The organism is Actinomyces gaoshouyii (assembly GCF_002076915.1).
In the GTDB taxonomy this organism is placed as follows: Bacteria; Actinomycetota; Actinomycetes; order Actinomycetales; family Actinomycetaceae; genus Actinomyces; species Actinomyces gaoshouyii.
Map to the genome: position 1 here is coordinate 346,030 of NZ_CP020468.1, position 115,343 is coordinate 461,372.

92 protein-coding genes and 3 pseudogenes (2 of these 95 only partly in view) are annotated in these 115,343 nt (G+C 70.8%); 62 read left to right on the forward strand and 33 right to left on the reverse strand.

The window, feature by feature from the left end:
• Positions 1-393, reverse strand: partial view of a sunset domain-containing protein gene (locus B6G06_RS01350; RefSeq protein WP_081170576.1) — the 5' portion only. Its footprint begins 507 nt before the window's first position; only the first 393 of its 900 coding nucleotides appear in the window; the start codon lies at positions 391-393; its stop codon lies beyond the left edge, outside the window.
• Between the two features lie 500 nt (positions 394-893).
• Between B6G06_RS01350 and B6G06_RS01355 the strand changes: the two genes are divergently transcribed.
• The gene (locus B6G06_RS01355; RefSeq protein WP_081170578.1) at positions 894-1,865 is read left to right on the forward strand and encodes a diaminopimelate dehydrogenase; all 972 of its coding nucleotides are present in this window, start codon (positions 894-896) and stop codon (positions 1,863-1,865) included.
• Here B6G06_RS01355 and B6G06_RS01360 read toward each other — a convergent pair.
• The 4 genes and pseudogenes from B6G06_RS01360 to B6G06_RS01375 all read right to left on the reverse strand — a co-directional run bounded on the left by B6G06_RS01360 (position 1,856) and on the right by B6G06_RS01375 (position 7,012).
• Positions 1,856-2,467: a tetratricopeptide repeat protein gene (locus tag B6G06_RS01360; protein WP_081170580.1), complete on the reverse strand. Its 612-nt coding sequence runs from the start codon at positions 2,465-2,467 to the stop codon at positions 1,856-1,858. The genes B6G06_RS01355 and B6G06_RS01360 overlap by 10 nt on opposite strands.
• Before the next feature lie 178 nt (positions 2,468-2,645).
• Positions 2,646-3,695 (reverse strand): annotated as a pseudogene (locus B6G06_RS01365) (glucosaminidase domain-containing protein); the annotation flags it as partial.
• Positions 3,696-3,990: 295 nt separating this feature from the next.
• Positions 3,991-5,163, reverse strand: coding sequence for a variant leucine-rich repeat-containing protein (locus B6G06_RS01370; RefSeq protein ID WP_081170584.1), 1,173 nt, complete (start codon positions 5,161-5,163; stop codon positions 3,991-3,993).
• Between the two features lie 103 nt (positions 5,164-5,266).
• Positions 5,267-7,012, reverse strand: a complete 1,746-nt coding sequence (locus tag B6G06_RS01375; RefSeq protein ID WP_164505175.1) for an MBL fold metallo-hydrolase — start codon at positions 7,010-7,012, stop codon at positions 5,267-5,269.
• A 315-nt stretch (positions 7,013-7,327) separates the two neighbouring features.
• Here B6G06_RS01375 and B6G06_RS01380 point away from each other — a divergent pair, with 315 nt between their 5' ends.
• A complete protein-coding gene (locus tag B6G06_RS01380) occupies positions 7,328-8,020 on the forward strand; it encodes a hypothetical protein (protein WP_081170588.1) in 693 nt (230 codons plus the stop codon).
• A 34-nt stretch (positions 8,021-8,054) separates the two neighbouring features.
• On the opposite strand, the gene B6G06_RS01385 is transcribed toward B6G06_RS01380, so the two are convergent.
• Positions 8,055-9,188 (reverse strand): M48 family metallopeptidase, encoded by a 1,134-nt coding sequence (locus B6G06_RS01385; RefSeq protein WP_081172123.1) that lies wholly within the window; start codon positions 9,186-9,188, stop codon positions 8,055-8,057.
• A gap of 281 nt (positions 9,189-9,469) precedes the next feature.
• Between B6G06_RS01385 and B6G06_RS01390 the strand changes: the two genes are divergently transcribed.
• Positions 9,470-10,030: a hypothetical protein gene (locus tag B6G06_RS01390; RefSeq protein WP_081170590.1), complete on the forward strand. Its 561-nt coding sequence runs from the start codon at positions 9,470-9,472 to the stop codon at positions 10,028-10,030.
• Between the two features lie 65 nt (positions 10,031-10,095).
• A complete protein-coding gene (locus B6G06_RS01395; protein WP_081172125.1) occupies positions 10,096-10,818 on the forward strand; it encodes a peptidyl-tRNA hydrolase in 723 nt (240 codons plus the stop codon).
• Between the two features lie 46 nt (positions 10,819-10,864).
• Here B6G06_RS01395 and B6G06_RS01400 read toward each other — a convergent pair whose 3' ends face one another.
• Positions 10,865-11,464: a GtrA family protein gene (locus B6G06_RS01400; RefSeq protein ID WP_081170592.1), complete on the reverse strand. Its 600-nt coding sequence runs from the start codon at positions 11,462-11,464 to the stop codon at positions 10,865-10,867.
• Between the two features lie 282 nt (positions 11,465-11,746).
• Here B6G06_RS01400 and B6G06_RS01405 point away from each other — a divergent pair, with 282 nt between their 5' ends.
• Together B6G06_RS01405 and B6G06_RS01410 are read left to right on the forward strand one after the other, a co-directional pair.
• The gene (locus tag B6G06_RS01405; protein ID WP_081170594.1) at positions 11,747-13,117 is read left to right on the forward strand and encodes a M18 family aminopeptidase; all 1,371 of its coding nucleotides are present in this window, start codon (positions 11,747-11,749) and stop codon (positions 13,115-13,117) included.
• Positions 13,114-13,530 (forward strand): YchJ family protein, encoded by a 417-nt coding sequence (locus B6G06_RS01410; protein WP_080463187.1) that lies wholly within the window; start codon positions 13,114-13,116, stop codon positions 13,528-13,530. Before B6G06_RS01405 ends, B6G06_RS01410 begins: the two co-directional genes overlap by 4 nt.
• A 109-nt stretch (positions 13,531-13,639) precedes the next feature.
• On the opposite strand, the gene B6G06_RS01415 is transcribed toward B6G06_RS01410, so the two are convergent.
• Positions 13,640-14,812: an oxidoreductase gene (locus B6G06_RS01415; protein ID WP_081170596.1), complete on the reverse strand. Its 1,173-nt coding sequence runs from the start codon at positions 14,810-14,812 to the stop codon at positions 13,640-13,642.
• Between the two features lie 196 nt (positions 14,813-15,008).
• Here B6G06_RS01415 and B6G06_RS01420 point away from each other — a divergent pair, with 196 nt between their 5' ends.
• Positions 15,009-15,953: a patatin-like phospholipase family protein gene (locus tag B6G06_RS01420; protein ID WP_081170598.1), complete on the forward strand. Its 945-nt coding sequence runs from the start codon at positions 15,009-15,011 to the stop codon at positions 15,951-15,953.
• 38 nt (positions 15,954-15,991) lie between these two features.
• On the opposite strand, the gene B6G06_RS01425 is transcribed toward B6G06_RS01420, so the two are convergent.
• Complete coding sequence (locus B6G06_RS01425; RefSeq protein WP_081172127.1) at positions 15,992-16,555, reverse strand: NUDIX hydrolase; 564 nt, start codon at positions 16,553-16,555, stop codon at positions 15,992-15,994.
• A 225-nt stretch (positions 16,556-16,780) separates the two neighbouring features.
• Here B6G06_RS01425 and B6G06_RS01430 point away from each other — a divergent pair, with 225 nt between their 5' ends.
• From B6G06_RS01430 to B6G06_RS01490, 13 genes are all read left to right on the forward strand, one after another.
• A complete protein-coding gene (locus tag B6G06_RS01430) occupies positions 16,781-18,415 on the forward strand; it encodes an ABC transporter substrate-binding protein (protein WP_081170600.1) in 1,635 nt (544 codons plus the stop codon).
• Positions 18,416-18,543: 128 nt separating this feature from the next.
• Positions 18,544-19,473: an ABC transporter permease gene (locus B6G06_RS01435; RefSeq protein WP_080463183.1), complete on the forward strand. Its 930-nt coding sequence runs from the start codon at positions 18,544-18,546 to the stop codon at positions 19,471-19,473.
• Positions 19,466-20,422, forward strand: a complete 957-nt coding sequence (locus tag B6G06_RS01440; RefSeq protein ID WP_080463182.1) for an ABC transporter permease — start codon at positions 19,466-19,468, stop codon at positions 20,420-20,422. Before B6G06_RS01435 ends, B6G06_RS01440 begins: the two co-directional genes overlap by 8 nt.
• On the forward strand, positions 20,419-22,194 hold the full coding sequence (locus B6G06_RS01445; RefSeq protein WP_081170602.1) for a dipeptide ABC transporter ATP-binding protein: 1,776 nt from the start codon (positions 20,419-20,421) through the stop codon (positions 22,192-22,194). The genes B6G06_RS01440 and B6G06_RS01445 overlap by 4 nt, the downstream gene beginning before the upstream one ends.
• Positions 22,195-22,368: 174 nt before the next feature.
• Positions 22,369-22,938, forward strand: coding sequence for a biotin transporter BioY (locus tag B6G06_RS01450; RefSeq protein WP_081170604.1), 570 nt, complete (start codon positions 22,369-22,371; stop codon positions 22,936-22,938).
• A gap of 151 nt (positions 22,939-23,089) precedes the next feature.
• Positions 23,090-24,097: an LLM class flavin-dependent oxidoreductase gene (locus tag B6G06_RS01455; RefSeq protein WP_081170605.1), complete on the forward strand. Its 1,008-nt coding sequence runs from the start codon at positions 23,090-23,092 to the stop codon at positions 24,095-24,097.
• Between the two features lie 117 nt (positions 24,098-24,214).
• Positions 24,215-24,913, forward strand: coding sequence for a PH domain-containing protein (locus tag B6G06_RS01460; RefSeq protein ID WP_080463527.1), 699 nt, complete (start codon positions 24,215-24,217; stop codon positions 24,911-24,913).
• Positions 24,914-25,065: 152 nt separating this feature from the next.
• Positions 25,066-26,988 carry a translational GTPase TypA gene (gene typA, locus B6G06_RS01465; protein WP_080463526.1) on the forward strand — a complete coding sequence of 641 codons (1,923 nt, stop codon included), beginning with the start codon at positions 25,066-25,068 and terminating at the stop codon, positions 26,986-26,988.
• Between the two features lie 27 nt (positions 26,989-27,015).
• On the forward strand, positions 27,016-30,078 hold the full coding sequence (locus B6G06_RS01470) for a VanW family protein (RefSeq protein WP_081170607.1): 3,063 nt from the start codon (positions 27,016-27,018) through the stop codon (positions 30,076-30,078).
• Between the two features lie 408 nt (positions 30,079-30,486).
• The gene (gene fdxA, locus B6G06_RS01475; RefSeq protein ID WP_017178949.1) at positions 30,487-30,840 is read left to right on the forward strand and encodes a ferredoxin; all 354 of its coding nucleotides are present in this window, start codon (positions 30,487-30,489) and stop codon (positions 30,838-30,840) included.
• Between the two features lie 137 nt (positions 30,841-30,977).
• Complete coding sequence (dapC, locus tag B6G06_RS01480) at positions 30,978-32,186, forward strand: succinyldiaminopimelate transaminase (RefSeq protein WP_080463524.1); 1,209 nt, start codon at positions 30,978-30,980, stop codon at positions 32,184-32,186.
• Between the two features lie 139 nt (positions 32,187-32,325).
• Positions 32,326-33,330 carry a carboxylesterase family protein gene (locus B6G06_RS01485; RefSeq protein ID WP_081170609.1) on the forward strand — a complete coding sequence of 335 codons (1,005 nt, stop codon included), beginning with the start codon at positions 32,326-32,328 and terminating at the stop codon, positions 33,328-33,330.
• Positions 33,331-33,490: 160 nt separating this feature from the next.
• The gene (locus B6G06_RS01490) at positions 33,491-34,912 is read left to right on the forward strand and encodes a citrate synthase (RefSeq protein ID WP_080463522.1); all 1,422 of its coding nucleotides are present in this window, start codon (positions 33,491-33,493) and stop codon (positions 34,910-34,912) included.
• Positions 34,913-35,041: 129 nt separating this feature from the next.
• Here B6G06_RS01490 and dapD read toward each other — a convergent pair whose 3' ends face one another.
• The gene (gene dapD, locus B6G06_RS01495) at positions 35,042-36,013 is read right to left on the reverse strand and encodes a 2,3,4,5-tetrahydropyridine-2,6-dicarboxylate N-succinyltransferase (RefSeq protein ID WP_080463521.1); all 972 of its coding nucleotides are present in this window, start codon (positions 36,011-36,013) and stop codon (positions 35,042-35,044) included.
• 88 nt (positions 36,014-36,101) lie between these two features.
• On the opposite strand from dapD, the gene B6G06_RS01500 reads away from it, so the two are divergent.
• The 4 genes from B6G06_RS01500 (at position 36,102) to B6G06_RS10605 (ending at position 39,562) form a co-directional block, all read left to right on the forward strand.
• Positions 36,102-36,776, forward strand: coding sequence for a histidine phosphatase family protein (locus B6G06_RS01500; RefSeq protein ID WP_080463520.1), 675 nt, complete (start codon positions 36,102-36,104; stop codon positions 36,774-36,776).
• The gene (locus B6G06_RS01505; protein ID WP_229657986.1) at positions 36,773-37,726 is read left to right on the forward strand and encodes a hypothetical protein; all 954 of its coding nucleotides are present in this window, start codon (positions 36,773-36,775) and stop codon (positions 37,724-37,726) included. Before B6G06_RS01500 ends, B6G06_RS01505 begins: the two co-directional genes overlap by 4 nt.
• A gap of 265 nt (positions 37,727-37,991) precedes the next feature.
• The gene (locus B6G06_RS10170; protein ID WP_164505176.1) at positions 37,992-38,723 is read left to right on the forward strand and encodes a DUF6318 family protein; all 732 of its coding nucleotides are present in this window, start codon (positions 37,992-37,994) and stop codon (positions 38,721-38,723) included.
• Positions 38,724-38,854: 131 nt separating this feature from the next.
• Positions 38,855-39,562 (forward strand): zinc transporter, encoded by a 708-nt coding sequence (locus B6G06_RS10605; RefSeq protein WP_164505177.1) that lies wholly within the window; start codon positions 38,855-38,857, stop codon positions 39,560-39,562.
• Between the two features lie 52 nt (positions 39,563-39,614).
• Here B6G06_RS10605 and B6G06_RS01515 read toward each other — a convergent pair whose 3' ends face one another.
• The 3 genes from B6G06_RS01515 to B6G06_RS01525 form a co-directional block, all read right to left on the reverse strand.
• Positions 39,615-40,676, reverse strand: coding sequence for an alpha/beta hydrolase (locus B6G06_RS01515; protein WP_081170612.1), 1,062 nt, complete (start codon positions 40,674-40,676; stop codon positions 39,615-39,617).
• A gap of 204 nt (positions 40,677-40,880) precedes the next feature.
• Positions 40,881-42,140, reverse strand: coding sequence for a homoserine O-acetyltransferase MetX (gene metX / locus B6G06_RS01520; RefSeq protein WP_081170614.1), 1,260 nt, complete (start codon positions 42,138-42,140; stop codon positions 40,881-40,883).
• A gap of 28 nt (positions 42,141-42,168) precedes the next feature.
• Complete coding sequence (locus B6G06_RS01525; protein ID WP_081170616.1) at positions 42,169-43,509, reverse strand: O-acetylhomoserine aminocarboxypropyltransferase/cysteine synthase family protein; 1,341 nt, start codon at positions 43,507-43,509, stop codon at positions 42,169-42,171.
• 492 nt (positions 43,510-44,001) lie between these two features.
• Between B6G06_RS01525 and B6G06_RS01530 the strand changes: the two genes are divergently transcribed.
• Positions 44,002-45,369: a C40 family peptidase gene (locus tag B6G06_RS01530; RefSeq protein WP_125898937.1), complete on the forward strand. Its 1,368-nt coding sequence runs from the start codon at positions 44,002-44,004 to the stop codon at positions 45,367-45,369.
• A 115-nt stretch (positions 45,370-45,484) separates the two neighbouring features.
• Here B6G06_RS01530 and B6G06_RS01535 read toward each other — a convergent pair whose 3' ends face one another.
• Positions 45,485-45,976, reverse strand: coding sequence for an inorganic diphosphatase (locus B6G06_RS01535; RefSeq protein WP_080462585.1), 492 nt, complete (start codon positions 45,974-45,976; stop codon positions 45,485-45,487).
• A 206-nt stretch (positions 45,977-46,182) separates the two neighbouring features.
• Here B6G06_RS01535 and dacB point away from each other — a divergent pair, with 206 nt between their 5' ends.
• From dacB to B6G06_RS01610, 14 genes are all read left to right on the forward strand, one after another.
• Positions 46,183-47,583, forward strand: a complete 1,401-nt coding sequence (dacB, locus tag B6G06_RS01540) for a D-alanyl-D-alanine carboxypeptidase/D-alanyl-D-alanine endopeptidase (RefSeq protein WP_081172131.1) — start codon at positions 46,183-46,185, stop codon at positions 47,581-47,583.
• 89 nt (positions 47,584-47,672) lie between these two features.
• Positions 47,673-48,938 carry a zinc-dependent metalloprotease gene (locus tag B6G06_RS01545; protein ID WP_164505178.1) on the forward strand — a complete coding sequence of 422 codons (1,266 nt, stop codon included), beginning with the start codon at positions 47,673-47,675 and terminating at the stop codon, positions 48,936-48,938.
• A gap of 146 nt (positions 48,939-49,084) precedes the next feature.
• Entirely contained in the window at positions 49,085-49,639 is a 555-nt protein-coding gene (hpt, locus tag B6G06_RS01550) for a hypoxanthine phosphoribosyltransferase (protein WP_080462583.1), read from the forward strand.
• A 294-nt stretch (positions 49,640-49,933) separates the two neighbouring features.
• Positions 49,934-52,054: an ATP-dependent zinc metalloprotease FtsH gene (gene ftsH / locus B6G06_RS01555; protein WP_081170623.1), complete on the forward strand. Its 2,121-nt coding sequence runs from the start codon at positions 49,934-49,936 to the stop codon at positions 52,052-52,054.
• Positions 52,051-52,623 carry a GTP cyclohydrolase I FolE gene (folE, locus tag B6G06_RS01560; RefSeq protein WP_080462581.1) on the forward strand — a complete coding sequence of 191 codons (573 nt, stop codon included), beginning with the start codon at positions 52,051-52,053 and terminating at the stop codon, positions 52,621-52,623. Before ftsH ends, folE begins: the two co-directional genes overlap by 4 nt.
• Before the next feature lie 392 nt (positions 52,624-53,015).
• Positions 53,016-53,885, forward strand: a complete 870-nt coding sequence (gene folP / locus B6G06_RS01565; protein ID WP_081172133.1) for a dihydropteroate synthase — start codon at positions 53,016-53,018, stop codon at positions 53,883-53,885.
• Complete coding sequence (folK, locus tag B6G06_RS01570; protein ID WP_081170625.1) at positions 53,882-56,074, forward strand: 2-amino-4-hydroxy-6-hydroxymethyldihydropteridine diphosphokinase; 2,193 nt, start codon at positions 53,882-53,884, stop codon at positions 56,072-56,074. Before folP ends, folK begins: the two co-directional genes overlap by 4 nt.
• Entirely contained in the window at positions 56,074-56,577 is a 504-nt protein-coding gene (locus B6G06_RS01575; RefSeq protein WP_080462578.1) for a DUF3180 family protein, read from the forward strand. The genes folK and B6G06_RS01575 overlap by 1 nt, the downstream gene beginning before the upstream one ends.
• Complete coding sequence (locus B6G06_RS01580; RefSeq protein ID WP_081170627.1) at positions 56,574-57,143, forward strand: PH domain-containing protein; 570 nt, start codon at positions 56,574-56,576, stop codon at positions 57,141-57,143. Before B6G06_RS01575 ends, B6G06_RS01580 begins: the two co-directional genes overlap by 4 nt.
• Positions 57,140-58,906 (forward strand): PH domain-containing protein, encoded by a 1,767-nt coding sequence (locus tag B6G06_RS01585; RefSeq protein WP_240494074.1) that lies wholly within the window; start codon positions 57,140-57,142, stop codon positions 58,904-58,906. The genes B6G06_RS01580 and B6G06_RS01585 overlap by 4 nt, the downstream gene beginning before the upstream one ends.
• 13 nt (positions 58,907-58,919) lie before the next feature.
• On the forward strand, positions 58,920-59,888 hold the full coding sequence (locus B6G06_RS01590) for a Rossmann-like and DUF2520 domain-containing protein (RefSeq protein ID WP_080462576.1): 969 nt from the start codon (positions 58,920-58,922) through the stop codon (positions 59,886-59,888).
• 107 nt (positions 59,889-59,995) lie between these two features.
• Positions 59,996-60,958, forward strand: a complete 963-nt coding sequence (gene panC, locus B6G06_RS01595) for a pantoate--beta-alanine ligase (protein WP_080462611.1) — start codon at positions 59,996-59,998, stop codon at positions 60,956-60,958.
• Positions 60,959-61,158: 200 nt separating this feature from the next.
• Positions 61,159-61,614: an aspartate 1-decarboxylase gene (gene panD / locus B6G06_RS01600; protein ID WP_080462575.1), complete on the forward strand. Its 456-nt coding sequence runs from the start codon at positions 61,159-61,161 to the stop codon at positions 61,612-61,614.
• A gap of 476 nt (positions 61,615-62,090) precedes the next feature.
• Positions 62,091-63,743 carry a lysine--tRNA ligase gene (locus B6G06_RS01610; protein ID WP_229657965.1) on the forward strand — a complete coding sequence of 551 codons (1,653 nt, stop codon included), beginning with the start codon at positions 62,091-62,093 and terminating at the stop codon, positions 63,741-63,743.
• A 17-nt stretch (positions 63,744-63,760) separates the two neighbouring features.
• On the opposite strand, the gene B6G06_RS01615 is transcribed toward B6G06_RS01610, so the two are convergent.
• From B6G06_RS01615 to B6G06_RS01680, 14 genes are all read right to left on the reverse strand, one after another.
• On the reverse strand, positions 63,761-64,096 hold the full coding sequence (locus B6G06_RS01615; protein ID WP_158082824.1) for a DivIVA domain-containing protein: 336 nt from the start codon (positions 64,094-64,096) through the stop codon (positions 63,761-63,763).
• 137 nt (positions 64,097-64,233) lie between these two features.
• Positions 64,234-65,502 (reverse strand): alpha-hydroxy acid oxidase, encoded by a 1,269-nt coding sequence (locus tag B6G06_RS01620; RefSeq protein ID WP_080462572.1) that lies wholly within the window; start codon positions 65,500-65,502, stop codon positions 64,234-64,236.
• Between the two features lie 283 nt (positions 65,503-65,785).
• On the reverse strand, positions 65,786-67,237 hold the full coding sequence (locus B6G06_RS01625) for a mannitol dehydrogenase family protein (protein ID WP_080462571.1): 1,452 nt from the start codon (positions 67,235-67,237) through the stop codon (positions 65,786-65,788).
• A 132-nt stretch (positions 67,238-67,369) separates the two neighbouring features.
• Complete coding sequence (locus B6G06_RS01630) at positions 67,370-68,692, reverse strand: RbtT/DalT/CsbX family MFS transporter (protein ID WP_081170631.1); 1,323 nt, start codon at positions 68,690-68,692, stop codon at positions 67,370-67,372.
• 330 nt (positions 68,693-69,022) lie between these two features.
• Positions 69,023-69,865, reverse strand: a complete 843-nt coding sequence (locus tag B6G06_RS01635) for a DeoR/GlpR family DNA-binding transcription regulator (RefSeq protein WP_081170633.1) — start codon at positions 69,863-69,865, stop codon at positions 69,023-69,025.
• A gap of 173 nt (positions 69,866-70,038) precedes the next feature.
• Entirely contained in the window at positions 70,039-70,689 is a 651-nt protein-coding gene (locus B6G06_RS01640) for a LutC/YkgG family protein (protein ID WP_081170635.1), read from the reverse strand.
• Entirely contained in the window at positions 70,689-72,248 is a 1,560-nt protein-coding gene (locus B6G06_RS01645; protein WP_080462567.1) for a LutB/LldF family L-lactate oxidation iron-sulfur protein, read from the reverse strand. Before B6G06_RS01645 ends, B6G06_RS01640 begins: the two co-directional genes overlap by 1 nt.
• Entirely contained in the window at positions 72,245-73,042 is a 798-nt protein-coding gene (locus tag B6G06_RS01650; protein ID WP_080462566.1) for a (Fe-S)-binding protein, read from the reverse strand. The genes B6G06_RS01645 and B6G06_RS01650 overlap by 4 nt, the downstream gene beginning before the upstream one ends.
• A gap of 368 nt (positions 73,043-73,410) precedes the next feature.
• On the reverse strand, positions 73,411-75,105 hold the full coding sequence (locus B6G06_RS01655) for an L-lactate permease (RefSeq protein WP_080462565.1): 1,695 nt from the start codon (positions 75,103-75,105) through the stop codon (positions 73,411-73,413).
• A gap of 258 nt (positions 75,106-75,363) precedes the next feature.
• Positions 75,364-77,310 carry a heavy metal translocating P-type ATPase gene (locus B6G06_RS01660; protein ID WP_081170637.1) on the reverse strand — a complete coding sequence of 649 codons (1,947 nt, stop codon included), beginning with the start codon at positions 77,308-77,310 and terminating at the stop codon, positions 75,364-75,366.
• Positions 77,303-77,704, reverse strand: coding sequence for an ArsR/SmtB family transcription factor (locus B6G06_RS01665; RefSeq protein ID WP_240494075.1), 402 nt, complete (start codon positions 77,702-77,704; stop codon positions 77,303-77,305). The genes B6G06_RS01660 and B6G06_RS01665 overlap by 8 nt, the downstream gene beginning before the upstream one ends.
• A 123-nt stretch (positions 77,705-77,827) precedes the next feature.
• Entirely contained in the window at positions 77,828-79,354 is a 1,527-nt protein-coding gene (gene glpK, locus B6G06_RS01670) for a glycerol kinase GlpK (RefSeq protein ID WP_080462562.1), read from the reverse strand.
• A 72-nt stretch (positions 79,355-79,426) separates the two neighbouring features.
• Positions 79,427-80,191 (reverse strand): MIP/aquaporin family protein, encoded by a 765-nt coding sequence (locus tag B6G06_RS01675; protein ID WP_080462561.1) that lies wholly within the window; start codon positions 80,189-80,191, stop codon positions 79,427-79,429.
• 98 nt (positions 80,192-80,289) lie between these two features.
• Positions 80,290-82,056 (reverse strand): glycerol-3-phosphate dehydrogenase/oxidase, encoded by a 1,767-nt coding sequence (locus B6G06_RS01680; protein WP_081170641.1) that lies wholly within the window; start codon positions 82,054-82,056, stop codon positions 80,290-80,292.
• Positions 82,057-82,294: 238 nt separating this feature from the next.
• On the opposite strand from B6G06_RS01680, the gene B6G06_RS01685 reads away from it, so the two are divergent.
• Complete coding sequence (locus tag B6G06_RS01685; protein WP_420807201.1) at positions 82,295-83,341, forward strand: sugar-binding transcriptional regulator; 1,047 nt, start codon at positions 82,295-82,297, stop codon at positions 83,339-83,341.
• Between the two features lie 101 nt (positions 83,342-83,442).
• Here B6G06_RS01685 and tkt read toward each other — a convergent pair whose 3' ends face one another.
• The gene (gene tkt, locus B6G06_RS01690; protein ID WP_081170644.1) at positions 83,443-85,533 is read right to left on the reverse strand and encodes a transketolase; all 2,091 of its coding nucleotides are present in this window, start codon (positions 85,531-85,533) and stop codon (positions 83,443-83,445) included.
• A 357-nt stretch (positions 85,534-85,890) separates the two neighbouring features.
• On the opposite strand from tkt, the gene B6G06_RS01695 reads away from it, so the two are divergent.
• The 10 genes and pseudogenes from B6G06_RS01695 (at position 85,891) to B6G06_RS01745 (ending at position 97,827) form a co-directional block, all read left to right on the forward strand.
• A complete protein-coding gene (locus B6G06_RS01695) occupies positions 85,891-86,349 on the forward strand; it encodes a ribose-5-phosphate isomerase (protein WP_080462557.1) in 459 nt (152 codons plus the stop codon).
• Positions 86,350-86,444: 95 nt separating this feature from the next.
• Positions 86,445-87,410, forward strand: a complete 966-nt coding sequence (locus tag B6G06_RS01700) for a DUF7973 family transport facilitator (RefSeq protein WP_080462556.1) — start codon at positions 86,445-86,447, stop codon at positions 87,408-87,410.
• A gap of 71 nt (positions 87,411-87,481) precedes the next feature.
• A complete protein-coding gene (locus tag B6G06_RS01705) occupies positions 87,482-88,375 on the forward strand; it encodes an HAD-IIA family hydrolase (protein ID WP_081170646.1) in 894 nt (297 codons plus the stop codon).
• A 66-nt stretch (positions 88,376-88,441) separates the two neighbouring features.
• Positions 88,442-90,004 carry an FGGY-family carbohydrate kinase gene (locus B6G06_RS01710; protein ID WP_081170648.1) on the forward strand — a complete coding sequence of 521 codons (1,563 nt, stop codon included), beginning with the start codon at positions 88,442-88,444 and terminating at the stop codon, positions 90,002-90,004.
• A 32-nt stretch (positions 90,005-90,036) separates the two neighbouring features.
• A complete protein-coding gene (locus B6G06_RS01715) occupies positions 90,037-91,425 on the forward strand; it encodes a sn-glycerol-1-phosphate dehydrogenase (RefSeq protein WP_081170650.1) in 1,389 nt (462 codons plus the stop codon).
• 92 nt (positions 91,426-91,517) lie between these two features.
• Positions 91,518-93,226 (forward strand): annotated as a pseudogene (locus B6G06_RS01720) (ribulokinase).
• Positions 93,227-93,294: 68 nt separating this feature from the next.
• Positions 93,295-94,239: a sugar-binding transcriptional regulator gene (locus B6G06_RS01725; RefSeq protein ID WP_080462551.1), complete on the forward strand. Its 945-nt coding sequence runs from the start codon at positions 93,295-93,297 to the stop codon at positions 94,237-94,239.
• 92 nt (positions 94,240-94,331) lie between these two features.
• The gene (locus B6G06_RS01730; protein WP_080462610.1) at positions 94,332-94,898 is read left to right on the forward strand and encodes an amino-acid N-acetyltransferase; all 567 of its coding nucleotides are present in this window, start codon (positions 94,332-94,334) and stop codon (positions 94,896-94,898) included.
• Positions 94,899-95,200: 302 nt separating this feature from the next.
• Positions 95,201-96,079, forward strand: coding sequence for an HhH-GPD family protein (locus B6G06_RS01735; RefSeq protein WP_080462609.1), 879 nt, complete (start codon positions 95,201-95,203; stop codon positions 96,077-96,079).
• A 992-nt stretch (positions 96,080-97,071) separates the two neighbouring features.
• On the forward strand, positions 97,072-97,827 hold the full coding sequence (locus B6G06_RS01745; RefSeq protein ID WP_081170654.1) for a hypothetical protein: 756 nt from the start codon (positions 97,072-97,074) through the stop codon (positions 97,825-97,827).
• A gap of 168 nt (positions 97,828-97,995) precedes the next feature.
• Here B6G06_RS01745 and disA read toward each other — a convergent pair whose 3' ends face one another.
• Positions 97,996-99,057, reverse strand: coding sequence for a DNA integrity scanning diadenylate cyclase DisA (gene disA, locus B6G06_RS01750; protein WP_080462548.1), 1,062 nt, complete (start codon positions 99,055-99,057; stop codon positions 97,996-97,998).
• Between the two features lie 184 nt (positions 99,058-99,241).
• Positions 99,242-100,657 carry a DNA repair protein RadA gene (gene radA / locus B6G06_RS01755; protein WP_081170656.1) on the reverse strand — a complete coding sequence of 472 codons (1,416 nt, stop codon included), beginning with the start codon at positions 100,655-100,657 and terminating at the stop codon, positions 99,242-99,244.
• A gap of 206 nt (positions 100,658-100,863) precedes the next feature.
• Here radA and B6G06_RS01760 point away from each other — a divergent pair, with 206 nt between their 5' ends.
• From B6G06_RS01760 to B6G06_RS01775, 4 genes are read left to right on the forward strand one after another with little or no spacing between them, the layout of a single operon-like run.
• Positions 100,864-101,925 carry a siderophore ABC transporter substrate-binding protein gene (locus B6G06_RS01760; protein ID WP_229657952.1) on the forward strand — a complete coding sequence of 354 codons (1,062 nt, stop codon included), beginning with the start codon at positions 100,864-100,866 and terminating at the stop codon, positions 101,923-101,925.
• Positions 101,926-102,915 (forward strand): ABC transporter permease, encoded by a 990-nt coding sequence (locus B6G06_RS01765; protein ID WP_080462546.1) that lies wholly within the window; start codon positions 101,926-101,928, stop codon positions 102,913-102,915. It begins immediately after the preceding gene.
• A complete protein-coding gene (locus tag B6G06_RS01770) occupies positions 102,912-103,928 on the forward strand; it encodes an iron chelate uptake ABC transporter family permease subunit (protein WP_081170658.1) in 1,017 nt (338 codons plus the stop codon). The genes B6G06_RS01765 and B6G06_RS01770 overlap by 4 nt, the downstream gene beginning before the upstream one ends.
• A gap of 22 nt (positions 103,929-103,950) precedes the next feature.
• The gene (locus B6G06_RS01775) at positions 103,951-104,703 is read left to right on the forward strand and encodes an iron ABC transporter ATP-binding protein (protein WP_080462544.1); all 753 of its coding nucleotides are present in this window, start codon (positions 103,951-103,953) and stop codon (positions 104,701-104,703) included.
• 131 nt (positions 104,704-104,834) lie between these two features.
• Here the strand turns inward: B6G06_RS01775 and B6G06_RS01780 are convergent, their stop codons facing one another.
• Complete coding sequence (locus B6G06_RS01780) at positions 104,835-105,809, reverse strand: sugar-binding transcriptional regulator (RefSeq protein WP_081170660.1); 975 nt, start codon at positions 105,807-105,809, stop codon at positions 104,835-104,837.
• A gap of 201 nt (positions 105,810-106,010) precedes the next feature.
• On the opposite strand from B6G06_RS01780, the gene B6G06_RS01785 reads away from it, so the two are divergent.
• The 5 genes from B6G06_RS01785 (at position 106,011) to B6G06_RS01805 (ending at position 111,218) form a co-directional block, all read left to right on the forward strand.
• Positions 106,011-107,003 (forward strand): phosphotriesterase family protein, encoded by a 993-nt coding sequence (locus B6G06_RS01785; protein WP_081170662.1) that lies wholly within the window; start codon positions 106,011-106,013, stop codon positions 107,001-107,003.
• A gap of 15 nt (positions 107,004-107,018) precedes the next feature.
• Positions 107,019-107,678 carry a 3-dehydro-L-gulonate-6-phosphate decarboxylase gene (locus B6G06_RS01790; protein ID WP_080462541.1) on the forward strand — a complete coding sequence of 220 codons (660 nt, stop codon included), beginning with the start codon at positions 107,019-107,021 and terminating at the stop codon, positions 107,676-107,678.
• Complete coding sequence (locus tag B6G06_RS01795; protein WP_080462540.1) at positions 107,675-108,643, forward strand: L-ribulose-5-phosphate 3-epimerase; 969 nt, start codon at positions 107,675-107,677, stop codon at positions 108,641-108,643. Before B6G06_RS01790 ends, B6G06_RS01795 begins: the two co-directional genes overlap by 4 nt.
• Before the next feature lie 145 nt (positions 108,644-108,788).
• Positions 108,789-109,736: a sugar kinase gene (locus B6G06_RS01800; RefSeq protein WP_081170664.1), complete on the forward strand. Its 948-nt coding sequence runs from the start codon at positions 108,789-108,791 to the stop codon at positions 109,734-109,736.
• A 96-nt stretch (positions 109,737-109,832) separates the two neighbouring features.
• Entirely contained in the window at positions 109,833-111,218 is a 1,386-nt protein-coding gene (locus B6G06_RS01805; protein WP_081172139.1) for an MFS transporter, read from the forward strand.
• A gap of 134 nt (positions 111,219-111,352) precedes the next feature.
• Here the strand turns inward: B6G06_RS01805 and B6G06_RS01810 are convergent, their stop codons facing one another.
• Complete coding sequence (locus B6G06_RS01810) at positions 111,353-112,114, reverse strand: L-ribulose-5-phosphate 4-epimerase (protein ID WP_081170666.1); 762 nt, start codon at positions 112,112-112,114, stop codon at positions 111,353-111,355.
• Positions 112,115-112,363: 249 nt separating this feature from the next.
• Here B6G06_RS01810 and B6G06_RS01815 point away from each other — a divergent pair, with 249 nt between their 5' ends.
• The 3 genes and pseudogenes from B6G06_RS01815 to dhaL form a co-directional block, all read left to right on the forward strand.
• Entirely contained in the window at positions 112,364-113,833 is a 1,470-nt protein-coding gene (locus B6G06_RS01815) for a xylulokinase (RefSeq protein WP_081170668.1), read from the forward strand.
• A 210-nt stretch (positions 113,834-114,043) separates the two neighbouring features.
• Positions 114,044-115,054, forward strand: coding sequence for a dihydroxyacetone kinase subunit DhaK (gene dhaK, locus B6G06_RS01820; protein ID WP_080462536.1), 1,011 nt, complete (start codon positions 114,044-114,046; stop codon positions 115,052-115,054).
• Positions 115,051-115,343: pseudogene (dhaL, locus tag B6G06_RS10300) on the forward strand (dihydroxyacetone kinase subunit DhaL) (its annotated part continues 409 nt past the right edge of the window); the annotation flags it as partial. The gene dhaK and the pseudogene dhaL, both read left to right, overlap by 4 nt.

The window sequence follows — 115,343 nt, forward strand, 5'->3', positions numbered from 1 at the left end:
GGCGCCGCCCGACTCCAGCCACCTGCCGTACTGCATCGCGCCCGTGGAATCGAAGTAGTACCAGGCCTTGCCATCGTGCGCCCAGCCGGTCGCCATCGCGCCGTCGGGCATCAGGTAGTACCAGAGGCCGTCCGGGGCGATCCACCCCCTCTTGGGCGCGCCCGCCTCGTAGAAGTACCACTTGCCACCGCTTCGCACCCAACCCGCCCGGGCCGGCGGTGCGGGCGCGGGCTGAGGCGCCGTCATCCAGATCGCGGTGGGCGACGCCGTCGCAACGACTGCGGGAGAGGGACTGGGGGAGGGGGCCTCATCCGCGGCTGCTGCTGGAATGGCCAATCCCAGCAGTGAGAGCGCGGAGATCGCTCCGATAGCCGATCGACGAAGGTGATTCATGGGATTCCTCCATATGGTGGCCCGTGCGCCGCCTCTGATGGCGGAGCATGTGGGTAAGAGCCGGAATCTCGACCGTGCCTTGGGAAATCAGGGATGGGAATGCAAGGATGAGAGCTCTCATGGGGAGTGTACGGCACCCCCATGGGGCGATCCGCATGGCCAGGGAGGACTCTTGCCGGTGCCGACCTCGCCCGGGATCGTGCGTCCCTCTCCACGGTCACCGCCATCCGGCGGGGCCCGTGCGCATGGAGCCGACCGAACCGCAGGTACCGTCTCGTCCCGTCCTTGCGCCCTCAAACTGCAAGGATGAGACGGTATCTGCGGGCTGAGACGGTAACGCCGGGCTGGGGCCGCGCCATCGGACCGCCGGCGTCCGCAGAGCGATCGTCATGCGCTGGACATATGACTGATGCCTACTCTTCTGCGGTCCCCGGCCGGGCCCCTGCCCGAGCCGTGGCCCGAACGCCAAGGGACGGCACGACGAACTCCTAGGGGGACTCATGATCAGGGTCGCGATCAACGGATACGGCAACCTCGGGCGGGGCGCGGAGCAGGCCATCTCGAAGAGCGAGGACATGGAGCTCGTCGTCGTCTTCACCCGCCGCGATCCCGCCTCGGTCACCACCCAGGGCGCCCCCGTCGCCCGCATCGACGACATGCCCGCCTGGGCGGACAAGGTGGACGTCTGCCTCAACTGCGGGGGCTCGGCCACCGACCTCGCCGAGCAGGGCCCCGCCGCGGCCGCTCACTTCACCACCGTCGACTCCTTCGACACCCACGCCGAGATCCCCAGCTACTTCGCTTCCGTCGACGCCGCAGCGAAGGCCTCCGGACACCTCGCCATCATCTCCACGGGCTGGGACCCGGGCCTGTTCTCCATGCTGCGCGTCCTGGGGGACTCGGTCCTCCCCGACGGCACCACCACCACCTTCTGGGGCCCCGGCGTCTCCCAGGGCCACTCCGACGCCGTGCGCCGCATCGAGGGCGTGCTCGACGCCCGCCAGTACACGCTGCCGGTCGCCGAGACCGTCGACGCCGTCAAGGCCGGTGAGGACGTCGAGCTCACCACCCGCTCCATGCACCGCCGCGACTGCTACGTGGTGGCCGCCGAGGGCGCTGATCTCGCTCGCATCGAGAAGGAGATCGTCGAGATGCCCAACTATTTCGCCGACTACGACACCACCGTCACCTTCATCTCCGAGCAGGAGATGGCCGCCAAGCACGCCGGCATTCCGCACGGCGGCACCGTCATCCGCCGCGGCCGGACCTCCGATGGCGTGGCCGAGCGCATCACCTTCGAACTTGCTCTCGACTCCAACCCCGAATTCACCGGCTCCGTCGTGGCCGCCATGGGCCGCGCCGCCGCCCGCATGGCCGCACGCGGCCAGACCGGCGCGCGCACCGTCTTCGACGTCACCCTCGCCGACTTGTCCCCGAAGGACCCTGCCGAGCTCCGCGCCTACTACCTCTGAGCACTGGACCTCAGCCGATCACGGTTGCGGCGGAACAAGGTGAGGTACGGGTGGGCGGCGTCGAGCACGGCCTCGGCGTCGCTCACCAGCGCCTCGTCCAGGGAGCGCGCCCGAGGAATGTCACCGGCCGCCTCGCAAGCCCGGGCGAGATTGTTCCGCGCCGACAGCGCATCGGGATGCCTTCGGCCCAGTATCCCTGCGGCGTCGTCGACGATCCGCTCATGGAGAGCCACCGCCTCGCGCGCCCGACCCGCGTCCGCGCAGGCGCCGGCCAGGGCGCTGCGGGCGGTGAGCGACTGGGGAGCTTCCGCTCCGAGCAGCCTCTCGGTCCCGGCGACCACCTGCTCCAGCAGCGTCACCGCCGAGGCCGGATCCCCAGCCGCGCGGTGGGCCCGGGCCAGATGGAAGCGCGCGCCCAGCACCCGGTGATCCTCCGGCCCCAGCTCGTGGGACAGCTCGGCGACGGCGCCCGCGAGCGCGATCGCCTCCTGCGGGCGACCGGCCGCCGTCGCATCGCGCAGCGCGTCGACAAGAGCGGCGCCGTCGTCGTGCCCCTCGCCGGGCGCTGGATTCTGCGCACCCCCGTGCATATGCGTGCTCATGGGGATACTGCTCCTCTCTCAGGTGATGGGCCACCGCAGTGAACGGTACCGTTGTTCGTCACCGCCCCAGGAGCACGCCATGTCGATCAGTGCCACCGGGGCCCATCGCGCCCCGCTCCCGCGTCGCGCCCCGTCGGTCCCGCTGGATGACGCAGGCCGACGGGTGGCGCCGGGGCGATCAGCCGAAGTAGGCGCGCATCATCTCCGCCAGGCTCGTGCCGTAGCCGGGGTCGGTCGCCCAGCCGACGCGGGCTGGGTTCTCCTTGATCCCCAGGTATTGCACGTACGGTGCGGTGCCCTTGCGCACATAGGAGAATCGCGGGTCCACCACCGGGTGAGCGAGCGAGGACGCCGAAACGGAGGAATCGGCGTAGGCGCGCAGATGCTGTACCTGGGCGCGTAGGCCGGTCCTCACGTCCGCGAAGGAGGCGCCGCGGACACCGCCGCCCGTGGCCCCCAGACCCCCGAAGTTGAACTGGCCGATGCTCACATCGCCGCCGAAGCGCAGCCAGGCGGTCTCCTTCATCACCTGGCAGAACAGCAGTTCGGGGCTCACCCCCTCCGACGTCGCCTCGTCGTAGATGATCCCCGCAAACGCCTCGATCGTGGGCGCGCCCCCAGCGCTGAGCGCCGACGACGGGTAGGGACTGCCGGAGGAGCGGTAGGCGCTCGCCATCGAGGAGATGAGTGCCTCCCGGCTCGATGACGGCGCGGTGAGCACCGGGGTCAAGTCGGCATAGCCCAGCCATGCGCCATTGGCGGCGAAGCGAGAGGAGCGCCCGTCGACGGGCACGGTGCCCGTGGCCATCGCCCCCGAGCCGTAGAGGTAGTACCAGGTGGTCCCCTCCTTCAGCCAGCCGGTGGCCATGGCGCCGGAGGTGGGGGCGAGGTGGTACCAGTGCCCGCCGTCGAACAGCCAGCCGGTGGACATGGCGCCGGAACCGGTGAGGTAGTACCAGGTGGTCCCCTCCTTCAGCCAGCCGGTGGCCATGGCGCCGGAACCGGTGAGGTAGTACCAGTGCCCGCCGTCCTTCACCCAGCCGGTGGCCATGGCGCCCGAGCCGGTGAGGTAGTACCAGTGCCCGCCGTCCTTCACCCAGCCGGTGGCCATGGCGCCCGAGCCGGTGAGGTAGTACCAGTGCCCGCCGTCGAACAGCCAGCCGAGCGTCCTCGCCCCATTGAGACCGAAGTGGTACCACTGGCCGCCCCTCGCAACCCATCCGGTGGCCCGCGCGTGGGCAACGGCGGCGGGTGGCGCGGCGACGGCCGTGCTGGCGGGAATGGCGATACCGCCGAGCGCTGTGACGGCGAGGGTCAACGATGCGGCCGATGAGAGGGTGCGGGACGGCATGAAGGGCCTTTCGAGTCGAGGAGCACAAGCGTGGGACAGATGCGACTCCAGGGATGGGTGAGATCTATTATGTCAATGGATTCCCTGTGCTCTCAGGCAGCCCTGTGGACGACGACATCGGCCCCGTCTCGCTTGGAGGAGACGGGGCCGATATCTGTTGCGCGAAAAGGGCCTACGAGAGGCCCTGCTGCTGGTACGGCGAGGGCTGATCGCCCCCGCCCGCCCACGCATCCGGCTCGTCCCGCACCGCGAAGGTGAGGTGGAGGACCGAGATGAGCAGGAGGATCGCGCCGCTGACCGCCAGGAGGATCGCGCCAGAGCCGACGGAGGCGCCCGTGGCCCCCTCCAGGTCCGGTGCGTCCCCGGAGAATCGGATGATGTTCCGGAAGCCGTCGCTGACCGCCAGGAGGGCGGATACGGTGCTCGCGATCCCCGTGAGGATCAGCCGAGACCGCTGCGGGGTGATGATCGCGGCGAGGCCGATGCCGGTCGCGATGATGAAGACCGCCAGGAGCATGAGCGCCTCTTGGAGGCCGTCCCCGTTCCAGTAGTTGAACGACCAGGTCCCAGTGTCGAAGGTGATGGTGACGATTGGCAGGAAGGTCGAGACGAGGCACAGGATGGACAGGACCGGCACGGCGTACAGCAGGAGGCGGCGCCAGAGGGAGGCGGCCCCGTTCTCGTCCCGTGGGAAGGACCTCTCTGAGGCGGGCTGGTCGCCCCCCGAGGGCACAGCGAAGGCGGGGATAAGAGGTTCAGGTGACGTCCGGGGCGCGCTGCTCCTGACGGGATCGGCACTGGGGCCCGACGGCGCCTCACCACTGCCGGGGGCGCCGGGCATTGCCGCCGCGGGGGCAGTGGGCTCAGAGGCGGCGGGGACCTCCATGCCCGGAACCGCGGTGATGATCTCCGGGGCGGACGCGGGCGGGATGATCTCGGGGGCGGAGTGCGCCGAGCGGGCCGAATGCACCGAGACGACGGCGGGTGAGTCGATATTGCCGACCGGGGTCGCCGTGTCGTCCGCCGACGCCGAGGCAGCGCCTGAGGCTGAGCGCGACGACGGTTCCGAGGCCGTTGCCGATGCGGCGGAGGCCCACGTGGAATCTGCCGCGGCGCCGTCGTCCGACACCGCCCGCTCCGCGGTCGACTGCTCGGCCGCCTCGGACTCCAGGAGGGCGGCCCGCTGCTCGATCCACACGGCGAGCTCCGGGTAGCAGGCCGGGTGCTTGCGCACGAGCGGATGCAGATCCGGGCGGAACTGGGCGATCCGGGCGAGATCCATTTGGGTGATCGCAGGGTTCGCGAGGTCGGCAGGGGTGCACGACATCGGATCAAGGACGGTCATGAGATCTCCTGTAGGGGTTCTCCACTGAGGCCACGGTACCGCGTCCCTCGCGCCGGAAGACAGCCCCGCAGGCGCCGGGCCCGCCGCCCCAGCGCCGTGGGCCCTAGCCGAGCCAGGCGCCCGAGGGGGAGAAGGAGTGTGCCACGCGGTCGATCATGACCCTGCCCGTGGCCATGGCGCCGGAACCGGTGAGGTAGTACCAGGTGCCGCCCTGGTAGAGCCAGCTGTTGGCCCGCATCGCACCGGAGTCGTCGAGGTAGTACCAGGTGGTCCCGTCCTTCAGCCAGCCGGTGGACATCGCGCCACTGTCCCCCACGTGATACCAGGAAGCGCCTGAACGGATCCATCTGCTCGTGGACATGGCGCCTGAGGCGCCGAGGTGGTACCAGGCGGCTCTACTGGCCACCCATTGGTTGGCGGCCATCCGTCCGGAACCGGGGGCGAGGTAGTACCAGGAGGAGCCGTCCTGCGCCCAGCCGGTCCTCATCGAGCCATCCGCTCCCAGGTAGTACCAGGAGGAGCCGTCCTTCAGCCAGCCGGTGGACATCGCGCCGTCGGGACCCAGGAAGTACCAGCCTCCCCTCCAACTCACCCAGTCGCTCTCAGTGGCGTAGGGGCTGTTGGAGAACCAGTAGTAGCTCCCGTCGCTGCGTCTCCAACCGGTGAGCGCGGTGGCGACGCCGTGCCGGTAGGCCGCGACGCGGGGACTGCCCGACCAACGGGTGCGCAGGACGAGCCCGCCGCTCGTGGCGTCGACGTCGGCGAGGTGGACGCCGTCGTCGGCGAGGGCGACGACGAAGCTGATGCGCCCGGATGCGCGGACCTCATCCGCTGAGTACCACCTGGTGCCGAGGCGGTCCAGGATGCGCTGGGTGGCGGGCGACAGGGCTCGGAAGCGCCCGGTCTGGAAGGCGATCTCGGGGCGCAACGCGGTCAGGAAGCCCTCGCTGCTGGAGGAGATGGAGCCGTGATGGCCGAGCTTGAGGACGTCAACGTCGCCGATCAGCGGGGCCAGGCGGTCCTCGTCGCCGTAGAAGTTCTCGATGTCCGATGCCAGGAACGCCGAGCGCCCATGGGCAGTGACCTTGACGCCCCAGGCGCTCTCGTTGGCGTCGTAGATATAAGGGGGCTGCTTGTAGGACTCGTCGTAGTTGACGATCTCGATGCGCATGTCCCCGAAGTCGAAGGTGGGAGACGCTGTGGTGGGTGCGCTGGGGTCGGGTGCGACGGGGGCGCCGGGGACCAGGTGCTGGATGAGAGCGGAGCCGTGCTCGGCGCGGGCCCTGCCCGCCGCTGCGATCATCCGGTCGTAGACGTACTGGTTGTCCCACAGCTTGCGCGGGTTGTTGATCCAGGCGTCGGAGTACTCGGGGGCGTAGATCCGCTTCGGATGGTACTTCTCGATGACGGTGTCGGCGGTGCCGATGTGGTCGGAGTGGGCGTGGGTGCCGATGTAGAACTCGAGGTTGTCGGGGCTCACGCCGAGCTCGTCGAGGTAGGCCCACATGGCGTCCTCGTCCGGCGCCCCTTGGGCCACCCCTGGGCGCAGGGGGTAACGGGGGTCATCGCCCCGGGGATAGTCCTTGTCCTCTCCGGAGTCGACGAGCGCGAAGCGCCCGTTGCTCTCCAGCACGATGACATCGGAGTCGATGAAGGACAGGATGTGGATCGACTCCTCGGTCGAAGCGAGGGGCGAAGTAGGCGGAGTGGAGGCGGAGGCGGAGGCCGAGCCGATGGCGGCCAGTGCGGCGCCGACGAGTACCGGCGCGATCGTGCTGAGGGCCCGGCGCAAGGCGCGGCTGGAGGCGCCCTGGGATCTTGGTTCGCTGTTGGATTCGGGCATAGCCATATCAGTCTCCTCGGGATGCCCCGCTCCCGCCTGGGGAGGGCGGAGTGCGGGGGAGGTGCGCCACTGCCGGATCTGGGAGCGTGGCGTCGGGCGAGGATACCTGGGCGGGTCGTCCTCACAGGTTGTGGTTCCCCGTGATTCCAGTGATTTTCGGCATGAAGCGCGAGGTCGGGCGGTCCGGTGTGAGATACGCGTCGATGGTCGCGGCTCGGCGAGTGGCATCGGGCTCGGGATCGATGCGGGGCGCGACGAGCATGCCGGCGCCGGTGGCGCCTCCCCATTCGGGACCCGGGCGCGCCTGTCTAGGCTGAGGCCATGACGAACTCGACGCCCTCCGGGCCCATCGACGGGATCCTCGCGGCGGCCGCCGCCGACTGGGCCGGGGAGGCCGCCGCGGGCCCGGGCACTGCCCCCGGAGCCCCCGGAGCTCCCGGAGCCGCCGCTCTCGCCGCGGCCCTGGCCGACGGGCGCCTCATGCTCTGGCAGGCCGATGCCCGCGACACCCACCGCGTCGCCCGGCTCCTGGCACTGCGCGGGACCACGATCCAGGAGGCACTCGAGGCCGCCCCCGGCATGATCGACTCGATCCCCGTGCTCGTCCTCGCCTCCTTGGAGGACCCCGCCCATCCCGACGACGTCGACGCCGCGATCTCCGTGGCCCTCGCGGGCGCCTTCCTCCTGCCCGCCGACTCCGACGAGGGCCGGGAAGCCTCCTGGATGGTCACCGGTCTCATCCTCGACCCAGCCGCCAAGACCCGCCCCATCGGCCGCGATCTTCTCGAGGGCCTCGCCGAGGCGGTCGACATCGCAGACCCCGGCGCCCCACTGTGGGCTTTCGTCGAGGCCGGCGAGCACGCCGTCGTCGCCAGCCACCTCGCCGCCGGCTTCAAGAAGGTGGAGCAGCGCCCTCACTACGCAGGCATCACCTTCCCCACCGGTGATGGCGCACTGCTCGTCCGCGAGCCCCGGGCGCGCCCGGAGGAAGAAGGGTCCGACGGCGCGGCCTGAACCACCCCGCCGGACCTCCCGCCGTCCGCGGCTGTCAGCGGCTGACCGGCCGGGGATCGGTCAGCCGCACGGCGTCGCGCGGGACCTCGTACTCCACCCCCGGGTAGCGCCCGAACTGCTCCTCCGCAGCCACCCGTGGCCGGGTGGCGTCCATAACGGCGAGGACTTGCCCCGGTGTCGGCCATGTCCTGCTGCCATCGCGGCCCACGGGGCTGATCGGCCCGGCGAGGACGCCCTGCTTCGGACGGACCATGAGCCGGCCCGGCCGACTGCGGTCCCGCAGGGCGTGCGCGCGCCAGGTCAGCGCCGGGTGGCTCGTCCACCAGGAGGCGACGTGGAGCCAGAAGCCCCGCTCCGTCACGGCGCGGTCGGCCAGCGCATGGAAGTTCACCTGCGCCCCCAGGTACTTCCCGGCCGCGATCAGTCCTATCGTGCCGGGAACGCCCTGCGGAGACGCCGCGTAGCCGTGGTTGTCCGCCGTGTACTCCTGGGCGCGGCTCAGGGCCGACCCGATGATCGGGATCTGCATGCCCAGTGTCGTGATCGCCAGGCGCAGGAAGGAGGCGTGGCCCGCGGCCAGGTGCCCCACCTCATGATTGATGACGAAGCGCAGCGCCTCCGGATCGCGCGCCGAGCCGCCCACCTCGAACAGGTCGGAGTGGATGATGACGTAGCGGCGGAGCCCGTGCCCAGTGGCGAAGGCGTTGATCGTCCCATTGCCGGGCACCACATAGGCGTCCGGCACGCGCCGTAGCCCGAAATTGTGCGCGGCCTCCACGACCATCCGGTACCCCTCGGGGAACTGCGTGACGCTCATCTGCACCCCCTGCGCGCGCTGCTGCGCATACAGGATGGCGCGCGCCGCCCACAGGAGGATCGGGAGGAGGGGGATGAGGAGGAGGTACTGGTCCAGAGAGTTCGTGATGTACGAGCGCACCTCCGCCCCTACCCCAGTGGGCTCGGGGTCGACGATCAACCAGGCGATGAAGCCCATCCATGAGGCGTAGACGCCCAGTGTCAGCAGCCCGCAGACTGCCATGAGAGGGAGCTCCTTGGGATGGCGCAACGCACGGATCCCGAACCATCCGTGGATGGTCGCCCCATTGAAGAGGGCGGGGGGCTCCACCGGTGGCTGGACCGTCTGGGGGACCCGAGCGGCGGAGGTCATTCCGGTGGGGGCGCCCGGCGCCGTGCCCGGCGTGGGGCTCTGCGAGGACTGTCCGTCCAGGGGAGCTCCGGAGACGGTCTCAGGGAAGTGCTGCTGCGTCATATGCGGCACTGTAATGGGTCTCGCGCATGGGACTGTCGTCCTGCGGACGGACATGGCACCGACGCGCCCCAGCCTGGGGGTGGGGACCGGCTCCCGGGTGCTGCGATCGGATCCCTATGGTCTCCGCCACTATGCTCCCGCCGTAGCGGTGGCGACGGCGGCGCGCGAGAATCCTCCTCATGAATGAGCGCCGAGCCGAGCCCCTGAGCCCGCGGCCCGAGGGCGTGATGGAGGTCTTCCCCAGCGCTGCCGCGGGAGACGCGGCCGCCACCGCCGTCTTGTCCGGCTATGAGGGGATCGAGGGCGACGGCGGCTTCGGGGCCGCCTGCCCAGGGCCCGCCTGGCACGCGGTCATGCTCGCCTGGATCTGGCGCGCCGCCATCATCGGGCTCGCAGGCTACGGGCTCTGGCACCAGCTTGAGCCGGCGCTGCGAGCCGACGGCATCGTCGGCGGACACGCCCTCGTCCTCCAGCAGCTCCGTTTCTTCACCACCCTGAGCAACGCGGTCGCCCTCGTGGCCATGGCGGGCGCCCTCCTCGAGCCGCTCGTGGGGCGCACGGGCGCCTTCAGCCTGGGGATGCGCGCGCTCGGCCAGCGGGTGCGGGGCCTGGCGGTCGTCATGACGGTGTTCACGCGGCTCGTCTTCGGATTCCTGAAGGACGGCTTCGATGAGCCCATCAGCTGGATCCCGCATCTGGCCCTGCCCGCCGCCGATGCTCAGGCGGGAGGCGGCTGGTGAGCGCCGCAGCCCCGGACGGGCGCCACTCCACCACCGGGCGCCCGGACCGCGCCACCCCCTGGGCGATGCAGATCGCCGTGCGCTACGACAAGGTCGCCCCTCCGCGGTCGATCGACGTCGCCGAGGCCGCCGCCCGTGCTGTCGTCCGCCTCCTGGCCGACCCCCGCAGCGCCCCCGGTGGGATCTGGGCCCAGGAGGTCGGCTACTGGCGCGACGGCCGTATCCGCAAGCTCGTGCGCCGCACCCGGGGCAAGCGCTGGGAGGAGGTCCAGGAGCTGCCCGGCCTCACGGTCGAGCAGGGTGGGCCATTGGGCTGGGGGCGCGCCGCCGCGCGGGCCTTCGTCCCCGGTCCCGTCCGCCCCCTTCCGCAGCCACTGGCCAAGACCCAGGTGGAGGGCACCCATTTCCCCGACGGCGCGGCCCTCCCGCCCCCGCCCGCCGCCATCACCGCTGCCCTCGGCAAGGACCCCGCCAGCGCGCCGCAGCGGATTGCTCTGGGTGCGGAATCGGCGTCGTCGGGGGCACTGGTGATCATCGAGGTGACGCCCCTGCATGAGATGACCTCCGGGAAGCTCTGCGCGCAGGCTGCCCATGCCGCTCAGCTCGCCTGGGAGAGCGCGGCCATGCCCGAGGCGCTGCGGGAGGCCTGGGCGGCTGACGGCTTCCGGGTGCGCATCGAGCGCCCGGATCGCGCCGCATGGGAGGCGGCGAGCAGGCCCGTGAGCGTCGTCGACGCCGGGTTCACCGAACTCGACGGCCCCACGGAGACCACGCGCGCCCACTGGTGAGCAGCGGGCGCAAAGAGCGGGACGGCGGCGGGGCCGGGCCCGCCGATCAGGCTGACGCGGGGGCCCTGTCGCGGGCAGAGTCGCGGAACACCCACAGGCGCACGAACACGTACAGGTACAGGCCCTCGCAGCAGGCGGAGATGACCCGGGCCACCAGCGCGTCGACACCGAGCCAGTGCAGGAGGCTGGACAGCCCCAGGATGAAGATGACGTACTGGCTGATCAGACCGATGAAATAGCGGCCGCCCTGGAGGGCCAGGTGCTCATGGGACTGGAAGTTGAGCCAGCGGTTGAGCAGCAGCGAGTACACCCCGGCGATCGTGTAGCCCATCGTGACCGCCAGGGAGTACCACCAGTGCAGGTGGTTGTAGAACACGCTCAGGCAGGCGATGTCGAGCAGGAAGGCCGAGCCGTTGATGACCGCGTAGCCGATGAAGGTCTCCGGGATGAGGCGGCGCAGGCGCGCTGGGATCGCGCGGTGGACAGTCCCGGTGAAGCGGGCGAAGCCCTCGGGGGCGCGTGAGGCGCGAGCCGCCGGCGCCGGGGCGCCGCCGGGAGCCTCCGGGGCGCTGAGAGGGTCGGCCGATTCGCGTGCGGCGCTTCGCTTCCCCGCCACGACGGCGGCCTCGGGCCTCGTGCTCGCCATACCAGTCCTTCCTCGCGCTCGCGACCGGGGACCGCCGGCTGTGGCTCGCGGCGCCCCCATGCCATCCAAGTCTTGCTCAGCCGCGCCCCCGCGACCAACTCCTCCAGGCGGATAACGGGCGCCGCGCCCTCCGCCGCGCCGCCCGCGGACGGCCCCGCCTGCGAGGCAATGACGTTCGCAGGAACGTTCGCACGTGCAGGAGGCGGCCGCCGGCCGTACCGGTAGGAACTAGGAACAAGGCCCTCATCCGCGCCGGTTCATCATCGGTGCGAGGATGCGGCCATGCCCGAGACACCCGCACTGCCCGTCCCCTCCGGCCCCGCAGACACCGCGCGCGGCGCGCTCCACGACGTCGATGTCTACGCCCGCGAGCTCATGGACTACGTGTCCGCCTCCCCGAGCTCCTACCACGCCGCCGCCGAGGCCGCGCGGCGACTGGCCGCCGCCGGATTCACCGCTCTCGACGAGACCGAGCCCTGGGGGCCCGCCACGCCCCGGCGCGGCTACGCCGTCCGCGACGGCGCCATCGCCGCCTGGGTCCTGCCCGAGGCTCCCGGGAGCGCCAGCGCCTTCCGGATCGTCGGCTCGCACACCGACTCCCCCGCCCTCAAGCTCAAGCCGGCGGCCCGGATGGGCCGCGACGGCTTCTCGCTCATCGGGGCCGAGGTCTACGGCGGACCCCTGCTCAACTCCTTCCTCGACCGCGAGCTCGGCCTGGCCGGGAGGCTCGTCACCCGTGACGGCGCCGGCCACCTCGTGCGAACCGGCCCCATCGCCCGCGTCGTCCAGGTAGCCCCGCACCTCGACCGCAGTGTCAACGAGTCCCTCCACCTCGACCGCCAGGCCCACCTGGCCCCCATCTGGGCCCTGGGTGCCGCGGGCGCCGCCGACGACGTCGAGGCCCACCTGTGCGAGATCGCCGGGATCGAGCGGGGAGACCTCGCCGGCCACGACATCCTCACCTATCCCACCGAGGCCCCCGCCCGGTTCGGCCGCCGGGCCGAGTTCATCGCCTCCTCCCGCCTGGACAACCTCAGCTCCGTGATCGCGTCACTGGTAGCGCTGGAGTCGCTGTGCTCAGGTGAGGGCGGGCGGACCGTCGGCGGTGGGACGGCGTCGGGCGATGTCGTCGTCCTGGTCGCCAACGACCATGAGGAGGTCGGCTCCGGCACCCGCTCCGGCGCCGCCGGCCCCTTCCTCGAGCAGGTCCTGCGGCGCCTGGCGAGGGCGCTGGAGATCACCGGCGAGGCCTACGAGGCGATGCTCGCGCGCTCGACCTGCCTCAGCGCCGACGCCGCGCACTCCGTCCACCCCGGCTACGGCGGGCTCCACGACCCCGTCGTGCGCCCCGTGCTCGGCGGTGGGCCCGTCCTCAAGATCAACGCCCAGCAGCGCTACGCCACCGACGCGATCGGCCGGGCCCTTTGGGAGCGGGCCTGCGCGGCTGCGGGCGCGCCCCATCAGGTCTTCGTGTCCAACAACGCGGTGCCCTGCGGGACGACCATCGGGCCGATCACCGCCCAGCGCCTCGGGATCACCACTGCGGACGTCGGCCAGCCGATCCTGTCCATGCACTCCCAGCGGGAGATGTGCGCCGTCGTCGATGGGCCATGGCTCGCCCAGGCGCTCGCCGCCTACTGGGCCGGGGCATGAGCGGCGTGCGCACCGCCGGGGCGCGCGCATCGGATCCCTGCCCCTGCGGGAGCGGCGCGGTGTTCGGCGCGTGCTGCGAGCCGATCCACGACGGCGCCCCCGCCCCAACCGCCGAGGCCCTCATGCGCTCGCGGTACTCGGCCTTCGTCGTCGGCGACGAGGACCACATCTTCCGCACCTGGCACCCGCGCACACGCCCGCCCGGGCCGTACTGCCACCCCGGAACGGCCTGGCTGGGCCTGCGGATCGTGGAGACGGTCGGCGGGGGAGCGGGGGATGAGACCGGCATCGTGGAGTTCGTGGCCCGCTACCGGGCCTGGGACGGGCGCGGCGGGGTCGTGGAGGATGAGCTGGCCGAGCGCAGCTGCTTCATCCGCCGCGCCGGCCGCTGGCTCTACGAGACCGCCCTCTGAGCGAAACCGGTCGAAAACAGCACCGAGACCGGTCGAAATCAGGATCGAAACCGGTTCGGCGCGCCGACCGCCCCAGGGGCGGACGGCGCGCCGAACGGCCGGCCGACCTTCACCGCCAGGCGCCGCGCCAGTACTGGACCGGCAGCCCCGCCTCGCGCCAGTCGTTGACACCCAGCTCATGGGCCCAGCGCACGGGCAGGTAGGGATCCCGCAGGGCTGGGCGGCCCACTGCGATCGCGTCGGTATCGCCCGCGGTCAGGATCGCCTCGGCCTGAGCTGCGGAGTCGATCACCCCCACCGCGGCCACAATGATGCCCGCGCCCGGCCCGCCGTCGGCGGCCGAGGCCGCTAGGGCGGCGCGCGCCTGGGCGGCGTAGGGCACCTGGTAGCCAGGGCCCACCGGCACCGTCCCGGGCACGTTTCCGCCGGTGGACACATGAATGGCATCGACGCCGGCGGCCGCGAGCTCGATCGCGAAGCGCGCGGTGTCCTGGCCGGTGAGCCCGCCCTCGGCCCAGTCGGTGGCCGACAGGCGGATTCCGAGCGCCCGCGGGGCAGCCGCCTCAGCGCCGCCGGTAGCGCCCGCCGCGCTCCCGGCGTCGTCGATGGCATGGCGCACTGCGGCGACCACCTGGAGCGGGAAGCGGCGGCGGCCCGCCTCATCGCCCCCGAAGGCGTCGGAGCGGGTGTTGGACAGCGGCGAGAGGAACTGGTGGACGAGATAGCCGTGCGCGCCATGGATCTCGATGAGGTCGTAACCGGCGGCGGCCGCCCGGCGCGCGGCCCGGGCGAAGGCCTCCACGAGCCGCGCGATCCCGGCCTCGTCCAGCTCGCGCGGGACCGCGTGCCCCTCGCTGGGATAGGCGATCGCGCTGGGCGCCACGAGGTCCCAGCCCTGAAGCGTCCCCGCGCGGGCGCCCGCCACATCCGGCCGCCACGGGGGCGTGCCCGCCTTGCGGCCGCCGTGCCCGAGCTGCACCCCGGCCAGCGCGCCGCCGTCGTGGATCGCCGCGACGATACGGCGGTGCCCCTCGATCTGAGCGTCGTCCCACAGACCCAGGTCGAACTCGGACAGCCGCCCCTCGGGGGTCACCGCGGTGGCCTCGACGATCACCGTGCCGAAGCCGCCGACGGCGCGCGTCCCGTAGTGCAGGACGTGCCAGTCGGTGACGACGCCGTCGTGCTCCTGAACGCTGTACATGCACATGGGCGGCAGCCACAGGCGGTTGCGGGCGGTCAACGGGCCGATCCGGAGGGGTGAGAGGAGGCCTGGAGTGCTCATGCCGCGACGCTACGACCCTCCGAGCCCCAAGGGCAGGGGGAAGGCGGGGTGAGAAGCATCGTTCTCCTCTGGGGGAACATGGGAACATGGGGCGCCCGGCAGAGAGACGGACCGGTCTTGATCCTCATATCTACCGGTCTCGATGCTGTTTTCGACCGGTCTCGATGAGGAGGGGCGGGAGGGGTAGCGTGATGCCGTGACCTCCCGCAATCAGCAGCCCGGCTACTACCCCTACGGGCACCCCCTGCACGCTCCCGCTCCCGCGACCGCCCGGATCGACGACGTCGCCCTCGTCTTCGAGGGGGGCGGCATGCGCGGCGCCTACACCGGCGCCCTCGTGCGCGCCCTGCTGGAGGAGGGCCTGGAGTTCGGATGGGTGGGCGGCATCAGCGCAGGTGCGACCAATGCCGTCAACATGGTCACCCGCGACACCTGGCGCGCCCGCGAGGCCTACCTCGGCATGCCGCTGCTCGGCGATGCCGGTGGCTGGGGCAGCTTCGCCCGCGGCCGCGGCTACTTCAACTCCGATCGCATCTACCACCACACCTCCGCCCCGGACGAGGAGATGCCCATCGACTGGCCGACCCTCGAGGCCTCCGACGCCGAGCTCGTCCTGGGCGCCTTCCGCTGCGACACCGGTGAGCAGGTCTACTTCCACCGCTCCGACATGCCCACCCCCGCTGATCTCCTCGCCCGCGCCCAGGCCTCCGCGTCCATGCCGGTGCTCATGCCCGTGGTCGAGATCGACGGCGCCCCCTACCTCGATGGCGCTCTCGGGCCCACCGGGGGGTTTGCCACCGATGCCGCGCTCGCCGACGGCTATGAGCGCCTCCTCGTGATCTCCACCCGCCCCGCCGGCTACCGCAAGCCCGAGGAGAAGCGCCCCGAGGTCTACCGACGGCTCCTGCGGCAGTACCCCGCGGCCGCCGATGCCCTCATCAACCGCCCGCGCCACTACAACGCCACCCTGGAGGACCTCGAGCGGCGCTGCGCCGAGGGAAGCGCCTACCTGTACTGCCCCGACCGCATGAACATCGCCAACGGCGAGCTGCGCTACGACCGCCTCACCACCGCTTTCGAGGCGGGACTCGTCCAGGCCCGGCGGGAGATGCCTGCGATCAGGGCGTTCCTCGGACTCTGAGCCGCGCCCGCGGGGGCGCGTCCTCGCGCGGCCGCGTCTCAGCGCGGGCGTGCCACCGCGCAGCGCTCGATCCGCTCGCCGTCGAAGCCGAAGGGCAGGATCGCGGGCACGGGCGGGCCGCCGTCGAGAGCCGCGGCGAGGCGCTCCAGGACGACCCGCTCATGCGGCGGGACCGGCTCGGGGAGGTCCGCCAGTGCGAACCACCGCAGCCCCGCGCATCTCGTGCCCTCCATGATCCGTGGCTCGCCCGTCCAGGAGCGCGCGGCGAAGAAGAAGTCGACGCGCTGCTCCAGCGCCGCCCCGCCCACGTCGTTCGAGCGGTGCATACCGGTGAGCGGCTCGAGGCCCGCCGCGCCGACGTCGATGCCGAGCTCCTCGCGGGCCTCGCGCACGGCCGCCGCCACGACTGATTCGCCCGCCTCCACATGGCCGGCGGCGCCGCTGGCCCAGTAGCCGTCCATGAAGCCCGTGCCCCGGCGCAGCTGGAGCAGCACCTGCGGTGAGGAGGCCGGCCCGCCTTTGGAGGCCGGCCCGGCCCCGGGCGCCTCGCGCAGAAGCAGGATGTACACGGCTGGGATGAGGGCGAAGCGGGGCGGGACCATGCCGACCACGGTACCGGCAGTCCGCGCGCCGTCAGGCGGCATACCGACGATGGGGCTGTCGGTGCCGCCGCCTGCCTGCGCGACCTGACGGCCTTCCGGGGCGTATCCTCCGGCCGCCCCATGCGACCCGCTGTGTACATCTTTTCGTAACAAAACCTGTACAAACTGCCGGGGTCGGCCCGGGTCCCATGGCCGCGCGCTCTACCCACTCCACCGGAGGTCCCTATGACGACTACAACAATCTCGCGCCGCATGTTCGGCGGCCTCGGCGCTGCCGGTGTCACGGCCGTCCTCCTGAGTGCTTGCGGCTCCAGCGGCTCCGGCAACTCCTCCTCCGGCGGCCAGGGCGCTGCCTCCGGCGGTCGGCTCACCCTCGCCTACAACTCCGACGGCCCTCACAAGGCCTGGGTCGAGGCCGTGTGCAACTCCGTGTCCAACACGCTGGGCATCACGATGGAGCCGCTGCCTCTCGCCCAGTTCTCCGAGCTGCGCAGCCAGATCACCGATCGCACTCTCGTTGGAGCCTTCCGCACCGGCTGGCAGGCCGACTACCCGGCGATGGCCAACTTCCTCGGCGCCCAGTACCGGACGGGCGCCGGCTCCAACGACAGCGACTACTCCAACCAGGAGTTCGACCGCCTCCTGAGCGAGGCGGCCGTCGCCTCCGACGAGGCCGGTGCCACCGACCTGCTCCTGCAGGCCCAGAGCCTGCTCCTGCAGGATCTGCCGACCATCCCGCTGTGGTACCAGAACGGCTTCGGCGGCCACTCCAGCCTGGTGTCCGGCGTCGTCTTCGACTGGAAGTCCGTGCCCGCCTACGGCCGCATCGCGACCACCGCTCCCGGTGGCGTCGTGCGCGCCAACGGCACCGAGCCGCAGAACCCCCTCATCCCCTCCAACACCAACGAGGTCGGAGGCGGGCGCGTCATCGACCTCCTCTTCGCCAACCTCGTGCGCTTCGAGACCGACGGCACCCTCGTCAACGAGGTCGCCGAGTCCATCGAGACCCAGGACAACCGGACCTACACCGTCAAGATCAAGGACGGTTGGACCTTCACCGACGGCACCCCCGTCACCTCCGACTCCTTCATCAAGGCGTGGAACTACGGCGCGCTGCTGTCCAACGCCCACCTGTCGAGCTACTTCTACGACGTCATCGAGGGATTCTCCTACGATAAGGACTCCGAGCTCACCGGCCTGGTCAAGGTCGACGACCTGACCTTCACCATCACGCTCAAAGCGCCGGCCTCCGACTTCAAGCAGCGCCTGGGCTACTCCGCTTTCGCGCCGCTGCCCGAGGTCGCCTTCGCGGACATGAAGGCCTTCGGCCAGGCCCCCATCGGCAACGGCCCCTACAAGATCGACTCCTGGACCCACGACGCCGAGATCGTCCTGTCCAAGAACACCGACTACAAGGGCGGCCAGCAGATCGCCAACGAGGGCGTCACCTTCACCCTCTACGCGGACTACGACGCCGCCTACAACGACCTGCTCGCCGATTCCCTCGACGTGCTCGATGCGATTCCCGACTCCGCGCTGTCCTCCTTCGTCGGCGAGCTGGGCTCGCGCGCGGTCAACCAGCCCGGCGCCGTCATCCAGGGCTTCTCCATCAACGTCAGCGCTGAGCACTTCAAGATGGATGAGGAGGGCCGCCTGCGTCGCGCCGCGATCTCGCGCGCCATCAACCGCAAGGAGATCTGCGACACGCTGTACTACGGCACCCGCACGCCCGCCTCGGACTACACCTCGCCGGTCATCGCCGGCTGGACCGAGTCCGTCAAGGGCAACGAGGTCCTGAGCTTCGACGAGGCCGAGGCCAAGCGCCTGTGGGAGCAGGCCAACGCCATCTCCGAGTTCTGAGCCCGGTCGGAGGCGGCCATCAGGCCGGCTCCCTCTCCTCCGGGCCCGTACCCCGCACGGTATGGGCCCGGAGCACGTCGGGACCGCCCCGACCCGCCCCACACCCCGATCCACCCAAGGAGGCGCCGATGGTCCGTTACGCCGGACGCAGGCTGCTGCAGATGATCCCCGTCTTCTTCGGGGCCACCCTCCTCATCTACGCGATGGTCTTCGCCCTGCCCGGCGACCCCGTCGCCGCTCTCGGCGGTGAGCGTGCGCTCAGCCCTGCCGTCCAGGAGCAGATCCGGGCCGCCTACAACCTGGACAAGCCCTTCCTCGTGCAGTACCTGCTCTTCCTCAAGGGCGTGTTCACTTTCGACCTGGGCACCACCCTGCGAGGCTCGCGCCCCATCGCCGACGTCCTCGCCGGCGCCTACCCCGTGACGATCCGCTTGTCCCTCATGGCCCTGTTCCTCGAGGCGGTCGCCGGTATCGTCGTCGGCTTCATCGCCGGCGTGCGCAAGGGCCGCTGGTTCGATGCCACCGCCCTCGTGCTCTCCCTCGTCGTTATCGCCGTGCCCACCTTCGTCATCGGCTTCCTCCTGCAGTTCTTCATCGGCGTGCGCCTGGGGTGGCTGCCGGTCACCGCGGGCGAGGCCCCCGGGTTCAAGGAACTGCTCATGCCGGCGCTCGTGCTCGGAGCCGTCTCCTTCGCCTACGTGCTGCGCCTGACGCGCACACAGGTCGCCGAGAACCTCTCCGCCGACTACGTGCGCACCGCCCGCGCCAAGGGCCTGTCCGGTGCGCGCGTCATGGTCGTCCACGTCCTGCGCAACTCCCTGGTCCCCGTCGTCACCTTCTTGGGAGCCGACCTCGGCGCGCTCATGGGCGGAGCGATCGTCACCGAGGGCATCTTCAACATCAACGGCGTCGGAGGCACGCTTTACAAGGCGATCCTCCAGGGCGAGGGCCCCACCGTCGTGTCCTTCACCACGGTCCTCATCCTCGTCTTCATCATCTCCAACCTCGTCGTGGACCTGCTCTACGCCGCTCTCGACCCGAGGATCCGCTATGCCTGACACCCCCCGCACCGCCGCCCGCCCCGGCCAGGAGCGCTACGTCGCCGAGGTCGACGAGCAGGGCCTGGGCGCCGTCGACGCCGTTCCCGACGACTGCGCGCCCTCCTCCGTGTGGGTGGAGGCCTGGAGGCAGCTGCGCCGCCGTCCGATCTTCTGGGTCTCCGCCGTCCTCATCCTCGGCGCGCTCACCCTGGCCGTCGCCCCGGGGCTGTTCACCGGTGCCGATCCGGCCTTCTGCGAGCTCAAGAACTCCTACGGCCCCGCTAGCAGCGGTCACCCCTTCGGTTTCGACCGCCAGGGCTGCGACATCTTCGCGCGCACCGTGCACGGCGCGCGCGCCTCGGTCACCGTTGGTGTGCTCACGACGCTCATCGTCGTCGTCATCGGCGCCGTCGTCGGCTCGCTCGCCGGCTTCTTCGGCGGCTGGATCGACGCCCTGCTCGCCCGCTTCACCGACATCTTCTTCGCGGTGCCCTTCGTGCTCGCTGCGATCGTCGTCATGCAGATGTTCAAGGGACGCTCCTCCATCGTCACCGTCGTCATGGTGCTGGCGATCTTCGGCTGGCCGCAGATCGCCCGCATTACCCGCGGCGCCGTCCTGGGCGTCAAGAACGAGGATTTCATCACCGCCGCCCGCTCGCTCGGCTCCGGCCGCCTGGCGATCCTCGTGCGACACGTGCTGCCCAACGCCGCCGCACCGATCATCGTCACCGCGACCGTCCAGCTCGGCTCCTTCATCGTCTCCGAGGCGACACTGTCGTTCCTCGGCGTCGGCCTGCCGCCGAAGGTGGTCTCCTGGGGAGCGGACATCGCCACCGCGCAGGCCGCCCTGCGCGACCATGCCTCCGTCCTTCTCTACCCGGCCGGGGCCCTGGCCCTGACCGTCCTCGGATTCATCATGATGGGCGACGCCGTGCGCGACGCCCTCGACCCGAAGGCCCGCAAGTGAACACCGAGAATATCCTCGCCGCTGACGCCGCGCCCCTGCTCGAGGTCCGCGACCTCGAGGTCGCCTTCCGCTCCTCCACCGGGCTCGTGCCCGCCGTGCGCAAGGCGAGCCTCACCCTCTACCCGGGACAGTCACTCGCCGTCGTCGGCGAGTCCGGCTCTGGCAAGTCCACCCTCGCCTCCGCCGTCATCGGCCTGCTGCCCGGAACCGGGCGCGTGACCGGTGGCAGCATCGTCTTCGACGGTCAGGACATCACCCGGGCCGACGCACGCGTCTACCAGGCCCTGCGCGGCAGCGACATCGGCCTGGTCCCCCAGGACCCGATGAGCAACCTCAACCCCGTGTGGTCCATCGGGTTCCAGGTCAAGGAGGCCCTGAGGGCCAACGGCCTGGCCGGGGTCGCCGACGCCCGCCTCGCCGCCCTCGCGGCTGCGGAGAAGGGCGAGGGCAGGCCGACGGGAGGACGCATCGACGTCGATGAGCAGGTCGCCCTCCTGCTGGAGGATGCCGGGCTGCCCGACGCCGCCCGCCGCGCCCGCCAGTACCCGCACGAGTTCTCCGGGGGGATGCGCCAGCGCGCCCTCATCGCCATCGGGCTGGCCGCCCGGCCCAAGCTGCTCATCGCCGACGAGCCCACCAGCGCTCTCGACGTCACCGTCCAGCGCCGCATCCTTGACCACCTGGGCGAGCAGATCCACACGCTCGGCACCGCGATGCTGTTCATCACCCACGACCTGGGCCTGGCCGCCGAGCGCGCCGAGCACATCGTCGTCATGCACCGCGGGCGCGTCGTCGAGTCCGGCCCCTCGCTCGAGGTCCTTCAGGACCCGCGCCACCCCTACACCCAGCGCCTGGTCAAGGCCGCGCCCTCGCTCGCCTCGCGCCGCATCCAGACGGCCCACGCCGCCGGCATCCGGGTCAGTGAGGACGAGCTCGGCGTGCACGAGATCGCCGCCGACGTCGACGAGGTCCTGCGCGTCGAGCACCTGACCAAGGTCTTCGACGTGCGCGGCGCCAAGGGCGAGGCCAAGACCCTCACGGCCGTTGACGACGTCACCTTCGGCGTGCGCCGCGCCACCACCACGGCCCTCGTGGGGGAGTCCGGCTCGGGCAAGTCCACAGTCGCCAACATCATCCTCAACCTCCTCGACCCCACCTCCGGCAAGGTCTTCCACAACGGGGTCGACCTGTCAACGCTGGGGGCCAAGGAGCTGTTCGCGCTGCGCCGCATCATGCAGCCGGTCTTCCAGAACCCCTACGGTTCCCTCGACCCCATGTTCTCGATCTTCCGGGTCGTCGAGGAGCCCCTGCGGGTCCACCGCGTGGGCACCCGCAAGGAGCGCGAGGCGCGGGTGGCCGAGCTTCTCGACCTCGTCTCCCTGCCGCGCTCAGTCATGCGCCGCTACCCCAACGAGCTCTCCGGCGGTCAGCGCCAGCGCGTCGCCATCGCCCGGGCCTTGGCCCTCAAGCCGGAGATCATCGTGCTCGACGAGGCCGTCTCCGCCCTTGACGTCCTCGTCCAGGCGCAGGTCCTGCGCCTGCTGACCGACCTGCAGTCCGAGCTGGGCCTGACCTACCTGTTCATCACCCATGACCTGGCCGTCGTGCGCCAGATCGCCGACGACGTCGTCGTCATGGAGCACGGGCGTCTCGTCGAGGCCGGGCCCTCCGACGACCTGTTCGCCCACCCGCAGCGGGACTACACGCGCGAGCTCATCAACGCCGTGCCGGGTGCCTCCATCCCGCTGTACGGTGAGGAGACCCGCGGGTGATCCCGTAGGCCCCGGTTCATCTTCCTCTCCGCGAGGATCGAGGTCGAAGGCCGTGGTCGCGCGCTCGTCTCCTGATACCCCGCTCCTCTTGTGGGAATCGCACAAGGCGGGGTGGGGTGAGGCTGCGTGGGTCCGGGGTATCCCGCTCGGAGAGCGCCCGCATACCGTGGGCCCATGATCAAGAAGACCTCGCCAGCGACCGGTGCGGCTGCTGTTGCGACCGCTGCTGCCCCCTCATCCCGCTTGGCCCTTGCCGCGCGCGAGACCGCCCTCATCGGCGTCGGCACCACGGCCCTCGCCCTTATCGGCCAGATCTCGCTCCCGCTGCCCTTCACCCCGGTCCCGGTGACCCTGGGCTCCCTCGCCGCCCTCGGCGTCGGCGCGGTACTCGGCAGCCGGCGCGGCATCGCCTCCTCCCTCCTGCTGGCCGCGTTGGCCGCCGTCGGCGCGCCCGTCCTCGCCGGCTGGAGCAGCGGGGTTACCGCTTCCTTCGGCTATGTCCTCGGTTACGCCCTGGCCGCTGGGCTCGCCGGCCGCGTCGCCCGCTCGGACGCCGGCCTTCCCACCCGTTTCGCCCTCATGCTCATCGCCTCGAGCTCCGTGTTCGTCCCCGGGGTCATCTGGCTCAAGATCGCCCTTGGGGTGGGCTGGGGCAAAGCCGTCGCCCTGGGGCTGACGCCCTTCCTCGTCGGCGATGTCCTCAAGGCCGCTTTCATGACGGTGGTGACCGTCAAGCGCCGCTGAGCGCGGAGCCGACTCCGCGACCGGCCCGGGTGATCGACGCCCGGGCCGGTCGCGTGTCCGGCATGCCGCCGGGCTTGGGAGGATCGCGCGAGGTGACGCGCTGTGCCTTCTGGCCCACGTATTCTCCCGGCCGGGGCCATATCGTTCCGCCATGAGCGCCGACCTGTCCGTCCTCGACCCCGTCCCCTCCGTCGTCGGGCGCGGCCGGGGCTCCGCCCTGATCGAGATGCGCGAGTTGGCGCGCGTGGCTGACAGGGCCGGCTACGCCCGATACTGGGTCACCGAGTACCACGCCTCGCCCCTCTACCTGTCCTCGGCCACGCCGATCCTGCTGGGCCAGGTGCTCGCCGCGACGGAGCGGATCGGTGTGGCCAGCTGCTCGATGCTCCCCAATCACTCGCCCCTGGTCGTCGCCGAGCAGTTCGGGACCCTTGCCACGATCTACCCCGGGCGGGTCGGGATCGGGCTGGGGCGCGCGCCCGGCACGGACACGATGACGGCGGAGGCGCTGCGGCGGGGCCCGGCGGACCCCGCCGCCTTCACATCGAGCATCACCGACATCCTGGGCTACCTGGGTCACGGCGAGCCGGAGGGTCCCGGGAGCCGGGTCCGGGCGGTCCCGGGGGAGGGGACCCGCCCGCCCGTCTGGGTGCTCGGCTCCTCGGTCAACGGGGCGAGGGTCGCCGGCGCGCTGGGTCTGCCCTTCGTCGTCGCTTCGCATTTCGCCCCCTCGCAGGCCGAGGCGGCCGTGGCCACCTACCGGTCGGTGTTCGACGCCTCCGCACCGACGGCCACCACCGAGGCCCCGCGCGTGGCCGCGGCGGTGAACGCGGCCGTCGCGCCCAGCGAAGATGAGGCGCGCCGCCTCTTCTCCACCGCGATGGCCTCCTCAGCGCGGCTCGTCTCCGGCGCCCCGGGCCCGTTGGAGCCGCCGCTGGAGGATGCGGAGGACTGGCGGGCGCTGGCGGCCGGGAGGGAGCGCGCTGTTGAGGAGGCGATGCGCCTGTCCTTCGTGGGGGTGCCCGAGACCGTGGTCACCGGCCTGCACGAACTCGAGGAGCGCTGGGGCCTGGAGGAGGTCCTCGTCCTGTCGTACATCCACGACGCCGCTGCCCGCCGCCGCTCCTACGAGCTCCTCGCCTCCGCCTGGCGCCCCTGATCCCATGAGCGAGACCGGTCGAAAATAGGAGCGAGACCGGTCCGCGGACCGGTCTCGCTCCTATTTTCGACCGGTCTCGATGAAAGGGGAGGGGAGGATAGAGGGGAGGATGGGCTCATGCTCGCGGTTCCCACAGTCATCGTCCGCCCCCGGTTCGGGCGCCCCCTCACGCTCCTCGTGGCGGGGATCGGGGCCGCGCTCGCGGTCACGATCGGCATCAACGACGGCGCCCGGCACTTCCTCATCTCCCTGGCCTGCGCTCTCGCCGCGACGGCCGCGGCCTACGCCCTGTGGTGGCAGCCCGAGCTGCGCCTCGACGAGCGCGGCCTGACCGCGCGCAACCTCCTGGCCACCCACCGCGTCGGCTGGGGCGCCTACCAGAGCTGCGGCGGTCGCTGGGGCCTGGAGATCATCACCGACGACGGCGCCCGCGTCCCCGTCTCCGCGGCGCCCCGCCAGGGCGGGCTGTCGATCGGCGTGAGCCGGCAGATCGAGCGCTCGCGCGCCGCTGTCGGGGAGAGCCCGGAGGAGGGAGGGCCCGAGGCCCTCCTCCTGGGCGGCGGGGACCGCGTTCCCGAGGGCGCCCACGGCACTCGGCGCCCCATTGCGCTCGCCCTCACCGCCGAGCGGGCCGCCGACCTCATCGAGGCCTACCGCGCGCGTCTTCAGAGCGCTGCGGCGACTGGCGCGGGGGTCGATCCCGCCGCCGCAGCGCCCTCGCTCGAATGCGGCACCCAGCGCAACCCGGGGGCGATCGCTGTGATATCGATCGCTGCGATCGCCGTCCTCGTGGCCGGGACCCTGGTCCTGCTGTAGAGCCGTGAGCGGTAGCACAGGAGCGGTGTCACCCTCGCCATGGCGCGCCGGGCGGACGCGCGACTAGCCTTGGCCCGCTGTGCGCCTCGCGCGGTGTCGGCCCGACGCCGCGGCCTCCCCGGGCGCTCCCCAGACGGAAGAAGAGCCCACATATGACCGTGCGCCAGGACCTGCGCAACGTTGCCATCGTCGCCCACGTCGACCATGGCAAGACCACCCTTGTCGACGGGATGCTCTGGGAGGCGGGCGCGTTCGGCGCCCGAGCCACGCAGGAGAACACCGCCGAGCGGGTCATGGACTCCGGGGAGCTCGAGCGCGAGAAGGGCATCACGATCCTCGCCAAGAACACGGCCGTCCATTACGCGGGCCCCGCCGCGATCGACGCCGGTCTGCCGGACGGCATCACCATTAACGTCGTCGACACCCCCGGCCACGCCGACTTCGGCGGCGAGGTGGAGCGCGGTCTGTCGATGGTCGACGGCGTCGTCCTCCTCGTGGACGCCTCCGAGGGCCCCCTGCCGCAGACCCGGTTCGTTCTGCGCAAGGCCCTGGCCGCGAATCTGCCGGTCATCCTCGTGGTCAACAAGGTGGACCGCCCCGACTCCCGCCTCGACGAGGTGGTCTCGGAGTCCACCGACCTGTTGCTCTCGCTGGCCTCCGACCTGGCGGACGAGCATCCCGACATCGACCTCGACGCCGTCCTCGACGTGCCCGTCATCTACGCCTCCGCCAAGGCCCGCCGGGCGGATACCGTCCAGCCGGCCGACGGCGAGCTGCCCGCCAATGAGGACCTCGAGCCCCTCTTCCGCACCATCATCGAGCGGATCCCCGGCCCCGCCTACGACGAGGGCGCTCCCCTCCAGGCCCACGTCACCAACCTGGACGCCTCCCCGTTCCTGGGCCGCCTGGCGCTGCTGCGCATCCACAACGGCACGATCCGCAAGGGGCAGGTCGTGGCCTGGGCCCGTCATGACGGCACACTGGCCAATGCCCGCGTCTCCGAGCTGCTGGTCACCGAGGGCCTGGACCGCAAGCCCGCCGAGGAGGCCCATGCCGGTGACATCGTGGCCATCGCGGGCATCGAGGACATCACCATCGGCGAGTCCCTCGTCGACCCCGATGACCCCCGCCCGCTGCCCCTCATCACCGTTGACGATCCCGCCATCTCCATGACCATCGGGATCAACACCTCCCCGATGGCCGGGCGCAGCAAGGGCGCCAAGGTCACGGCCCGCCAGGTCAAGGACCGCCTCGATCGCGAGCTCATCGGCAATGTGTCCCTGCGCGTCCTTCCCACCTCCCGGCCCGACGCCTGGGAGGTCCAGGGACGCGGCGAGCTCGCCCTGGCGATCCTGGTGGAGCAGATGCGCCGCGAGGGTTTCGAGCTCACCGTCGGCAAGCCCCAGGTGGTCACCCGCATGATCGACGGCAAGCGCCACGAGCCCGTGGAGCGCATGACCATCGACGTCCCCGAGGAGCACCTGGGCGCCGTCACCCAGCTCATGGCCGCCCGCAAGGGCCGCATGGAGACGATGACCAACCACGGCACCGGCTGGATCCGCATGGAGTTCCTCGTGCCCGCGCGCGGCCTCATCGGCTTCCGCAGCCAGTTCCTCACCGACACCCGCGGCACGGGCATCGCGTCCTCCATCGCGGAGGGCTACGAGCCCTGGGCCGGCACGATCGTTTCGCGCACCACGGGCTCCCTCGTCTCGGATCGCGCGGGCGCTGTCACCGCTTACGCCCTCATCCGCCTCCAGGATCGCGGCACCTTCTTCGTGGAGCCCACGCAGGAGACCTACGAGGGACAGGTCGTGGGGGAGAACCCCCGTAATGAGGACATGGATGTCAATGTCGTGCGCGAGAAGCAGCAGACCAACATGCGCTCCTCGACCGCCGACTCCTTCGAGGGGCTCGTGCCGCCCCGCAGGCTCACCCTCGAGGAGGCCCTCGAGTTCGCCGCCGACGACGAGTGCGTGGAGGTCACCCCTGAGGCCGTGCGCATCCGCAAGGTGATTCTTGATTCCCAGGAGCGGTTCAAGGAGGCGGCTCGCCGCCGTCGTTCCCAGTCCTGATGACCGCCCTTCCCTGGAGGATCCCTCATGAATGATGCTGTGACCAGACCTGACGAGGCCACTGCCGCGCTGGAGGCCCTGCGCGCCGCCACCCCCGATCACGCTGCCGAGGGGGCCGAGGGTGAGGCGATGCTCGACGGCGATGCCCCCGCCGAGGCCATGCCCGGGCAGGATGGGTCGCCCGACGCCGCCGAGGCCGGGTCCGATCCTGTCGATGGGGCTGCCGCCGACCACGGGGCCGGGGGCACGGTCCCCGGTCTCGTGCTGCCGACCGACGCCGCCATCGCGGCGAGGGCCCTGGCGATCGCCACCGCGGCCGACCGGATCGGCGTCGTCCTGCCCGGGGCCATTGCCCCTGGGGAGCCGGTGGAGGGAACTGGGACCGCGGCCGACGGCGGTGCTGAGGCGGGTGAGGCCGAGGGGGCGGTCACCGGGGGGAGCGCCGAGCCCACCGGCCCGGCCGGGGTCTCCGACGCCGCTGTCGCTGCCGCCGCCCTGGGCGTCGTCGCCGCGGCCACGCGCACCGCTGCCCTGCCGGCCGGTGCCGATACCCCGGACGACGCGGCCGACGTTCCCGAGGCGGGCACCGCCGAGGACGAGTCCCCGGCTGCCGCAGCGGCTGCCGATCCCGAGGTTGCCGGCGCTGGGGATGCGCAGGAGCCGGTCGAGGGCGCCGACGACGTCGAGACGTCCTCCGATGCCCCCTCCGATGCCCCGGGTGATGCCGTCGCGGCTGCTGAGGGAGATGAGCCCGCGCCCCATCCCGGTAGCGAGCCCGGCCCCGGGGGCGGGGCCCCGTCCAGCGCGGATGCTGAGCTCGCTGACCCTGCCGGTGAGGATCCCCCCGCCGGCTCCGCGCAGGAGGGCTCGCCGGAGGCGCCTGCCGTGGGCCCTCAGGAGCCCGATGCCGCTGATCCCGCCGTCGGTGCTGCCACAGCGGTGGCGGTGGCCGCCGGCGCCGCTGCGGCCGCCGCGCGGCTGAGCCTCACGCTCCCCGAGACCGCCACCCCGGAGATCGCCGTCGAGGAGGAGGAATCCGGGGCTGGCGCTGCTACCGGGGAGGCGGGCAGCGCTGATCGTTCCGGGGAGGATGGGGAGACAGGCCGCGCCGCCATCCTCCTCGCCCTGGCCAAGAGCTCCGCTTGCAACCCCCGGCGCCTCATGATCGCCGCGGCGGCCCTCGTCGCCGCCGCGTGGCTCGGCTCGGCGATCTGGACCACCCAGGCCCTCGCCGCTGACTCGACCGTCGGCGGTGTGAGCGTCGGAGGGATGAGCCCGTCGGAGGCGAGGAACGCCGTCGAGCGGTCCTTCGCCGCGAGCCTGGCGAACCCGGTCACGGTCACCGTCGGTGACAAGTCCGCCCAGATCACGCCCGCCGACTCCGGCGTGAGTGTGGACCCCAGGGCCAGCATCGGCCGCCTCACGGGCTTCACCCTCAACCCGCTCACCATCATCGACCGCTTCGGCGGGGATTCGGTGCCCGCCGCGACCTCGGTGGACTCGTCGGCCCTCACCCGCAGCCTCAACAGCCACTTGGACGAGCTCTCGTCGGGCACCGTCAACGCCGGGATCTCCCTTGAGGGGACCAAGCCCGTGGTCTCGCCGAGCCGTGCCGGCATCGGTGTCGACGTCGCCGCCTCCGTCGATGAACTGTCCTCCGACTGGCCGCTGGGAGCCCCCACCATCGCCCTCGTCGAGGGGACCACGAGCCCCGCCGTCACCGATGAGCAGGCCCAGTCCTACGCTGATAGCGTCATCGCCCCGCTCCTGTCCGCCCCCGTGAGGGTCACCGCGGATGGGGCGATGACGGCTGCTCCCGCCACAGGGGCCCTCACTCTGAGCCCCCAGCGGCTCGCCTCCATGCTGAGCATCAGCTCCGAGACTGGCGAGATCTCCGCCGCCCTCGATCCCGATGCGCTGCGCAAGGCGGTGATCGGGGCGATGGGGTCCCAGATCGAGAGGGCCGCTGTCGAGTCCGGGTGGACCATTGAGGGCCGCGCCGACGCCGCGCCGCAGTACGTGGCGCCCGTCGCGGGTCTGGCCATCGACACCACCGCGCTGTCAACGGCGATCATCGCCACCGGCAGCGCCCAGACCGACGCCTCCCAGCGCGAGGTCATCCTCCCGATGGCCGAATCCGCTCCCAGCTCCACCACATCCCAGGACGACTGGGGTATCAAGGAGATCGTCGGCGAGTACGCCACCCCCTACTACGAGGACGCCGCGCGCACCCAGAACCTCGTCGCCGGGGCCGCCGCGATCAACGGCGAGATCATCATGCCGGGGGCCACCTTCTCCACGAACAACTCCCTGGAGCCCGTGGACGCCGAGCACGGTTTCACCTCCTCTGGTGTCATCCTCAACGGGGTCCACACCGAGGCCTTCGGGGGCGGGCTCTCCCAGATCGGCACCACCGTGTTCAACGCCGGATACGAGGCCGGGATGGACGATGTCGAGCACCATCCTCACTCCTACTGGTTCGAGCGCTACCCGGCGGGTCGCGAGGCCACCCTGTGGTCGCCGGAGAAGGACGTCAAATTCACCAACTCGACCCCCTACCCTGCGCTCATCCAGGCATGGGTGGTGGACGGAGAGGTGCACGTGCGCCTGTGGTCGACGCATTACTACGACGTCTCGATCGTCTCCGGTGAGAAGGAGGGCTACACCCCCATCGGCACCGTCAACCGCTCCGGTCCGGGCTGCGAGCCCTACGGCGGGGGAGAGGGAGGCTTCTCCATCACGGTGACTCGCAGTCGCACGGCGCCGGACGGCACCGTCACCGAGGATGTCCTGCGCACCACCTACGACCCCGACCACGCCGTGACCTGCTCCGGTGGGGGCGGCGCGCAGCCGTCGGCCGAGCGGGCTGGGCAACCCCGGAGCTCCGGGGGCTCCTCCCAGACGGGCGCCCAGGGCCAGCAGGCGCCGTCCGACTCCGCAGCGGCCGCCGACCCGGCGCCCCCGGCCGAGGCTGCCCCCGTGGAGCCTCAGGCGCAGGCGGCGCCCACCGTCGATGACCCCGCGCCCCAGTCGACGGTGGCGGCCCAGCCGGCACCCGATGCCAAAGCGGACTTCGGCCGACAGGACTAGTCGAACCGCCGCACCGCGAGGCATGGCGCGACGGTGGCGTGGCATGGTCTGATTCCGAGCAACCATCCCGACAACGATGCCAATATGCTGTTGAACAGCGCCAATAGGTTGTCTTGGTGCATGGGGGCTGTCGGCCATATGGGTCTTATGTGGTCTGGTAGGAGGCGATTCTGTGCGATTTCGGGCTCCGTCGTGCGGTGCCCGGGCGTGTTGGGGGGAGTCCGGTGGGCGGCCCGACGGCAGTGCCGTCGGATGGAGGCGACCGGACGCGGTGCTGGATGCCCGTGCGGACGTGCTCGCCGCCACCATGCGGTCGTCTTGGGGATTCGCTCCGAGCGGGACAATACTTGCCCTTGATCGGACGCTGCCGACGGGCGGCGCCGGGCCCTAGTCGAGAGGAACTCCGTCATGACCTACGTCATCGCCCAGCCGTGCGTGGATGTCAAGGACCGTGCCTGCGTCGACGAGTGCCCGGTGGACTGCATCTACGAGGGCGAGCGGAGCCTGTACATCAACGCCGACGAGTGCGTGGACTGCGGCGCCTGCGAGCCCGTATGCCCCACGGAGGCGATCTTCTACGAGGACGACGTTCCCGAGGAGTGGGCGGACTACACCCGCGCCAACATCGACTTCTTCGAGCTGCGCGGCCTCGGCTCGCCCGGCGGCGCCCAGAAGACCGGTGCCCTGGACTACGACGACCCCATGATCGCCGCCCTGCCCCCGCAGAACGAGGAGTACCGCGCCGAGCACGGCCTCGACTGAGACGGGCCCGCCCTCACCGGCGCCCGCGCCGCGCGGCCATCGTCAACTTCGTGCTTCTGGCCACGGGTTCGGCGGGAAGGGCCAAGGACTCGTCGCCAAAAGCACGAACTCGCTGAGGGTTGGAGGACAATGCGGGGGTGAACGCCTCCACGGACCGGCCCCGCGCCCTGCCCCGCCCGCTCGCCCTCCCGGACTTCCCCTGGGACACCCTCGCCCCCTACCGGGCCCGAGCGGCCGAGCATCCCGGCGGCGTCGTCGACCTCGCCGTCGGCACCCCCGTGGACGGCACCCCCGCCATCGCCCGCGAGGCCCTCGCCGCCGCCGCCAACGCCCCCGGCTACCCGGCCGCCATCGGCACCTCCGCCCTGCGCGCCGCCATCATCGACTGGGCCGCCCGCCGCCGCGGCGTTACCGGCCTGACCGACGCCCACGTCATCCCCACGATCGGCTCCAAGGAGTCCGTCGCGCTCCTGCCCCTCCAGCTTGGCGCGCGCCCCGGCGACCTCCTCCTCCACCCCCGCGCCGCCTACCCCACCTACGACGTCGGGGCCCGCATCGCCGGGGCCGCGCCCATCCCCGTCGACACCGACGCCGATCCCGCCACCTGGGACCTCCCCGACGGCGCGGGCACCCCCGAGCGTCCCATCGCCATGATCTGGCTCAACAGCCCCGGCAACCCCGACGGCCACGTGCTCGATGTCGACCAACTGGCGCGGATCATCGCTTGGGCGCGCGAGCGCGGCGCTGTCGTCGCCTCCGATGAGTGCTACGCCGAACTCGGCTGGGAGGCCCCCTGGGATGCCGAGCCCATCCCCAGCCTCCTCGATCCCCGTGCCACGGGCGGGGACATGACCGGGCTGCTCGCCCTCTACTCCCTGTCCAAGCAGTCCAACCTCGCCGGCTACCGCGCCGCCCTGCTCGCCGGGGACCCGGCGCTCGTGGGCGTCGTCACCGAGATCCGCAAGCACACCGGGATGATCCCGCCCGCCCCCATCCAGGCCGCCATGGCCGCCGCCCTGGGCGACGACGAGCACGTGAGTGCCCAGCGCGAGGTCTACCGCGCCCGTCGCGACGCGCTCGTCGAGGCGACGGCTGCCGCCGGTCTCGTGGGCGATCCCGCATCCGTGGCGGGCCTCTACCTGTGGCTCGGCCTGCCCGAGGGCGCCGCCGCCCGGAGCGCCTACGAGCTCGTCGGTGCCTTCGCCGAACTCGGGATCGTCGTCGCCCCGGGCGACTTCTACGGGGAGGCGGGAGCCGGGCGGGTGCGTATGAGCCTGACCGGCACCGACGAGCGCGTGGCGGCCGCCTGCGAGCGCCTGCGCTCCACTGATCTGTTCCGGCGCTGAGGCGCCCCAGTGCTCGCCTGCGATGGGGCGACTGGACTGAATCCGTGCTCAGCAGTGCATCGGGGACCCCATCGTGCTTCACAGGACGCGCACAGCGCGCACATTGTGCGCATCCATTTCCAGGTCTCATGCTCATGCCATGACACACATCGCTCCGTACCATTCCATCGCGCTCACACGGCGCCGCCTTCTCGCCGCCAGTGCGCTCGGGGCCTGCGCCCTCACCGCCTGCGGTCGGGTGGGCACGACCTCCTCCACCGCCGCGGACGACTCCCCCAGCGCGCCCGCGGCGGGCACGGCGGGGTCGGCCGCGGTACCGACGCTCGACGAGCTGATCCCTCTGACGGCCTCCTTCTCCCAGTCCTCCTACGAGGACGAGCGGACCGGCCTCTCCTTGCCGTTCAATGTCTTCCTGCCCGAGGGGTACGACAGGACCGGCTCGTATCCGCTGATCACCTTCATCGCCGACTCCTCGCGTGTGGGCGATGATGTCGCCGCCCCGCTCAGCCAGTACGGGGCGCTCATCTGGGCGCACGAGACCACCCAGGCGCGAGCGGCGAGCATCGTTGTCGTCCCCTGCTACCCCGAGGTGGTCCTCGACGACCACGGCGGGTACACGACGACCGACTGGATCGGCGTGACGCAGAGGTTCGTGCCTTGGCTCCAGGAGCGCTACGCCGTGGACTCCTCGCGCGTCTACGGCACCGGCCAGTCCATGGGAGCAATGATCCACCTGCTGCTCCAGGCCACGGACCCAGCGCTGTTCACCGCTTGCCTCTTCGTCGACGGGCAGTGGGACATCTCCCAGCTCGCAGGGCTGAAGGAGGCGACATGGGCGTACCACGTCGCCGGTGGGGACGAGCGGGCGCTCGCGGGGCAGCAGGAGGTTCGCGCCATGCTCGATGCCGACGCAATCCCCTATGCTCAGGCGGGCGAGACATGGGATGCGACCGCGACCCCCGCCGAGCTGGACGCCGCGGTGTCCGAGCTCGTCTCATCCGGCCGGCCGCGCCTGTTCTCCTCCTTCACCGCGGGCACTGTCATGGAGGCGAACCCGGGGACCGGCATGGAGCACATGGCGTCCTTCGAGCCGGCGTACCGGCTCACGGGTTTGCGCCAGTGGCTGCTGGCGCAAACCTCCTGAGCGACTGCCTGTCTCCGGGCGACGCCGTCGGACCGGCACGTCCTAAGAGGTGACGCGCAGGTGACGGCGCGATCGCTACAGTGAGTCGGACCCGGGGGACCCGGGCCCACCGGCTCGAGGCGACCGCCCGCGCGGAGCGCCGAACAGTGAGGAGAGCGATATGACCGATACCAGCCCCACCACGAGCGCGCCCGCCGCCGAGCCGCGGTCCCTCAACGACAGCGATGCCGTCGGCATCCTCACCATCGAGGACCGCCGCTTGGAGCTCCCGCGCGCCTACGCCACCGAGGGCTCCGACGGGCTGGGCGTGGGCAGGCTCCTCGCGTCCACCGGCATGGTCACTCTCGACCCGGGGTTCACGAACACGGCGTCGTGCACCTCCGGGATCACCTACATCGACGGCGACGCCGGCATCCTGCGCTACTGCGGCTACCCCATCGAGGAGCTGGCCAAGTCCTCCTCCTTCCTGGAGGTCGCCTTCCTGCTTATCAACGGTGAGCTCCCCGACGCCGAGACCTTCGAGCGCTTCGAGCGGCGCATCGCCCGTCACCGCCTCCTCCATGAGGACTTCCGCAGCTTCTTCACCGCTTTCCCCTCCTCCGGTCATCCCATGGCGATCCTTCAGGCGGGTATCTCCGGTCTGGCCACCTACTACGAGGACACCCTCAACCCGCACGACCCCTACGAGCGGGAGCTCGCGACCGTCCTGCTGCTGAGCAAGATGCCGACGATGATCAGCTACATCGCCCGACGGGCCATCGGCCTGCCCCTGGTCTACCCGGATCCCAAGTGCGGATACGTGGAGGACTTCCTGCGCCTGACCTTCGGGATGCCCTACCAGTCCTACGAGATCGACCCCGCGATCGTGAGGGCCCTGGACATGCTCCTCATTCTTCACGCCGACCACGAGCAGAACTGCTCCACCTCCACGGTGCGGCTCGTCGGCTCGGCGGACGCCAACATGTACGCCTCCGTGGCCGCGGGCGTGGGGGCCCTGTCCGGTCCGCTGCACGGCGGTGCGAACGAGGCCGTCCTGCGGATGCTCGACACGATCCAGGCCTCGGGCATGAGCACCGCCGAGTTCGTCCGCAAGGTGAAGAACAAGGAGGACGGCGTGCGGCTCATGGGCTTCGGCCACCGGGTCTACAAGAACTACGACCCGCGCGCCGCCATCGTCAAGGCCACCGCTCATGACGTGCTCACCCGCCTGGGCAGCGACTCCGGTGATCGGATGCTCCAGATCGCCATGGAGCTGGAGGAGACGGCCCTGAACGACGAGTACTTCGTCTCACGCCGCCTCTACCCGAACGTGGACTTCTACACGGGCCTCATCTACCAGGCGATGGGCTTCCCCACGAAGATGTTCACCCCCCTGTTCGCCCTGGGGCGCCTGCCCGGGTGGATCGCCCAGTACCGCGAGATGATCTCCGATCCCGCCAAGCGCATCGGTCGTCCTCGCCAGGTCTACACCGGTGCCACCGAGCGGCACTATGTGGCCATCCACCGCCGTAAGCACTCCGATGCCGTCTATCCCGCCACCCGTTCGGGCGAGCGCGCGCTCGACCACGTCACCAAGGTGTGAGTCGGTCCTCCCGGCCTCGGGCCTGCCGTCCAATCCGGCCCGAGGCCATGGCGATGAGCCCGCGGAGCCCCTTTCTGTTCGGGTGCGCTCGCTCTGATACCCGCTGCGGCTGAGGGCGGGGGGGGGCGGCTAGCGCGCGGCGCCGAGCTCGATGCTCTTGCCGCCGCGGGGAAGGGCCTCGACGGCGCCGGACTGCGAGTTGCGGCGGAACAGGACGTTCGAGGCGCCGGCGAGCTCACGGGCCGCCACCACGCGCGGCTCTCGGAACAGGCCGTGCCCGCCGGGGACGACGCCGCCGGACGGCATCACCGACACCCTCGTTCCGGCGGTGATGTACAGACCGGCCTCCACGACGCAATCGTCGCCCAGGGGGATGCCCAGGCCCGAGTTGGCGCCCAGCAGGCAGCGCTCGCCGATGCTCACGCGCTTCAGTCCGCCGTCGGCGAGCATCCCCATCGTGGAGGCGCCACCGCCGATATCGGAGCCGTCGCCGATGAGCACTCCCTGCGAGACGCGCCCCTCCACCACGGAGCGGCCCAGGGTGCCGGCGTTGTAGTTGACGAAGCCCGATGCCAGGACAGATGTGCCCTCGGACAGGTACGCGCCCAGGCGCACGCGGGCGCCGTCGGCGATCCTCACGCCCGTGGGCACCACGTAGTCCACCATCCGCGGGAACTTATCCACGGAATGCACGTGGACCGGACGGCCCAGGGCCCGGCGCAGGCGCATGCGGGTCGCCTCGAAGCCCTCCGCGGCGCAGGGACCCGCCGCCGTCCACACCACAGTGGGCAGGCGGGAGAAGATGCCGTCCAGGTTCACCGTGTTCGGCTCGGCCAAGCGGTGTGAGAGCACATGGAGGCGCAGATAGGAGCCGGCGACGGTCCGCGGGGCGTCGTCGAGATCCGCCCAGGTGCGCACCACCGTGGTGTGGACGCCGCGCGCCTCGTCCTTGGTCTCCATCGCGCTGAGCGTGGCGAGTAGATCAGAGTGGCCGTCGGCCGGCTCATCGCCGAGGACCGGTCGCGGGTACCAGACGTCGAGGGTGGAGCCGTCGTCGGTGACGGTGGCCAAGCCGAGGCCCCAGGCGCTTCGCGTTGTCATGGCCCTAACCCTACGGGAGAGGAGCCCCGACACGGCCCGACTCTCCCGGTATCCGGGCCGGGCGCGCCAGGGTGGCACAATCGCATCCATGGAGCGCACCACGATCCACCTCATGCGACACGGCGAGGTCCACAACCCCGAGGCGGTCCTCTACGGGCGCATGCCCGGCTACCACCTCTCCGCGCTCGGCCGGCGCATGGCGGAGCGCGTCGCGGAGGTCCTGCGCTCGACCGATCACGACATCGCCGCCGTCATCACCTCCCCCCTGGAGCGCGCCGTCGAGACCGGTGCCCCCACCGCGCGGGCCTACGGGCTGGAGGCGACGACGGACGAGCGCCTCATCGAGGCCGGCAACCACTTCGAGGGGGTCGCCGTCAACCGCAATCGCTGGGTGCTGGCGCATCCGCGCCACTGGCCGTACTACACCAACCCCCTGCGCCCGTCCTGGGGCGAGCCCTACGCCGAGCTCGTGACCCGCATGAGCGGGGCCATCCGCTCCGCGCTGCCCCTCGCGCGCGGGCGCGAGGCGCTGCTCGTCTCCCACCAGCTGCCCGTGTGGGCCACGCGGCTCTGGGTGGAGGGGCGTCCCCTGGCGCACGATCCCCGGCGCCGCCAGTGCGCGCTCGCCTCGCTGACCTCCCTCGCCTTCGACGGCGGGACGCTTGTGGGCGTGGACTACTGGGAGCCCGCGGGCGAGCTCCTGCATGTGGCCGAGGACATGGTTCCCGGAACCTCCGCCGCCAGTGAGAAGGGAGCAGCGTGACCTCTCAGAAGACGCAGAAGGAGAAGGCGGAGAAGCAAGCGGGGGGCGATCCCGGGGATGGCGCCGAGGCGCGCCCCGATAGCGCGCCGAGCGAGCCCGATGCCGCCGGCGCCCCGGTGGCTCGGCCGAAGAGGGGACTCATCCGTCGGCCGTCGAAGAATGACGAGGCCGTCACCATCAAGGTCCGCGAGATCTTCGACATCGTCGACGCCCGCGAGGCCCGGGCCGCCTCGGAGCGCCTCGCGGCGGAGAGGGCCACCGCCCAGCCGAGCTGGACTGGGCAGGACTTCGTGTGGTGGAACACCGCTGCCGTTCTCACCGCCGCTCGCGCCGGGCGCCGCCCCAACCCCGTCTCGCCGATCATCGACCCCGTGCGCAGTTCCTTCGGATCGGGGGAGTGCATGCTGGCCAGCTGTGATGCCGAGCTGCTCATGTGGCGGCGCGGCGATGCCACCTACAACCCGTCCAGGGGATTCTTCCTCGCGGGCGGGCCAGTGGGGCTGGCACTGACCGCCGCGTTCTTCGGCGGGCAGGCCGTGGTCAACAAGAGGAGGCGCCGCGCCGCCGCGGCGGACGCCGTCGAGAAATGGCGCCACCTGGCCAACGCCCGCGTGACCGTGTCCACGCACGGCATCTATATCGGAACGGGTGAGGGCATCATGCCGGTGGGTTATCACGAGGTGCAGGAGGTGGCCTCCACCGGCCCGGGCGAGATCATCATGGCGGCGAGCAATGCCAAGGGCACCGCGCGCTGGAAGCTGCGCGGCCAATGGGCCGAGCTCATCCTCATTCTGTGGTCGGTGCTGTACATGCCCGAGCATCCGCAGGTGGTGGGCCGCACCTGGCTGCCGCAGGGCTGGCTTGATCACGCGGCGGCGAACGGCTACCCCGTGGATACCTCCACCTGGCCCTGCTTCACTCCGAACCCGGATGCGCCCTCTCTCCCTTGAATCGAGACCGGTTGTTGTGAGGGGTGAGACCGGTTGTTGTGAGGGGTGAGACCGGTTGTTGTGAGGGGTGGGGTTGGTTGTTGGTTGCTGGGTGGGGTGGGTGGGGGTTTTCCACAGGTTGGTGGTGGGCTCTGGTGGTGGGGGTGGGTGGGGTTTTAGGGTTGGGGTTCGACGGCGATGCTGCTGTCGTTGGGGCCGACCTGGGGCCTCGAAGCACCACCCTGGTCCATGTCCGTTCCTCCTTGGCCGGAAGGTCCCAGAGCCCATGACCCCCGCACCCGCATCCTCCCACTCACCGATCCGCACCACCGGCGTCGCAGAGCCTCGATGGCGCCGCCGCCGTCCCAGCGACGTCCGCCGCTGTATCGCCCTGGTCCTGCTGGCGTGCGGCGCCCTGGCGTCGGGGCTGTTGGCGGCCTGCGCCAAGACCCCCGCCCCGCCTGAGACCGGTGGAACCCCACCCACCCACCTCACCACCACCACGGCACCAACCACCACCACTGCGGCACCAACCACCAGCGCGCCGGCCTCGCTCAGCCCCGAACTACAAGCCCAACGCGCCACCGCCCTGGCCGCACCCAAACCAGTCAAACCCACCGAAGCCACCGAGAACACCCAACAAGGCGCCGCTAGCTCAGTGGCATACTTCTTCACCCTGTACCGGCATGCCTTCGTCACCGGCGACACCACCGACCTAGCAGCCATGAGCGAAGAAGGCTGCGTCTTCTGCCGATCCACCATCGACGACGCCACCAAACTCCACAAAGACGGAGGATGGGCCAACCCCTGGACCCAAAAAATCACAAACATCGAATACATCACCCCAGGAAAAGGAAAAGAATACTGCGGAATTAGACTCACTGTAATACTAGAAGAATCAACGATGATAAATCGCCGCGGCGAGTTGGTTGAAAATGAAACAGAAGAGTCGGAGCTGTTTATGATCTTGCGACACTATGATGGCATATGGCATATCGGAGAGGTGTCAGTAAAATGATGTTGCACACAAGCCTAGCGGCCGTCTTAATAATTTGTTCCTCACCTCTCACGGCGCCGCACGGCGGTCATCCCCCGGAAGACGGGGACCTGCAATACGACGGTAGAGCGTCCGGAAATGAAGTCACCCTGATGTCATCGGTATACGAGGAGGTGATTGTTCGAGGAGACCCCTCTTCGTCGGACAGTGAGACCGGCGGGGGTGGGGGGCAGGTGGTGGTCTCGGCCGCCCAACCCCAGAGCGCGCCCATCGAAGGCGATTTCATCTGCGATGGGCAGGACCCCCAAGGCAACGACACCGGTGCATGCCGCTTCCAACCAACCCCCACACGCCCCACAGCACCCGCACCCGACCCGGCCACCACGACACCGCCACCACTGATCGTCACCGCCCACGACATAGCCACCCTCATCGTCGACGGCTCAGGCATCACCCTACAACCACCACCCGGGAACACCATCTTGCTCCACATGTCCCTGATCGCCCACACCAACCCCGCCACCCGCACACTAACCACCACCATAGCCAACACCACCATCGACATCGAAGCCACCCCCACCACCTACACCTGGAACTGGGGAGACAACACCACCACAACCACCACCGACCCCGGACACCCCTACCCCAACCACACCATCACCCACCAATACACCACCACCAACAACAACACCACCATCACCCTGACCACCACCTGGACCGCACGATACAAACCCACCAACACCACCAACTGGAAACCCATCACCGGCTACATCACCACCACCCAAACCACCCCACCCCTAACCATCCACCGCCTCACCCCCTACCTCACCAACGACACCCAACACCACCACAACCACTAACCCACCCCACCCCCAACAACAACCGACCTCGGCGAAGGGGGAGGACGGGAGGTCAGCGCAGGACGTAGGCGGTCATCCAGCGGCGCATGGCGCCCAGCACCTGCTCGCGCACGGGGGGCGCGGAGAGGATGAGGTCGTGCATGGCGCCGTCGAAGCGCGCCACGGTGACGAGCGGCCCCAGGGCGACGGCGCGCCGGGCCATCGCGTCGACGTCGGTCACCGTATCCGTTCGGCGTGAGTCCGGTGTCCACGTCGCCCCCAGGCGCGAGCGCGCCGACCCCATCGACAGCACCGGGCAGCGGATATCGAGCCCTGCCGCCACCCGGGCCTGGCCGGCGAGGATCGCCCGCAGCCATCCGGGCCGGATCGGCGCGCCGGGCCGGTGGATCCACTCGTCGTTGATCTGCCAGCCGCGCACCCACGGGTCGTCCGCCCACGCGGGATCCGGCTCGCCGTCGCGCTCGTCCCAGCTATCGGTGACGCGGAAGCGCTTCTCGGCGGGCAGGCTCGGCGTCGGCAGGGGCCGGCGCGGATCGCGGCGCGCCAGCGCGCGCAGCACCGGCCGACCGAGGAGCCTGACCGGCGCTGCTCCCCGGATCTCCAGCCATGGGGAGGCCAGGATGAGCGCCCGCAGCGCCCCCGGGTGGCGATCCGCCCACAGGGAGGCCACGAGCCCGCCCGTGGAGTGCCCATAGCCGACGACGTCGATCCCCTCCCCGCGCTCGGCCCGGATGATGCTGAGGGCCCGGCCGATCTCCTCATCGTAGTCGTCGAGTGACATCGTCCAGCCGAGCATCTGCCCCTTGCGCAAGGAGCGCCCGTAGCGGCGCAGGTCGAGGGCGTAGAAGGCCCCGCCCAGCCGGGAGATCTCCCGCGCCAGGTGCGTGTGGAAGAAGTAGTCGTTCCACCCGTGCAGGTAGAGCCAGGCGAACGAGGGAGTCGTGGGCGTGCCCGGCAGGGCGTCGGGATCCTCCGCAGGCACATGCCGCACCAGGGTGGCGACGGCGCCGTCGGCCTCCTCGTCCGGCAGCAGTTCCAGGGTGCGGGCCTGGAATCCGGGGCCGAGGTGGTCAGGGCCCCAGTCGTCGAGAGGAGCCGCCCCGGTCCCGGTCATGTCGGGCCTGCCGCGTGGAGCATGACCTCTTCACCGTCGATGGGGATCAATTTCGCCCCTGCGGGCAGGGGCGACCAGGCGGACGATGTCGTTGCGACCGGGTGCCGCGCCTCCGGATCCGGCGTTGGATAGGCATTGGCTCATGAGATGAACTTAGCCGAAGACGCGGCCTGTGAGAGCCGGTTCCCGGATACTCCGTCGTTATCAACTCCCCGGCTCGGCGCCCTCAAGGAAGTCGCGCAGCACGGCGTTCATCTGATCTGCCTCGATGAGGAAGCCATCATGCCCGTGAAGAGAGTCGATGGTCGCGCGCCGTGCGCCCGGGATGCCCTCGGAGAGCTCATCGGCCTGCCAGGTGGGGAAGAGCCGATCGGAGGACACGTCGACCACCAGCGCGCGGGCCGTCACCCCCGCCAGGGCCGCCGGGATCCCGCCGCGCCCCGTGCCGACGTCATGGACCATCATCGAGTGGGTGACGATGAGGTAGGTGTTGGCGTCGAATCTGGCCAGGAGCTTGCCCGAGTGATGATCGAGGTAGGACTCCACCTGGTAGCGCCCGCCGACGGCGGGATCCTCCGCGCCCTGGTGCGCCCGCCCGAAGCGGGCGTCGAGCTCGGCGGCGCTTCGGTAGGTGGTGTGCGCGATCGCCCGCGCCAGCGCCAGCCCGCGCACCGGCCCCACCGGGTGGGAGTAGTAGTCGCCGTCGAAGAAGTAGGGATCGCCCACGATGGCGAGCTCCTGGAGGTGGCACCAGGCGAGCTGATCCGCCGTCGTCGAGGCACCGGTGGCCACGAGTGCGAGGTTGCGCACCCGCTCGGGATACCCCACTCCCCACTCGATGGCGCGGTGCCCGCCCAACGAGGCGCCCACGACCAGGTGGAAGACCTCGATCCCCAGGGCGTCGGCGAGGCGGGCCTCGGCGGCTACGGCGTCGCGAGTGGTCAGCCACGGGAAGCGCGACCCCCAGGGGCGCCCGTCCGGCGCCAATGAGGAGGGCCCGGTAGAGCCCTGGCAGCCGCCGAGGATATTGGCGGCGACGACGAAGTACCGCTCGGTGTCGATCGCCCGCCCCGGCCCCACGAGACTGTCCCACCAGCCGGGGGTGGGGTGCCCGGGGCCGGGCTCGCCGGTGACGTGGGAGTCCCCGGTCAGGGCATGCAGGACGAGGACGGCATTGTCGCGCGCCTCGCTCAGCTCCCCCCAGGTCTCGAAGGCCAGAACCGTGTTCGGCAGGGTCTCCCCGGACTCCAGGGGCAGATCCCCGATCTCCAGGAAGCGGCGGTGGCCCGGATCGTCCCCGGTGCGCCAGGCGCCGGTGGGGGAACCCGCCGCGCGGTCGACGAGTTTGGAGGCGGCCGTCCCCACACCGGCCGTGACGGGCTCCGACGAGGTGGACTTGGGCCGGCCGGGAGACGGAAGGGCGGGGTCGGGCCGGCCGGGGCCGGGCGGTGCCGACTGACTCATGGCGCTCTCCTCGGGGCGGGGCCGGCGCTCAGCGCGGGCCCAGGACCGCCAGGCCGCGGTCGAGGTCGGCGATGATGTCGTCGATGTGCTCGATGCCGATGCTCAGGCGCACCGTCCCCGCGCTGATCCCCGCGGCCGCCAGGCCGGCGTCGTCGAGCTGCGAATGCGTCGTCGTCGCCGGGTGGATGGCCAGGGAGCGCACGTCCCCGATATTGGCGACGTTGGAGAACAGCTGGAGGGCGTCGATGAAGATGCTCCCGGCCTCTCGGCCACCGGCGAGGTCGAAGGTGAGGATCGATCCGGCGCCGCGCGGGCAGTACTTGCGGTGCAGCTCGTAGTAGGGGCTGGATGGCAGGCCGGAGTAGCGCACCTGGCTCACCGCGGGGTGGGACTCCAGATGGCGGGCCACGGCCAGGGCGTTGTCCACATGCCGCTCCATGCGCAGCGAGAGCGTCTCCACCCCTTGGGCGATGAGGAAGGCGTTGAGCGGGCTCGCGGCGAATCCGAGATCGCGCTGGCCCTGCGTGTGCGCCTTGAGGACGAAGGCCGCGTTACCCAGTGGCGAGCCGACTCCCAGGTCGCGGGCGAAGACGATGCCGTTGTAGGACGGATCGGGCTCGTTGAAGCCGGGGAAGCGCTCGGCGTGGGCGGCGTAGTCGAAGCTCCCGCCGTCGACGATGACGCCGGCGATCGAGGAGCCGTGCCCGCCCAGGAACTTCGTGGCGGATTCGACGACGATATCCGCCCCCCACTCGAAGGGCCGGGTGAGGAACGGGGAGGCCACCGTGTTGTCGACGACGAGCGGCACCCCCACGCGGTGCGCGGCCGCGGCGATGGGCTCGATGTCGAGGATGTCGCCCTTGGGGTTGGGGATGGACTCGCCGAGGAAGCACACGGTGGTCTCATCGGCCAGCGCCTCCCAAGCGGCGGCGTCGGAGGGATCCTCGACGAACCGGGTGGTGATCCCGAGGCGGGGAAGCGCGGCGGTCAGCAGGTTGACGGTGCCGCCGTAGAGCGACGGCGAGGCGACGAGGCTCGAGCCCGCGCCGCCCAGGGTGAGGATCGTCAGCGTGGTGGCGGCGCTGCCCGAGGCCACGAGGTGGGCGCCGGTGCCGCCGTGCAGGGCGCAGATCCGCTGGGCGACGGCGGCGTTCGTCGGGTTGTCCAGGCGCGTGTAGATGGGACCGAGTGAGGCCAGGGAGAAGCGGTCGGCCGCCTCGGTGGCGCTGGGGAAGACGAAGGAGGAGGTCTGGTAGACCGGCAGCGCGCGGGCGCCGGTGTCGGAGTCGGGGGTGTGGCCGGCCTGGACCTGGAGGGTTTCGAACCGCCAGGAGGCGAGGGTGTCGGGGGTGGTCGCTGCGTTACTCATCGGGGGTCCTTCACGGGTGCCGGTGCGTGTCTGCTCTTGCCCTCGTGGGGCGGGGACGCGCACGTGGGCCGACGGCGGCGCGGCGGCGTGCGCGTCAGTGATGCATTCGGCGGGTGAGGCGGCAGGACATGGCTCGAAAGGTGCCACGGCGGTGGTGCGGCGCGCAAGCGCGTCCGGATCGCGGGAGTGCCGCGGTCTGAGCCTGGTCACAGCGTGATCACGATGTGCGGTTGTGAGGGAGGTCACTGGGTTGTGGGGGAGGGTGTTCGATCTGCGGGATTCCGGGGTTTGTGGGATGAGTGGGGAGGATGTGACCGATGTGAAATCAGTGGTCACTGTTCTCAAGGGGGCGTGTGATGGCTAATGTTTCTGGTGTATCGCCGTGCGACCCATGGCATCGGAATGTCAGACCCTGGAGGATCCGTGAGCCCTAGACACCGTTCGTTCCGAGCGGCACGCGTCTTCGCCGCCGCTACCGCTCTGGCCGTCGCAATGGTTCCCAGCGCCCTCGCCGACACCGTCGACCAGGACAACATCGACGAGGCGAAGAAGGCGGAGAGCCAGACGTCGTCGTCGATCGCCGACCTCGAGGTGCAGCTCGCCCAACTCAAGTCCGACCTTCAGGCCTCGCAGATCAAAGCCGCCTCCGCCAATGAGGACTACCTCGAGGCCGCCGCGGAGTTGAAGACCGCCACCACCGCTGCGGCCGACGCCCAGACCGCGGCCGATGAGGCCGCCGCGGCCACCGAGACCGCCCGCTCCAGCCTCGGCGCCACCGTCGTCGAGACCTACCAGGACGGCGGCAACCCCCTTGACGCCCTGACCCCCTACCTGTCCTCCGAGTCGCTTGCCGACGCGACCGACACCTCGGTGGCGCTGACCCGCGTGGGCGAGAACCGAAGCGCTGAGCTGCAGAACTTCGAGGCGAACCAGGCAGTGGCCGAGAACATGCAGAGCATCGCCCAGGCCAAGGTGGCCGAGAAGGAGACTGCCGCCACCAATGCCAAGAATCTCAAGGCCACGGCCGATGCCGAGGTGAGCAAGGCCTCCACGGCCCTCTCCGACGCGAAGTCCACGCGGGAGACCCTCATCTCCCAACTCGCCACGCAGCGCAACACCACCGTTGAACTGGAGACCCAGTACCAGGACCGCCTCGAGTCCGAGCGCCAGGCGCGCGAGGAGGCGGCTGCCAAGACCGCCGCGGAGGAGGCCGCGCGCAAGGCCGAGGAGGAGAAGCGGGCCCAGGCCTCGACATCCCCCGCGCCGACCGCGCCGCCGACGCCCGGCGCATCGCCCTCTCAGTCCCCTTCAGCGACCCCGACCTCCGAGGCGACGACGACGCCCGCCACCACCGAGGCCGCGCCGACCACGACCGAGGCCGCGCCGGAGACCGCTGAGGAGGCCCCCGAGCCCGCTCCCGAGTCGGCCCCCGAGCCCGCTCCCGAGCCTGAGCCGGCCCCTGAGCCGGCTCCCGAGCCTGCGCCGGCCGCCGCCATCGACATCGCCCAGACGGCGATCGACACCTCGTACACCTTCCTCGGTGTGCCTTACGTCTGGGGTGGTGAGAGCTACGGCGGCGTCGACTGCTCGGGCTTGGTGATGCTGTCCTACCAGGCGGCGGGCGTCTATCTCACGCACTCCTCGCGGGTGCAGTACGGCGAGGGGACCCATGTGCCCATTGATGAGGCCCGGCCCGGCGACCTCGTGTTCTGGTCCTCGGACGGGACGCAGTCGGGGATCTACCACGTGGCGATCTACCTCGGAGACGACCAGATGATCGAGGCCCCGACCTTTGGCGTCCCCGTGCGCGTGACAGGCATGCGCTACTCAGGCGTCATGCCCTACGTCGTCCGCTTCTGAGCGAGACCGGTCGAAAACAGACGCGAGACCGGTTCGGTATGGCTGCGGTGGCCACGCTGAACCGGTCTCGATCCTATTTTCGACCGGTCTCGGTTATAGGAGGAGTGGATCGGTGTCAGTGGCCGCGGTGCTGCTGCTCGCGCTCGTAGGAGCGGCGGATCTCGGCCTCGGCCTCGTCGCGCCCCACCCAGTGGGCGCCCTCCACGCTCTTGCCCGGCTCCAGGTCCTTGTACACCTCGAAGAAGTGCTGGATCTCCAGGCGGTGGAACTCGCTGACGTCCTCGATATCCGTGCGCCAGGACGCGCGTTGGTCCGCCGCGGGCACGCACAGCACCTTGTCGTCGCCGCCCTTCTCATCGCGCATGCGGAACATGCCCAGCGCGCGGCAGCGGATGACGCAGCCGGGGAAGGTGGGCTCCTCCAGGAGGACGAGCGCGTCCAGCGGGTCGCCGTCCTCGCCGAGGGTCTCGTCGATGAAGCCGTAGTCGTCCGGGTAACGAGTGGACGTGAAGAGCATCCGGTCGAGGCGGATGCGGCCGGTCTCGTGGTCGATCTCGTACTTGTTCCGGTTCCCCTTGGGAATCTCGATGGTGACGTCGAACTCCACGCTGTGCTCCTCACTCTTGTGCGATCCGCTGGAGTCCCGGGCGGGCCCGGCACTCCCCGCGGCTGCGGACGGGGCGGCGCAGCTCTGGGAGGGCTGGCCACGATGGCACTAGTGTGGACTACAACGGTGCCTCCCGTCCGCATCCCAGCGGACTGTCAAGCGCCGGCAAGATCGAGCAGCCCACCTGGCGACAGATCGGAGGCGCCGTGCGCCGCATCACGACCGCTGCCCTCACCGCGGCGACCCTGCTGGTCGTCGGTGGTTACTACGGCGTCGCCGACGCCCTCGACGTCGTGCCCGGGCCTCTGACCGTCACCGGCGCGGGCCGCCCCGCGGCCTTCCCCACCGCGGCCTGGCTCGACGGCGTCGCGGGCGCCACCGCCGCCCCCTACGACTCCTCCGCCCCCATGCCCGACGCCGAAGCGGTGGCCGGCTACGCCTCCGCCCTCGCCGCCGACTCCCGCACCGCCGGCGCCTCCACCGCCGTGAGCGTCGTCGACGTCGCCACAGGGCGGCAGATCGCCGGCGCCGGCCAGGGCGCCCCCCTCACCCCGGCCTCCACCAACAAGCTCCTCACCGCCTGGGCCGTGCTGCGCACTCTCGGGGCGGACCACACGCTGAGCACCCGCACCGTCCTCTCGGAGGCTTCGGGCGGAACCCCCACCGTCACCCTCATCGGCAGCGGGGACGTCCTCATGGCCGAGGATAAGGGCGACCCGAACGCCGTCATCGGACGCGCGGGACTGGGAGACCTCGCCCGCTCCACCGCTGAGAGCCTCAAGGCCCAGGGCGTCACCTCCGTGGCGGTCGCCCTCGACGACACCCTCTTCCCCGAGGACCAGAAGTGGTCCAGTGACTGGGAGGACGGCAATCAGTCCTTCGTCGCGCCGATCCAGCCGATCATGATCAACGTGCGGGCCCACGAGTCGGCCCGCTCCTATCCCGCCGACCCCGCCAACGACGCCGTCCAGGCCTTCTCCAAGCACCTGCAGGCCGCCGGCATCACCGTCTCGGGCGTGTCCCGGGGCAGGGCCGCCGACAGTGCCACCGATCTCGCCTCCGTGTCCTCCGCGCCGCTGGCGGACATCCTCGGGGTATCCCTCAAGGCCTCGGATAACGCGATGGCCGAGGTCGAGGGCCGGCTCGTCGCCGCAGCCACGGGCAAGCCGACCACCTTCGCCGGCGCCACCGAGGCGGTCACCGCCCAGCTGGTGGCCGATGGGTTCTCGATCGAGGGCGTCGCCCTCAAGGACTGCTCCGGCCTGGCCAAGGGCAACAAGATCCCGGCCCGCCTGCTCACCGATATCCTCCTCCGGGCCGCGGGCCCCGATGGCGGGACGGCGGGGCGCACCCTCGTCGCCGATCTGCCCGTGGCGGCCCTCGACGGCACGCTCAACGACCGTCTCGTCTCCCAGACCGGTGCCGGGACCGTGCGCGCCAAGACCGGCTCGCTGGACCAGACGGCCTCCCTCGCCGGGACCGTGGTGACCGCCAACGGCCGCCTCCTGGTCTTCTCCGTCATCATCGACGGATTCCCCTCCGGTGGCCTGACCAGCGCCCGTGCCGCGATGGATGAGGATGTCGTGGTGCCCCTGGCGGGCAGCTGATGGCCCCGGGGCCGCGGGCGCGGCACGAGCCTGCCAGGACTTCGGGCGAGCCCAGGCGCTCTGGCGCGCCGTCGACGGCGCGAAGCCTCGTGGACTGGAGCCGCGTGGATGCCGCCGCCCGGGCCATGATCCCGGCCGCCGGGCCCCGGGCGCCCCATGCCGCCCGAGGCGCCGTGGTGGAGCTGCTGCGGCGCGGCGCGGCGCAGGGCCCGGAGCGGGTCGGCGAGATGACGGGCCTGGCCTGCGCGGCCCGGGAAGCCGCCACAGCGCAGGTGCTCGTTGTGGACCGCGCGGGCCTCGTGCGGGCTACTGCCGGGTTCCTGGCCCCGCTCCTCGACGGTGTTCCCGCGCCCCCTGCCGGTCCCGTGGCTCGCCGGGCCGCCGCATGGGAGGCGGGCACCGCCCTCGGGGCCCTCTCGACGCGATTGCTGGGGCAGGTGCTGCCCGCGATCCCGGCCGCGGCTGAGGTCGGTGGCGCCGGTGCCGCCGACGGCACTGACGGTACCGAAGGCACTGGCGGCACTGGCGGCACTGGCGGCACTGACGGTGCGGGCCCGGCGGCCAAGGCCCGTATGGGAGGTCCGGGCGCCGAGCGGCCGCGACTCCTCCTCGTCGCCCCCAATGTGCTCGCCCTCCAACGCCGCCACGGCCTCGATCTCGCAGACCTGGCCACCTGGGTGGCGATGCATGAGACCGTTCACGCCGTCCAGCTCGCCGCCGCGCCCTGGCTCGCCGACCACTTGGTGGCGCGGGCGCGCGAAGCGCTGGGAGCCGTCATTGAGGCCCTGCCCCGGGGCGGGCGCCTGGCGGGGATCGCCGCGGTGGTCAGGGCCGCCAAGCCGGGGGAGACGGGGACTACGGGCATCGACGAGGCCGCAGGGCCGGCCGGGCGGTCCGGGCCGGCGGGGTTGGCGGAGCTGCGCGCCACCCTCGCGTTCCTGGAGGGGCACGCCCGGGCCGCTCTCGACGGTGTCACCCCCGCGCGGATCCCCTCGGCGCACATGCTCCGGGCGGTGCTCGAGGCCGACCCCGCGCCGTCTTCCGGGCAGGGGCGGGGGATCGGACAGGACCATGGACGAGGCCCCTTCGCCGGCCTCGCCAGTGGGCGGCTCCTCCACAGCGCGCGGGCGGCGCGGTTCGCGCGGGCCGTCGTCGGGAGAGCAGGCCACGAGGGCCTCAACCGCGCCTGGGCGTCGCCGTGGGCCCTGCCGACGGCGGCCGAGCTGGGCAGTCCCGAGGCCTGGCTGGAGCGTGTCGAGGGAGGTCCTCATCGCACCCACGGGCCCGGCTGGATCCGAGCGGATCCCGGGCGGGGGCGCTGGGGCGGGCCCTGCTCCGCGCTCGAGGGCGCCTGATCACCCCGCCGACCAGCCGGATGGTCACGGGTCGGCGGCGAAGGGGCGTCCGGGGCCGACGCCGCGGCGCGCAGATCTGGCAGGCTTGGTCTGCGCCGTCGCCCCGTCCCGGGCGGATCATCGGCGCGGAGAGAGAGGATGAGGGCGTGGAAGCCGCCGACATGGGAACCGAATTCCAGCAGGTGCTGATCTCGCGCGAGGAGATCGAGAGCCGGCTGGATGACATGGCAGAGAGGATTGACGCCGACTACGCGGGCGAGGACCTGCTGCTGGTGGGCGTGCTCAAGGGCGCCGTGTACGTCATGGCGGACCTGTCGCGGCGCCTGCGCCGCAGCACGCCCATGGATTGGATGGCCGTGTCGTCCTACGGCTCGGGCACGAAGTCCTCGGGCGTCGTGCGCATCCTCAAGGACCTCGACACGGACCTCACCGGCCGCCACGTGCTCATCGTGGAGGACATCATCGACTCCGGGCTCACCTTGTCCTGGTTGCTGGGCAACCTCACCAGTAGGGGCGCGGCGAGTGTGGAGATCGCCACGCTCCTGCGCAAACCGGAGGCGATGAAGGTGGAGGTCGATGTCAAGTACGTGGGCTTCGACATCCCCAATGAGTTCGTCGTCGGCTACGGCCTCGACTACGCCGAGCGCTACCGCAACCTGCCCTTCATCGCCACCTTGCGACCCGAGGTCTACGAGGGCTGACGGGAACGACGGCGCGCTGTGGGCGTTGCGCGGCAGTAAGGGCGTGCCCTGCGGTTGCCGATGTTCTCCGGGGTTGCCGACGTGCGCCCGGAGAGCGTTCTCAACCGGGAGGCGCGTCGGCAACGCGTTCCGTGCCACCGCCGGCGCCCCGCTCCGGCCCATCCCTCTCCGGTGCCCTCCTTCCCCGGCACGCCCGGCGCGAACGGGAGGGGAGCGGGTGAGGTGATCCGCAGCCTCATGGGATAGCGTCTGACCGGAATGACGCTCCGGGTACGTTGAAGGGACGCACCGCCGATGAAGAAGCCTGGCCAGAGCCCCAAGCCCACTCCCTCCGGGGGCCGGGGCGGCAACAGCGACCGCCGCGACCCCTCCGGTCGCGGCGACAAGAAGAACCGCAAGCGCAAGGGCGCCCTCGGCAGCCCCTTCGTGTGGGCCGCCCCCATCGTGCTCGTCGCCGTTCTCATCTGGGCCCTCTACTCCTCGCTCAGCGGCTACCGCGCCATCGACACCTCCGACGGTCTGACCATCCTCAACGACGGCACCACCATCAAGTCGATCACCGTCATCGACCGCATCAACCGTGTCGAGCTCGACCTCGCCGCCCCCTACACCGTCAAGGCCAAGCTTCCCGACCAGCAGGATCGGCAGGTCGGTGACAAGGTCCAGTTCACCTACACCGACGCCCAGGCCGGCCAGGTCAACGAGCTCGTTCAGAAGGCCGCGCCCGTCGGCGGCTTCAACTCGGTGGTCCCCACCAGCTCCTGGTGGAGCTCCCTGCTCCAGATCACGCTGCCCATGCTCTTCTTCTTGGGTCTGCTCTGGTTCCTCATGAACCGCGTCTCCGGCGGCTCCAGCGGTCCCCTCAGCTTCGGCAAGTCCAAGGCCAAGATCGGCTCCAAGGAGATGCCCGACGTCACCTTCGACGACGTCGCCGGCGAGGACGAGGCCGTCGAGGAGCTCGAGGAGATCCGCGAGTTCCTCTCCGAGCCGGAGAAGTTCCAGGCCGTCGGCGCCAAGATCCCCAAGGGCGTCCTCCTCTACGGTCCTCCCGGGACGGGCAAGACCCTGCTCGCCAAGGCCGTGGCGGGTGAGGCCGGCGTGCCCTTCTTCTCCATGAGCGGCTCGGAATTCGTCGAGATGTTCGTCGGCGTGGGCGCCTCGCGCGTGCGCGACCTGTTCGAGCAGGCCAAGGAGAACGCCCCCGCCATCATCTTCGTCGACGAGATCGACGCCGTCGGGCGCCACCGCGGCTCCGGCATGGGCGGCGGCCACGACGAGCGAGAGCAGACCCTCAATCAGCTCCTCGTCGAGATGGACGGTTTCGACGCCACCACCAATGTCATCCTCATCGCCGCGACCAACCGGCCCGATGTCCTCGACCCCGCGCTCCTGCGCCCCGGTCGCTTCGACCGCCAGGTCTCCGTGGAGGCCCCCGACATGGCCGGGCGCGCCGCCATCCTCAGGGTCCACGCCAAGGGAAAGCCCATGACCGGCGACGTCGACCTCGACCAGGTCGCCAAGCGGACCCCCGGCTTCACCGGCGCGGACCTGGCCAACGTCCTCAATGAGGCCGCCCTGCTCACCGCCCGCTCCAACGCGCAGCTCATCGACAACCGCGCCCTGGACGAGGCCATCGACCGCGTCATCGCCGGTCCCCAGAAGCGCACTCGCGTCATGAACGACCATGAGAAGGCCGTCACCGCCTATCACGAGGCCGGCCACGCCCTGTGCGCCGCCGCCGGCGCCTACTCGGACCCGGTGACGAAGGTGACGATCCTGCCGCGCGGCAAGGCCCTGGGCTACACGATGGTCATGCCCGCGGACGACAAGTACTCCACCACCCGCAACGAGCTCCTCGACCAGCTCGTCTACGCCATGGGCGGGCGCGCGGCGGAGGAGATCGTCTTCCGCGACCCCACCACCGGCGCCTCCAACGACATCGAGAAGGCCACCGGCACCGCCCGCCGCATGGTCACCGACTTCGGCATGACCCGCAGTGTCGGGGCCATCAAGCTCGGCACCACCGAGAACGAGACCGTCCTGGGACTGTCCGCCACCAACCGGGACTTCTCCGAGGCCGTCGCCGCCCAGGTCGACGCCGAGGTCCGCGCTCTCCTCGACGCCGCCCACCGGGAGGCCTGGGAGATCCTCACCCGCAACCGCGATGTCCTGGAGGACTTGGCCACCCAGCTCCTGGAGAAGGAGACCCTCCTGGAGAAGGAGCTGGAGGAGATCTTCGCCCCCGTCGTCAAGCAGCCCGAGCGACCCCTGTGGTCCGCCGATGAGAGCCTCGTCCTGCCCGAGGGCGTTGCCGGCTCCTTCACCGGATCGCGCTTCCCGCGCCGCCCCGCCGCCGGGGCCGACACGGCGATGCGCACTGATACCACGGTGGGCTCCGAGGGCCCCCGCGCATGACCTACGACGCCGAGGGCGTGCGCCGCGCTGTGCGCGACCTGCTGACCGCCGTCGGCGAGGATCCGGACCGCGAGGGCCTGCGGGAGACCCCTGAGAGGATGGCCCGTGCCTACGCCGAGCTCTTCGCGGGGCTCGATGAGGACCCGGGCAAGCACGTGGAGCGGGTCTTCGAGGTCGGCCACCACGAGATGGTCCTCGTGCGCGACATCCCCATGTACTCCGTGTGCGAGCACCACCTCCTGCCCTTCCACGGCGTCGCCCACGTCGCCTACCTGCCCGGGGGGCGGGGGAGGGTCACCGGGCTGAGCAAGCTCGCGCGGCTCGTGGAGGGCTACGCGCGCCGACCCCAGGTTCAGGAGAGACTCACCGCACAGATCGCCGACGCCCTCGTGGAGCGCCTGGAGTGCTCCGGAGTGCTCGTCGTCGTCGAGGCCGAGCACCTGTGCATGTCCATGCGGGGCGTGCGCAAGCCCGGGGCCAACACCGTCACCTCGGCGGTGCGCGGCCAGCTGCGCAACGCCGCCACCCGCGCCGAGGCGATGAGCCTCATCCAGGGCGGGAGGCACTGAGGCGCGGGTGGGGCTCAGCAGCGTCGGCGCTGGATCTCAGGAACCTCCAGCGTTGGCACCGCACGTAGCATGAAGGCGTTGGAGTCGGGAACGGTGAAGGCCGCGCAGGGGCCCCGGCCTCGAGCACGGGCCGGCTCCTGGGGTGATGCGCTGCGATTCGATAACGCTCATGGGGCGCTCGACTCCTCGAGTCAGTGGATGATCGGACGCCGCTGATGTTAGAAGCGCGTGAGATCCTTGGGAATACTGCGATTGTGGGGGGCGGCGGGCTCATCTCAGCCTTTCGATGGACAGCCGCTCCCTACCCGCTCGCAGCGCTCTCCGGGGCGAGCCGGCGCTCACAGTGGCCGGTGGAACAGCCCATCCCGGCTGAGAACCGTTAGCCTGGGGTGGTGACCGAGCATCAGGACGCCCCCCGACTCAGGCCGGAACCACTACCCGGCTCGCTCGCCGACGGCCGGTGCCTCCTCATGGGGATCGTCAACGTCACCCCGGACTCCTTCTCCGATGGCGGCCGCTGGTCCACCCCCGAGGCCGCCATCGCCCACGCGCGCGAGCTGCTGGCCCAGGGTGCGGACATCCTCGACATCGGCGGGGAATCCACCCGGCCCGGCGCCACCCCCATCAGCCCGGCCGACGAGGCCGAGCGCGTCCTGCCGGTCATCCGCCCGCTCGCCGCCGAGGGCGCCGTCGTCTCCGTGGACACCATCCACGCCTCCACTGCGGCCGCCGCCCTCGACGCCGGCGCCCTCATCATCAACGACGTCTCCGGGGGCCTGGCCGATCCCGCCATGCACCCCCTCGTGGCCTCCTCCGGCGCCGTCTACATCTGCCAGCACTGGCGCGGCACGCCGGAGACCATGAATGAGCTCACCGATTACCCGGAGGGCGTCGTCGCCGGAGTGGAGGCCGAGCTGCGCCGGCGCCTCGACTCCCTGGCCGCCGCGGGCGCGCGCGACTCCCAGATCGTCGTCGACCCCGGGCTGGGCTTCGCCAAGACCCACCCGCAGTCCTGGGAGCTCCTGGCCGCCACCGCCCGCCTGCGCGAGGATCTGGGCCTGCCCGTCCTCATCGGCTCCTCCCGCAAGCGCTTCCTCGCCGCGGCCGCGCCGCCGGGCGCCGAGCCCACGGGGCGCGACGCCGCCACTGCCGCCACCACCGCCCTGGCGGCCGCAGCCGGGGCCTGGGCCGTGAGAGTCCACGAGATCCCGGCCAACCGGGATGCCATCCGCACCGCCTCCCTCTGGAAGGACCCCCGATGAGCACCGTCACCTCCTTCTCCTCCGACAGGATCCGCCTCACCGGCCTGTCCGCCCGCGGTTACCACGGAGTCCTCCCCTTCGAGCGCTCCGAGGGGCAGATCTTCACCGCTGATATCGCCCTCGACCTCGGCCCGCGCGGCACCGCCGTCGCCGCGGTGACCGACTCCCTCAACGACGCCCTGGACTACTCGGCGGTCGCCAACGCGGTGGTCGCGCTCATCGAGGGCGAGCCCGTGGCCCTCCTGGAGACCCTCGCCGAGCGGATCAGCGAGACGGTCCTCGCCTTCCCCCGCGTCATGGCCGTGGAGGTCACGATCCACAAGCCCAACGCGCCCCTCGAGGTTGCCTTCGACGACGTCTCCGTCACCATCACGCGCCTGTCCGAGGCGGCGGCCTCCGTGCTCTCCTCGGCGACGAGCGCGCCCGCGGCGGCCAGTGCTCCGGTCGTTGCGAGCGCGCCGTCGGCGGCTCCCTGCGCGGCCGCCGCCGACGCCTCGGAGCCCCCACTGCCCAGGGCGAGTCTTCCACTGCCGTCCGCGCCGTCCGTCCCCTCGGCGCCCGCCGGCGCGCCCGCGGCCGAGCCGATCAACGACGCGCCCCCGTACCCGGGCGCCCTCACCGGTCGCCTCGACGCGGTCGACGATTCCAGGACCGGCGTGCCCGAGGCCCCTCTCGCCCAGGGCTCCAGCGCTCCCGAGCCGGCGCAGCCCCCCGTCCCGCCCGTTGGCGACCTCGGAGAGGGCACGGTCGACCACTTCGGGCAGGCCGGCCCCCTCCGGGCCGGCTCCGTGGACGAGGCCTGGGCCGCGGTCCCGTTCAGCACCGCTGAGCCCGTCGGAGGCGATCCGGGCGAGGATTCCCATGAGAACCGGGCCGAGGGGGCGGGCTTCGACGGCGTCGCGCCCGCCTACGATGCCGGCGCTCACGATCCTGGGGCTACGACCCCCATCGACGATGCGGCCTCCCACGCCACGCCCGCCCCGCTCGGCATGGGCTCACCCGCCCGGCCCGGAGATGATCGCATCGCCTCCCCGGCCCCCGCCGCGAGCGGTGAGGACACCGACTCCCCGATCGGAGCCGGCTCCTCCGCCGTGTCCCAGTACCAGGATGTTGAGCCCGGCCACGCCGTGGTCGCGGAGGCGGCCCCCCTTCCCGCCGGGCCCGCCGTCGACCCCCTCGCGGAGGCCCCCACGGCCCCGGTGCCCGTTGTCATCGGCCTGGGGGGCAATCTTGGTGAGGTCGTCCCCAGCTTGCGACGCGCCGTCCGCACCCTCCAGAGCACCGAGGGCGTCGAGGTGACGGCCATCGCCCCTCTGGCGCGCACCGCCGCCGTCATCGAGCCCGGCGCCGGCGAGCAGCCCGACTACCTCAACACGGTGATCCTCGCCCGCACGAGCCTGTCCGCGAAGGATGTCCTGGCCCTCTGCCGGCGCCTGGAGGCCGATGCCGGGCGCGTGCGCCTGGAGCCGAAGGGCCCGCGCACCCTCGACGCCGACGTCATCACCTACTCCGACCTTCGCTCGGCCGACCCCGAGCTCATCCTCCCGCACCCGCGCGCCACCAGCCGCTCCTTCGTGCTGCTGCCCTGGTCCCAGGCGGACGCCTTCGCCGAGATCGACGGCCAGAGCGTCGCCGCCCTGGCGGAACAGGCCCCGGACCGCGACGGAATCCGCTGGCTCGCCCTGGACTGGATCGACTCCGACGCCCTGCCCAAGCTCCCCACCGGCCAGTACGTGCCCGCCGACGCCCTTGCGGACTCCTCGCAGAAGGTCGGCGCCGGCGAGCGGGCCTCGCAGCCGCAGGACGTCCCCGACTTCCTGTCCGCGCCGTCGGCCGCCCTCGTGGGGGACGAGGAGGAGCCCTTCAGTGAGACCGTCCCCGCCTCCATGATCAAGGACGCTCTCGCCCAGGACCCCTCGAGCGCCGACGCCGCGCCCCCCGGCCCCGGGATGCCCGGTGCCCCCTCCGCGCCGGTGCCGCCCGCGCCGCCCGCCCCCAGCCCCTTCGTCGATCAGGCCCCGCAGGTCGCGGAGCCGATCAGCGGGGCCGCGCCGGGACAGCCCGGCCGACCGGGCCAGGCTCCGCAGGACGGGAGAAGGGCTGCGGGCCCCCAGCGCTCGGATGACCACACGTGGTCGGCCTCCTCCGGCTGGGAGGACGTCATCGGCCGAGGCGGGCAGGGGAACTGATGCGCCGCACGCGCTGGACGGCGGTCCTCGCGTGCTCCGCCACGACGACCGTCCTCTCCCTGGTCGCCCTCGATCTCATGCTGCGCAGCCGCGGCTGGATCCCGGTCCTCACCGCGTGGGGCGCGGCGACAGGCCTCGTCATCGCCATGGTCATCCTCGTCGCAGGGCTCGCGGTGAGGCGCCTGCGCGCTCGGCAGGCGACCTGGATCACCCCCACCGGCGCCGCCGCGACCGCCGCCGGCGCGCAGGCCTCCGCACTGGCGGGCTCCTGCATCGGCGGCGTCTACGCAGGGGGGCTGGCCTGTGCGCTCCTCGCTCCCGCCTCACCGGCGATGAGCGACCTGGCCCTCACCAGTGGACTCTGCCTGGCCGCCTGCGCGGCCTGGTGCGGTGTCGGCCTCCTCGTCGAGCACTGGTGCGCCATCGACTCCTCCGACGACGATGATCGTCCCACCGGCTCCGCGCGATCGGGCGGCGCCGCCACCCCCGGGGCCGCCGCATGACCGCCCAATCGATCCCAGGCCCCGCCGATCAGCGCCGGCCCGCCGCGCCCAGGACCTCCCGTCTGGCTGGCGCCGCCTCCGGTGTAGGAGGGCCCTTCGCTCCCCAGGGCGTCTCCTTCTCCCCGGTCTCGCCCTCCCTGGCCACCGCTCGTGTCATGGCGGCCCTCTTCCTCCTGCTCCTCCCGGCCGCGGGATTCGCCATCCCCGCGGTCCTTGTGAGCCCCTGGTTCTGGGCGGGAACCGGCGCCGCGATCGTCATCCTCGCCTGGCTGCTGTGGATGATCCCCCGCCAGGTGCGGGCCATGGGCTACGCCCTGGCCGGGGAGCACCTCCTGTGGCGCAAGGGGATCATGTGGCGCCGAATGTCCGTCATCCCCTATGGCCGCATGCAGTACGTCGACACCTCCCAGGGGCCCATCGCACGCCGCCTGGGCATCGCCGAGGTCAAGCTCCACACCGCGAGCGCCGGCACCGATGCCACCATCAACGGACTGCCCGTGGCCGAGGCCGAGCACCTGCGCCAGATCCTCGCCGAGCGCGGCGAGGAGAGGATGGCCGGCCTGTGAGCGGGGCCGCCGAGGCGGGCGGCGCCTCCTCCAGCGGCCCGAGCCCGGCCAGGACCGGCGCCGCTCGCCACCGGCGCGCGAGGGGCGCCGTGCCGAAGAGCGCCCGCCGGCGCGCCATGAGTCTCCCCAAGGGTCTGAGCTGGCGCCGCGTCCATCCCATCACCCCGCTGGTCCGCGGGTGGAGGGTCGTCGCCGCCCTCATCGCCATCGTCTCCTGGCGGGCGCTGGACGACATCGAGCGCGTGATCGAGCTCTACCGCGAGTTGCGCGAGGTCGAACCCGGTCAATACATCCAGACCGCGCGCGGCTGGGCGGCCGACGTCTCCGGAGGCGACCCCACGACCTGGCTCATCGGCGCCGCGATCATTCTCGGCCTGATCGTGCTCGTCATCCTCGCGCTCCCGTTCCTGTCGTGGCGGGCGATGAGCTACGCCGTCGACGCCGACGCCGTCTACCTGCGCTCAGGGATCCTCGCCAAGCAACTGCGGATCGCCCGGCTGCCGCGCATCCAGAGCATTGACATCACCCACCCGCTGCTCGGGCGCATCGTCGGCCTGGGGCAGCTCTCCGTCGAGGTCGCCGGCGGCGCGGACTCCAAGGTCCTCATCGGCTACGTGCGCACCCGCCAGCTCGAGGCGCTGCGGCGTGAGATTCTCGACCTCGCCGCGGGCGCCAGCACCGCAGGGGCATTGCCCGGCGCCCCGTCCCCGGCGGGCGCCGGTATGGGAGCTGGGGCCAAGGGCTTCGAGGATGCCGTGGGCTTCCCCCGCGTCTCCGAGGGCGTCCTGGACGAGGCCGAGCACCCCCTCTACGCCGTCGAGCCCCGTGTCCTCATCGCCTCCCTCATGCGCTCCGGGACAACGGCCTCCATACTCACGGCCGTCCTCTTCGCGGCTATCGGGCTGCTCTTCATCCTGCGGACGGGGGCAGACGTCCTCGCCATTCTGCCCATCATCACGGGCCTCTTCACAATCCCCATGACCCTCATCTCCCTGCAGTGGAGCTCCCTCGCCCGTGGCTGGGGATTCCGAGCCGCGGCGACCCCCGCGGGCATCCGCATGCGCTACGGCCTCACCGATGCGACCTCGACGACGCTGCCCCCGGGACGCGTGCACGCCGTCGGGCTCGTCCAGTCGGTGCTGTGGCGGGGCAAGGACTGGTGGCGCGTGGACGCGACCGTGGCCGGCCGCGCTGTCACCCCCTCCGCATCGAAAGGCGCGAAGAAGGTCTTCACGCGGCTGCTGCCCGTCGGCCCGCGTGACCATGCTCTGCGGGCCCTGTGGCTGGTGGTGCCCGACCTGGGGACCCCCGACCCCGATGCTCTCCTCGCCGCGGCTCTGAGCGGCATCGACGGTGCCGGTGCCGGTCCCGCCGCCGCGCCCATCGGCTCGGCGGAGCGCGGCTTCATCGGCGTGCCCCGCCGCGCCCGGCTCTTCAACCCGATCGCCTGGCGCCGCAAGGCCATCGCCCTGACCGGTACCTGCGTCATCCTGCGCCTCAACCGCTGGGCACGGCGCGTGAGCGTCATCCCCTACGAGCGCATCCAGTCCTTCCGCGTCCTCCAGGGGCCCCTCGCGCGGCGCTGCGGCCTGGCGACCCTCCGATTCGACATGGTCGACTCCGATGTGCCCGTCATCCTGTCGAATCTCGACGCCCAGCACGTCACCGAGCTCTCGGCGCTCATCGCCGCGCGGATGGCGAGGCGGGGCCACGATGAGCACCTCGACCGCTGGCTCTCCCGCGTCACCGCCTCCATATCGTGAGACGATCCCGGCCATGAGCGACGCATCTTCACCCGACAACCCCGAGTCCCCCGCCCCCTCTCAGGCAGGGGGAGCGGCCCGCCCCGGGCGCCTCGGGGTGGGGGTCATCAGCGCCGGGCGCGTGGGAGCGGTTCTCGGTTCGGCCCTGCGCGCCGTCGAGCATCAGGTCGTCGGTGTCCACGCCGTCTCCCAGGCCTCGCGCGAGCGTGCCGAGATGCTCCTGCCCGGCGTGCCCATCCTGGAGGTTGAGAGCATCGTCGAGCGCGCCGAGCTCATCCTCCTCGCCATCCCCGATGACGCCCTGGGACCCCTCGTCCAGGGCCTGGCCGACCTGCGCCGCTGGCAGCCGGGCCAGCTCGTCGTCCATACCTCGGGCACGCACGGCATCGCCATTCTCGAGCCCGCGCGCCTGTGCGGGGCGATCCCCCTGGCGATCCACCCGGCCATGACCTTCAGCGGCTGGTCCACGGACCTCGCCCGCCTCACCGGATGCCCCATGGCCGTCACCGCGCCCGCCGCCGTCCTGCCAATCGCCCAGGCCCTCGCCGTCGAGCTCGGTGGCGAGCCCTTCGTCCTGGAGGAATCCGCGCGACCCGCCTACCACGCCGCACTAGCCCACGGCGCCAACCATCTCGTCACCCTCGTCACCCAGGCCGTGCGCGCCCTGGAGGCCGCTGGTGTCCCCGATGGCGCCGCCACTCTTCGCCCACTGCTCACCGCCGCGCTCGACGGAGCCCTACACGAGGGGGAATCCTCTCTCACCGGACCCATCGCCCGGGGGGACGCGGGCACGATCACCCGCCACCTGACCGCCCTCGAAGCGCTGGAGGACTCCTCGGGCCACGGTCTCAGCGATGTCACCGCCACCTACCGGGCGCTGGCCCGTGCCACCGCGGACCGCAGAGAGTCCGCCGGAGCGCTCGGCGCCGAGCGGGCCGACGCCATCAGACGCGCGCTGGAGGCCGGTGAGTCGGGGGCCTGACGAGCAACGGCGCCCGTTCGCGCCCGGCTCGCGCGCCCCGTCAGCGGTCCGACCCCCGCGAGGCGCGCCCGGGCGCGGATCGGCCCGGGCGCAGTAGTGTGAACGCCATGACCGGCTCCGTCGTACCGTCCCCCGCTGTCCTGGCCCGCACTCGCGCGGAGCTCGCCGACGCCCTCGCGGGCGATGCCGCGCCGCGCGCCGTTGTCATGACCATGGGCGCCCTCCACCAGGGCCACTTCGATCTCGTCATCGAGGCCGCGCGCCGCGTGGGGGAGTTCGGGACCGTCGTCGTCACCATCTTCGTCAACCCCCTCCAGTTCGCCCCCGGTGAGGATCTCGACGCCTACCCGCGCACCCTCGAGGCCGACGTCGCCGGGCTCACCGGCGCGCTCACGAGGGATGACGGTGCCCTGCGCGTGGGCAGGCTCATCGTCTTCGCACCCACCCCCGAGGTCATGTACCCGGGAGGCGAGCCGGGAGTGCGCATCGACCCCGGCCCCATCGCCACAGTCCTGGAGGGGCGCTCACGGCCCACGCACTTCGGCGGCGTGTGCCAGGTGGTGCTCGCCCTCCTGCACCTGACGGCCCCCAGGTGGGCGATGTTCGGGCGCAAGGACGCCCAACAACTCGCCATCGTCAGCGCCATGGTCCGCGACCTCGCCGTGCCCGTGGAGATCGTGGCAGTGGACATCCGTCGTGAACCCGATGGCCTGGCCATGAGCTCGCGCAACGCCTATCTCGGCCCCGAGCAGCGCCGGCAGGCTCTCGCCCTGTCCCAAGCCCTGGAGGCCGGCCGGGCGGCGGCCGACGCGGGGGCGGACGCGTCGCGCATCCGCACCGCCGCGCTGACCCACCTGGAGACTGCGCCCGGCGTCGAGGTCGACTACGTCGCGCTCGTGGACCCGGAGACCTTCGTGGACCTGGCGGGCGCCGGGCTCGGGCTGGCCGCGGGCCCCAAGACGCGGGAGGAGCAGGCGCAGGCCGAGCCGCGCCAGGGACTGCTCGCGCTCGCGGCCCGCGTGGGCGCCACCCGCCTCATCGACAACGCCCGTGTGCCCCTGACGTGCTGACCGGCGCTGATGCCTGCGCCCTCGGGCCTCACATACCGGCTGGCCCCGCTTCGCGCCTTCAAACGGCGAGGATGAGGGCGCGAAGCGGGGCCGAGACCGCGAATCCTGGCCGAGACCGCAAGGACGGCACCGGCGATAGTGGTGCAGACCTCTCATCCGGGGGCTGGTGCCGCCCCTGCGGCCGTCTAGGCTGATTCGCGATGAGCACCCGCACCCGGACGATGATGACGTCCAAGATCCACCGCGCCACCGTCACCCAGGCCGACCTCGACTACGTCGGCTCGATCACCGTGGATGCCGCGCTCCTTGAAGCCGCCGATCTCCTGCCCGGTGAGCGGGTGGACATCTGCGATTGCGCCAACGGCAACCGCCTGTCCACCTACGTCATCCCCGGCGAGCGCGGCAGCGGCCAGATCTGTGTCAACGGCGCCGCCGCCCACCTGGTCAGCCCGGGCGATGTCATCATCCTCATCGCCTACGGGCAGATGAGCGATGAGGAGGCCCGTGCCTACCAGCCGCGCGTCGTCTTCGTCGACGCCAGGAACCGGATCGTCGAGCGCTCCGCCGAGCCCGGAGGCGTGCCCATGGACTCGGCGGCCGCTCGCCTCCAGGGCCTGTGTCCCTCTGGCATTCCGCTCGCCGAGGCCCGTGCCTGAGCCGCGACGCGGTTCTGCGCGCTCAGCCTCGGCACGCTTCTCTTGCCCCGGCGGAGAAACGTTGCGATCTCGCGGAACAGCGTGATCGGCAGCCACCGCTCGATGGGCGGTGAGACTCTCCGGAGGGGATCGCGTCCTCGGCACGACCTCCTCCAGTCGTTTCCGGGCGCCGGCGTCATAGCGGCTGGTCAGTGGATCCCGCAGTTCCTCGACGATGGCGCCCTGGCCCAGGGCGGCATCGTCGACCGCGATCGCCTCCAGTTCATCGTTCACGAGGTCCTCGTCGGCCGGCGTCTTGGGCGCTCATCCAAGTGCGCCTCCCCGATCGGGACGCCAGTCATCCACAAGCCTGCGGACTGACTTCGACGCGGATCACGGTGCGGGCCGGTCCGGCGCGCGTGGAGGAGCCGTAGACTCGGGCTGTGATCGACGATAACCCCACTGCCCCCGAGGCATCCCCCCTGGCCGACGCCCCTGTGACTCCCCCCGCTGCTCCCTCCGCTGAGCCCCCCGCGCAGGGCGGGCCGAAGCAGTCCAAGGCCGAGCCGAGCCCCGGTGAGCAGTTCGCCATCCGCGCCGGCAAGCGTGAGCGCCTGCGCGCCGAGGGCTGGGACCCCTATCCCGTCCAGCTCCCCCTGACCACCACGATCGCCGCCGTCCGCGCGAAGTACGCGGACCTGGCCGCCGGTGAGGAGACCGAGGACGTCGTGGGTGTGGCCGGCCGCGTCGTCTTCCTGCGCAACACCGGCAAGCTCTGCTTCGTCACTCTGGCCGACGGCGCCGGCACCACTCTGCAGGCGATGCTGTCGGCCAAGTCATTGCCCGGCCGGGGGCACTCCTCGCTCGCCGCTTTCAAGGCGGACGTCGACCTCGGCGATCACCTCTTCGTCCACGGCCACGTGGGCACCTCCCGCCGCGGCGAGCTCTCCGTCTTCGCCGAGCCGCTCCTGTGCGAGGGCCATGGCGCCGACGATCTCGCCGCCGCCGGCGACGATGCCCTCGAGGTCCCGGCCTGGCGCATCGCCTCCAAGGCCCTGCGCCCCCTGCCCAAGACCTGGACCAACGAGGCCGGCGAGGCCGTCACCCTGTCCGAGGAGCAGCGGGTGCGCCGCCGCGAGCTCGACCTCCTCACCCGCCCGGCGGCCCGCGACATGGTGCGCATCCGCGCCGCCGTCGTGCGCTCCCTGCGCGAGAACTTCCACCGCCGCGACTACGTGGAGCTGGAGACCCCTATGCTCCAGGTCATCCACGGCGGCGCCGCCGCGCGCCCGTTCGTCACCCACATGAACGCCTTCGACATGGATCTCTACCTGCGCATCGCCACGGAGATCTATCTCAAGCGGGCGGTCGTGGGCGGCGTGGACCGCGTGTTCGAGATCAACCGCAACTTCCGCAACGAGGGCGCCGACTCCTCCCACTCCCCGGAGTTCGCCGCCCTGGAGGCCTACGAGGCCTACTCGGACTACAACGGCATGGCGGAGCTGACTCGCAACCTCGTCCAGCAGGCGGCCCGTGACGCCTTCGGCCTTCCCGAGGGCGGGGAGGTCGTCGTACTCGCGGATGGCACCGAGTACGACCTATCCGGCGAGTGGGCGAAGATCGACCTCTACACCTCCATCTCCGAGGCCGTCGGCGAGGAGATCACCGTGGGCACCCCGCGTGAGGATCTCGTCCGCATCGCCGAGAAGCTGGGCCTGGAGGTCGACGACTACGCGGTGGCCGGCAAGATCGCCGAGGACATCTTCGAGGTGACCGTCGGCGACTCCCTGTGGGCCCCGACCTTCGTCTACGACTTCCCCGAGGACACCTCGCCGCTGACCCGCTATCACCGTTCCAAGCCGGGACTGACGGAGAAGTGGGACCTGTACGTGCGCGGCTTCGAACTGGGTACCGCCTACTCCGAGCTGGCCGACCCGGTGGTTCAGCGCGAGCGCTTCGAGGCGCAGGCCCTCGCGGCGGCCAACGGTGACCCGGAGGCCATGGTTCTCGACGAGGACTTCCTCGTTGCCATGGAGCAGGGCTTCCCGCCCTGCGGCGGCATGGGCATGGGCATCGACCGCCTGCTGATGGCGCTGACCGGCCAGGGGATCCGTGAGACGATCACCTTCCCCATCGTCAAGCGCGGCTGAGCCGGCCCGGTGGCGCCTCAGCGCGGTGCGCCCGATTCCCAATCCTTGAGCGCTTCGGTCACCTCATCGAGGTATTCATCGACCTCTTCCTGGGAGTAACCGGTCCGGAAAGGCATCCACAGGTCGTCGAATAGGGTGTTCAGCAGCCGATCGGCGGTCAGGATGTCCTTTCCTCCCGGGGCGGTGCTCATCGAGGCCATGAGGGTCGGCGCTCCCCTTCCCTCCCATGCGCGCAGGGCATGAGCGGCGCGCTCCATCGTCGCGTCCACATCCTCGATGACGTAGCGGGAGCCCGTGCGAACCCTCCTGAAATCCTTGAGCTGGACATCGCGACTGGTGATGGAGGGGGCCATGGGCATCCAATCTGGTTCGGGAACGGGGGCGGAGCGGTCCCATCATAGGCGAGGAGCCTGGAGGCGGGACGCGGTGCCGGTCGGGGCGATCGGCCGGGATCCGACCTTGCCCGGCGTGATCCGTGGATCCGTGGCCCTCAGCGGCTGAGGCTCGCCTCCGCCGCGGCGACCTGTCGGCTCACGGGGACGAGGCGGGTGAGCTGGGTGATGTGACGGGGTTCTAGCTCCTCGATGGTAGCGACCCCGAGCAGGCGCATGGTGCGCACGATCTGATCGGCGAGAATCTCGATCATGCGGTCCACCCCGGCCCGGCCGCCGGCCATGAGGCCGTACAGGTAGGCGCGGCCCACCAGTGAGAACTTCGATCCCAGAGCGGCGGCGGCGATGATGTCCTGACCATGCATGATGCCGGTGTCGATCATGACCGTGGTGTCCTTGCCCACCTCCCGCAGGACCTCGGGCAGGAGGCGGAAGGGGACGGGGGCGCGGTCCATCTGGCGCCCGCCATGATTGGACAGCAGGATCCCGTCGACGCCGAGGTCGACGAGCCGCTTGGAGTCCTGCACGTTCTGGACCCCCTTGACGATGATCCTGCCCGTCCACATGGAGCGGATGACGGCGAGGTCGTCGTCGGAGATCGTGGGGTCCATGACGGAGTCGAGCAGCTCGCCCACCGTGCCGTCGGTGGAGGACAGGGACGCGAACTCCAGCTTCGGGGTGGTCAGGAAATCGAACCACCAGCGCGGGTACATCGCCGTGTTGAGGACCGTTCCGGCGGTGATCCGCGGCGGGATGGAGAACCCATTGCGCTTGTCCCGCAGGCGGGCCCCGGCGGTGGGCACGTCCACGGTGAACATGAGGGTGTCGAAGCCGGCCCTCTGCGCGCGCTCGACCAGCCCGTAGCAGATCTCACGCTGGCGGGTGACGTAGAGCTGGAACCAGTTGCGGCCGCTGGGATTGGCGGCGGCGACATCCTCCATGGACGTGGTCCCCAGCGTGGACAGGCTGAAGGGGATGCCCGCGGCGCCGGCGGCGGTGGCCCCGGCGATCTCGCCCTCGGTCTGCATGAGGCGGGTGAATCCGGTGGGGGCGATGCCGAAGGGGAGTGAGGAGCGCCCGCCGAGGATGGAGCAGGAGGTGTCGGTCTCCGGCGCGGGGCGCAGGATGTCCGGGTGCCATTCGATGTCCCGGAAGGCCTGACGGGCGCGGCGCAGGGAGATCTCCTCGTCGGCGGAGCCGTCGGTGTAATCGAAGGCGGCGGCGGGTGTGGTGCGCTTGGCGATAGTGCGAAGGTCCCAGATCGTCTGAGCTGCGGCAAGGCGGCGACGGCGCGCGTTGAAGTCGGGGGACTTGAACTGCAGGAGTTCGAAGATCTCGGATGGTCTGGGGAACTGGCGCTTCACCACAGTGCTACCTCTTTGTCGGCTGGTGGTGCCGCAGTGGGCGGTGGCTGCTGCGGCGATCGGACAATGCCGGGACCTTGGTCTAGGTCTGGCGCACGTCGAAGTATGCTCTGAGGCCGCTGAAATAGCAAGGCAAGGCTTGCCTGTGTAATCGCTGAGGTGTGCGGAGGCCCCGGCGCCCTCCAGGATGGGGAGGGGTGCCGGGGCCTCCGGTATCGCCGGCGGACCCGATCCCGGGGATCGGCGCGCTGGGAGCCTTTCCGGACCGTGCAGCCGCGACCGCGGCTCAGTCCTCGCTGAGAGTGGCCTCCATCCGGGCGCGCGCGCCCTGCTCCTTGATGGCGGCGAGCTCGGCGAGGAAGGCTGAGCGGAACCGTTCATCGGAGCCCAGGTCGGAGAAGACCTCCTCATTGGTGAGGAAGGCGCCCTCCTCGCCGTCGCGCTGGCGCCGGCCGTAGTCCTCCAGGTGGTCCTGGGCGTCCGGGATCGGCCTGCCGGTCTCGTCGACGCCCTCGGCGCACCAGGCCCAGGCGGCACACAGCGCCGCGCCCAGGCGAATGGAGCGGCCCGCCTCGAGGTTCTCCCGGATCGTGGGCAGCACGAACTTGGGCATGCCCGAGGGGCCGAAGAAGGCCAGGCGCGCCAGGGTGTCGGCGATCGCCGCGTTCGTGAAGCGCTCGAATAGCGAGTCCACGTAGGCGGGCAGATCGATACCCGGCACTGGGCGCAGCGTCGGCAGGGCCTCGCGCTCCAGGTAGGCGCGGGTCCAGGCGGCGATCTGCGGGTCGGCGGCGGCCTCGTGCCCATAGGTCATCCCCAGCGGTCGTCCCCAGTGCGCCAGGGCCTGGTGGGAGGCGTTGAGCAGCCGGAGCTTCATGAGCTCGTAAGGGACGACGTCACTCACCATCTGCACGCCGACCTCCTCGTACGCAGGGCGCCCGGCGGGGAACTCGTCCTCAAGCACCCACTGGGTGAAGGGCTCGGCCACAACCGGCCAGGCGTCGTCGACGCCGAGCTCGGAGCGCACCAGGGCGATGTCCTCATCGGTGGTGCGGGGGGTGATCCGATCCACCATGCAGTTGGGGAAGGAGACGCTCGTGTCGATCCAGTTGGCCAGCTCCGGGTCGCTCATCCGGGCCTGGGAGACGACGGCGGCGCGGGCCACCCTCCCATTGCCGGGCAGGTTGTCGCAGCTCATGACCGTGAATGGGGCGGTGCCCTCCTCGCGGCGACGGCGCAGTGCCTCCACGATGTAGCCGAACGCCGTCGTCGGCTCACCGGGGTTGGCGGCGTCGTGGACCGCCCCCTCGGCGTCGGTGCGGAAGACGCCGGTGGCGTCGTCGATGTTGTAGCCGCCCTCGGTGACGGTCAGGGAGACGATCCGCGTGGTTGGCGCGGTGAGCGCGTCAAGCACCTCCGCGCGGGCCTCGGGGGCGTACAGGTAGCGGTGGATGGAGCCGATGATCGTGGGCTCGAGATGCCCGTCGGGGTGCTTGAGGGTGAGCGAGTAAAGGGTGTCCTGGCCTGTCAGGGCGTCGCGCATGGCGGTGTCGGCCGGGAGGAGCCCGACACCGCAGATGCCCCAGTCCAGCGCCTTGCCCTCGCGCATGAGGCGGTCTATGTACATGGCGTGGTGAGCGCGGTGGAATCCCCCGACGCCGAAGTGGACGATCCCGGTGGTGATGGCCGAGCGGTCGTAGGCGGGGGCCAGGGGCGAGTCGGCGAGGCTGGTGGTCATGGTTCTCTCCTTGAGTCGGTGGTGGTCATCTGGCGATGGATATGGCGATGGATATGGGGGCTGTCGCCCGGCGGCTGTCGATGAATCGCTCGCGCTCCGGAGCGCGGCGGTGCCCATGGGCGCGGGGCGGCGTCAGGCGGTCGCGTGGCCGGCTCCCTCCTCCGGCTTGTCGGACAGTGCGGGCGCCGAGTGGAGGATTCGCGCGTTGCCGGGCAGCTTGAGGGCGAAGCACAGCAGGAAGGAGACGGCGTAGATGAAGGCGAGTGCCATCGCGGGTAAGAAGTAGCCCTGCGCGGTGTTCTCGTCGCCCAGGAGCATGGTCACGATGGCCGGGCCGACGAATGCTCCCAGGCCGGCTCCGAGGTTGAGGATGGCCAGGGCATTGCCGGTCTCTCCGTGCGCGTGGGCCACGAGCAGGGGAGTGGTGGGCACGTGCGCGCTCAGGCCGATGCCGATCCCAGCGGTGCCGATCGCGATGAGGAAGAAGTTCGGTCCTGCGATGATCGGGATGAAGTACATGTACACCAGGGAGGCGAAAGTGATCGGGGTGGCCGCCCATTGCAGGGTGTTCCTCCATCCGATCCGGTCGCCGGCCACGCCCCAGAAGACGTCGCCGATGATCGCGACCAGACCGAATACGGAGAACTCGAGGATGGCTTGGGACTCCGGCATTCCGAATACCTTGTGGAGGTAGACGACATAGTAGACTTGCATCCCGTACTGGCCGGAGAGGTTGATGATCTTGACGATGCCGCCGATCGACACCTTGGGGTAGCGCCAGAGGACGGATACCGCCGAGCCGACCGACTTGGCGATCGAGATCCCCGCGGTCTGCTTCGCCGAGGGGTGCCGGCGCAGGAAGAGCATCGTGATGATGCCGCCGATGGCCGCGAGGATCCACCCGGCCCACAGAGTGGCGATATGGCCGATGGCCGGCAGGAAGAAGCTCGAGAAATAGGAGCCGAGGAACTGCATGCCCAGGGAGAAGGCGAACCAGAACCAGCCGGAGACCGAGGACTGGCGCTCCGGGGGCGTGACCATCATGGTCCAGGTGAGGTAGCCGTAGGCGAACATGGGGTAGCCGAATCCGCGCAGCCCGTAGAACAGCAGGACGAGCGGCATCGAGTGGCTGGGGAGTCCGACGACGATGAACAGGACGTCGAAGACGAGGAAGGATATCAGGCCGGTGAGCATGACCGCTCGACAGCCCAGGGCATCGCACAGCGCCCCGGACAGGAACGCCGCGAGTGCGACGACGACGCCGTAGAAGGAGACGATGGTGGACCCTTGCGCCACCGAGAACCCGACGTCGTCGGAGGAGAAGTAGTTCGTGATCCACACGGCTTCGATTCCATCTCCGATCACGAAGATGATGACGCCGAGGAAGCCAATGGCGAGATTGGTGGGGAATCCGGTCTTCTGGATCGCTGCGATGACAGGAATGGATCTAGGCATTCAAGGCTCGTTTCGAGAGGGACTGCGTTGTCTTGGATGTCAGCCAGCTCGTTCTGGCGCATCCAGCATCGCCGATCGGAGCGCGCCTGACAGTGACCGGTCGGGGATTCCCGACTGCCGATTCACCGATGGGGGCCCGCCGGCGCATCGATTCCGCCGGCGCGGCTGAGCGGGCCCGGCGATGCGCCCGGGTGACCGGTTCACGGTGCCCGGGTGACCGTTATCGACAGGATCGGTGCCCGATTCACTGAGGGAAGCGGATCGGCGGGCCCGGCGGGTGCTCCCCCGGTGGGAACGGGTGCTCACGGTGCCTCGCCGAGTGGGTCGTGATCAGACCCGATCCAGGCGCCCCCCGGCGCTGATGATCCGGCGGGCGATCGATGAGCGCAGCTCGGTGCCGGTGATGATGCGCTCGAACTGGCGCACGTGGCCGAACCGGCACAGGGTGGAGCGCGCGAATTTCGTATGCGAGCCCACGAACAGGGCCCGCTGGGACACGGACAGGGCGGTCTCCTTGACCTCGGCCACAGAGGCGTGGGGCGTGGTGAGCCAGCCGTCCAGATCCACCCCGTTGGCGCCGATGATGGCCAGGTCCGGTTGCATATCGCGCAGCATCCTCGTGGCCCACCGCTCGACGCTGGCGGCGGTCACGTGGCGCACCCTGCCGCCCAGCACGATCACGGTGGTGCGGGGGCGCTCGCACATCTCCAGAGCCGTGGGCAGGGAAGCGGTGATGATCGTCAGATCCCGGTCCGTGGGCAGGGCCCGGCCGACGAGGAGCGGATGGAAGCCCTCATCGAGGAAGACGGTGTCGGCCGCGCCCAGTCGATCGACGGCGACCTGGGCGATGCGCTCCTTCTCATCGGCCAGGTGCTCCTTCCTGTAGGTCAGGGTCGACTCGTAATTGGAGGCCTCAGCGATCCTCACGCGCCCGTAGGAACGGGTGATCGCGTGCGTGTCCTCGAGCTCGCGCAGGTCGCGCCGGATTGTCTCCACGGAAACCCCGAACAGGCCTGGCAGGGAGGACACTGCCGCCTCGCCAGTGGCCCGGAGATGGGCGAGGATCGCCTTGCGCCGCTCGGGCGCGCCCAACTGCTCCTTGTGCTGCCCGCCCGGCGTGAGGGGGCGTCGGCCCTCGAGATGCGACGGATCCGCTGTGATCTCAATGCCCATGCCCTCCATCGTGGCATGTCAGCGAGCGGTATGGGAGGGGAAGAGGGACGCGGAGGCCCCGGCGCCCTCTGGGACAGGGATGAGCGCCGGGGCCTCCGGTTCTCCACTGCCCGAGGGTGAACATCCCGGGCAGTAGGGCTTTGCTCGGAGCCGGATCGAGTCCGGCCCCGCGGTCAGTGCGCGATGACGACCCCCAGGTTGCGGGGCCCGTGGACGCCGTTGACGCGGATGAGCTCGATGTCGCTGGTGGCCGATGGGCCGGCGATCCAGGTCGTCGGACGGGTCGGGTTCTCGCCCAGGATGTCCACGGCCTGCGGCACCGTGGGCTGGATCGACTCGCGCTCCAAGATGATGACGTGGCGGTCCGGCACCAGGGAGATGGCGCGGCGCCCCTGGTCGGGCTCGCCGTCGAGGCAGATCGTGCCCGACAGCGAGATCGCGGTGCGCGAGCAGGTCACGACGGCCTCGATCTCGTCGAGCTCGAGTGTGGGGATCGGATCCTGGCGGGAGTCCTCGCGGACGGTCCGGCCGTTCCTCGCAGCGGCCTCCTTGTAGGCCTGCGGGAGCCCTGCGGGAACCACGACGGTGGTCGCGTCGGCCAGGAGGGCGTCGATGGCGTCGAGGATGCCGACGTCCTCGGCCTCCACCCGCACGACGGCGTTGTAGTCCTCCAGCTTCTCCACCATCTCGGCTACGACGGGCTCGGATCCGGGCGGGTTGGCGCCGACGCGCGTATAGGCGCGGGGGACGGGCGCGGCCGGGGCGGTCTGGGAGCGGGAGATCGCCTCCCGGGCGCGCGAGAGGATCACGCTGCGGGCGTCCATCACTTGTCCTCCTTACTCTTACTGCTCGCAGTCGACTGCGGGTGCGTGCGCCTCCACCACTCGCGGAAGCTCTCCGCGGGGGCGGCGGGCACGTCGCGGGTGCCCGTCCACATCGAGGCGGGGAAGGGCAGGGAGCCGATCTTGCCGTCCCGGTCGATGAGGCGCGTGGCCTTGATGGCCTTCGTGGCCGTGGCCCACACCCTGCCGCTCTTCATGACCGGCGTGGTCACCCCCATGGCCACGTCCCACATATCGGGGAGGATCTTGCGCTTGACATCGACGGTCCTGGCGCGCAGGTGGACGAGGATCGTCGGGATGTCGATCTTGACCGGGCAGACCTCGCCGCAGGCCCCGCACAGGGTTGAGGCGTAGGGCAGGGTGTGGACCGGATCGTCGTCGGACAGGCCCTGGGTCAGCTGGGGGGTGAGGATCGCGCCGATGGGCCCGGGGTAGACCGAGCCGTAGGCGTGGCCGCCCGTGTGCTGGTAGACGGGGCAGATGTTCATGCACGAGCCGCAGCGAATGCAGTGCAGCGCCTCGCGGCCGATCGGGTCGGACAGGGCCTTGGTGCGCCCGTTGTCCATGAGGATGAGGTGGAACTCCTGGGGGCCGTCGCCCTCGGTGACGCCCGTCCACATGGAGGTGTAGGGGTTCATGCGCTCTCCGGTGGCCGAGCGCGGCAGGAGCTGGGAGAAGATCTCGACGTCCTGGAAGCGGGGGACGAGCTTCTCGATGCCCATGAGGGTGATGAGCGTGTCCGGCAGGGTCAGGCACATGCGGCCGTTGCCCTCGGACTCGAAGATCGAGACGGTGCCGGTCTCGGCAACGCCCATGTTGGTGCCGGAGACGGCCACCTTGGCGTGGAGGAACTTCTTGCGCAGGTGAGCGCGGGCGGCCCCGGCCAGCTCCTCAGGCGTGTCGGACAGGTCCTCGGGGGCGTCGTCCATGCGGTCCAGGAAGATACCGCGGACCTCGGAGCGGTTGCGGTGGATGGCGGGCACGACGATGTGCGAGGGCATGTCGTCGGCGAGCTGGACGATCATCTCGGCCAGGTCGGTCTCGTGGGCGGTGATGCCCTCGGACTTGAGGTGCTCGTTGAGATTGGTCTCCTGGGTGGCCATGGACTTGACCTTGACGACGTCGTCGACGCCCTTGGATCTGATGATCTCGGCGACGATGGCGTTGGCCTCGGCGGCGTCGCGCGCCCAGTGGACGATCCCGCCCCGGGCGGTCACGTTGGCCTCGAACTGCTCCAGGAGCTCGGGCAGGTTGCTCATCACCTCGTTCTTGACGGCGGAGGCGGCGTCGCGCAGGTCCTCCCAGTCCGGCATCTCCTCCACGCGCATGGCGCGCTTGCCCCGGATGGTGCGAGTGGCGTGGCCGAGGTTGCGGCGCATCTGCGTGTTCTGCAGGGTGCGGTGCGCGCCCTTGGTGAAGGTGGTGCCCCAGCGCAGCGGGTCCTCGGGGACGTCCACGGTGGTCACCCAGCCGCCGGTATGGGGGTGGGTCTCGGGGCGCCGGCCCGCGCCCGCGGGCATGCCCAGGAATGTCTGGCTCATCGGGCCACCTCCACATCCGCCTGGAAGGCGACGTTGCCGATGAAGGGGGCGTCCTTCGTCGAGGCGAGGATCTCGGCGAGGTGCATGATCCGCACCCCGGAGTTCAAGCGGGACAGCCCGCCGCCGATGTGCATGAGGCAGGAGTAGTCGCCCGCGCACAGGATCTCGGCCTTGGTGGCCTTCACATGGGAGACCTTATCGGTGAGCATCGCCGTGGAGACCTCATGGTTCTTCATGGAGAAGGTGCCGCCGAACCCGCAGCAGACGTCCGCGTCGGGCAGGTCGACGAGATCGATGCCCTCGACGGCGCGCAGCAGCGTGTAGGGACGGTCTCCAACCTTCGCGATGCGCATCGAGTGGCAGGTGGGGTGGTAGGTGACGCGGTGGGGGAAGTAGGCGCCGACGTCGGTCAGTCCGAGGACGTCGACGAGCAGCTCGGATAGGTCGTAGGTCCGTTCGGCGACGGCGTCGGCCCGTTTGGCCAGGTCGTGGTCCCCGACATGCTCGGCAACGAGGGCCTGCTCGTGACGTGTGGCCCCGGTGCAGGAGCCCGAGGGGACGACGATGGCGTCCCACTCGCCGTCGAGCACGGGCTCGAAGGTGTCCACGTGGTTGCGGATGAGTTTGGCGCCCTGCTTGAAATACCCGGTGTTCGCGTGCATCTGGCCGCAGCAGACCTGCCCCTCGGGGAAGACGACCTCATGGCCGAGCCTCTCCAAGAGTGTGACGGTCGCCTGCGGCGCCTGCGGGAACATGGTGTCCGCGATGCAGGTCGCGAAGAGCGCGATACGCACGATGAGGACCTCCCTGTCTTCTGTACTCGCGGCGTCGTTGTCCGATGTCGCTCTCACCCTAGGGCCTTCGTCCCTGCCCCGGTGGCCGTGATGTCCAGGAGACGGCGCCGGGTGGAGCGCGGTGGGGGCGCGACCCTTGGCGTACTGCGGAAACTCGGCGCTGTCATCGGGTGGGTGGCCGGTTGAGAGCGCCGGCCGCGTCGGTGGTGGCACCCCTCCGCGCGCCGGATATTACGAATGTGTGTCGTGATGTTTTCCCCGGCGGGCTCTCAGCGAGTCGCCCCCTCGCGCGTGTGGCGCGAGGGGGCGACTGAACGGGTGGGCCGGGCCGACTGCGGGGAAGGGGGGCGGGCCCGGCCTCGGGCGGCTCAGCGGATGGGCATGTAGGCGCCCAGCCAGCCCTGCGAGCCGATGAACACCAGCGTGCACAGGAGCAGCAGCAGGCCGATCGAGTACGGGGCGACCCGCTTGAGGATCTCGGCATCCGATCCGGGCTCGTCGATCGCGGTGGAGGCCACCGCCAGGTTCTGCGGGGAGATGATCTTGCCCAGGCCGCCGCCGATCGTGTTGCCCGCCAGCAGGATGCGCGCGTCGAGACCGGCGCCTTGGGCGGCTGTCGCCTGGAGCTTGGCGAAGAATGCGCCGGCGGAGGTCGCTGAGCCCGCCACGCCGGTGCCCACCCAGCCCAGGATCGGGGCGAGGAAGGCGAAGAATGCGCCGGTCGACGCCAGTGCCGCGCCGATCGCCGTGGTCTGGCCGGAGAAGTTCATGACGTAGGCCAGCGCCATGACCGTGGCGATGGTCAGGATCGCCAGGCGCAGGTTGTGGATCGTCCTGGGCAGGACGGCGAACATGGCGCCCACGCTCGTGCGGTATCGCCCGCCGGAGGAGACGGTTCCGTAGACGATGGCCACGATGATGCCGGTGACGAAGATCCACGTGCCCGGATTGGACAGGATCTGAAGGGTGTAGGTGCCTGACGGTGAGGGCCTGCCGTCAGCGCTCAGCAGCTGGCCGTGGACCCCGGGCCAGTGGATCGGCAGGTCCTTGGACTTCAGCACCGCCGGCAGGTCCACACCGACCTTCCACAGCTTGGTGATGGCGATGATGACGACCACGAGCACATAGGGCAGCAGGGCGAGCCCCACGCGGGCGCCGTCGGGCCTGTCCTCCTCGGCCACGAAGGTGCGGAACTCCTCGGGCGTCGTCGGGTTCCACACCAGCAGGAAGACGTAGCCGGCGGCCAGGCCCAGCAGGGAGGCGGCAACGGCGGTCAGCTCATAGGAGACTGAGGAGACGAGGAAGTGCCCGGCGCCGGTTGCCAGGCCGATCGCGAGTGCCAGTGGCCACAACTGCCTGATGCCCCGCATCCCGTCGATGATCTGCAGCAGGACCAGGGGGATGAAGGCCGCGAAGATCCAGGTGAGGTGCCCCATGCGGGTGGCGACCTCGACGGCGTCCTCCCCGCCCAGCTGGCCGGCGGTGGTCACCGGGATCGCCATGGCGCCGAATCCGACGTTGATGGCATTGCCCACGACCGTGGTCACGGCCGCCTTGATCTTGGGCAGGCCCAGGCCCACCAGCAGGGCGCAGGTGATGGCTACGGGCGCGCCGAATCCCGCCAGGCCCTCCATGAGCCCGCAGAAGGAGAAGGCGATGATGAGCGCCTGGGCGCGCTGGTCGCCCTTGCCGATGACGTTGAAGATCGCCTTGAGGTCGGCGCTGCGCCCGGAGGACTCGGTGAGGTTGTACAGCCAGACGGCGGCGATGATGATGTAGACGATCGGCATGAGGCCGAAGACCGCGCCCTGGGTGGCGCTCATGGCGGCCAGGCCCACCGGCATCCCGAAGAAGAGGGCGATGACCATGGAGATCGCCAGGGAGATGAGTGCGCACCAATGGGTCTTGACCTTGAAGGCGCCCATGAGGACGAAGAAGGCCACCAGGGGCACGAGTCCCACGAGAGCGGTCAGGTAGACGCTGTCCCCGACGGCGCTCGTCGACGGCGTGAAGCCTGTCGCGAGGGCCACTGGGATAGCGCTGGCGGGGAAGGCGGGTGCCATGAGGACCTCCGGCGTCGTTGCTGGTCAATAGCGGGTCTGAGGAGAGCTGGGGCGAGTTCTGCGCCCAGCGCCCTCCGAAGACCCGGGAGGGGGCGGATCCTGGAGCGCCGAGTCGCCCGGGCGCGGCCAGTGGACAAACGTCCTGGGTGAGAGTACCCGACATTCCCGGCGCGCGGTGCGCTCGGGGGATGGAAGGCGGGTGAGCGGAGCGGTGCTGCCTCCCGTGCCGGTCGGCGCCTGAGGACTGGCTGCCGCGGCTCAGCGCCGCGGGCCGGGGGCCAGACGCGCGGAGTTGAGGATGAAGGCGCTCTCGGAGCCCACGTGCACGAGGGCGGCGGCGATCGGGCCCAGCAGGCCCAGTGCGGCCATCCCCATCGCGACGGCGTCCACGGCGATGGTCCCGATGAAGTTCGCCATGATGACGCGCCGGGCCTTGCGGGCGATGTGGATCGTGCGCGCCAGGGAGAGTGGGTCCGACCCCACGAGGACGATGTCGCCCGCCTCTCGGGCAACATCCGTGCCCGAGCCCATCGCGATGCCCACGTCGGCGGTGGAGAGGGCAGGAGCGTCGTTGACGCCATCGCCGACCATCGCCACGCGATGGCCCGCCGCGCGCAGCTCGCTGATGATCGCCTCCTTGTCCTGGGGCAGCAGCCCGGCGCGGATCTGCCCGGGGGTCAGGCCCAGCTCGGCGCCGATCCTCGCGGCCGTCGACGGCGCATCACCGGTGAGCATGAGGACATCGAGGCCCATATCGCGGATCTTCGAGAGCATGAGCGCCGATCCCTCGCGCAGCTCGTCGGCCACCAGGATGATCCCCGCCGTGGCGCCGTCGACGACGACCCGGACGGCGGTGGCACCCGCGGGCAGGTCCGCCGCGGGGCCCGGCAGCCCGTCGAGAGCGCTGGAGTCCCGATCGGTGTCGGGGCGGCCGACACTCACCCGCTGTCCCTCGACAACGGCCTCGACCCCCCTACCAGGGGTGTAGAGGGTGGACTCGGGCGAGGGGATGGCCAGGCCTCGCTCGCGGGCCCTCTCCAGGATGGCCCGCCCTATGGGGTGCTCCGTGTTCCACTCGGCGGCCGCGGACAGGCGGAGCAGGGAGTCCTCGGCGCCCGCGTCGCCGCTGGCGGGGCGCAGGCCGACCACCCGAGGCGCGCCGGTCGTCAGCGTGCCGGTCTTGTCGAGCACCACGGTGTCGACGGCGGACAGGCTCTCCAGATGCGCCCCGTCCTTGATGAAGGCCCCGGTGCGCGCGCACCGGGCGACGGATGCCAGGACGGCCAGGGGCGTGCCGGCCGCGACGCCGCAGGCCCCGGCGGCGATGATCACGGAGATCGTGGCCCCGGTGTCCCGCGTGACGACAAGGGTGAGGAGCGCCAGGCCGAGGGCCAGGTAGACGATGCGGGCGGCGAGCACGTCCGCCAGGCGGTGGACGGGGGCGCGGCTGTCCTGCGCGGCGCGCACGGCCGCGATGATCCTTGCAAAGGAGGAATCCTCGCCCGCCCTCGTCACCTCGAGCTCGAGGGGCCCTTGGGTGATCGAACCTGCGGGCACGGGATCGCCCGCGTCCACGGTTACCGGCAGGGATTCCCCGGTGATCCGGGACTGATCGATGTCGGCGCTGCCCCTGCGCACGACGCCGTCGGCCGGGACCCTCCCGCCGGGGCGCAGGGCGATGACCTGGCCCGGGGCGAGGTCATCGATGGGGATCTCGCGCTCCTCGCCGTCGATGATGACGTGGGCCGTGCGCGGCAGGAAGGTCATGAGGCCGGTGAGCGCGTCGCGCCCCCGCTCCATGCACAGGTCCTCCAGGATCTCGGCCACGAGCACGAACAGGGCGATGAGCAGGGCCGTCCCCCACTGCCCGATAACAGCGGCCGCGGCGATGGCCAGCAGCATGGACAGCTCCATGCTCATGCGTCGCTCGCGCAGGTCGCCCCAGGCCTCGACGGCGATGGGCCAGCATCCGGCTGCCAGGATGACGGTGCCGATGGTCGCCAGCGTCCACCCCGGTGTGCCCGCCAGGCGGGCGATCCAGGCGGCCAGGGCGCCGACGGCGACGAGGATGACGCGGGCGGCGTCGGTGGTCTCGATCCGCTTCAGGAGCGGCTCATGGGCCTCGGCGGGAGGGGGAGGTGAGGATAATGGATCGTGCCGAGGGCACGTCGCGGGCTCGGCGCGCTCGGGGGCCGTCTCACTCATGATCCACTCCGATCCGGTGGTCGGCGGGCAAGTTCCCGGTGACGTGCTGGGCCTGGAAGACGGCCTGGCGCACGAGGATGCGGGCGTGCTCGTCGATGAGCCGGTAATAGACGCGGGGGCCCTCGCTGCGCGAGGCGACAACGTGCCCGAGGCGGAGCTTGGCCAGGTGCTGGGAGACGCCGGCGGCGCTGCGACCGGTGCGCTCGGCCAGGACGCCGGAGGAGATCTCCCCCTCCTCCTCCAGCAGGGCGATGATGCGGATGCGCGTGGCATCGGCGAGCAGGGAGAAGATCTCGGCCGCGAGCTCGGCGGTCTCCTGTGTCGCGGCATCGCTCATAGCGGGTCGTGGGGCGGCGACGTCGCGCACGAGCGAAGATTTAGCGTTTGCGTTCACATTTAAATAATAGGGATATGACGAGCTGTGTTCAAGGGGGCGCACCGAGGCCCCCGGCGCGCGGGCGCCGGGGGCCTCGGGAGGCCGGCAGGGACAGCAGGGCCGGCCGGTCAGGGGCGGCGGCTACTTGACGTCCTCGTCCACCCAGTCGAAGGTCCGGGTCACGGCCTTCTTCCACAGGCGGTAGGTGCGGTCGCGCTCGGAGGCGTCCATCGACGGCGTCCAGCGCTTGCCCTCCTGCCAGTTGGCGATGACGTCGTCGGTGGAGGCCCAGAAGCCCACCGCGAGGCCGGCCGCATAGGCCGCGCCCAGCGCCGTCGTCTCCACCACCGAGGGGCGCACGACGTCGCAGCCCGAGATATCCGCCTGGAACTGCATGAGGAGGTCGTCGTGGGTCATGCCGCCGTCGACCTTGAGCTCCTTGAGCGGCACGCCCGCGTCCGCGTTCATCGCATCGAGCACCTCGGCGGACTGGAACGCCGTCGACTCCTCGACCGCCCGGGCGATGTGGCCCTTGGTCACGTAGCGGGTCAGGCCCACGATCGCGCCGCGGGCCTCATCGCGCCAGTAGGGGGCGAACAGGCCGGAGAAGGCCGGGACGAAGTACACCCCGCCGTTGTCCTCCACGCTCGCGGCGAGCTCGCCGATCTGAGAGGACGTGGCGATCATGCCGAGGTTGTCGCGCAGCCACTGCACCAGGGAGCCTGCCACCGCGATTGAGCCCTCCAGGGCGTAGACCGGGGCCTCGTCGCCGAGCTTGTACAGCACGGTGGTCAGCAGGCCGTTGGAGGAGAAGACCGGTTCGGTGCCGGTGTTCATGAGCGTGAAGCAGCCGGTGCCGTAGGTGTTCTTGGCCATGCCCTTCTCGAAGCAGGCCTGACCGAAGGTCGCCGCCTGCTGGTCGCCGAGGATCCCGGAGATCGGGGTGTCCACCAGCAGGCCGTTCTTGCGGCCGTACCCGTAGATCTCGGAGGAGGACTTGATCTCGGGAAGCATGGAGGTCGGGATGCCGAAGTCGGCGCAGATGTCCTCGCGCCAGGTCAGGGTGCGCACATCCATGAGGAGGGTGCGCGAGGCGTTGGTGACGTCGGTGGCGTGGACGCCGCCGTTGATCCCGCCGGTGAGGTTCCACAGGACCCACGTGTCCGGAGTGCCGAAGAGCAGGTCGCCGGCCTCCGCGCGCTCGCGGGCGCCCTCGACATTGTCGAGGATCCACTTGATCTTCGTGGCCGAGGGATAGGTGGAGACGTTCTCACCGGTGATCTGGCGGTAGCGCTCGGTGCCCAGCGGGTCGCCGTCGGCGATCTCCCGGACGATGTCCCCCGTGCGCACGTCCTGCCACACGAGGGCGTTGTACACGGGCTTGCCCGTGTTCCTGTCCCACACGATTGTGGTCTCGCGCTGATTCGTGATACCGACGGCGGCGATCTCGTGGCGGTTGGTCTCCGCCTTCTGCAGCGCGTCGGCGACGACGGAGCGCACGGACTCCCAGATCTCCACGGGGTCGTGCTCGACCCAGCCGGGGTTGGGGAAGATCTGCGTGAACTCCTTCTGGCCGACGGACACGATCTCGCCGGAGTGGTTGAACAGGATGGCGCGCGACGACGTCGTGCCCTGATCGATGGCGAGGACGTACTTCTTCTCGGTCATGGGGTTTCCTTTCACTTCTTTGTGAGGGGGCGGGTGCTGGGGCGGCCCCGGGCGGGGCCGCCCCAGTGAGGATCAGGCGAGGCCGCAGGCGAAGACGATCACCGTGGCAACGATGGCGCCCAGGATCGGGCCGACCACCGGGACCCACGAGTAGCCCCAGTCCGATCCGCCCTTGCCCTTGATGGGCAGGACGGCGTGCGCGACGCGCGGACCGAGGTCACGGGCGGGGTTGATGGCGTATCCGGTCGGGCCGCCCAGCGAGGTGCCGATGACCACGATGATGAGGGCGACGCCGAGGGGGCCGATGGCGCTCTGGGTGTGTCCGGAGACGAAGACCCAGATGATCAGGACGGCGGTGCCGATGGCCTCGGTGACGGTGTTCCAGCCATAGGACCGGATCTCGGGGGCGGTGGAGAAGACGCCGAGCTTGAGGGCCGGGTCGCAGTCCTCGTCGAAGTGCTGCTTGAAGGTCAGCCAGCACAGGACGGCGCCGACGAAGGCGCCCAGGAACTGGGCGACGATGTAGACGAGCACGTTCGCGGCGCTCACGGCGATGCCGCCGGCGCCCAGCTCCGGGCCGTTGAGCGTGATGCTGGAGTCGAACATGTGGCCGACGACCTTCGCGATCGTCACTGCGGGGTTGAGGTGGCCGCCGGTGTTGTAGGCGACGTAGACGGCGGCGAACACCGCCAGGCCCCATCCCCAGTTGATGAGGAGCCAGCCGCCGTCCTTGCCCTTGGACTTGGGCAGCAGGTTCGTCGCGACGACGCCTCCACCGAGGAGGAGGAGGATCGCAGTTCCGAGGAACTCCGAGAAGAAAATTTGAGCGAGGCTCATGGGGGATTCACTTTCTGCACGTCAGCGTGCCATGAGAGGGTTATCAGGGGCGGGGAGAGGGGTGTGCGCCTGCTCGCCCGAGCAGGCGCACACGCTGATCAGATGGATCGGGTGACCTTGGCGACCGCGTCGGCGTCGGTTGTCTCGGCTTCGGCGGCGGCGATCTGCTCGACCCTCTCGGTGTAGGAGGCTAGCTCGCTCGCGGCGTCGTTGTCGGACCAATGGAGGAGCGGCGCCATGATCCCCAGGATCTCCTCGGCCGCGGACAGGCCGCGGTCCCGGTGGGAGATGTCCAGGCGCACGCGGTGCAGCAGGACGTCCTCGAGGTGCTCGGCGCCCTCGTGGGTGACGGCCCAGGCGACCTCGGCCCGCAGGTAGGCGGGCGCATTGGTCAGGGGCTCGCCCAGGCGCTGGGAGTCCTCGGCCGCGGCGTCGGCGTCGATGAGTTCCAGGATGTCGGCGGTCTCGTCGCCGTAGCGGTCCAGGAGATGGGTGATGCGCGCCAGCGTCCAGTCGCGCTCCGCCGCGAGCTGGGCGGCGCGGCCGGCCAGCTCCTCGTAGCCCTCGGCCCCCACGAGCGGCAGGTTCTCGGTGCGGCTGGGGTGGGCGTGGGCGAGGGCCTCGCCCAGGGCGTGGTCGACGGCGTCGACGCCCATGACCCGGTAGGTGGTCAGCTTGCCGCCGGCGATGGCGGTCAGGCCGGGGGCCACGCGGGTGACGGTGTGCTCGCGGGAGACCTTCGTGGAGGCCGCCTTGGCGCCCGGCTTGAGGCGGGGCTGGAGCAGCGGGCGCAGGCCCGCGTAGACGCCGATGATGTCCTCGCGGCGGATCGGGCGGGTGAGCACGGAGTTCGCGTGCTCGAGGACGTAATCGATATCCGCGCTGGTGGCCACGGGCTTGGCGACGTCCTCGGTCCAGGGGGTGTCCGTGGTGCCGATGACCCAGTACTCGGGCCACGGGATGATGAAGAGCACGGACTTCTCGGTGCGCAGGAAGATGCCGGTCTCGGCGTCGATCGCGGTCTTGGGCACGACGATGTGGATGCCCTTGGACGCCAGCACCTTGAGGCCGCCCTCGGTGGTGGCCATGTCCTGGACCTCCTCGGTCCACACGCCGGTGGCGTTGATGGTGCGGGTCGCGCGGATCCTGATCTCCTCGCCGGCAGCGAGGTCCGTGGCGGTCACGCCGGTCACCCGGCCCTCACCGTCCTTGAGGAAGCCGGTCACGCGGGTGCGGTTGGCGGCGTGGGCGCCCAGGCCGACGGCGGTGCGCACGAGGTCGATGACCAGGCGCGAGTCGTCCACGCGGGCGTCATAGAAGCGGATGGTGCCGGCCAGGTGGCTGGTGTCCAGCGCGGGGGCGAGGGCGGCGGTGCCCTTCTTGCCCAGGTGCTTCTGGATGGGCACGGTCTTGTGCCCGCGGGCGCCGGCGACGGCCAGGGCGTCGTACATGCCCACGCCGATGGCGGAGTAAGTGCGCTCGTAGTGGTGCTTGAGCGGCCACAGGAAGGGCTGGGCCTTGACGAGGTGGGGCGCGTTGGAGGTCAGGAGGCGGCCGCGCTCGGTGAGGGCCTCGTGGACGAGGGCGAAGTTCGCCTGGTAGAGGTAGCGCAGACCCCCGTGGATGAGCTTGGAGGACCACGACGACGTGCCGGAGGCCCAGTCGCCCATCTCGACGATGCCGGTGCGAAGGCCGCGGGAGGCGGCGTCGACGGCGATCCCGGCGCCGGTGACGCCACCGCCGATGACCAGGACGTCGAGGGGCTCGTCGGTGGGGCCGTTCGCGGATAGGGCGGCGAGTGCCTCGGCGCGCTGCTCCCGGTTGAGGGCTGTGGATCGCAGTGGTGCGGGTGTTGGGCTTGACATGGTGGCTCCTCGGTCTCGACGGTGAGCGGTTGCGTCTCGGGCGCGGCTGTCAGGGCGGCGGTTGTTCCCTGCGATACATCGTCGAGGCATGTGAGAGGATGGGCAAGCGTGCTGCACGAACGTGCAGGGCTGATGTGCGAAGCGGAGGAACATGACCACTCGGAGCGACGATTCTTCCTGGAATTCCAACAGTTCTGGCGATAATTCCACGCTGCTGCGGGCCTATGAGGCGGCGTCGATGTACTACGTGCAGGGCGAGACCATGGAGGTGATCGCCCATCACCTGGGGGTGTCGCGCTCGACCGTCTCCCGGCTCCTGGACCGCGCCAGGGCGACGGGCATCGTGCGCATCGAGCTCACCCAGCCCGGGGGTGCCGGCTCCATCGAGGGGAGATTCGCCTCCCTCTTCGGCGTGCGCGCCCAGATCGTTCCCGTGCGCGAGGGCGCCACCGAGATCCATCGGCTCCAGCAGGTCGCGGGCGTCGCCGCTGCGCGGATGGTCGAGATCACCGCCGAGTTGGCCGAGCGGCGCGCCTCTGAGGCGCTGGGGGCTCCGGTGGGGGCCGGTGCCGATGATGCTGGGATGGGCGGCGCCGAGGGCTGCGGGCGGGGCGGGCTCGAGGCGGCCCCCGGCCCGGGCGGGCGGGGCGTCGTCGTCGGCGTCGCTTGGGGCACCACTATGTCCGAGGTGAGCGCGGTCCTGCCGGCGCGGCAGGTCCCGGGAGTGACCGTGGTCCAGCTCAACGGCGCCACGGATCCGATGGAGATGGGGCCCAGCGCCGGTGAGGTGCTCTCGCGGGTGGGCCACGCGCTGGGAGCGCGCGTGGTGGCCTTCCCCGTCCCCGCCTTCTTCGATCATGTGGCCACGCGCGAGGCGATGTGGTCCGAGCGCTCCGTGCGCCGGGTGCTGGCGCTGGCGCGCAGTGCCGACCTGGCGGTCTTCGGCGTCGGGTCAGTGGTTCAGGGCGTCCTGCCCTCGCAGGTCTACGAGGGCGGGCATGTCAGCCGCGCCGACCGCGTGGCGCTGCGCCGGGAGCAGGTAGTGGGCGACGTGTGCACCGTGCTGCTGCGCGCCGATGGCTCCTGGAGCGATATCGCCCTCAACGCGCGGGCCACCGGTCCCACTCCGGCCCAGCTCGCGCGCATCCCGAGGCGACTGTGCGTGGTGGCGGGGAGGGCGAAGGCGCCCGCCCTGTTGGCGGCGCTTCGGGCGCGGGTGGCCACGGATCTCGTCGTCGACGACGCCACTGCGCGCGCCGTCCTCGATCTGGCCTCCGCCTCATAGTCTCCCCCTATATGCGAGACCGGTCGAAAATAGGAGCGAAACCGGTTCACGAACCGGTTTCGCTCCTATTTTCGACCGGTCTCGGGGCAGAGGGCGGGGCGTCAGGCCTGGGCGCGGGCGAGGGCTTGGACGGCTACCTCGGCGACGTGCTCGCCGGTGAAGCCGTACTCCTCGAACAGGCGCGGTCCGGGCGCTGAGGCGCCGTAGTGGTCGAGGGACACGATCGCCCCCGAGTCGCCCACGATCTCGCGCCAGCCCATCGCGATGCCGGCCTCCACCGAGACCCGCACGGCGCCGACGGGCAGCACGCGGGCGCGGTAGGCCTCGTCCTGCTCTGCGAACCACTCCAGGCACGGCGCGGAGACGACACGGGTCGGCGTCCCCTCCGCGCTCAGGCGCTCACGCGCGGCCATGGCCACGCCCACCTCCGAGCCGGTGGCGATGATGACGACGGCGGGATCGGCCGGCGCCCCGGCGGCGTCGACGGCGTCGGCCAGGACGTAGGCGCCCCGGCGCACGCCCTCGGCTGCCACCTCGGGGGTGGCGCTCACGCTGAGGTTCTGACGCGAGAGGACAACGCCGACCGGTTCGCGGCGGCGGCGCAGGATCTCCGCCCAGGCGGCCGCGGTCTCGTTGGCGTCCGCGGGCCGCACGACGGCGAAGCCCGGGATGGCGCGCAGGGCCGCCAGGTGCTCGATGGGCTGATGGGTGGGGCCGTCCTCACCCACGCCGATGGAGTCGTGCGTCCAGACGAACACCGAGCCGATGCCCATGAGCGCCGCCAGGCGCACGGCCGGGCGCATGTAGTCGGAGAACACCATGAAGGTGCCGCCGTAGGGGCGGGTCAGGCCATCCAGGGCGATGCCATTGAGGATCGAGCCCATCGCGTGCTCGCGGACCCCGAAGTGGATGGTGCGCCCGTAGGGGCCGTCGCCCCGGCCCACCGCCAGCGATGCCGGGAGGAAGGAGGGCTCGCCGGCCATCGTCGTGTTGTTCGACCCCGCCAGGTCCGCCGAGCCGCCCCACAACTCGGGCACCACGGGGGCGAGGGCGCTCAGGGTCCTGCCTGAGGCGGATCGGGTGGCGACGGCGTCGCCGAGCTCCCAGTGGGGCAGGGCGGCATCCAGTCCCTCGGGAAGCCGACCGGCGCGCAGGCGCTCCAGCAGTGCGGAGCCCTCGGGGTCCGCGGCCTGCCAGGCTGTGAAGCGGGCGTCCCAGTCGGCGCGCAGGACGGCGGCGCGCTCGGCGGCCTGGGCGCGGGTGTGCTCCAGGACCTCGGCCGGCACCTGGAAGTCGGCCTCCGGATCGAGCCCGAGGGCCCGCTTGAGGCCGGCGACCTCCTCGGCGCCGAGCTTGGCGCCGTGCGAGGACTCATCGCCCTGCTTGGTGGGTGAGGGCCAGGCGATGATCGTGTGCAGGCGGATGAGCGTGGGCCGGGCGGTCTCGGCGCGCGCCTGGACGAGGGCGGCGTGCAGCGCGTCGTAGTCCTCGCGGTACTGGCCGCCGGCCTTCCAGTCGACGTCGAGCACCTGCCAGCCGTAGGCGGCGAAGCGGGCGGAGGGGTCCTCGGTGAAGGCGATGTCCGTATCGCCCTCGATGGAGATGTCGTTGTCGTCGTAGATGGCGATGAGGTTGCCCAGCTGCTGGGTGCCCGCCAGGGAGGCGGCCTCGGAGGCCACGCCCTCCTGCAGGCAGCCATCGCCCACGATCGTGTAGACGTAGTGGTCGAAGACGGACTGGCCGGCCGGAGCGGCGGCGTCGAAGAGCCCGTGCTCCCTGCGTGCGGACATGGCCATGCCCACGGCGTTGGCAATCCCCGCGCCCAGCGGCCCGGTGGTGGTCTCGATGCCGGCGGTGTGCCCGAACTCCGGGTGGCCGGGGGTGGGGGATCCCCATGTGCGCAGGGCGGCGATGTCGGAGATCTCCAGGCCGTAGCCGGCCAGGGCGAGCTGGATGTACTGGAGCAACGAGGCGTGCCCGATGGACAGCACGAAGCGGTCTCGGCCCAGCCAGGCGGGGTCGGAGGGATCGCCGGCCATCTCCTTCTGATAGAGCAGGTAGGCGACGCCGGCCAGGGAGATGGGGGTTCCGGGGTGGCCGGATCCGGCCTTCTCGACGGCGTCGGCCGCCAGCGCCTTGGAGATGGCGATGGCCTTGAGGTCGAGGTCGGTCAACAGCGCGGGTGTGGTCATGCGTTCCTCCTAGGACGGCGGTCCCTGGGCTGGGCTGGTGCGGTTGTCGATTCACACACTAACGAAGCAGGCCGAGGCGTCGGGAGCCAGTGCCGCGCCGCTCATATGTGCGCAGGTCCAGCGGGGCGCCGCCAGGGGCGCCAGTGGCGCTGAGAGTTCCGAGCCCAAAATGATAGCACCGGCCCCGGTGTGGCGGCAGAGACTCGGCAGGAATTGCTCATGTGTGCAACCGATTGTCGAATTCGCTGCAATTCAGGACCATGAGAAGCGCGTATCAACCACTGCGTCATCCGCCTCTTACTCCCGGGGTGTGAACAGCTCCAGGCGGAATGATGTGGGCGAGCGAGGAGGCCGCATATGGGATACAGGATCGTCATCGCCTGCGATGACGCTGCCATCGAGTACAAGGAGACCTTGATGAGGGATCTCGAGGGTGATCCGCGCGTTGACAAGGTGATCGACGCGGGTGTGTCGAAAGGGGAAGGTATTGACTATCCCCACGTCGCCGTGAGGGCGGCCCGCATGATCTCCGACGGCGACGCCGATCGCGGTCTCCTCCTCTGCGGCACCGGCATGGGCATGGCTATCAGCGCCAATAGGGTCCCCGGTATCCGCGCCTCCGTCGCCCATGACTCCTTCTCGGTGGAGCGCCTCATCAAGTCCAATAACGCCCAGGTCCTCGCCCTCGGCCAGCGCGTCATCGGCATCGAGCTGGCCCGAAGGCTCGTGAGCGAGTGGCTCGGTCACGCCTTCGACCCCTCCTCGCCGTCGGCCCGCAAGGTGGCCGCCCTGGAGTCCTACGAGTCCGGCGCCTGAGCCCCGCCCCACCCCGCCCCCGTCGGCCCCACCCCTCGCCCCGGTGAGGCGCTCCCCGACCACCCCCGACCACCGCAGCACTTCAAGGACGAAGAATGACACCTGATACAACAATCCCCCTGCTTGAGAACCTGGACTTATTCTGGCTCCTGGCGGCCTGCGTCGGAGGCGTCATCGGTGCCATCGTCGGAGCGAACAACGCCTTCGGATTCACCGGTGTCATGATCCTGACAGGTTTCGGGATCGCCGCTTCGACGGGCAGCACCTTCTTCTTCGACTATGTCGCCTTCGGCCCCGTCTTCGGACCGCATATCGCCTTCGCCGGAGCCGCTGCCGGATCCGCCTACTCGGCGAAGAAGAACCTGCTCGCCACCGGGCGGGATATCGATACGCCGCTGGGCAGCCTCAAGGATCCGACAATCCTATGGGTGGCCGCGGGATTCGGTGTTGCGGGTTTGATCGTGCAGCGCCTCATCGCGCTCATTCCCTGGTTCGGAACCCACACCGACTCCGTGGCCTTGACGGTCTTCCTGTCCGGCTGCGCCTCCCGGCTCGCCTTCGGATCCACCGGCGTCCTCCACGCCCCAACCTCGCCGCGGGGCTCGCACCGCTGGCTCGATCACCAGGAGACGCCGGGCCAGCTCGGCACCGTCGCCCTCGCCTCCGCCGTCATGGCCTCCGGATGTGCGATCGTGCTGGCCTCCTACGCCCAGACCCACCTGCCCGAGGACGCGGCCGCCGCCGTGGTGGGCAATGCCCACACCCTGCCCTTCGCCATCTCCGCGCTCTGCATCTTCCTGCTGGTGACAGGACAGAGGGTCAACGTCACCCACCACATCACCATCATCGCGGGCTTGGCCGGCGCGCAGTTCTGGCTCGCCACCGGCAGCGGGTGGGCGGCCCTGGCGGCCGGCACCGTCCTCGGCATCCTGTCGGGCTTCGTCGCCGAGTTCGTCATCGCGCGCTCCACCTACTACCACGGCGACACGCATATCGACCCGCCGGCGGGGTCGATCTGGATCATGACCACGCTCATCCACCTCACCCTGCTCGCCGTTTGACTCCCTCCGCCCCTGACCGGGGCGCCCCGGGAAGCCCTGCCCGGATCACCCCACAACCCCAGGAAGCACCTATGAGCGAGACGTGTCCGCCCAGCGCTGCCCCCACCACCGTCCACGACTGGCCCACCGAGCTCTACGATGCCTACGTCTTCGACATGGACGGCACCATCTACCTCGGCGATCACCTCCTGCCGGGCGCCAAGCGCCTCATCGCCGAACTGCGCCGCCGAGCCATCCCCGTGCGCTTCCTGTCCAACAATCCCACCAAGGACCCCGGCCAGTACGCCGAGAAACTCGCCCGTCTAGGACTGCCGACGCCGGCGGGCGAGATCGCCAACACGGTGGTCACCACCGTGCGCTGGTTGACGGCTCACCACCCCGGGGCCACCGTCTTCGCCATCGCCGAGGATCCGCTCAAGCGCGCCCTGGCCCGGGCTGGAATCGCGCAGAGCGAGAATCCCGAGGAGATCGACATCGTCGTCGCCTCCTACGACCGCACCTTCGAGTACCGCAAGCTCCAGATCGCCTTCGACGCCATCTGGTACCACAAGCGGGCCTTCCTCATCGCCACCAACCCCGATCGCTTCTGCCCCTTCCCCCATGGGCGCGGCGAGCCCGACTGCGCCGCCGTCATCGCCGCGATCGAGGCCTGCACCGGCACCACCTGCCGCACCGTCATCGGCAAGCCCAACGTCTCGATGCTCCAGGCCGCCATCGGCGATCTCGACGTCAGTCCCGAGCGCTGCATGATGGTCGGCGACCGGCTCGGCACCGATATCCAGATGGCGGTGCGCACCGGTATGCGCTCCGCGATGCCGCTGACCGGTGAGTCCACCCTCGCCGAGGCCCTGGCCCTCGACGGGGCCGACCGCCCCACCTACGTCCTCGACCGCATCGACCGGCTCATCCCCGCCGCCGGGTGGGAGGAGCTCGGCTGGAGCGAGGGCCCCGACGCCATCCCCTGACCCGGCCCGCCCGACGCCGATCACGCGACGACACCGCTGTCACGACACGAAGAACGGAGACCAACGATGGTCAGTCCCGTATACGAAGGCCCCTACCTGCTCGGCATCGATTTCGGAACGGAGTCCTGCCGCGCGGCGATCTTCGACCTCGCCGGTCACCCGATCGCCTTCACCGCAGCCCCCTATACCACCACCCACCCCCGCCCGGGGCAGGCCGAGCAGAGCCCCGATGACTGGTGGGACGCCCTCAGGGCCGCCGTCCACCGGGTTCTCAACGAGACGGCTATCCCCGGCCGCCACATCGCCGGCATCTCCTACGACGCCACGACGATGACCATTGTCGCCATGGACGCCAACGGCCAGGAGCTGCGCCCGGCGATCATGTGGATGGATGTGCGCGCCTCCGGTCAGGCCGCCCGCGCCGAGACGATCGACCACTGGGCCCGCCTGTACAACGGCGGCGGCACCATGGGGGCGACCGCTGAGTGGTACCCCTTCAAGGCCGCCTGGCTCAAGGAGAATGAGCCCGAGGTCTACAAGGCCGCACACCGGCTCGTCGACGCCCCCGAGTGGCTCACTCACAAGCTCACCGGCGAGTGGACCCTCAACATCAACTCCGCGGCCCTGCGCATGTACTACAACCGCGACAAGGGCGGTTGGCCGGTCGAGTTCTACGAGCACATCGGCTGCGGCGACGTCTTCGACAAGATCCCCGAGCGCATCCTCGACCTCGGCATGCCCGTCGGCGGATTGACCGCCGCCGCCGCCGGCGACCTCGGCCTGCTGCCCGGCACGCCAGTCGCCCAGGGCTGCGCGGACGCCTGGGCGGGGCAGATCGGCCTGGGCGTCGTCGAGCCCGGCAAGACCGCCATCATCACCGGCTCCTCCCATGTCATCACCGGCCAGTCTCCCAAGCCCCTGCACGGCAGCGGCTTCTTCGGCGCCTACACCGACGGCGTCCTGCCCGGCCAGTACACCTGCGAGGGCGGCCTGGTCTCCTCGGGCTCCGTGCTCAAGTGGTTCAAGGACAACTTCGCCGCCGACGTCGCCTCCGCCGCGGAGCGCCTGGGCTACAACCCCTACAAGATCCTCGATGAGCGCAGCGCCCATGTGCCGGTCGGCTCCAACGGCCTCATCATCAACGAGTACTTCCAGGGCAACCGCACCCCGTACACCGACTCCAAGGCGCGCGGCATCGTATGGGGCCTCACCCTGGGCACCACCCCCGAGGAGTTCTACCGGGCCATCCAGGAGGCCGTCTGCTACGGAACCGCCCACGTGCTGCGGGCGTTCGGGGACGCCGGCTTCGCCACCACCGAGCTCGTCGCCTGCGGCGGCGCCACCAAGTCCCGCGACTGGATGCAGATGCACGCCGATGTCACCGGCGTTCCCGTCACCCTCACCGAGGTGGGCGACGCCGTCGTCCTGGGCTCGTGCGTGCTCGCGGCCGTCGGCGCCGGGCAGTACTCCTCCATCCAGGACGCCGTCCGAAACATGGTGCGCGAGACCGACCGCATCGAGCCGCGTCCCGATGTCCACGAGGAATACCGGTTCTACCTCGAGAAGTACATGGAGACCTACCCGCGCCTGCGGGCTCTCTCCCACGGGATGGTCGACCACCTCGTCTGACACGTCTGATTCCCAGGAAGGAAGCACGATCCATGACACAGTCATCGAACACCGACCTCATCACCCGGGCCCTGGCCACCGCGACCGATACCAGGCGGATCGCCTTCGGCGACGACGTTCTGGGCGCCACGGGCCCTCTCTTCGCCGATCTCTTCCCCGGCAAGCGGGTCATCGTCGTCGCCGATGGGAACACCTTCGCCGCGGCGGGCCGACCCGTGGTGGACTCCCTGGCGGCCGCCGGGGTCGAGGCCATCGAGCCCTACATCTTCCCAGGCGCCCCGACGCTCTACGCCGGCTACGAGAACGTCGAGATCCTGCGCGAGCGCATCAGGCCCCTGACGGACGCCATCGTGTGCTCCATCGCCTCGGGCACGCTCAACGACATCGCCAAGCTCGCCTCCGGGGAGCTGTCCCGCCCCTATATGAACGTGTGCACCGCCGCCTCCGTGGACGGCTACGCCTCCTTCGGGGCCTCGATCTCCAAGGACGGCTTCAAGATCACCCGAGGCTGCCCGGCCCCCGCCGGCCTCGTGGCGGACCTCGGCGTCATCGCCGCCGCCCCCAGGCGACTGACCGCGACCGGCTACGGCGACCTCATCGAGAAGGTGCCCGCCGGGGCCGACTGGGTGCTCGCCGACGAGCTCGGCATCGAGCCCATCGACGACGACGTGTGGGACCTGGTCCAGGGCCCGCTGCGCGACGCTCTGGCCGATCCCGGGCGCATCGGCGCGGGAGACCCCGGGGCCATCAGGGGTCTGGCCGAGGGCAACATCATGTCCGGCCTGGCCATGCAGGCGGCCCAGTCCTCCCGCCCCGCCTCCGGAGCGGGGCACCAGTTCTCCCACGTGTGGGAGATGGAGGGGCACGGCCTGGACTGGGAGCCGCCGCTGTCCCACGGCATGAAGGTCGGCATCGGCACCATCGCCTCCTGCGCCATGTGGGAGGAGATCCTGAGCCGCGGACCCGGTTTTGTGGAGGCGATCGACGCCGACGACGTCGTCGCGCGAGCGCGCTCCGACGAGGAGATCGAGGCCGCCGTGCGCCGGGCCCTCATCCCGCGCATCGCGCAGGAGGCGGTGGGGCACGCCGTGGGCAAGAACCTCACCGGCGATGCTCTGCGCGAGCGCATCACCACCATCAAGAGGGCCTGGCCGCGCGTGGTCGAGCGGGTCCGCCCCCTGCTCATGGGCCCGCAGGAGGTGGCCGATCGCCTCAAGGCCGTGGGCGCGCCCTGCCATCCCGAGATGATCGGGATCGACATGGGGCGCTTCCGGGCGACCCATGCCAAGGCCCAGATGATCCGGCCCCGCTACACCATCCTCGATGTCCTGGCCGACCTCGGGCTGCTCGACGACGTCGTCGACGCCCTCTTCTCCCCCCAGGGCTACTGGGGACGTCACCTCCACGAGGAGCGGGACTGACCTCCGACCAGGACCCGCCCTGAGCCACGGGCGCCCCGCCCCTGATCGACCACCCACCGCGCGACCCTGAATGCGAAGGAGCGATGAGCACCATGACAACCGCAGGAGCACCCTCCAGGGAGGGGACATGCACCCTGGGCCTCGACTTCGGCACGCTATCCGTGCGCGCCGTCGTCACCCGCGTATCCGACGGCGAGATCCTCGCCGATGCCGTGAGCGAGTACGCCACCCCGATCATGGATCGGCGCCTGACCGCCGGTGACAACCGTGAGCTGCCCCCGGAGTTCGCCCTCCAGGTGCCCGGCGACTACCTGGAGTCCATGTGCGCCGCCAGTGCCGCCGCCGTGCGCGCCTCCAGGGTGAGCAGCACCGACATCATCGGCGTGGGACTCGATGTCACCTCCGCCACCGTCGTCGTCACCGACTCCGACGGCGTGCCCATGTGCGACAAGCCCGAGTTCGCCAACAACCCCCATGCCTACGTCAAGCTGTGGAAGCACCACGGGGCGCAGGGCCAGGCCGACCGCATCGTCGAGCTCGCCAAGAAGCGCGGTGAGGCCTGGCTGCCCCGTTACGGCGGCATCCTGTCGGCCGAGATGCTCCTGCCCAAGGCGCTGGAGACCCTCGAGAAGGCCCCTGACCTCTACGCCGCCACGGGAGAGATCGTCGACATGCTCGACTGGCTCACATGGCGCCTGACCGGCACTCTAGCCTACTCGGCCTCTGAATCCGGCTACAAGCGCATGCTCCAGGACGGCGTCTACCCCTCCGAGGAGTTCCTCGGCGCCCTCAACCCCGACTTCGCCGACGTCTACGCCACGCGCATGAACCATCCGATCGCCCCACTCGGATCGGCCGTGGGGGCCTGACCGCGGAGTACGCCCAGGCCTTCGGGCTGCGAGAGGGCACCCCCGTGGCCGCGGGCAACATCGACGCCCACGTCCACGCCGCCTCTGTCAACGCGGTTCGGCCCGGTCAGCTCACCGGCATCCTCGGCACCTCGACCTGCTGGGTCCTGCCCGCTGAGGAATGCGTGGAGGTGCCAGGCGTCTTCGGCGTCGTCGACGGCGGCATCTCCGAGGGCACATGGGGCTACGAAGCCGGTCAGAGCGCGGTGGGCGACTCCTTCGCCTGGTTCATCGAGAACAACGTGCCGCGCTCCTACTTCATCGAGGCCGAGTCCGAGGGCATCTCGATCTTCGCGCTCCTGGCCCGCCTGGCCGCCGAGCAGGAGATCGGCGAGCACGGCCTGGTGGCCCTCGACTGGTGGAACGGAAACCGGTCCCCATTGGTCGACTCCCAGCTCACCGGTCTCATGATCGGCCAGACGCTCGTGACCCGCCCCGAGGACCAGTACCGCGCGCTCCTGGAGTCCACCGCCTTCGGCGCCCGCGTCATCATCGAGAACTTCGAGTCCCACGGCGTGCCCGTCACCGAGGTGCGCGTTGCCGGGGGCCTCATCAAGGATGAGTTCCTCATGCAGATGTACGCCGATATCACCCGGCGTCGCCTGCTGACCGCCTCCACCCTCCAGGCCGGGGCCCACGGCTCCTCGATCTTCGCGGCCGTTGCCGCCGGCGCCCACCCGGACCTGCCCGCCGCGGCGACCGCGATGGGCGGCGTGTCCGAGAGGATCTACGAGCCCAACGAGCCGGCAGCGGCTCAATACGATCGCCTGTACGAGATCTACCGCCATCTCCATGGGCTCTTCGGGCGCGGGGACGAGACGATGCACGCCCTCAAGGCGCTGCGAGCCGACGCCCTCCGGCGCCGAGCGGAGGAGCCGGCCGATGCTGAGTGACACTCAAGGCCCTGCGACATCCGGTGGATCCGGGGTCGCGCGGTACCCGGTGCCTGGGGAGGAAGACGATGAGCGACGCCGAGCGCGAGGCCCTCATGCTGCGGGCAGCCGAGCTCTACTACTACGAGCGCCTGACGCAGGCGGCCATCGCCGACCGCCTCATGTGCTCGCGGTGGACCGTCGGGCGCCTGCTGGAGGAAGCCCGGGATTGCGGGATGATCACCATCTCGATCGTCCATCCGCACGCCCGCGACCGCTCGCTGGAGAACCGACTCCGCGATGCCTTCGGCATTCCCGACGCCATCGTGGTCACCTGCACTGAGGAGGCGCGGACCGCCCGGCGCGTCGTCGCCTCCGCGACGAGCGACTACCTCACCGGACTGCGTCCGCGCCCGGCGACCCTCGGCGTGTCCTGGGGACGCACCGTCGCGGCGGTCGCCCAGGCCATGCCCGATCGCTGGACGAGTGGGCTCGAGGTCTACCAAGCCTTCGGCGGTCTCATCCGCTCCGATGATGATGACGATGTCGTCGGGCGATCGATCAGCCTCATCGCCCGCAAGGGCCAGGGAGTCGGGCGCCTCCTGCCCGCTCCGGCCTTCGTGCGCGACGTCGAGCTGGCCCAGCGCCTGCGCCAGGAGCCGAGCATCGCCCGCATACTCCGCGATGCCGCCGACGCGGACACCATCCTCTACTCGCCCGGGGCGATCCGCGACGATTCCATCCTCGTGCGCTCGGGATACCTCAAGAAAGGGGTGATGGAGCGACTGCGCGCCAAAGGGGCTGTGGCCGACTTCTTCTCCCATTTCGTCGACTCCCGCGGCGTGCCGGTCATCCCCGAGGTGGAGGACCGCGTCATCTCCATCGGCCTGGAGGCCCTCGCCGGGCCGGGCCGGCGTATCATGGCGGGCTACGGGCTGGACAAGGTGCTGCCGATGCGCGTGGCCCTCGCCGCAGGCTTCGCCACCGCTGTCGTCACCGATTCATGCACTGCCTCCGCGATCCTGGCGCACTGAGCGGGACTGGGTAGGGTGGATCGGTGACCTCTGTGCTAGAGCCCGAGCCTTCCTGCGCTCAGGCGCCCACTCCGGCCGGTGGATCGAGTGCCCTGCCGGGCGGCTCGGCGACTGAGCAACGGAGTCTCCCGATCCTGCGGCCGGCTCGCCCGGCGGATGTGCGCGCCATCGCCGATCTCGTCCGGCCCTTCGCCGAGAGGCGGATCCTGGTCGCCAAGGACCTCATCGCCTACTTCGAGGACGTCCAGGAGTTCACAGTCGCCGAGTTGCCCCCGATCCCGGGGACCGTGCGCCCCACGGGCATCGAGCCGGGGCGGATCGTGGGCTGCGGCGCGCTGCACGTCATGTGGGATGACATCGCGGAGATCCGCACTCTGGCGGTGGATACCCGCTTCAAGGGGCGAGGCGTCGGCTCGGCGCTGCTGCGCGCCCTCATCATCCGGGCGCGCTCCCTGGACCTCAAGCGCCTGTTCTGCCTGACCTTCGAGGTCGGCTTCTTCAGTCAGCACGGTTTTCATGAGATCGCGGGGACGCCCGTGGGCACCGATGCCTTCGCCGAGATCGTCCGCTCCCATGACGACGGCGTCGCCGAGTTCCTCGATCTGGCCCGGGTCAAGCCCAACACCCTGGGCAACACCCGGATGCTCCTGGAGCTCTGATCCGCTGCCAAGCCCTGATTGCGATCGCCAACGCGCGGCGCGGTTGCGGACGTCCCGCGGGGGCGCGTCCGCAAACCCGACACGCGTCGGCAATTCCGTGGCGCGGACTCTGGTGCCCGGCTCGTGGTCGCTCGGCGGCTACGATGCGGGCCCAGGAGGCGCACGTGGATGGAGCAAGAGAATCGGGGGCCCTGAGCCGCGGAATCGCCCAGGCCCCGGATGGTGTCGGGAGCCCCACCGGCAGCACCAGCAGTGCCGGCTGTCCTGGCGGCGCCGCTGGGGGAGACGACGCCGCCTCGGAGATCATCGCCTGGTACCGGCTCCACGCCCGCGACCTGCCCTGGCGTCGGCCCGGGACCTCGCCCTGGGCGATCCTCGTCAGCGAGGTCATGAGCCAGCAGACCCCCGTGGCCCGCGTGATCCCGGCCTGGCGGGAGTGGCAGCGCCGCTGGCCGGGTCCCGCGGATCTCGCCGCCGCCCCCACCGCCGACGTCCTGCGCGCCTGGGGCCGCCTGGGCTACCCCCGCCGGGCGCTGCGCCTGAAGGAGTGCGCCGCCGCCGTTGTCGCCGAGCACGACGGCGTGCTGCCCGCCCAGCGCGAGCCGCTCCTCGCCCTGCCCGGCGTCGGGGAGTACACGGCGGGCGCGGTGCTGGCATTCGCTCACGGGCGCCGCGCCCTCGCTCTGGACACGAACGTGCGCCGGGTCCTCGCCCGCGTCATGGGCGGCCAGGCGCTGCCCGCGCCCCACCTGGGCCGCGCCGAGCGGGAGCGCGCCGAGTCCCTCCTGCCCCGCGATGACGCGACGGCGGCCCAGTGGTCCGTGGCCGTCATGGAGCTGGGGGCGCTGGTCTGTGCGGCCCGCGAGCCGGACTGCCCGGCCTGCCCCTGGCGGCGCCGCTGCGCCTGGCTGGCTGCGGGGCGCCCTGCTGACGAGCACGCGGGCAGGCGCAGGACCCAGGCCTGGGCGGGCACGGACCGCCAGGCGCGGGGCCTCATCATGGCGGTCCTGCGGGAGGCCCCCGAGGGGCGCAGCGTCGTTGCCGAGGCCCTGCTCGCCGCCGCGGGCGCGGCGAAGCGGGGCGGTGCCGATCCCGGGCAACCTGCTCGGGCCCTGGCGGGGCTCCTGGCCGACGGCCTCATCGCCACCGATGACGCCGGCACCACCTACCGTCTGCCGTGAGCGGAGCACTGCGGGTGATGAGTCGGCATTCCCCACGACCTCGGATGCGTTCCGCTGCGCGGTGGCGGTTCCCGCGGGGGCGTCCTTGATGAGGCGCCTCGCGCGGGCATCGTGGGGATCCGAGTTCGTCTCCAGGTGCCCGCAGTGGTCTGACTGGCGGGGTGAAGAGCACCACGCCGGAGAACGTGACCTGAAAAGCACATATGAGCGGTCGGCCCTGGCGCAGTAGAGCGAGTCGTCGGATGCCCGGCCGGTGTGCGAGGAGTCCGGGACACGCGGCCGGCTGAGCGGGGCGCTCGCGGGCGGGGTGGGATCCGGGCGGTACAGTCTGCCGCATGGCACAGGGACGCAGAGGGGGCGGTGGAAGCAGCGGTGGCGCGGCCAAGGGCCGGAAGAGCGGGCGACCGCGCCCTGCGGGTTCGGCGCGTTCCTCGGGTCGAGGGGCTGGAAGCGGGCGCGCGCCCGGCTCGTCATCCCTGTCGCGGGGATCCTCCTCGAGGCAGCAGGCCCGATCAGCCGCGAGCAGAGGGGGCGCGCGCGCCGGGTCCCGCTCTGATTCCAATTCCAAGCGCCGTCGGACATCCTCCTCCCAGCGCGCGAGCACTGCCGCGGGGCGCGCCAAGGGCCACCGGTCCGCTCCGTCGCCCGGCCAGGGACCGCGCAAAGGGCGCTTGGACCGCACGGCCAACGCCCTGAGCACCCAACGCCATCCGCGCGCGGGCGCCATGGGCGCTGTGAGGGGGATACTCGCCTCCCTCGCCTCCCGTTCCCAGGACCACAAGGCCCCGGGCCTCTCCTCAGCTCGCGCCTCTTCCTCGCGATCCGCTGCCCCAAGAGCCTCAGGCCCGCGATCGGCGAGCTCGGCCCGCTCCTCCGCAGCCAGGACCTCCGGACAGCGCTCCGGTGGGAGCTCCCGCGGCGGTGCCGGGCGCGGAACGGCGAATGGCGGGGGAGGGCCGCGGGGCGCGCGCGGGGCCCGCGGCCAGCGCCCCGTGCCTCCTGCCCAGCCCCGCTACTGGCTGCGCCGGCTCATCCTGCTGTGCGCTGTCGTCCTCCTCCTGCTGGCGCTCGTCGTGGGCATCGTCCAGGGCGCCTACGCCGTCCGGGACCGGATTCGCGAGCAGGATCGCCAGCAGGCCGCCGAGCAGACGGTCACCCCCTACCCCGCCCCGCTGGCCTGTGCCGCCGATGCCCTCGGTGTCTCGGTCAGCGCTCCCGAGGAAGTCGCCCCCGGCGCGGGTATGAGCGTCGAGGTCACCATGACGAACAACGGCGCCGACGCCTGCCTCCTCGATCTGGGCAGCCGGTCGTTGGGCGCCTCGATCACCTCCGGGGGAAACCTGGTGTGGGCATCGGACACCTGCTCGCCGTCGGCCGACAGCCGCCGGCTCCTCGTCAAGCCCGGTGCCTCGGCCTCCGCCACCATCACCTGGGACGGGCGGCGCAGTGGGTCCGAGTGCGCTCCCGCTGCCCCGACGGCGACCGCCACCGGCACGGTGGTGACGCCCACCGCTGTCTCGGAAGCACCCAGCGCGACTCCCTCCGAGGATCCCGCCGTGGACCCGAGCGCTTCTCAGAGCGCCGATCCCAGTGCCAGCACCGACCCCGCCGCCGCCCCGACGCCGTCAGCCTCGCCCCTGGCCCCCGCCCAGTCCAACGGGGACGTCGCCACGACCGGCGTTTACAAGCTCCAGCTGCGCCTGGGCGACGCCAATCTCGGCGATGAGAGAGTCTTTGTCGTCAAGTGACGCGGCCGCTGCTCGAAAGGGTGGTGGGAGGTGGGGGGAATCGGCTCGCAGGGCCGGCATTGTGTCCGGCGAGAACGCCTGGGAGAGCTTCAGCTCCCGGTGGCGGAAGGACCGGTGGGCGGACCGATTCGCCGGCCCGACTCTCACCGGAGTCGCGAGTGCCGCGCCTCAGCGCTCGTTGAGGGAGACCTCGGCAAGACGGCTCAGGCCGTCGCGCAGGGTGCGGGCGCGACGCGGCCCGATGCCCTCAACGGCCTCGATCTCCTCGCTCGATGCCCCGAGGATCCCCTGCAGGGACCCCCAGTGGTCGACAACGGCGCGGATCGCCACCAGCGGCAGCCGCGGGATCTTGGACAGCAGGCGCAGGCCCCGTGGGGAGATGGCGGTGTCGAGCTCCTGGCCGTCCGGGCCGCCCAGGCCCATGGAGCGGGCCACCATGGCCAGGTCGAGCAGGGCGGGGGAGCCCACCCACTTCAGTCGCGCGTCCACCGTGGCCACCTCGAGCCCGTTGGGCAGGTAGTCCGCCAGCAGGAAGTCCCGCTCGGCCATGAGGCCGCGCGTGAGCTCCTCGAGCTGCAGGTCGAGCAGGCGGCCGTCGGTGCCGAGCTCGAGGACGTAGCCCTCGATATCCGAGGCGATGCGCCGCACCATCTCGAGCAGTTGCAGGACGCTGGTGACGTCGCGGACGGAGACGATGTCCTCGATCTCCAGAGTATTGAGCCCGGAGGCGGTCTGGGACAGGCGCGTCGTGTAGCGCTCGAGGGTGGCCAGGGCCTGGTTGGCGCGGGCCAGGATCGACTCGCTGGGCTCGATGACGCGGCGCTTGCCATCGATGTACAGGGAGATGATCTGCATCGACTGGCTCACCGAGATGACCGGGTAGCCGGTCTGGCGGGCCACGCGCTCGGCGGTGCGGTGCCGCATGCCCGCCTCCGCGGTCTCGATCGAGGCGCTGGGCAGGAGCTGGACGTTGGCGCGGCGGATGCGGGTGGCGGTGGAGTCGATGACGACGGCGCCGTCCATCTTCGACAGCTCGCGCAGTCGGGCTGCGGAGAGCTCGGCGTCGATCTGGAAGCCTCCCGAGGAGATCTCCTCGACCGTCTCGTCGTAGCCGATGACGATGATCGCGCCGGTGCGGCCGCGCAGGATGCGCTCCAGGCCGGCGCGCAGCTCGGTGCCGGGGGCGACGAGGGAGAGGGTCTCACGCATGAGACTGCTCGAATCACTCATCAGTGCTCCTGGTCGGGCGCTCGCTCAATGGGCGAGTGGTGCTGTCGTGGCTGATCCTCGGCCATCGTAGTGGCGGGGTGGCGGCCCACCCCGGCAAGGTGTTGAAGACCACTGGGTCCGACGCCGAGTTGTTGCCTTCCGGGATCATCGCCGTCCCTCATCGCCCCGCGCGGATGGGCCGGCCTCAGCCACGGGGGAGCGCCGCACCGACGGCCTCGCCCACATGGCTCACCGGCAGCACCCGCATGCCGGGCACCTCCCGCAGCTCTTGGGAGCCGGCCAGGGGGACCAGCGCGTGGTCGAAGCCGAGGCGCGCCGCCTCCGCCAGGCGCCGCTGGATTCCGACGGTTGCCCTCACCTCCCCGGTCAGCCCCACCTCCCCGAAGGCCACGAGCCCCGGTGGCGTGGGCAGGCCCTGGGCCGCGGAGACGACGGCGATCGCCACCGCCAGGTCCGTGGCCGGCTCGACGGCGCGCGCCCCGCCGACGGTCGAGACGTAGACATCCGAGCTGGACGTGTCCACCTTGAGCCTGGCGGCCAGCACGGCCAGGCCCATGGCGACGCGCGCGTGATCGACGCCGGACGTGGTGCGGCGCGGCGACCCGGCTCCGGTGGCGGCCACGAGGGCCTGGATCTCCACGGGCATGGGCCGGCGCCCCTCCAGGGTGATGGTGGCGCAGGTGCCCGGCACCTCGGATCGGGCGGCCGATAGGAAGAGCCCGGAGGGGTCGGCCAGCCCCACGATGCCGCGCTCGCCGAGATCGAAGCAGCCGACCTCGTCAGTGGGTCCGTAGCGGTTCTTCACCGCCCGCAGGAGCCGCAGGCGGGCGTGGCGGTCCCCCTCGAACTGGGCGACGACGTCCACCAGGTGCTCCAGGACGCGGGGACCGGCGATCCCGCCGTCCTTCGTCACATGCCCGACGAGAAGCACGGGGATCCCCCGCTCCTTGGCAACCGCGATGAGCGCGCCGGCCACGGCCCGCACCTGCGTCACCCCGCCCGCCGAGCCATCGACGGCGGCCGAGGCGATGGTCTGCACCGAGTCGACGACGAGCAGCGAGGGGCAGGCCTCCTCCACGTGGCCCAGCAGCGCGCCCAGCTCCGTCTGCGCCGCCAGGAGCAGGGCGTCATCGATGGCCCCGATGCGCTCGGCGCGCAGGCGCACCTGGGAGGCGGATTCCTCGCCGGTGACGTAGAGGATGGGCCCCTCGCCGCGCCGGCGGGCGACGGCGGCCGCCTTGGCGGCGACGTCGAGCAGGAGGGTGGACTTGCCGACACCGGGCTCCCCCGCCAGGAGCACCACGGCGCCCGGCACGATCCCGCCGCCGAGCACCCGGTCCAGCTCTCCCACCCCCGTGGGGCGGGCCCGGGCCTCCTCCGCGCTGACCTGCCCGATGGGGCGGGCGGGGGAGGAGGGGCGCACCGCCTCCACCGCCCGCGCCGCCCCGGAGCCCCCAGCCGCGCCCGCGACCTCCTCCAGGGTTCCCCAGGCGCGGCACTCCCGGCACTGGCCCAGCCACTTGGGGCTCGACCAACCGCACTCGGAGCAGCGGTAAGAGGGCTTGGGCGCCTTGACGGGAGAAGCGGTGTTGCTCGGCATGTCCCGAGACTATCGAGGGGCACTGACACGAATGGCGGGCGCCCCGGGACGCTCCGACGGCGGGATGCAAATGGGGGTGGTCCAGTCAACCCCTGTCGCGATACGGAGGTTGAGGTAAGGCTCACCTTTATGTAACCTGGTTCCCTCAGGCATTATTTCCCTGCCGCGCACCGCTGGCCTCCGCTTTCTACTGAAAAGGATCTCCCGTGGCCCCTCGCCGACACCTGACCGCACCGCATCTGCTCACCCGCCGTGGAGCGCTGACCGGGGCCGGCGCGCTCGGTCTGGCGGCCGCTCTGGCCGCCTGCGGCTCCAAGAAAGAGGGCGGCTCGCAGGCCGCCAGTAGTGGCTCCGCCGATGGCTCGGCGGCGTCCGCCTCGGCGGCACCCACGTCGGTCAGCATCGAGGACAATCACGGCACGGTGACGGTCGCCCTGCCGCCGGCGACCGTCGTGTCCACCGACAACCGCACCTTCGAGGTCCTCGCCGACTGGGGTGTCGCGCTCGCGGCGGTCCCCAAGAAGATCATCCCGTCGACCATCACCGCCTACTCCGGTGACGGCGTCGTCGATCTCGGCAACCACCGCGAGCCCGATTTCGACGCCCTCATCGCCGCCGCGCCCGACCTCATCATCATCGGCCAGCGCTTCACCCAGCACTACGACCGCATCGTCCAGGACAACCCCGAGGCCGCCATCATCGACCTGGAGCCCCGCGAGGGCCAGCCCATCGACGCCGAGCTCGGCCGCGAGGTGACCGCGCTCGGGCAGATCTTCAACAAGACCGTCGAGGCGGACAAGCTCATCGCCGACCTCGGCTCCGCCATCGAGAGGGCAAAGGGCGCTTACAACGCCTCCCACAAGGTCATGGCCGTCAACGTCTCCGGAGGCAATATCGGGTACGTCGCCCCCGGCAAGGGACGCACCTGGGGGCCGCTCTTCGACCTGCTGGGTCTGACCCCCGCCCTCCAGGTCGAGGGCTCCACCGACGACCACCAGGGCGACGACATCTCCGTGGAGGCCATCGCCGAGGCCAACCCCGACTGGATCCTCGTCCTCGACCGCGACGCGGCGATCAAGGCGAACGATCCCTCCTACATCCCGGCCAAGGACGTCATCGCCGGCAACGCCGCGCTGCAGGGCGTCACTGCGGTGAGCAAGGGGCAGATCGTGTACGCCCCCGCGGACACCTACACCAATGAGTCGATCATCACCTACACCGAGATCGTCACCTCCATGGCCGACGCCTTCTCCGGCAAGGCCTCCTGAGTGACGCCGATACCGGGCGCCGATCGGGCGACCCGTCAGCCCCTGCTCGGGCGCGGCCAGCTCGTCGGCCTCGTCGTCGTCCTCGCCCTGCTCATCGCGAGCCTGGCCACCGGCGAGTACTCCATCCTCGGCGGCGCCGACGGCGCGCAGCTGTTCCTGGATGTGCGCGTCCCGCGCACGATCGCCCTCGTGCTCTCCGGCGCGGCGATGGCCATGTCGGGACTCGTCATGCAGGCCCTCACCCAGAACCGCTTCGTGGAGCCCACCACCACGGGCACCACGGAGTGGGCGGGGCTGGGGCTCCTGGCGGTCATGATCCTCCTGCCGAACGCAACAGTGCTCACGCGCATGGTCGGGGCGGTGACGGCGGCCTTCGTCGGCACGATGATCTTCTTCCTCATCCTGCGCCGCATCAGCCTGCGATCCTCCCTGCTCGTGCCCATCGTGGGCATCATGCTCGGCGCCGTGGTCAGCGCGGTGTCCACCTTCATCGCCCTCGAGGCCGACGCCCTTCAGTCCCTGGGCGTCTGGTTCCAGGGCTCCTTCACCTCGGTCTACCGCGGCCAGTACGAGGTGCTGTGGATCGTGCTGGCCGTCGTCCTCGCCGTCTTCGTCTACGCCGACAGGCTCACCGCGGCCGGCCTGGGCGAGGATGTGGCCACGACGATCGGCCTGGACTACCGGCGCGCCGTCATGATCGGCACCGGCCTCATCGCGATCGCCACAGGGGTGGTGACGGTCGTCGTCGGCTCTCTGCCCTTCCTGGGGCTCATCGTCCCCAACATCGTGTCGATGCGGCGCGGTGACGACCTGCGCTCGAACCTGCCCTGGGTCTGCCTGCTGGGCGTCGGCATCGTCACCGTGTGCGACCTCGTGGCGCGCACGATCATCGCCCCCTTCGAGGTGCCGGTGGCCGTCATCCTCGGGCTCGTCGGCGCGGCGGTCTTCATCGGCCTCATCATCGGCCAGGTGAGGAAGGGGAGCGTATGAGCGCGACCGAAGAGCGGCGCTCCGGCGCCTTCGCCTCGCGCTCCGACAGGCGCCGCTGGTGGCTCCTCTTCCTCGGCATCACAGCGCTGGCGGCGGTCTGCATCGTCGGCCTCGTCCTCTACGGCAACCCCGCCGTCGTCGGCTCGCGCGGGTTCTGGAGGATCGTCGACCGCCGCATGGACGCGGTCATCGCCATGGCGGTGGTCGCGCTGTGCCAGGCCATGGCCACCGTCTCCTTCCAGACCGTCACCGGGAACCGGATCCTGACCCCCTCGATCCTCGGATTCGAATCGCTCTACCGGGCGATCCACACCACGACGATCTTCCTGTTCGGCGTCGCGGGCCTCAACGCCGCCCGCACCACGGGCATGTTCCTGCTCCAACTGGCCCTCATGATCGGGCTCAGCCTCCTGCTCTACTCCTGGCTGCTCCTGGGCTCGGTCAAGGGCCTGTACCCCATGCTGCTGGTGGGCATCATCATCGGCGCGGGCCTGGGGAGCCTGTCCACCTTCATGCAGCGCCTGCTCACCCCCAGCGAGTTCGATGTGCTCACGGCCCGGCTCTTCGGCTCCGTCAACAACGCCGACCCCGACTACTACCCGGTGGCGATCCCCCTCATCCTGGGGGCGGCGGCGCTCCTGTACGCCCTGTCCAGGCGCCTCAACGTCCTCTCCCTGGGGCGCGACACGACGACGAGCCTCGGCGTCGGCCACGCCAGGATCTCCCTGGCCGTCCTCGTGCTCATATCCGTGCTCATGGCCACCTCGACCGCCCTCGTCGGCCCCATGACCTTCCTCGGCTTCCTCGTGGCGACCCTCACCTACCAGCTCTCGCCGACCTACGACCACCGTTACGTCTTCCCCATGGCCGTCAGCCTGGCCATGCTCACCCTGTGCGGCGCCTACTTCCTCATGAGGAACGTCTTCTCCGCCCAGGGGGTCGTATCGATCATCATCGAATTCGTCGGCGGGGCCCTCTTCCTCATCGTTCTACTGCGCCGGGGCCGGCTGTGAGCCCCCGGCTGAAGGAGAGACCATGATCGACCTGTCCGGTGTCCGCAAGGTCTACTCCTCCGAGGTCTCCATCGGGCCGGTGAGCCTGGAGATACCCGCCGGGGGCATGACCGCCTTCATCGGCCCCAATGGCGCGGGCAAGTCCACCCTGCTGACGATGATCGGCCGACTGCTGGGCATCGACGAGGGCGCCATCACCGTGGCCGGCAAGGACGTCACCTCCACCAAGTCGGCCGAGCTCGCCAGGATCCTGTCCATCCTGCGTCAGGAGAATCACTTCATCTCCCGCCTCACCGTGCGCCAGCTCGTGGGCTTCGGGCGCTTCCCCCACAGCCATGGGCGCCTGAGCGCCGACGACGAGCGCGTCATCAGCCGCTACATCGATTTCCTCGGTCTGACCGACCTGGAGTCCCGCCACCTCGACCAGCTCTCCGGCGGCCAGCGCCAGCGCGCGTACGTGGCCATGGTCCTCACCCAGGAGACCGAGTACGTCCTCCTCGACGAGCCGCTGAACAACCTCGACATCGCCCACAGCGTGGAGATGATGACGCACCTGCGCCACGCCGCCACCGAGCTCGGCCGCACGATCCTCATCGTCCTGCACGACATCAACATCGCCGCCCGCTACGCGGACCGCATCTGCGCGATCAAGGACGGCGGCGTCGCCTTCTTCGGCACCCCGGCCGAGGTCATGGATCCCGCGGTCCTCTCCGAGGTCTTCGGCACCGACATCACCGTCATCGAGGGCCCTCACGGCCCCCTCGCCTGCTTCTGAGGCGCGGGAAGGAGGCCGGACTGCGCTCCTCGCGCCGACCGGCGCCGTGTGCCCCGAGCGGTGCCGTTCGCACCGAGAGGTGCGGGCCGCCCGCTCCAGCGGGTGCGAATCGCATCAGTCGGAGTCGGGGCTCAGCGCCTCGCGGCCTCCAGTGTGAGGACGGCGCGAGCGGTGGGCTCATCCGTGGCCAGAGCGGAGAGGTAGCCGCTGCGCAGGGCCGCCAGGATCGCCGTCGTCTTATCGGTTCCCGCCGCAACCCCGATGACCAGTGGGATGTCCGTCAGGCGCTCCAGCCCCAGGCACAGGGTGCGCTCGCAGATCGCGGTATGCACATGGCGGCCATCGGCGTCGAGGTGATGCCCGCAGATATGGGCGACGACGCCCTTGGCCCGGCACTCGGCGATCACCTCCGGCGTCATCCACCGCCGCAGCAGGGGGCTCACCCCCAGCCCATCGCCGACGGCGCCGATGCCGGTCAGCGCCGCGTCCGAACGGGCGGCGAGCTCGATCGTCGTCGAGACCTGCTCCTCCTGGCGCATGCCCGTGGCCATGGCCAGGGAGTCGAAGACGAGCGGCACGGTGAGATTGCGGTAGTGCCCGCCCAGGCGCAGGGCCATGGAACGGGAGATGTTGGGGCCGTCCTCCAGGTTGAAGGACTCGCCCGCGCTGCCCACCATCGCCACCACCATCGAGTCCGGCCAGATCTGTTCCGGCAGGTGATGCGCCACCGCCCCGACCGCGCGCCCATTGGACACGGCGACGACGCAGCGCCGTCCCACGTGCTCCAGCAGGAGCTGCCCGGCCGAGCGCGCCAGCTCCGCGCTGACACCCTGCTCGCCCGTGGGCCGCGCCTCGCAGACCCGGGCCTGCTTGAGGCCGAAGACCCGAGCCAGCTCCTCCTCGAGCCCCATGAGGCGCTCGATCGGATGGGCGACCGTGATCGTGACGACCCCCTCGCGCCGGGCCTCGGCGAGCATCCGGGAGACCGTGGGGCGCGAGTAGCCCAGGCGGGAGGCGACCGCCGCCTGGTCGAGCCCGTCCTCCCAGTACAGGCGAGCGACGTCGAGTAGCAGGGACAGTCGGGATCGATTAGCAGTGGCGCACATCTGTTCCTCCTCGACTCATCAGGGGTGCGAGCGGGCGGCGTTTCCCGTTTCCGTGCTGCGATTCTAGGGAGCGCTGGTCAAAGAGCGCATCGGAGGTTGTGAACCTATGTTCATCGCGTCGATTCGGTCCTCATCTGTCAACTCCTAGGTTCGTTCATGCCTGCCGCGCATCGGGCGCGGTCCGTTCGAAGGAGAACCCGCATGAGCATCGTCCGCACCATCCACGGTGACGTCGACGCCTCCACCCTCGGTGTCGTCAACGCCCACGACCACCTCATCCGCGTCGGCGCCGGCGAGGTCTACATCGACCCCGATCACCTCCTCATCGACGAGGACAAGGCCGTCGAGGAGGCCGCATCCTTCGTGGCCGCCTCCAAGCGCTTCGCCACCTCCGGCACCATCGTGGACATGTGTCCCGCCTCCTCGGGGCGCGGCGTCCTCAAACTGCGCGATGTCGTCGACCGCGTCCCCGACCTCCAGGTCATCCAGGCCACCGGCTTCCACCAGCAGAAGGTCTACCTCGAATGGCGTCAGTCCTGGGTCAACCAGTACACCGTCACCGAGATCGCCGACCTGCTCATCGCCGACATCGTCGAGGGAGTCGACGCCAACGACTACATGGGGCCCCTCGTCAAGCGCACCGACATCAAGGCCGGCTGCATCAAGTGGGCCACCGCCTACGGCAGGATCACCGACTGGGAGGTCAAGACCGGCCAGGCCGTCGCCATCGCCTCCAAGGAGACCGGCGCTCCCATCAACACGCATGTCACCGCCGGCACCTGCGGTCCCGAGCAGGCGCGCTTCCTCGTCGAGCACGGCGTGGCGCCCGAGAAGATCGCCATCGGCCACATCCAGCGCAACTGGGACCCCTGGGTCCACGAGCAGATCACCTCCCTCGGCGCCTACGTGGAGCTCGACGGCACCAACCGCATCAAGTACGTGCCGGACAACGCCCGCGTCAACCTCATCAAGACCCTGGGGGACAAGGGTTACGGCAAGCAGATCCTGCTGGGTACCGACTCCGGTAAGGCCTCCTACCAGAAGGCCTACGGCTCGGTCTCCGGCATCGACTACGACCCGGCCGTCTTCTGCCCGCGCCTCATCGACGACGAGGGGGTCGACCCCGCCTACGTCCAGGACCTCCTGGTGAACAACGCGGCGACCTTCTTCGCCTTCGAGCCCCTCGCCGGCTGAACGGGGGAGAGAACCATGTCACCTGCACCCGGGCTGCAGATCGCCCTGGATACCTTCGACCTGCCCAGCGCGCTCGGGCCGCTTCAGAAGGCGGCGCCCCACGTCGACGTCATCGAGTGCGGCACCATCCTCGTCCTCGCCGAGGGATTCCACGCCGTCAGGGCCGTGCGGGCCCTCTTCCCGGACAAGGAGATCCTCGCCGACGTGCGCATCGCGGAGGCCGGCTCCAAGATCGCCCGCATGGCCTTCGAGGCGGGAGCCTCACTGGTCAGCTGCGTCGCAGGGGCATCCATGGCCACGATCGAGCAGGTCTGCGCCGGCGCCGCCGAGTTCGACGGCGAGGTCCAGGTCGAGCTCGCCGACGAGTGGTACGACGCCGACCGCGCCCGCGCCTGGCGCCAGGCCGGGGTCCAGCACGTCATCGTCAAGCGCTCCCGGGACCGCGAGGCCGCCGGGAATCTGTCCTGGAAGCCCGAGGACCTGGGGCGCGTCGATGAGCTCGCCGGCATGGGATTCACCGTGACGATCACCGGCGGGGTCACCCCCACCGACCTTCCGGCCTTCGCCGGCCACCCGGTCGGCATCGTCATCGCCGGGCGCTCCATCGTGGCCGCCGCCGACCCCGCCGCCGCGGCGGCAGAGCTCAAGCGGGCCATCGAGGAGGTGTGGCCATGAGCGCGAGCATTCTGGCGCCGTCGGCGCCCTCGGTCGGCGGCTCCAGCGCCGCGCGGCCCAACGGCTCGCCCCGAGCCGACGATCCCCTGGCCGAGGGCCTCATCCTGGGGATCTACGAGAAGGCCCTGCGCGGCCCCGCCCCCGTCACGCCCCCGCAGTGGCGGGACTTCCTCACCCAGGTCGCGCAGGGCGGATTCTCCTTCCTGGACCTGTCCATCGATGAGTCCCCCGAGAGGGAGGCCCGCCTGGACTGGTCCCCCGAGCAGTGGCGCGCCGTGCGCCGCGCCGCCGAGGACGTCGGGGCGATGATCGGCGGGATCTGCCTATCCATCCACCGGCGCATCGCGCCGGGCTCCGCGGATCCTGCCACGCGACGGCGCGCCCGTGAGGTCATGGCCCAGGGCCTGCGAGCCTGCCACGAGGTGGGCGCCCCGGTCCTCCAGATCGCCGGCTACTACTGCTTCTACGAGGAGCCCGGACCGGATTCGGCGCGCTGGTACACCGATCTCCTCACCGACTCCGTCCCCCTGGCCGCCCGGCTCGGGGTGGTCATGGGCATCGAGAACGTCGACGGTGTCGGCGTCACCTCCATCACCCGCGCCATGGAGCTCGTCGAGGAGATCGACTCCCCCTTCCTCCAGATCTACCCGGACCTCGGCAATATCGCCGAGCAGGGCCTTGACCCGCGCGTCGAGGTCCCCGCAGGGCGCGGCCATATGGTCGCCATGCATGCCAAGGACGTGCGCCGAGGGGAGCCGCGCCGCGTCGACATGGGCACCGGGATCGTCGACTGGGACCTCTCCCTCTCCCTCCTGGCCGACCAGGGCTGGGCCGGGCGCCTCATGATCGAGATGTGGAACGACGACGCCCCTGACTCCGTTGCCAGATGCATGGCCGCCCGGGCCTTCATCGAGGAGCGGGCCCGCGCGGCGGGCATTGCCATCATAGGGCCCGAGGCCTCCTGACCCTCCGAGCCGATCGGCCCGGAGCCCTCCCACCAGTCCCTGCTCATACGCGGTCAGCACCGCACGACCCCATCACTCTCACGATTCGTACCACTGCACCACCCGGGCCGGACCCTGGCCAGCCCGGAGAACGAAGGAGATCGCCATGACCTATGACCTATCAACCATCGGTGAGGGGCAGATCCGCCTCACCTGCGAGCGGGGCGACCGGCTCATCACCGCCCGCACCCTGCGCATGACCGCCGCCGGCTCCGAGGCCAACGTGGCCGGCCTGCTCTCCGAGCTCGGCCGCTCCACCACCTGGGCATCCAAGCTGCCGAAGGGGGAGCTCGCCGACCGCATCGCCCTGGAGTACTCCGCCGTCGGCGTCGATATGAGCCATGTGGTGCTCACCGAGGAGGGACGGGTGGCGCTCTACTTCCTGGAGCCCGGCGAATTCCCCCTGCCCGGCAAGGTCACCTACGACCGGCAGTACACGCCCTTCCGCTCCATCACGCCCGCCGACTTCGACTGGGACAGTCTGCTCGATACCCGAGTCGTCTTCCTCACCGGCATCACGGCGGCGCTCACCCCCGAGACCGCCGGCGTCGTGCGTCACTTCGCCGATGCCGCCCGCGAGCGCGGCGTCGACATCGCCCTCGACGTCAACTTCCGCTCCCTTCTGTGGAGCGGGGAGCAGGCGCGCGAGGTCCTCGAGCCCATCGCCAGAATGTCGTCGATCCTCTTCTGCTCGTGCACCGACGCCCGCATCGTCTTCGGCATCGACGGCGAGGGCGTCGAGGCCTGCCGCAACCTGCGCGAGGCCATGGGCGTGCCCACCGTGGTCTCCACCGATGGGCGCGCCGGCACCTACCTCTCCTCCGAGAGTGGTGAGAAGGTCTTCGACATCAAATCCGTCACCGTCGTCGACCGCCCCGGCGCAGGCGACTCCTTCGTCGCCGGCACCCTCCACGGCTGGCTCGACGGCGACGTCGTCGCCGGCATCGAGATGGGCACGCGGGTGGCCCAGCTGGCCCTCACCCACCACGGCGACCTCACGCACGTGCGTCCCGGCGAGCTCGCCCTGCTGGGCGGCTCCGACATCCTCCGCTGAGGCGCCCCGGGGCCGGGCGGGCCCCGGGCCTGAGCGCCCGGCTCCGGCGGCGCCTCCCACACACATCGGTTCAGCAAGGTACAGATAGGTTCAATGATGAGCGCATCGACTCCCACCCCTCCGCGCGGGGCCACTGCCGCGGAGCAGATCGACAACCACCGCCTCACCGGCCATCAGAAGTCCCTCATCTCGATGGCGATCGTCGGCAACGTGTCGGAGTTCTTCGACATGTTCCTCATCGGCTTCATCATCAACATGCTCTCCAGCGCCCCGGGCTGGAGCCTGACGGGGATCCAGTCCGGCATCATCCTGGCCGGGGCCGGCCTGGGAACGGTCCTCGGCGCGATCATCTGGGGGCGCCTGGCGGACAGGATCGGCCGCAAGCAGTCCTTCATCTGGTGCATCGTCGTACTCGTCATCTTCACGGCGGCCTCGGCGCTCACCCCCGTCAACGGCTGGCTCCTCCTGGCCGTCCTGCGCACCGGCGTGGGATTCGGCGTCGGCGGCCTCAACATCACTTCCGTGCCCTACGTCCAGGAGTTCGTTCCCGCCAAGCAGCGCGGGCTCCTGTCCGGCTTGACCAGTGTGTTCATCCCGGGGGGCATCCTGCTGGGCAGCCTGGTGACGAAGTACTTCGGGGACGACCTGGGCTGGCGCGGCCTCATCGCGGTGGGCTGCATCCCCATCGTCCTGCTCGCCTGGACGCGAGTGGTGCCTGAGTCGCCGCGCTTCTACCAGACCCACGGCCGTGAGGCCGAGGCGCGGCAGGCCTACGCCTGGGCGATGGAGATCCCCGTGGAACAGGTGGCCGCCCTGCCGGAGATCCCCCAGGGGACCTCGGTGGCGTACTCCACCATCCTGAGGCGCTACCCGCGCCAGCTGCTCGTCGTGTCGCTGGGCTCCTTCTGCTTCATCCTGGGCTCGTTCACCGTGCAGTCCTGGGGACAGACGCTGCTCGGGCAGTCCTTCAAGTTCGACGGCGGGATGGTGGCCACCCTGTTCATCCTCGTCTCGCTCGGCGACCTGCTGGGGCGCCTGGGCTCCGCGTGGATCTCCGACCGCATCGGACGGCGCCTGACCATGCTCGGCTGCGGCATCATCGGCGGCAGCGGCGCTCTCATCGCGGCGCTGTCGACGAGGATGGGAGGCGACGGCGCCGCGAGCGCCGGTTGGGTGTTCTTCATTGGGATCCTCATCATCATGACCTTCGGCGACGGCGCTTTCGGGATCCTCAACGCCTTCGGCGGCGAGCAGTTCCCGACATCCGCGCGCTCCACCGGCCTGGGGCTGGGCTACGGGATCGGCGCGATCGCGAAGGTGGCGGGGCCCTACCTCGTGGGAGCCCTCATCGGTGGGGACAGACCCACCAGCGCCGACGTCGTCTTCGTGCCCTTCCTCATCTTCGCCGTGCTGCTCGTGCTCGGCGGGGTGACCTACATGTTCGCCACCGAGACCAAGGGCGCCTCCCTCGACGACATCTGACCTCTCTCCCCTCCCCCCCTCGCCGAGACCGGTCGAAAACAAGAACGAAACCGGTCGGGGACTCCGTATGGAGCGCTCCCGACCGGTTTCGTTCGTCATATCGACCGGTCTCGCATATTAGAAGGGGTGATGGGTCAGTGCTGGCCGTAGACGTTCTGGTAGCGGTCGTTGAGGCTGTCGATGGCCGCCCGGTCGATCGGGACCGGGGTGCCGCCGTCGCGTGCGATGTGAACGGTGCGCGCCACCTCTTCGCACATCGCCGCGGCCTTGACCGCCGCCAGCCCATCGGTGCCGATGGTGAAGGGGCCGTGGTTGGCCATGAGCACCGCCGGCGAGCGCGATCCCGACAGCGTCTCCACGATGCCCCGGCCGATCGAGTCATCCCCGATGAGTGCGAAGGGCCCCACCGGGATCTCGCCGCCGAACTCGTCGGCCATCATCGTCAGCACGCAGGGGATCGGCTCGCGCCTGGCCGCCCATGCCGTCGCGTACGTCGAGTGCGTGTGCACCACCCCGCCCACGCGCTCCATGTGCCGGTAGACGTAGGCGTGTGCGGCCGTGTCCGACGACGGCGAGAGCGAGGCGGGAGTTCCGTCGTCGATCTTGGTCCCATCCAGGGAGCACACGACCATCGTCTCGGGTGAGAGCCGGTCGTAGGTGACGCCCGAGGGCTTGATGACGAACAGGTCCGTCCTCTCCGGTCCGTCGCCGCGATCCACGACCACCCTCTCGGAGACGTTGCCCGCTGTCCACACCACGAGGCCCCATCGGGGCAACTCGGCGTGCAGTGCGGCCACCCGTTCCCGGGTGGCGGCGACGGCGGAGCGCAGCTCCTCATCCAGCTCGGCCAGGACGATCCGGTGGCCTGGGGGGGTGTTCGATGGCATTGTCGGCATGTCGGTTCTCCTCACTGAGATAACTGGTGGGCCGGTGGGGACGCGGGCGCCCGGTGATGGCCCGGTCGGGGTTCGCGAGTCTGCTCACATGCTGATTCGGTACTTTCCCCGACGGCCGCCGATTGTCACACTGATGGGGAGGGGATCTCATCGCGCGGAGCGCACATCGGTGCAGGCGCGCGCACGATCGCCGTGAGGCGCAGCGACGCGTTCGCCGTGCAGTCCCACTCATCCAAGGGAGAAGAGTCCATGACTTTGGTTGCTGGTGTTGATTCGTCGACGCAGTCGTGCAAGATCGTTGTCCGTGATGCTGATAGCGGTGTTCTGGTGCGTGAGGCGAGGGCCTCGCACCCTGATGGCACCGAGGTCCACCCTGATCAGTGGTGGCGGGCTCTGGGACAGGCGGTGGACGCTGCTGGTGGGCTCGCTGATGTGGCGGCCCTGAGTGTGAGCGGCCAGCAGCACGGCATGGTGCTGCTTGACGCCGGTGGTGAGGTGATCCGCCCGGCCCTGCTGTGGAATGACACCCGCTCGGCGGGCGCGGCGGTCGATCTGATCACCGAGCTGGGCGGCGGCGACCGGGCCGCCGGGCGCGCGGCGTGGGCCCGGGCGGTGGGGTCGGTGCCGGTGGCCTCGCTGACCATCACCAAGCTGCGCTGGGTGGCCGATCACGAACCCGAGGCGGCCGCCCGCATCGCCGCCATCTGCCTGCCCCATGACTGGCTGACCTGGCGCCTGCGGGGCACAGGGCGCTTGGAGGACCTGGTCACGGATCGCTCCGATGCCTCAGGCACGGGCTACTTCGATCCGGTGTCCAACACCTACCGGCGCGATCTGCTGGCCCTGGCCCTGCACCGCAGCCAGGAGGACGTCGAGGCCATTATCCTGCCGCGCGTGCTGGGGCCCCACCAGAGCGCGGGCCGGGGCGGGGCGGATGGCGCGGGCCGCGACCTGTCCCACCTGGTGCTGGGTCCGGGATGCGGGGACAACGCCGGGGCGGCCCTGGGCCTGGGCCTGGGGGTGGGGCAGACCAGCGTGTCCCTGGGCACCAGCGGCGTGGTCGCGGCGGTCTCGAGCGCGCCCACCCACGACCCCACGGGCCTGGTGACCGGCTTCGCCGACGCCACCGGGGCGTTCCTGCCACTGGCGTGCACCCTCAACGGTGCCCGGGTACTGGACGCGGCCAAGACGGTGCTGGGCGTGGGCTACGAGGAGTTCGATGCCCTGGCCCTGTCCGCCGCCCCCGGGGCAGGCGGCCTGGTGCACGTGCCCTACCTGCAGGGCGAGCGCACCCCCAACCTGCCCGACGCCACCGGGATCCTGACCGGCATGACCCTGACCAACCTGACCCCGGCCAACTACGCGCGCGCTGCCGTGGAAGGCCTTTTGTGCCTCATGGCCGACGCCCTGGACGCCGTGCGCGCCCAGGGCGTGGACATCGCAGAGGTCACCCTGACCGGCGGTGGAGCCAAATGGGCCTGCGCCAAGACCCTGGCCCCCGCCATCCTGGGCCTACCGGTGGACGCCCCCGCCCCGGCTGAATACGTCGCCAACGGCGCCGCCAAACAAGCCGCCTGGACCCTCACCGGTGCCGACCGACCCCCCGCATGGACCCCCACCGTCCCCGACCGCCTCACGACCACCGCCCAACCACACATCCGCACCGCCTACAACAACGCACGGAGACTCCTGGAACGAGGGATGAGAGAGGAGGAGTGAGGGAAACGGGGCGGGCCGAGCGCGCCCGGGGAGGGTCGGCCCGGGGCGGACGCGGGCAGGTCCCAGGGCCCGGGGCGTCGAACCGATAAGACATCTGATGATCAGCCGTCGGCTGAAGGCGCGGGCCACGTGCTCACCCCTGTGCCGCGCGGCCCGGGATCGCGCCGAATCCACCTGCGCGTCGGGCATGGGAGGAGTAGCGTCAGCGTTATGAAGAAACTCATCAACGCCGTTGACGCCGTTGTCCCTGAAGCCCTGGCCGGAATGGCCGCCGCCCACCCGGGTCTGCTCCGGGTCGATCCCGAGCACCGCGTGGTCTATCGCGCTGCCCCGAAGGCCGAGGGCAGGGTCGCGCTCGTCTCCGGAGGCGGAAGCGGCCACGAGCCCCTTCACGGGGGCTTCGTCGGCACCGGGATGCTCGATGCCGCCTGCGCCGGGGAGATCTTCACCTCTCCCGTTCCCGACCAGATCGTCGCCGCCACTACCGAGGTCGACCGCGGTGCCGGGGTCCTGCATATCGTCAAGAACTACACCGGCGACGTCATGAACTTCGAGATGGCCGCTGAGATCGTGGATATGGAGTCCGGCATCGAGGTCGCCACCGTCGTCACCAACGACGACGTCGCCGTCGAGGACTCCCTCTACACCGCCGGGCGCCGCGGCGTGGGCGTGACCGTCCTGGTGGAGAAGATCGCCGGCGCCGCCGCCGAGGAGGGCCGGCCGCTGGAGGAGGTCGCCCGGATCGCCGGCGCGGTCAACGCCGCGGGTCGCTCCATGGGCATGGCCCTGACCTCCTGCACCGTCCCCGCCAACGGCAAGCCCTCCTTCGATCTTCCCGAGAACGAGATGGAGATCGGCATCGGCATCCACGGGGAGCCCGGACGCCACCGCGAGCCCATCGCGCCCGCCGCCGAGATCGCCAAGAGGCTCGTCGAGCCGGTCATCGCCGAGCTGCCCGCCGCCGATGGCGAGGACCGGGGCGTCATCGCCTTCCTCAACGGCATGGGCGCCACGCCCCTGCTCGAGCTCTACCTCATGTACGGCGAGATCGCGAAGCTCCTCGATACCGCCGGCATCACCGTGGCGCGCAGCCTCGTGGGCGACTACATCACCAGCCTCGACATGGCAGGGTGCTCGCTCACCCTCGTGCGCGCCACCGACGAGATGCTGCGCCTGTGGGACGCCCCCGCCATCACCCCCGGTCTGAGGATGGGCGCATGAGCGCCATTCCCGCCGGATCCTCGGGGGCGGCCGCTCCCGTTGCCCCGCTGTCCCGGCTCACCGTGGAGGAACTGAAGTCCTGGCTGCGGGTGACCGCGGCGCGCATCGCCGAGCGCGCCGATGAACTCACCGAGCTCGACGCCGCCATCGGCGACGCCGACCACGGCGCCAATATGCGGCGGGGCATGGCCGCCGTCGTCAAGGCCATCGATGCGGCGAACGGGGTCGACGGCGCCCCGGCGCTCACCACCGTCGACGCGCTGCTGAAGAAGACCGGCATGACGCTCGT

Excerpts from the sequence above, each read along its gene's own strand:
- B6G06_RS01355 (WP_081170578.1), top strand. The coding sequence starts at position 894 with ATGATCAGGGTCGCGATCAACGGATACGGCAACCTCGGGCGGGGCGCG.
- B6G06_RS01360 (WP_081170580.1), bottom strand. The coding sequence starts at position 2,467 with ATGAGCACGCATATGCACGGGGGTGCGCAGAATCCAGCGCCCGGCGAG.
- B6G06_RS01370 (WP_081170584.1), bottom strand. The coding sequence starts at position 5,163 with ATGACCGTCCTTGATCCGATGTCGTGCACCCCTGCCGACCTCGCGAAC.
- B6G06_RS01375 (WP_164505175.1), bottom strand. The coding sequence starts at position 7,012 with ATGGCTATGCCCGAATCCAACAGCGAACCAAGATCCCAGGGCGCCTCC.
- B6G06_RS01380 (WP_081170588.1), top strand. The coding sequence starts at position 7,328 with ATGACGAACTCGACGCCCTCCGGGCCCATCGACGGGATCCTCGCGGCG.
- B6G06_RS01385 (WP_081172123.1), bottom strand. The coding sequence starts at position 9,188 with ATGACCTCCGCCGCTCGGGTCCCCCAGACGGTCCAGCCACCGGTGGAG.
- B6G06_RS01390 (WP_081170590.1), top strand. The coding sequence starts at position 9,470 with ATGAATGAGCGCCGAGCCGAGCCCCTGAGCCCGCGGCCCGAGGGCGTG.
- B6G06_RS01395 (WP_081172125.1), top strand. The coding sequence starts at position 10,096 with ATGCAGATCGCCGTGCGCTACGACAAGGTCGCCCCTCCGCGGTCGATC.
- B6G06_RS01400 (WP_081170592.1), bottom strand. The coding sequence starts at position 11,464 with ATGGCGAGCACGAGGCCCGAGGCCGCCGTCGTGGCGGGGAAGCGAAGC.
- B6G06_RS01405 (WP_081170594.1), top strand. The coding sequence starts at position 11,747 with ATGCCCGAGACACCCGCACTGCCCGTCCCCTCCGGCCCCGCAGACACC.
- B6G06_RS01410 (WP_080463187.1), top strand. The coding sequence starts at position 13,114 with ATGAGCGGCGTGCGCACCGCCGGGGCGCGCGCATCGGATCCCTGCCCC.
- B6G06_RS01415 (WP_081170596.1), bottom strand. The coding sequence starts at position 14,812 with ATGAGCACTCCAGGCCTCCTCTCACCCCTCCGGATCGGCCCGTTGACC.
- B6G06_RS01425 (WP_081172127.1), bottom strand. The coding sequence starts at position 16,555 with ATGGTCCCGCCCCGCTTCGCCCTCATCCCAGCCGTGTACATCCTGCTT.
- B6G06_RS01430 (WP_081170600.1), top strand. The coding sequence starts at position 16,781 with ATGACGACTACAACAATCTCGCGCCGCATGTTCGGCGGCCTCGGCGCT.
- B6G06_RS01435 (WP_080463183.1), top strand. The coding sequence starts at position 18,544 with ATGGTCCGTTACGCCGGACGCAGGCTGCTGCAGATGATCCCCGTCTTC.
- B6G06_RS01440 (WP_080463182.1), top strand. The coding sequence starts at position 19,466 with ATGCCTGACACCCCCCGCACCGCCGCCCGCCCCGGCCAGGAGCGCTAC.
- B6G06_RS01450 (WP_081170604.1), top strand. The coding sequence starts at position 22,369 with ATGATCAAGAAGACCTCGCCAGCGACCGGTGCGGCTGCTGTTGCGACC.
- B6G06_RS01455 (WP_081170605.1), top strand. The coding sequence starts at position 23,090 with ATGAGCGCCGACCTGTCCGTCCTCGACCCCGTCCCCTCCGTCGTCGGG.
- B6G06_RS01460 (WP_080463527.1), top strand. The coding sequence starts at position 24,215 with ATGCTCGCGGTTCCCACAGTCATCGTCCGCCCCCGGTTCGGGCGCCCC.
- typA (WP_080463526.1), top strand. The coding sequence starts at position 25,066 with ATGACCGTGCGCCAGGACCTGCGCAACGTTGCCATCGTCGCCCACGTC.
- B6G06_RS01470 (WP_081170607.1), top strand. The coding sequence starts at position 27,016 with ATGAATGATGCTGTGACCAGACCTGACGAGGCCACTGCCGCGCTGGAG.
- fdxA (WP_017178949.1), top strand. The coding sequence starts at position 30,487 with ATGACCTACGTCATCGCCCAGCCGTGCGTGGATGTCAAGGACCGTGCC.
- B6G06_RS01485 (WP_081170609.1), top strand. The coding sequence starts at position 32,326 with ATGACACACATCGCTCCGTACCATTCCATCGCGCTCACACGGCGCCGC.
- B6G06_RS01490 (WP_080463522.1), top strand. The coding sequence starts at position 33,491 with ATGACCGATACCAGCCCCACCACGAGCGCGCCCGCCGCCGAGCCGCGG.
- dapD (WP_080463521.1), bottom strand. The coding sequence starts at position 36,013 with ATGACAACGCGAAGCGCCTGGGGCCTCGGCTTGGCCACCGTCACCGAC.
- B6G06_RS01500 (WP_080463520.1), top strand. The coding sequence starts at position 36,102 with ATGGAGCGCACCACGATCCACCTCATGCGACACGGCGAGGTCCACAAC.
- B6G06_RS10170 (WP_164505176.1), top strand. The coding sequence starts at position 37,992 with ATGACCCCCGCACCCGCATCCTCCCACTCACCGATCCGCACCACCGGC.
- B6G06_RS10605 (WP_164505177.1), top strand. The coding sequence starts at position 38,855 with ATGTCATCGGTATACGAGGAGGTGATTGTTCGAGGAGACCCCTCTTCG.
- B6G06_RS01515 (WP_081170612.1), bottom strand. The coding sequence starts at position 40,676 with ATGACCGGGACCGGGGCGGCTCCTCTCGACGACTGGGGCCCTGACCAC.
- metX (WP_081170614.1), bottom strand. The coding sequence starts at position 42,140 with ATGAGTCAGTCGGCACCGCCCGGCCCCGGCCGGCCCGACCCCGCCCTT.
- B6G06_RS01525 (WP_081170616.1), bottom strand. The coding sequence starts at position 43,509 with ATGAGTAACGCAGCGACCACCCCCGACACCCTCGCCTCCTGGCGGTTC.
- B6G06_RS01530 (WP_125898937.1), top strand. The coding sequence starts at position 44,002 with ATGGTTCCCAGCGCCCTCGCCGACACCGTCGACCAGGACAACATCGAC.
- ftsH (WP_081170623.1), top strand. The coding sequence starts at position 49,934 with ATGAAGAAGCCTGGCCAGAGCCCCAAGCCCACTCCCTCCGGGGGCCGG.
- folE (WP_080462581.1), top strand. The coding sequence starts at position 52,051 with ATGACCTACGACGCCGAGGGCGTGCGCCGCGCTGTGCGCGACCTGCTG.
- folK (WP_081170625.1), top strand. The coding sequence starts at position 53,882 with ATGAGCACCGTCACCTCCTTCTCCTCCGACAGGATCCGCCTCACCGGC.
- B6G06_RS01575 (WP_080462578.1), top strand. The coding sequence starts at position 56,074 with ATGCGCCGCACGCGCTGGACGGCGGTCCTCGCGTGCTCCGCCACGACG.
- B6G06_RS01580 (WP_081170627.1), top strand. The coding sequence starts at position 56,574 with ATGACCGCCCAATCGATCCCAGGCCCCGCCGATCAGCGCCGGCCCGCC.
- B6G06_RS01590 (WP_080462576.1), top strand. The coding sequence starts at position 58,920 with ATGAGCGACGCATCTTCACCCGACAACCCCGAGTCCCCCGCCCCCTCT.
- panC (WP_080462611.1), top strand. The coding sequence starts at position 59,996 with ATGACCGGCTCCGTCGTACCGTCCCCCGCTGTCCTGGCCCGCACTCGC.
- panD (WP_080462575.1), top strand. The coding sequence starts at position 61,159 with ATGAGCACCCGCACCCGGACGATGATGACGTCCAAGATCCACCGCGCC.
- B6G06_RS01615 (WP_158082824.1), bottom strand. The coding sequence starts at position 64,096 with ATGGCCCCCTCCATCACCAGTCGCGATGTCCAGCTCAAGGATTTCAGG.
- B6G06_RS01625 (WP_080462571.1), bottom strand. The coding sequence starts at position 67,237 with ATGACCACCAGCCTCGCCGACTCGCCCCTGGCCCCCGCCTACGACCGC.
- B6G06_RS01630 (WP_081170631.1), bottom strand. The coding sequence starts at position 68,692 with ATGCCTAGATCCATTCCTGTCATCGCAGCGATCCAGAAGACCGGATTC.
- B6G06_RS01635 (WP_081170633.1), bottom strand. The coding sequence starts at position 69,865 with ATGGGCATTGAGATCACAGCGGATCCGTCGCATCTCGAGGGCCGACGC.
- B6G06_RS01640 (WP_081170635.1), bottom strand. The coding sequence starts at position 70,689 with ATGGACGCCCGCAGCGTGATCCTCTCGCGCGCCCGGGAGGCGATCTCC.
- B6G06_RS01645 (WP_080462567.1), bottom strand. The coding sequence starts at position 72,248 with ATGAGCCAGACATTCCTGGGCATGCCCGCGGGCGCGGGCCGGCGCCCC.
- B6G06_RS01655 (WP_080462565.1), bottom strand. The coding sequence starts at position 75,105 with ATGGCACCCGCCTTCCCCGCCAGCGCTATCCCAGTGGCCCTCGCGACA.
- B6G06_RS01660 (WP_081170637.1), bottom strand. The coding sequence starts at position 77,310 with ATGAGTGAGACGGCCCCCGAGCGCGCCGAGCCCGCGACGTGCCCTCGG.
- glpK (WP_080462562.1), bottom strand. The coding sequence starts at position 79,354 with ATGACCGAGAAGAAGTACGTCCTCGCCATCGATCAGGGCACGACGTCG.
- B6G06_RS01675 (WP_080462561.1), bottom strand. The coding sequence starts at position 80,191 with ATGAGCCTCGCTCAAATTTTCTTCTCGGAGTTCCTCGGAACTGCGATC.
- B6G06_RS01680 (WP_081170641.1), bottom strand. The coding sequence starts at position 82,056 with ATGTCAAGCCCAACACCCGCACCACTGCGATCCACAGCCCTCAACCGG.
- B6G06_RS01685 (WP_420807201.1), top strand. The coding sequence starts at position 82,295 with ATGTACTACGTGCAGGGCGAGACCATGGAGGTGATCGCCCATCACCTG.
- tkt (WP_081170644.1), bottom strand. The coding sequence starts at position 85,533 with ATGACCACACCCGCGCTGTTGACCGACCTCGACCTCAAGGCCATCGCC.
- B6G06_RS01695 (WP_080462557.1), top strand. The coding sequence starts at position 85,891 with ATGGGATACAGGATCGTCATCGCCTGCGATGACGCTGCCATCGAGTAC.
- B6G06_RS01700 (WP_080462556.1), top strand. The coding sequence starts at position 86,445 with ATGACACCTGATACAACAATCCCCCTGCTTGAGAACCTGGACTTATTC.
- B6G06_RS01705 (WP_081170646.1), top strand. The coding sequence starts at position 87,482 with ATGAGCGAGACGTGTCCGCCCAGCGCTGCCCCCACCACCGTCCACGAC.
- B6G06_RS01710 (WP_081170648.1), top strand. The coding sequence starts at position 88,442 with ATGGTCAGTCCCGTATACGAAGGCCCCTACCTGCTCGGCATCGATTTC.
- B6G06_RS01715 (WP_081170650.1), top strand. The coding sequence starts at position 90,037 with ATGACACAGTCATCGAACACCGACCTCATCACCCGGGCCCTGGCCACC.
- B6G06_RS01725 (WP_080462551.1), top strand. The coding sequence starts at position 93,295 with ATGAGCGACGCCGAGCGCGAGGCCCTCATGCTGCGGGCAGCCGAGCTC.
- disA (WP_080462548.1), bottom strand. The coding sequence starts at position 99,057 with ATGAGTGATTCGAGCAGTCTCATGCGTGAGACCCTCTCCCTCGTCGCC.
- radA (WP_081170656.1), bottom strand. The coding sequence starts at position 100,657 with ATGCCGAGCAACACCGCTTCTCCCGTCAAGGCGCCCAAGCCCTCTTAC.
- B6G06_RS01770 (WP_081170658.1), top strand. The coding sequence starts at position 102,912 with ATGAGCGCGACCGAAGAGCGGCGCTCCGGCGCCTTCGCCTCGCGCTCC.
- B6G06_RS01775 (WP_080462544.1), top strand. The coding sequence starts at position 103,951 with ATGATCGACCTGTCCGGTGTCCGCAAGGTCTACTCCTCCGAGGTCTCC.
- B6G06_RS01780 (WP_081170660.1), bottom strand. The coding sequence starts at position 105,809 with ATGTGCGCCACTGCTAATCGATCCCGACTGTCCCTGCTACTCGACGTC.
- B6G06_RS01785 (WP_081170662.1), top strand. The coding sequence starts at position 106,011 with ATGAGCATCGTCCGCACCATCCACGGTGACGTCGACGCCTCCACCCTC.
- B6G06_RS01790 (WP_080462541.1), top strand. The coding sequence starts at position 107,019 with ATGTCACCTGCACCCGGGCTGCAGATCGCCCTGGATACCTTCGACCTG.
- B6G06_RS01795 (WP_080462540.1), top strand. The coding sequence starts at position 107,675 with ATGAGCGCGAGCATTCTGGCGCCGTCGGCGCCCTCGGTCGGCGGCTCC.
- B6G06_RS01800 (WP_081170664.1), top strand. The coding sequence starts at position 108,789 with ATGACCTATGACCTATCAACCATCGGTGAGGGGCAGATCCGCCTCACC.
- B6G06_RS01805 (WP_081172139.1), top strand. The coding sequence starts at position 109,833 with ATGAGCGCATCGACTCCCACCCCTCCGCGCGGGGCCACTGCCGCGGAG.
- B6G06_RS01810 (WP_081170666.1), bottom strand. The coding sequence starts at position 112,114 with ATGCCGACAATGCCATCGAACACCCCCCCAGGCCACCGGATCGTCCTG.
- B6G06_RS01815 (WP_081170668.1), top strand. The coding sequence starts at position 112,364 with ATGACTTTGGTTGCTGGTGTTGATTCGTCGACGCAGTCGTGCAAGATC.
- dhaK (WP_080462536.1), top strand. The coding sequence starts at position 114,044 with ATGAAGAAACTCATCAACGCCGTTGACGCCGTTGTCCCTGAAGCCCTG.